This window comes from Flammeovirgaceae bacterium SG7u.111 (assembly GCA_034044135.1).
Lineage (GTDB): Bacteria > Bacteroidota > Bacteroidia > Cytophagales > Flammeovirgaceae.
The window spans coordinates 2,054,973-2,170,315 of record CP139021.1; the positions used below are offsets into that span (position 1 = coordinate 2,054,973).

The 115,343-nt window shown below is 41.6% G+C and carries 87 protein-coding genes and 1 tRNA gene (2 of these 88 cut by a window edge); 45 read left to right on the forward strand and 43 right to left on the reverse strand.

All coding sequences use genetic code 11. The annotated features are described in order from the left end of the window. From R9C00_08095 to R9C00_08110, 4 genes are all read right to left on the reverse strand, one after another. Positions 1-435, reverse strand: the 5' portion of a protein-coding gene (locus R9C00_08095) for an IS630 family transposase (GenBank protein WPO37408.1). Its footprint begins 381 nt before the window's first position; the window shows 435 of its 816 coding nt (coding positions 1-435); its start codon is at positions 433-435; its stop codon lies beyond the left edge, outside the window. Further along, complete coding sequence (locus R9C00_08100; GenBank protein ID WPO37409.1) at positions 348-626, reverse strand: helix-turn-helix domain-containing protein; 279 nt, start codon at positions 624-626, stop codon at positions 348-350. The genes R9C00_08095 and R9C00_08100 overlap by 88 nt, the downstream gene beginning before the upstream one ends. 49 nt (positions 627-675) lie before the next feature. Further along, complete coding sequence (locus R9C00_08105; protein WPO37410.1) at positions 676-5,244, reverse strand: GDSL-type esterase/lipase family protein; 4,569 nt, start codon at positions 5,242-5,244, stop codon at positions 676-678. A gap of 324 nt (positions 5,245-5,568) precedes the next feature. Further along, a complete protein-coding gene (locus tag R9C00_08110; protein WPO37411.1) occupies positions 5,569-5,985 on the reverse strand; it encodes a hypothetical protein in 417 nt (138 codons plus the stop codon). 420 nt (positions 5,986-6,405) lie between these two features. On the opposite strand from R9C00_08110, the gene R9C00_08115 reads away from it, so the two are divergent. From R9C00_08115 to R9C00_08175, 13 genes are all read left to right on the forward strand, one after another. After that, positions 6,406-6,789 (forward strand): ester cyclase, encoded by a 384-nt coding sequence (locus tag R9C00_08115; protein ID WPO37412.1) that lies wholly within the window; start codon positions 6,406-6,408, stop codon positions 6,787-6,789. Positions 6,790-7,098: 309 nt separating this feature from the next. Then, positions 7,099-8,007, forward strand: coding sequence for a patatin-like phospholipase family protein (locus R9C00_08120; GenBank protein ID WPO37413.1), 909 nt, complete (start codon positions 7,099-7,101; stop codon positions 8,005-8,007). A gap of 46 nt (positions 8,008-8,053) precedes the next feature. Next, positions 8,054-9,037, forward strand: a complete 984-nt coding sequence (locus tag R9C00_08125) for a DUF2027 domain-containing protein (GenBank protein ID WPO37414.1) — start codon at positions 8,054-8,056, stop codon at positions 9,035-9,037. Positions 9,038-9,147: 110 nt separating this feature from the next. After that, positions 9,148-10,017 (forward strand): peptidyl-prolyl cis-trans isomerase, encoded by an 870-nt coding sequence (locus tag R9C00_08130; protein ID WPO37415.1) that lies wholly within the window; start codon positions 9,148-9,150, stop codon positions 10,015-10,017. Then, complete coding sequence (locus R9C00_08135) at positions 10,001-11,353, forward strand: peptidylprolyl isomerase (protein ID WPO37416.1); 1,353 nt, start codon at positions 10,001-10,003, stop codon at positions 11,351-11,353. Before R9C00_08130 ends, R9C00_08135 begins: the two co-directional genes overlap by 17 nt. 343 nt (positions 11,354-11,696) lie before the next feature. Continuing rightward, positions 11,697-12,665: a MoxR family ATPase gene (locus R9C00_08140; GenBank protein ID WPO37417.1), complete on the forward strand. Its 969-nt coding sequence runs from the start codon at positions 11,697-11,699 to the stop codon at positions 12,663-12,665. An 8-nt stretch (positions 12,666-12,673) separates the two neighbouring features. After that, positions 12,674-13,555 (forward strand): glycerophosphodiester phosphodiesterase family protein, encoded by an 882-nt coding sequence (locus tag R9C00_08145; protein ID WPO37418.1) that lies wholly within the window; start codon positions 12,674-12,676, stop codon positions 13,553-13,555. Between the two features lie 122 nt (positions 13,556-13,677). After that, positions 13,678-14,244, forward strand: a complete 567-nt coding sequence (locus R9C00_08150) for an AraC family transcriptional regulator (protein ID WPO37419.1) — start codon at positions 13,678-13,680, stop codon at positions 14,242-14,244. Between the two features lie 358 nt (positions 14,245-14,602). Beyond that, positions 14,603-14,950 (forward strand): cupin domain-containing protein, encoded by a 348-nt coding sequence (locus tag R9C00_08155; protein WPO37420.1) that lies wholly within the window; start codon positions 14,603-14,605, stop codon positions 14,948-14,950. A gap of 26 nt (positions 14,951-14,976) precedes the next feature. Beyond that, positions 14,977-15,825 (forward strand): transglutaminase family protein, encoded by an 849-nt coding sequence (locus tag R9C00_08160; protein ID WPO37421.1) that lies wholly within the window; start codon positions 14,977-14,979, stop codon positions 15,823-15,825. Between the two features lie 11 nt (positions 15,826-15,836). Further along, positions 15,837-16,094 (forward strand): hypothetical protein, encoded by a 258-nt coding sequence (locus tag R9C00_08165; protein WPO37422.1) that lies wholly within the window; start codon positions 15,837-15,839, stop codon positions 16,092-16,094. Positions 16,095-16,157: 63 nt separating this feature from the next. Next, complete coding sequence (locus R9C00_08170; GenBank protein WPO37423.1) at positions 16,158-16,343, forward strand: general stress protein CsbD; 186 nt, start codon at positions 16,158-16,160, stop codon at positions 16,341-16,343. Positions 16,344-16,500: 157 nt separating this feature from the next. Beyond that, positions 16,501-17,580, forward strand: coding sequence for an acyl-CoA desaturase (locus tag R9C00_08175; GenBank protein WPO37424.1), 1,080 nt, complete (start codon positions 16,501-16,503; stop codon positions 17,578-17,580). A gap of 60 nt (positions 17,581-17,640) precedes the next feature. Here the strand turns inward: R9C00_08175 and R9C00_08180 are convergent, their stop codons facing one another. Then, the gene (locus tag R9C00_08180) at positions 17,641-18,441 is read right to left on the reverse strand and encodes an SDR family NAD(P)-dependent oxidoreductase (GenBank protein WPO37425.1); all 801 of its coding nucleotides are present in this window, start codon (positions 18,439-18,441) and stop codon (positions 17,641-17,643) included. Further along, positions 18,438-19,433, reverse strand: a complete 996-nt coding sequence (locus R9C00_08185; GenBank protein ID WPO37426.1) for an LLM class oxidoreductase — start codon at positions 19,431-19,433, stop codon at positions 18,438-18,440. Before R9C00_08185 ends, R9C00_08180 begins: the two co-directional genes overlap by 4 nt. 472 nt (positions 19,434-19,905) lie before the next feature. Between R9C00_08185 and R9C00_08190 the strand changes: the two genes are divergently transcribed. Continuing rightward, positions 19,906-20,760 (forward strand): AraC family transcriptional regulator, encoded by an 855-nt coding sequence (locus tag R9C00_08190; protein ID WPO37427.1) that lies wholly within the window; start codon positions 19,906-19,908, stop codon positions 20,758-20,760. A gap of 45 nt (positions 20,761-20,805) precedes the next feature. Here the strand turns inward: R9C00_08190 and R9C00_08195 are convergent, their stop codons facing one another. From R9C00_08195 to R9C00_08220, 6 genes are all read right to left on the reverse strand, one after another. Next, positions 20,806-21,987 (reverse strand): efflux RND transporter periplasmic adaptor subunit, encoded by a 1,182-nt coding sequence (locus R9C00_08195; protein ID WPO37428.1) that lies wholly within the window; start codon positions 21,985-21,987, stop codon positions 20,806-20,808. Then, a complete protein-coding gene (locus R9C00_08200; GenBank protein ID WPO37429.1) occupies positions 21,987-26,312 on the reverse strand; it encodes a CusA/CzcA family heavy metal efflux RND transporter in 4,326 nt (1,441 codons plus the stop codon). The genes R9C00_08195 and R9C00_08200 overlap by 1 nt, the downstream gene beginning before the upstream one ends. An 81-nt stretch (positions 26,313-26,393) precedes the next feature. Next, complete coding sequence (locus R9C00_08205) at positions 26,394-27,764, reverse strand: ATP-binding protein (GenBank protein WPO37430.1); 1,371 nt, start codon at positions 27,762-27,764, stop codon at positions 26,394-26,396. After that, complete coding sequence (locus tag R9C00_08210) at positions 27,761-28,429, reverse strand: response regulator transcription factor (GenBank protein WPO37431.1); 669 nt, start codon at positions 28,427-28,429, stop codon at positions 27,761-27,763. Before R9C00_08210 ends, R9C00_08205 begins: the two co-directional genes overlap by 4 nt. 122 nt (positions 28,430-28,551) lie before the next feature. Beyond that, positions 28,552-29,706: an amidohydrolase gene (locus R9C00_08215; protein ID WPO37432.1), complete on the reverse strand. Its 1,155-nt coding sequence runs from the start codon at positions 29,704-29,706 to the stop codon at positions 28,552-28,554. Further along, entirely contained in the window at positions 29,696-31,147 is a 1,452-nt protein-coding gene (locus R9C00_08220) for a sodium:solute symporter family protein (protein WPO38766.1), read from the reverse strand. Before R9C00_08220 ends, R9C00_08215 begins: the two co-directional genes overlap by 11 nt. Positions 31,148-31,988: 841 nt before the next feature. Between R9C00_08220 and R9C00_08225 the strand changes: the two genes are divergently transcribed. From R9C00_08225 to R9C00_08245, 5 genes are all read left to right on the forward strand, one after another. Continuing rightward, positions 31,989-32,996, forward strand: coding sequence for a DUF4974 domain-containing protein (locus R9C00_08225; GenBank protein WPO37433.1), 1,008 nt, complete (start codon positions 31,989-31,991; stop codon positions 32,994-32,996). A gap of 70 nt (positions 32,997-33,066) precedes the next feature. Next, on the forward strand, positions 33,067-36,174 hold the full coding sequence (locus R9C00_08230) for a TonB-dependent receptor (protein WPO37434.1): 3,108 nt from the start codon (positions 33,067-33,069) through the stop codon (positions 36,172-36,174). Between the two features lie 132 nt (positions 36,175-36,306). Continuing rightward, complete coding sequence (locus R9C00_08235; GenBank protein WPO37435.1) at positions 36,307-37,395, forward strand: phytase; 1,089 nt, start codon at positions 36,307-36,309, stop codon at positions 37,393-37,395. A 479-nt stretch (positions 37,396-37,874) separates the two neighbouring features. Beyond that, a complete protein-coding gene (locus R9C00_08240) occupies positions 37,875-38,471 on the forward strand; it encodes an RNA polymerase sigma-70 factor (GenBank protein ID WPO37436.1) in 597 nt (198 codons plus the stop codon). A 346-nt stretch (positions 38,472-38,817) separates the two neighbouring features. Next, positions 38,818-39,885 carry a methyltransferase gene (locus R9C00_08245; protein ID WPO37437.1) on the forward strand — a complete coding sequence of 356 codons (1,068 nt, stop codon included), beginning with the start codon at positions 38,818-38,820 and terminating at the stop codon, positions 39,883-39,885. Positions 39,886-39,984: 99 nt separating this feature from the next. Here R9C00_08245 and R9C00_08250 read toward each other — a convergent pair whose 3' ends face one another. Next, positions 39,985-41,118, reverse strand: a complete 1,134-nt coding sequence (locus tag R9C00_08250; GenBank protein ID WPO37438.1) for a DEAD/DEAH box helicase — start codon at positions 41,116-41,118, stop codon at positions 39,985-39,987. 238 nt (positions 41,119-41,356) lie between these two features. Here R9C00_08250 and accD point away from each other — a divergent pair, with 238 nt between their 5' ends. Both accD and rodA read left to right on the forward strand, forming a co-directional pair. Beyond that, positions 41,357-42,199, forward strand: coding sequence for an acetyl-CoA carboxylase, carboxyltransferase subunit beta (gene accD / locus R9C00_08255; GenBank protein WPO37439.1), 843 nt, complete (start codon positions 41,357-41,359; stop codon positions 42,197-42,199). Between the two features lie 96 nt (positions 42,200-42,295). Then, entirely contained in the window at positions 42,296-43,582 is a 1,287-nt protein-coding gene (rodA, locus tag R9C00_08260) for a rod shape-determining protein RodA (GenBank protein WPO37440.1), read from the forward strand. Between the two features lie 94 nt (positions 43,583-43,676). Here the strand turns inward: rodA and R9C00_08265 are convergent, their stop codons facing one another. Then, the gene (locus R9C00_08265; GenBank protein ID WPO37441.1) at positions 43,677-44,021 is read right to left on the reverse strand and encodes a hypothetical protein; all 345 of its coding nucleotides are present in this window, start codon (positions 44,019-44,021) and stop codon (positions 43,677-43,679) included. Between the two features lie 262 nt (positions 44,022-44,283). Between R9C00_08265 and fbp the strand changes: the two genes are divergently transcribed. Beyond that, the gene (fbp, locus tag R9C00_08270; protein ID WPO37442.1) at positions 44,284-45,294 is read left to right on the forward strand and encodes a class 1 fructose-bisphosphatase; all 1,011 of its coding nucleotides are present in this window, start codon (positions 44,284-44,286) and stop codon (positions 45,292-45,294) included. A gap of 81 nt (positions 45,295-45,375) precedes the next feature. On the opposite strand, the gene R9C00_08275 is transcribed toward fbp, so the two are convergent. Then, on the reverse strand, positions 45,376-46,854 hold the full coding sequence (locus tag R9C00_08275) for a sodium:proton antiporter (protein WPO37443.1): 1,479 nt from the start codon (positions 46,852-46,854) through the stop codon (positions 45,376-45,378). 624 nt (positions 46,855-47,478) lie between these two features. Here R9C00_08275 and R9C00_08280 point away from each other — a divergent pair. The 5 genes from R9C00_08280 (at position 47,479) to R9C00_08300 (ending at position 58,136) form a co-directional block, all read left to right on the forward strand. Further along, positions 47,479-50,556: a DUF2723 domain-containing protein gene (locus R9C00_08280; GenBank protein ID WPO37444.1), complete on the forward strand. Its 3,078-nt coding sequence runs from the start codon at positions 47,479-47,481 to the stop codon at positions 50,554-50,556. 836 nt (positions 50,557-51,392) lie between these two features. Beyond that, positions 51,393-54,692 carry a SusC/RagA family TonB-linked outer membrane protein gene (locus tag R9C00_08285; GenBank protein WPO37445.1) on the forward strand — a complete coding sequence of 1,100 codons (3,300 nt, stop codon included), beginning with the start codon at positions 51,393-51,395 and terminating at the stop codon, positions 54,690-54,692. Positions 54,693-54,742: 50 nt separating this feature from the next. Next, positions 54,743-56,350 (forward strand): SusD/RagB family nutrient-binding outer membrane lipoprotein, encoded by a 1,608-nt coding sequence (locus R9C00_08290; GenBank protein WPO37446.1) that lies wholly within the window; start codon positions 54,743-54,745, stop codon positions 56,348-56,350. Positions 56,351-56,426: 76 nt separating this feature from the next. After that, positions 56,427-57,362, forward strand: coding sequence for a hypothetical protein (locus R9C00_08295; protein WPO37447.1), 936 nt, complete (start codon positions 56,427-56,429; stop codon positions 57,360-57,362). A 66-nt stretch (positions 57,363-57,428) separates the two neighbouring features. Beyond that, the gene (locus tag R9C00_08300) at positions 57,429-58,136 is read left to right on the forward strand and encodes a hypothetical protein (protein ID WPO37448.1); all 708 of its coding nucleotides are present in this window, start codon (positions 57,429-57,431) and stop codon (positions 58,134-58,136) included. A 20-nt stretch (positions 58,137-58,156) separates the two neighbouring features. Here R9C00_08300 and R9C00_08305 read toward each other — a convergent pair whose 3' ends face one another. Together R9C00_08305 and R9C00_08310 are read right to left on the reverse strand one after the other, a co-directional pair. After that, positions 58,157-59,656, reverse strand: coding sequence for a sulfatase (locus tag R9C00_08305; protein WPO37449.1), 1,500 nt, complete (start codon positions 59,654-59,656; stop codon positions 58,157-58,159). Positions 59,657-59,728: 72 nt separating this feature from the next. After that, positions 59,729-61,009 (reverse strand): DUF2851 family protein, encoded by a 1,281-nt coding sequence (locus tag R9C00_08310; protein ID WPO37450.1) that lies wholly within the window; start codon positions 61,007-61,009, stop codon positions 59,729-59,731. Positions 61,010-61,179: 170 nt separating this feature from the next. On the opposite strand from R9C00_08310, the gene R9C00_08315 reads away from it, so the two are divergent. After that, positions 61,180-61,265: transfer RNA gene (locus R9C00_08315), tRNA-Leu, on the forward strand. 122 nt (positions 61,266-61,387) lie between these two features. Then, positions 61,388-62,818, forward strand: a complete 1,431-nt coding sequence (gene tig / locus R9C00_08320) for a trigger factor (GenBank protein ID WPO37451.1) — start codon at positions 61,388-61,390, stop codon at positions 62,816-62,818. Positions 62,819-62,930: 112 nt separating this feature from the next. Here the strand turns inward: tig and R9C00_08325 are convergent, their stop codons facing one another. The 6 genes from R9C00_08325 to R9C00_08350 form a co-directional block, all read right to left on the reverse strand. Beyond that, positions 62,931-64,103: a hypothetical protein gene (locus R9C00_08325; GenBank protein ID WPO37452.1), complete on the reverse strand. Its 1,173-nt coding sequence runs from the start codon at positions 64,101-64,103 to the stop codon at positions 62,931-62,933. A gap of 199 nt (positions 64,104-64,302) precedes the next feature. Next, on the reverse strand, positions 64,303-64,533 hold the full coding sequence (locus R9C00_08330) for a hypothetical protein (GenBank protein ID WPO37453.1): 231 nt from the start codon (positions 64,531-64,533) through the stop codon (positions 64,303-64,305). Between the two features lie 92 nt (positions 64,534-64,625). After that, a complete protein-coding gene (locus tag R9C00_08335; GenBank protein WPO37454.1) occupies positions 64,626-66,260 on the reverse strand; it encodes a S8 family serine peptidase in 1,635 nt (544 codons plus the stop codon). Positions 66,261-66,591: 331 nt separating this feature from the next. Further along, positions 66,592-69,006, reverse strand: coding sequence for an ABC transporter permease (locus tag R9C00_08340; GenBank protein ID WPO37455.1), 2,415 nt, complete (start codon positions 69,004-69,006; stop codon positions 66,592-66,594). Between the two features lie 315 nt (positions 69,007-69,321). Continuing rightward, positions 69,322-69,555: a hypothetical protein gene (locus tag R9C00_08345; protein ID WPO37456.1), complete on the reverse strand. Its 234-nt coding sequence runs from the start codon at positions 69,553-69,555 to the stop codon at positions 69,322-69,324. Positions 69,556-69,671: 116 nt separating this feature from the next. Then, a complete protein-coding gene (locus R9C00_08350; protein WPO37457.1) occupies positions 69,672-70,388 on the reverse strand; it encodes a methyltransferase domain-containing protein in 717 nt (238 codons plus the stop codon). A gap of 579 nt (positions 70,389-70,967) precedes the next feature. Here R9C00_08350 and pbpC point away from each other — a divergent pair. After that, positions 70,968-73,334 carry a penicillin-binding protein 1C gene (pbpC, locus tag R9C00_08355; protein ID WPO37458.1) on the forward strand — a complete coding sequence of 789 codons (2,367 nt, stop codon included), beginning with the start codon at positions 70,968-70,970 and terminating at the stop codon, positions 73,332-73,334. Between the two features lie 73 nt (positions 73,335-73,407). Here pbpC and miaB read toward each other — a convergent pair whose 3' ends face one another. Both miaB and araA read right to left on the reverse strand, forming a co-directional pair. Further along, the gene (miaB, locus tag R9C00_08360; GenBank protein ID WPO37459.1) at positions 73,408-74,880 is read right to left on the reverse strand and encodes a tRNA (N6-isopentenyl adenosine(37)-C2)-methylthiotransferase MiaB; all 1,473 of its coding nucleotides are present in this window, start codon (positions 74,878-74,880) and stop codon (positions 73,408-73,410) included. Between the two features lie 321 nt (positions 74,881-75,201). Beyond that, positions 75,202-76,707, reverse strand: coding sequence for an L-arabinose isomerase (araA, locus tag R9C00_08365; protein WPO37460.1), 1,506 nt, complete (start codon positions 76,705-76,707; stop codon positions 75,202-75,204). A 317-nt stretch (positions 76,708-77,024) separates the two neighbouring features. On the opposite strand from araA, the gene R9C00_08370 reads away from it, so the two are divergent. From R9C00_08370 to tnpA, 4 genes are all read left to right on the forward strand, one after another. Continuing rightward, positions 77,025-77,927, forward strand: a complete 903-nt coding sequence (locus R9C00_08370; GenBank protein WPO37461.1) for a hypothetical protein — start codon at positions 77,025-77,027, stop codon at positions 77,925-77,927. Positions 77,928-78,563: 636 nt separating this feature from the next. Continuing rightward, a complete protein-coding gene (locus tag R9C00_08375) occupies positions 78,564-78,698 on the forward strand; it encodes a hypothetical protein (GenBank protein ID WPO37462.1) in 135 nt (44 codons plus the stop codon). Positions 78,699-79,035: 337 nt separating this feature from the next. Further along, a complete protein-coding gene (locus R9C00_08380; protein WPO37463.1) occupies positions 79,036-80,469 on the forward strand; it encodes a P-loop NTPase fold protein in 1,434 nt (477 codons plus the stop codon). Positions 80,470-80,558: 89 nt separating this feature from the next. Next, complete coding sequence (tnpA, locus tag R9C00_08385; protein WPO37464.1) at positions 80,559-80,978, forward strand: IS200/IS605 family transposase; 420 nt, start codon at positions 80,559-80,561, stop codon at positions 80,976-80,978. A 311-nt stretch (positions 80,979-81,289) separates the two neighbouring features. Here the strand turns inward: tnpA and R9C00_08390 are convergent, their stop codons facing one another. After that, positions 81,290-82,789, reverse strand: coding sequence for a polysaccharide biosynthesis C-terminal domain-containing protein (locus R9C00_08390; GenBank protein ID WPO37465.1), 1,500 nt, complete (start codon positions 82,787-82,789; stop codon positions 81,290-81,292). Between the two features lie 370 nt (positions 82,790-83,159). On the opposite strand from R9C00_08390, the gene menD reads away from it, so the two are divergent. Beyond that, positions 83,160-84,857, forward strand: coding sequence for a 2-succinyl-5-enolpyruvyl-6-hydroxy-3-cyclohexene-1-carboxylic-acid synthase (gene menD, locus R9C00_08395; GenBank protein ID WPO37466.1), 1,698 nt, complete (start codon positions 83,160-83,162; stop codon positions 84,855-84,857). Between the two features lie 67 nt (positions 84,858-84,924). Here the strand turns inward: menD and rmuC are convergent, their stop codons facing one another. Then, positions 84,925-86,271, reverse strand: coding sequence for a DNA recombination protein RmuC (gene rmuC, locus R9C00_08400; GenBank protein WPO37467.1), 1,347 nt, complete (start codon positions 86,269-86,271; stop codon positions 84,925-84,927). A gap of 271 nt (positions 86,272-86,542) precedes the next feature. Continuing rightward, a complete protein-coding gene (locus R9C00_08405; GenBank protein ID WPO37468.1) occupies positions 86,543-87,619 on the reverse strand; it encodes a potassium channel family protein in 1,077 nt (358 codons plus the stop codon). A 393-nt stretch (positions 87,620-88,012) separates the two neighbouring features. Between R9C00_08405 and R9C00_08410 the strand changes: the two genes are divergently transcribed. The 3 genes from R9C00_08410 to R9C00_08420 all read left to right on the forward strand — a co-directional run bounded on the left by R9C00_08410 (position 88,013) and on the right by R9C00_08420 (position 91,530). Further along, positions 88,013-88,741: an RDD family protein gene (locus R9C00_08410; GenBank protein ID WPO37469.1), complete on the forward strand. Its 729-nt coding sequence runs from the start codon at positions 88,013-88,015 to the stop codon at positions 88,739-88,741. A 124-nt stretch (positions 88,742-88,865) separates the two neighbouring features. Beyond that, on the forward strand, positions 88,866-90,653 hold the full coding sequence (lepA, locus tag R9C00_08415) for a translation elongation factor 4 (protein WPO37470.1): 1,788 nt from the start codon (positions 88,866-88,868) through the stop codon (positions 90,651-90,653). A gap of 82 nt (positions 90,654-90,735) precedes the next feature. Next, the gene (locus R9C00_08420) at positions 90,736-91,530 is read left to right on the forward strand and encodes a thymidylate synthase (GenBank protein ID WPO37471.1); all 795 of its coding nucleotides are present in this window, start codon (positions 90,736-90,738) and stop codon (positions 91,528-91,530) included. A gap of 20 nt (positions 91,531-91,550) precedes the next feature. Here R9C00_08420 and R9C00_08425 read toward each other — a convergent pair whose 3' ends face one another. Beyond that, positions 91,551-93,230 carry a DUF4836 family protein gene (locus tag R9C00_08425; protein WPO37472.1) on the reverse strand — a complete coding sequence of 560 codons (1,680 nt, stop codon included), beginning with the start codon at positions 93,228-93,230 and terminating at the stop codon, positions 91,551-91,553. A 544-nt stretch (positions 93,231-93,774) separates the two neighbouring features. Here R9C00_08425 and R9C00_08430 point away from each other — a divergent pair. Both R9C00_08430 and R9C00_08435 read left to right on the forward strand, forming a co-directional pair. Then, positions 93,775-94,617 (forward strand): transketolase, encoded by an 843-nt coding sequence (locus tag R9C00_08430; protein ID WPO37473.1) that lies wholly within the window; start codon positions 93,775-93,777, stop codon positions 94,615-94,617. A 72-nt stretch (positions 94,618-94,689) separates the two neighbouring features. Beyond that, the gene (locus R9C00_08435) at positions 94,690-95,643 is read left to right on the forward strand and encodes a transketolase C-terminal domain-containing protein (GenBank protein WPO37474.1); all 954 of its coding nucleotides are present in this window, start codon (positions 94,690-94,692) and stop codon (positions 95,641-95,643) included. Between the two features lie 90 nt (positions 95,644-95,733). Here the strand turns inward: R9C00_08435 and R9C00_08440 are convergent, their stop codons facing one another. From R9C00_08440 to R9C00_08465, 6 genes are all read right to left on the reverse strand, one after another. Further along, positions 95,734-97,152 carry a DUF4270 family protein gene (locus R9C00_08440; GenBank protein ID WPO37475.1) on the reverse strand — a complete coding sequence of 473 codons (1,419 nt, stop codon included), beginning with the start codon at positions 97,150-97,152 and terminating at the stop codon, positions 95,734-95,736. Continuing rightward, positions 97,124-97,933 carry a glycogen/starch synthase gene (locus tag R9C00_08445; protein ID WPO37476.1) on the reverse strand — a complete coding sequence of 270 codons (810 nt, stop codon included), beginning with the start codon at positions 97,931-97,933 and terminating at the stop codon, positions 97,124-97,126. The genes R9C00_08440 and R9C00_08445 overlap by 29 nt, the downstream gene beginning before the upstream one ends. A 293-nt stretch (positions 97,934-98,226) precedes the next feature. Continuing rightward, on the reverse strand, positions 98,227-98,934 hold the full coding sequence (locus R9C00_08450) for a hypothetical protein (GenBank protein WPO37477.1): 708 nt from the start codon (positions 98,932-98,934) through the stop codon (positions 98,227-98,229). Between the two features lie 74 nt (positions 98,935-99,008). After that, the gene (locus R9C00_08455) at positions 99,009-99,473 is read right to left on the reverse strand and encodes a Rid family detoxifying hydrolase (protein ID WPO37478.1); all 465 of its coding nucleotides are present in this window, start codon (positions 99,471-99,473) and stop codon (positions 99,009-99,011) included. A 227-nt stretch (positions 99,474-99,700) separates the two neighbouring features. After that, the gene (rpe, locus tag R9C00_08460; protein WPO37479.1) at positions 99,701-100,351 is read right to left on the reverse strand and encodes a ribulose-phosphate 3-epimerase; all 651 of its coding nucleotides are present in this window, start codon (positions 100,349-100,351) and stop codon (positions 99,701-99,703) included. A gap of 89 nt (positions 100,352-100,440) precedes the next feature. Next, positions 100,441-101,253: an SDR family oxidoreductase gene (locus R9C00_08465; GenBank protein WPO37480.1), complete on the reverse strand. Its 813-nt coding sequence runs from the start codon at positions 101,251-101,253 to the stop codon at positions 100,441-100,443. Between the two features lie 522 nt (positions 101,254-101,775). Here R9C00_08465 and R9C00_08470 point away from each other — a divergent pair. Continuing rightward, complete coding sequence (locus tag R9C00_08470; protein ID WPO37481.1) at positions 101,776-102,429, forward strand: hypothetical protein; 654 nt, start codon at positions 101,776-101,778, stop codon at positions 102,427-102,429. A gap of 143 nt (positions 102,430-102,572) precedes the next feature. Here the strand turns inward: R9C00_08470 and R9C00_08475 are convergent, their stop codons facing one another. Further along, positions 102,573-103,436 (reverse strand): histidinol-phosphatase, encoded by an 864-nt coding sequence (locus tag R9C00_08475; GenBank protein WPO37482.1) that lies wholly within the window; start codon positions 103,434-103,436, stop codon positions 102,573-102,575. A gap of 184 nt (positions 103,437-103,620) precedes the next feature. Between R9C00_08475 and R9C00_08480 the strand changes: the two genes are divergently transcribed. Both R9C00_08480 and R9C00_08485 read left to right on the forward strand, forming a co-directional pair. After that, positions 103,621-104,937: a hypothetical protein gene (locus R9C00_08480; GenBank protein ID WPO37483.1), complete on the forward strand. Its 1,317-nt coding sequence runs from the start codon at positions 103,621-103,623 to the stop codon at positions 104,935-104,937. A 20-nt stretch (positions 104,938-104,957) separates the two neighbouring features. Then, positions 104,958-105,806: an endonuclease/exonuclease/phosphatase family protein gene (locus R9C00_08485; protein WPO37484.1), complete on the forward strand. Its 849-nt coding sequence runs from the start codon at positions 104,958-104,960 to the stop codon at positions 105,804-105,806. 70 nt (positions 105,807-105,876) lie between these two features. Here the strand turns inward: R9C00_08485 and R9C00_08490 are convergent, their stop codons facing one another. Beyond that, positions 105,877-106,884 carry a hypothetical protein gene (locus tag R9C00_08490; protein WPO37485.1) on the reverse strand — a complete coding sequence of 336 codons (1,008 nt, stop codon included), beginning with the start codon at positions 106,882-106,884 and terminating at the stop codon, positions 105,877-105,879. Between R9C00_08490 and R9C00_08495 the strand changes: the two genes are divergently transcribed. Together R9C00_08495 and R9C00_08500 are read left to right on the forward strand one after the other, a co-directional pair. Continuing rightward, positions 106,883-107,185 (forward strand): DNA alkylation repair protein, encoded by a 303-nt coding sequence (locus R9C00_08495; protein WPO37486.1) that lies wholly within the window; start codon positions 106,883-106,885, stop codon positions 107,183-107,185. The genes R9C00_08490 and R9C00_08495 overlap by 2 nt on opposite strands. Further along, the gene (locus tag R9C00_08500; protein WPO37487.1) at positions 107,130-107,573 is read left to right on the forward strand and encodes a DNA alkylation repair protein; all 444 of its coding nucleotides are present in this window, start codon (positions 107,130-107,132) and stop codon (positions 107,571-107,573) included. Before R9C00_08495 ends, R9C00_08500 begins: the two co-directional genes overlap by 56 nt. 8 nt (positions 107,574-107,581) lie before the next feature. On the opposite strand, the gene R9C00_08505 is transcribed toward R9C00_08500, so the two are convergent. From R9C00_08505 to folE, 6 genes are all read right to left on the reverse strand, one after another. Next, positions 107,582-109,861, reverse strand: coding sequence for a serine hydrolase (locus R9C00_08505; protein ID WPO37488.1), 2,280 nt, complete (start codon positions 109,859-109,861; stop codon positions 107,582-107,584). A gap of 133 nt (positions 109,862-109,994) precedes the next feature. Further along, positions 109,995-110,414, reverse strand: a complete 420-nt coding sequence (locus R9C00_08510; GenBank protein WPO37489.1) for a hypothetical protein — start codon at positions 110,412-110,414, stop codon at positions 109,995-109,997. A 157-nt stretch (positions 110,415-110,571) separates the two neighbouring features. Continuing rightward, positions 110,572-111,360, reverse strand: coding sequence for a CRISPR-associated endoribonuclease Cas6 (locus R9C00_08515; GenBank protein WPO37490.1), 789 nt, complete (start codon positions 111,358-111,360; stop codon positions 110,572-110,574). Positions 111,361-111,630: 270 nt separating this feature from the next. After that, positions 111,631-113,127 (reverse strand): sodium-dependent transporter, encoded by a 1,497-nt coding sequence (locus R9C00_08520; protein WPO37491.1) that lies wholly within the window; start codon positions 113,125-113,127, stop codon positions 111,631-111,633. Positions 113,128-113,268: 141 nt separating this feature from the next. Then, a complete protein-coding gene (locus tag R9C00_08525; protein ID WPO37492.1) occupies positions 113,269-113,937 on the reverse strand; it encodes a transposase in 669 nt (222 codons plus the stop codon). Between the two features lie 1,093 nt (positions 113,938-115,030). Next, positions 115,031-115,343: the 3' portion of a GTP cyclohydrolase I FolE gene (folE, locus tag R9C00_08530; GenBank protein WPO37493.1), read on the reverse strand. It continues 413 nt past the right edge of the window; the window shows 313 of its 726 coding nt (coding positions 414-726); its start codon lies beyond the right edge, outside the window; its stop codon occupies positions 115,031-115,033.

Consider the following 115,343-nt stretch of genomic DNA (forward strand, 5'->3'; position numbering starts at 1 on the left):
GGAGACCCCGTTGCCCCGCCGGGCGGGCAGCTTGTTTGCCGTGCCAACGGGCTGCCACGCATACGGAACGTTCGGGCACAGGCTTATCCCCGTCTCGTCAAAATAACACAGGTCGATCTCCCCTTGCCGGGCCTGCTGTCCCAGACAGTCGAGTTCTTGTTGGAAGAAACGGAACATCTCTTCGTCACGGTTGTTTTCCAGGGAGTTGCGCATGCGCTTCCAGACAAGACCCGACTTTTTCAATATCCGCTTGACGGTCTTCCCACAGGCGTCCTTGCCGAACTTGGTGGAGACCTCTTGGGCAAAAAAACGGAGACAGGTGACAGGCCCTTCCCGGGCAAGGGATGCTATTTTTTTTGCTCTTCCACCGTATAGATACTCGGCCGCCCACTCTTGGGGGCATCCATCAATCCTGCCGCCTTTGAGGATTCCCATCTGTCAAACCACTCCGAGATGGTGGCCCTGCGCACCTCGAATATGTCCCTGAGCATATCTATCGTATGTCCTTTGTTGCTCAGGAGCAGCGCATGGGCACGGTCGCGCTCGCGTTCAGAACCACCCTGCTTTTTCAAGGTTTTTAGTTCCATCTCTTCTGACGCACTTAGTGTGATATAGCGTTTTTCCATCAAGCTAATTTAAGGCTTTTTTATTATACGGTTTCTTTTGTCCACTTACTTAATTACCGCATGGGCTTAGTGGCGCTAAACACTCGACTTTCCCGTTGACTGTAAGACCTGCGTTATTGGCCTCATGGGAGCCTTCTTTGGTTAACATTACAGTGCCATACACATCTAGCCTAGCGCTAGAGCTAATGATAAGTGTTGAGGTAGCTTCAGAAATATCAAAGATATTGACCCCAGAACAAAGCCTTGTGTCAGAGATGGTAACTTGAAAGCCCTTTACATTTACTTTGGTGTTTTTATCTGGTACTATATTGCCTGCACTTCCTCCTTCAGTGATTGACCAAGTAGAAGGGTCATTCCAATCTCCATTTGCAATTGCCCAGAGTTCATTTGTGCTTCCTGAGTGTACCCCAATATCAAATGTAGTTATATTCGATTCACCATAAGTATCCGTCACAACTACTTCTACTTGTTCATAAGTGCCTTGATCTTCTGTAGTTGGCGTAAGAACTAGCTCAATAAGACCGTTTTCTATATGATTTAAGGTTGCAAAAGTTGGTAAATTTGTAGCAGTGAAAGTTAATTTTTCGTTCAGTTTTGCAATTACCTCATTAAAGATATAGGCATGTCCAATTTCAACTAAATGAATCCCATCAGTAGCAGCATATCGAGCTTTAATCGTGAAATCATTGCTTTCATCAGCTAATTCATCATAAATATCAATTATTTGAGTTCCAAAATTATCCCTGAATAGCTGAGCTTGGTTTTTGAGCTCATTTCTTTTATCGGTATCTCCTGCACTGAAGTTTCTGGGTTGGGTAGTAGTAATATAAAATAGGGCGCCACTAGTTTTAGCAATATTTTTGACAGTAGTTAAGTTTTGTATAGTAATACTAGCAGGGATATTTGCTGCTACATCATTTGTAGGCATATTTACAATAATGATATCAGGGTTTAGTGTAAGTGCCTTATCAATATTAATATCGCCATCCCCACTTGGTAGTATGACATCCGAAGTAATACCACCACGAGCTAAGTTTATTACCTCACCAGTACCTGATTGTGTTACATAACTTTCTAATTTTCCAACCCATGCATTTGCATAATTACTTAGACCATGCCCTTCTGCTGTAGAAGAGCCTAACACTACTATTTTTTTATTGGTCCAATCTGGGCTGCCTCCATTTAGAAAATCTACACCATCTAAATCATTTGCAGTAATATTAATAGTCGAAGAAGTATTAATTGGTGCACATACAAAGTTTAATTGACTGATTTCAGGAGGATTATTTGGCGATATTTCCACGACTCCGTTCTCCTCTATGACGAGGGAGTTGATGTATGCGAACGAGGAGGCTGCGTCCTTGACGACCTGTATGGTGACCTCCCCGTTTGCGTCGGGCAGTACGCCGGAAATGCGTGCGACTTCGCCCGTGTTGTTGACCGCGTCCAGGCTCACGGTCTGCGCCCCGATAGTGTAGTGGGTGAGGCGCTGCCCGGAGACCCCCGCCCTGCTGGCGAAGAACTCGAAGCTGTACGTCCTGGTAATGTCCAGCCCGCTCACCTTTAAGTGTTTGGCAGTCATGTCGTTCTCGAAGTAGAAGCTCCTCGTCACCTCGGGGGGGTATACCCCGGAGGCTGCGCCCGTGTTCCCCTCCAGGTCCCATGTGTCGAGTAGCTCGATGCCTATCCCGCTGCTCGCCCCTGTGTGGTCGAGCATGTCTGGGATGGAGTTGCCCGCGGTGGGTGCGCCGGTGACGTTGTTCCAGGGCGCCGGCGCGAGTGCGACCCCGTCCGCGCCGCCGTGGAAGTTCACGTGGATCACACGCAGCCCTCCCTTTGTAATGGTGTATACTACAGTGCTAAACTCGGAGTGCCCCGCCCCCTTGACGGCCCTGACCTTGTAGTAGTAGGTGGTGCCCTCCTCCAGTCCGGTGTCCGCGTAGGCGAGCTCGGAAGCGCCGGTGGTCCCCACCAGTGCGTACCCCCCCGCCAGCTCGAGGGACCTGTGGACCTCGAACCCGGTGGCCCCGGCGTGGTCGTAGGCCCATGCGATCTCTGCGGTGGCCTCCGAGTCGCCGTGCGCGGTGACGCTTGTGGGCGCGTCCACGACTCCGTTCTCCTCTATGACGAGGGAGTTGATGTATGCGAACGAGGAGGCTGCGTCCTTGACGACCTGTATGGTGACCTCCCCGTTTGCGTCGGGCAGTACGCCGGAAATGCGTGCGACTTCGCCCGTGTTGTTGACCGCGTCCAGGCTCACGGTCTGCGCCCCGATAGTGTAGTGGGTGAGGCGCTGCCCGGAGACCCCCGCCCTGCTGGCGAAGAACTCGAAGCTGTACGTCCTGGTAATGTCCAGCCCGCTGACCTTCAGCCGCTTGGTGGCCATGTCGTTCTCGAAGTAGAAGCTCCTCGTCACCTCGGGGGGGTATACCCCGGAGGCTGCGCCCGTGTTCCCCTCCAGGTCCCATGTGTCGAGTAGCTCGATGCCTATCCCGCTGCTCGCCCCTGTGTGGTCGAGCATGTCTGGGATGGAGTTGCCCGCGGTGGGTGCGCCGGTGACGTTGTTCCAGGGCGCCGGCGCGAGTGCGACCCCGTCCGCGCCGCCGTGGAAGTTCACGTGGATCACACGCAGCCCTCCCTTTGTAATGGTGTATACTACAGTGCTAAACTCGGAGTGCCCCGCCCCCTTGACGGCCCTGACCTTGTAGTAGTAGGTGGTGCCCTCCTCCAGTCCGGTGTCCGCGTAGGCGAGCTCGGAAGCGCCGGTGGTCCCCACCAGTGCGTACCCCCCCGCCAGCTCGAGGGACCTGTGGACCTCGAACCCGGTGGCCCCGGCGTGGTCGTAGGCCCATGCGATCTCTGCGGTGGCCTCCGAGTCGCCGTGCGCGGTGACGCTTGTGGGCGCGTCCACGACTCCGTTCTCCTCTATGACGAGGGAGTTGATGTATGCGAACGAGGAGGCTGCGTCCTTGACGACCTGTATGGTGACCTCCCCGTTTGCGTCGGGCAGTACGCCGGAAATGCGTGCGACTTCGCCCGTGTTGTTGACCGCGTCCAGGCTCACGGTCTGCGCCCCGATAGTGTAGTGGGTGAGGCGCTGCCCGGAGACCCCCGCCCTGCTGGCGAAGAACTCGAAGCTGTACGTCCTGGTAATGTCCAGCCCGCTGACCTTCAGCCGCTTGGTGGCCATGTCGTTCTCGAAGTAGAAGCTCCTCGTCACCTCGGGGGGGTATACCCCGGAGGCTGCGCCCGTGTTCCCCTCCAGGTCCCATGTGTCGAGTAGCTCGATGCCTATCCCGCTGCTCGCCCCTGTGTGGTCGAGCATGTCTGGGATGGAGTTGCCCGCGGTGGGTGCGCCGGTGACGTTGTTCCAGGGCGCCGGCGCGAGTGCGACCCCGTCCGCGCCGCCGTGGAAGTTCACGTGGATCACACGCAGCCCTCCCTTTGTAATGGTGTATACTACAGTGCTAAACTCGGAGTGCCCCGCCCCCTTGACGGCCCTGACCTTGTAGTAGTAGGTGGTGCCCTCCTCCAGTCCGGTGTCCGCGTAGGCGAGCTCGGAAGCGCCGGTGGTCCCCACCAGTGCGTACCCCCCCGCCAGCTCGAGGGACCTGTGGACCTCGAACCCGGTGGCCCCGGCGTGGTCGTAGGCCCATGCGATCTCTGCGGTGGCCTCCGAGTCGCCGTGCGCGGTGACGCTTGTGGGCGCGTCCACGACTCCGTTCTCCTCTATGACGAGGGAGTTGATGTATGCGAACGAGGAGGCTGCGTCCTTGACGACCTGTATGGTGACCTCCCCGTTTGCGTCGGGCAGTACGCCGGAAATGCGTGCGACTTCGCCCGTGTTGTTGACCGCGTCCAGGCTCACGGTCTGCGCCCCGATAGTGTAGTGGGTGAGGCGCTGCCCGGAGACCCCCGCCCTGCTGGCGAAGAACTCGAAGCTGTACGTCCTGGTAATGTCCAGCCCGCTGACCTTCAGCCGCTTGGTGGCCATGTCGTTCTCGAAGTAGAAGCTCCTCGTCACCTCGGGGGGGTATACCCCGGAGGCTGCGCCCGTGTTCCCCTCCAGGTCCCATGTGTCGAGTAGCTCGATGCCTATCCCGCTGCTCGCCCCTGTGTGGTCGAGCATGTCTGGGATGGAGTTGCCCGCGGTGGGTGCGCCGGTGACGTTGTTCCAGGGCGCCGGCGCGAGTGCGACCCCGTCCGCGCCGCCGTGGAAGTTCACGTGGACGCTACGGACTACTTCCTCTATAGAATTAGAGGTTGAGGGCTCGTTATAACTATTGAACGAAGGGATGAATGATGGATAATTTACCTTGTCTATAATATCAACTTCATCATCAATAGTTGGATTAAATTCTTCGATAGTTTTAACGTCCGAATGAACTAAAGCAATTAACGAGTTAATATAGAAAGATTGCTCCATATCCTTAGAGGATGGAATTCCACTGGAAGTCACATGGTTTTCATACCCAATTTGATAGTATTGGTATTCCTTTTGTGTGGTTTTCAGAGTATTTGTTTTGTAGCCGAAGGGCGTATTAAGGTTGTGGTTTTTGGCTTGAGATCCAATTGCTAAACCAATGAGCCAACATAGCAACAAAGTAGTTTTTTTCATTTCAAAAAATTCTTGTTAACAGTTCGTTTCCTTTATGATTAAGTCCTCTTTGAGGATGCCGAAGGAGGATGAAAATTTTTACATTTCTGAAGTATATTCTCGATTAACAATTGGTAAATATTTGCAATGTCCTTTGTGATACATCATTAGTTATGAGTAAATCAATGATATTAAAGAGTTTAGGAAAAATCCTGTTCTCTGAGTGAGTCTATGATTCCTTGGAAGTGAACATTTTGATTTTGGATGTAACTGGATTTTGGTCGATGTTTTCTACTAATAAGTTTGGTTGTAGTGAATGAGTTGCCAAATGACTCTTGTAAAGCATTATAACCTTTTCCTCTTCTTAAACCATAATCCTACACCTGATTTAATGGTGTAATAAATATGTAATTTTTCAAGGTGTTGTTTCAATTCATTTCTAGCATTCAATTCTTTGGCATTTATCAAATAACTATGGCTAAGTATGTTTTTTAATAGTGTCATGCAAAGTGAATTACTAAGCAGCTTTTGTAGATTATCGTTTTGGTATAAATATTCTAAAATGGTACGGTTCTCAAAAAAAATGGAAAAGCTATGCAATTTGCTTTCGTATAAGTTTGGATTAATCAATTCAGAAACCTGAATATTGCCATTTTCCAAAGAACAAAATCTAGTTGATATTTTAAAAAGATGAATTTTCTTTAGGGCAACTTGAAAATTGCAGTGTGAATATAAATTTGAATTAAATAATTCTAGAGGCATTTAAAAGTTGTTTGAGTTACATTTTTGTTTGATAAAGTTGCTGATTTATATAGGGGAAAAGGTTAAGCTTTACTTATCGCAAGTTAAGCTTTGTTTTTTAATAATAATACACAAAAGTGTTATTGGGGATAAAAATTTACAATTGTTTAATAATTGAAATAAAATTAAATGTTTAAATCATCTTCCAATTGTTATAAAGACTATAAGATCAAATCAACACAGTATAACTATCAATAACTATTAAAATAGTTGGTAGTGTTTTAGAATAGCGCTGCTATTCTAAAATTTTCTTATTTCGTGAGAACCCAAAAGCGGTCCGCCGCCGCAACGAACGTTTTCGTTTGAAAACCTAAATTTTAAACATGCTCTTGCTCTCTTTTAACTTAAAGTTGTTACTCGAAAAAACTAAAATCGCTTGTTATGGAAAATACATTAGAACAGAACAAAAAAAACGCAATTGCCTTTTATAAAATGGCTTACGAAGGCGAGCCTCGAAAAGCAGTAGAGCTATACGTAGGCGAAAAATATATTCAGCACAACCCCGATGTGGAGGATGGAAAAGAAGGCTTTATCGCTTATTTTGAGAAAATGCAGCGTGAGTACCCCGAAAAGTCTATCAAATTTGTGAGAAGTGTGGGCGAGGGCGATTTGGTTGCCCTGCATACGCACCAGACATGGCCGGGAAATGACCAATATGTGACCATGGATTTTTTCAGGTTCGATGGCGAGGGGAAAGTTGTTGAACATTGGGATGCTATCCAGCAAGTGCCGGCTTCAATGAAGCATAGCAACGGAATGGTTTAGCTAAAGGATTATTACAACTTTGCCAAAGTCATGTTATCTTTACAGAAATTTTACCTGCCTTTTCTGACCGTCGAAATTGATTTTTTAATGAAGTTGTCTAAAGTAAGTGATTTCATGTCGAAAATGAGCAGGTTTTGGTTTAGGCGATACAATTTTTGACTCGGATCGGTCGCACCGACGAATAATGGTGATTATTTAAGGAGAAATTGCGGAAGCATAGAACAAAACCAGCCATTTGCAGACGAAAGGCTTTACTTTAGGCAACTTCAATGTAAAAAACTCTGAAGGAGTGATTTAAACGCAATTGATATGTCAAAAAAAGTATCGTTGGTGCTTTCTAGCGGAGGTGCTCGGGGGATGGCTCATGTGGGAGCAATTGAAGCATTGTTGACAGATGGCTACGAAATTGGTTCGGTGGCAGGCTCTTCCATGGGCGCTGTGGTAGGCGGGGTGTATGCCGCAGGTAAGCTGAATGAGTTTAAGGAATGGATGTGCTCTCTCGACAAGGTGGACGTATTCAACTTGGTCGATTTTACCCTTACGGGCAATGGGCTGATACGTGGAGAAAAGGTGTTCAACGAGATAAAAAAGCTGATAGGCGATCCGAATATAGAAGAACTTTCCATTCCTTATGCAGCGGTAGCTACCGATATTTTGGAAAAAAAGGAAGTGGTTTTCAGAGAAGGAAAACTCTTCGATGCCATGCGTGCTTCCATCGCCATCCCTACGGTAATGACTCCCTTTTATGTGGAGAAAAAGCCGATGATTGATGGTGGAGTGCTTAACCCGCTTCCCATAGATGCGGTGAGCCGCTCGGAAAACGATTTGTTGGTTGTGGTGAATGTGAATGCGAATATTCCGTACGAGCGTCCTTTTGCCAAGCCCAAAGTGCAGGAAGAAGAGGACAGGAAATACAATATGGCGATGAAGCTTTTTAAAGAAAAGTGGAAAAGTTTAGTGCCCAAAAATACAACTTCGGTGAAGAAAATGGGCTTCTTCGAACTGCTCTCCAAATCGTACGATCTTACCCAAGATTCCCTTACGTATATGCTTATCAAAGCCCATCAGCCAGATTTGCTGATAGATATTTCTAGGGAAGCTTGTGGCACTTTTGAGTTTTACCGTTCGGCAGAGTTGATAGAGGCTGGTTCGAATGCTTATGAAAATACGCAGTCGGTTTCGGAAAATAGGCGTATTTTTGCAAAAGGCCTTTCATAAGGGAAGGCTTTTTTGAATTTAGCAAGTACAATAAATACGATTTCGGATGAATATTGGAGATAAAGTGCGGAGTTTGGCGGGTGTAGAAGAGGGCTTCGTGACGAAGATAATGCCTGGCGACCAGGTAGAAGTGGAGATTGAAGACGGTTTTAGAATCCCGTTTATGAAAAGGGATTTGGTAGTGGTGTCAGAAGCGGAAAATAAAGCTTTTGGCGCAAAGCCTAAACCAGTGAAGAAAGCTACGGCAGCTAGCCAAAGCTCTGCTAGTAATACCATCAGGGTCGATAAAGGGATTTTTGTGGCATTTACCAAGCAGAATGACAAGCTTTTGGAGATGCATTTGATCAATAATACAGATTTGCACCTTCCCTTTACTTTTGGAGAAGAAAAAGAGCGGAATTATTACGGCTTGACTGCTGGTGGACTCAAGCCCAAATCTTCTACCAAAATCCACGAAGTAAACATCGATAAGTTTGAGCGGTGGCCAATTATGGTGTTGCAAATACTGTATCATTCGTATGGGTATTTCAAATACAAAGAGCCTTTGCTCAGGCGTATGAAATTTAAAGCTGCTACATTTTTCAAAAGCTTGAATATGGCGCCTATTCTTGAAAAAGAAGCTTATCTGTTCCAAGTAGATGCAAACATAGGCGTGCAGGAAACCGAGAAAATGAAGGAGAAAATGCTTTCGGGTCAGCAAGCAGAAAGTAGTTCTGTGATGCCTAAAGTAAAAGGCTCAAAAGCTGGAAAAACCTTGGAAGTGGATTTGCACCTAGAGGCGATTGTGAAGAACATAAATGAGATCCCGGAAAACAACCGATTAGCGGTGCAGTTGCTCCATTTTGAAAAGAAGATTGATGAAGCCATTATCGCTGGCTATGACGAGGTGGTGTTTATCCACGGAGTTGGCGGCGGAACGCTTCGCAAGGAAATCCAAAAGAGACTAGGAAGGAATAAAAACGTAGATTTTTTCCAAGATGCTAGGAAGGAAAAGTTTGGCTATGGAGCCACTTTGGCAAAAATAAAATAGGAAAAGCTTAAAATTTGAGAAAGCTAGGCATCCATTGAGAAGAATAATGAATTATAGTTCTTAGCTTCTTATTCATTATTTTTGAATCAAATCATACAAATCTATACTAGATGAATAAGCTTATATACTTGGCTTTACTGGTTTTGATAAGCTCATGCGATCAATTCAAGTTTAGTGATAAAGAAGAAGAGGAAGATATAACAAATGCAGTTGCCAGGGTAGGCGATGTGTACCTTTATCAAAGAGACTTAGGAGGTCTTATTGATAAAAGTATGAGTTCGGAGGACAGTGCCAACATCATTGGCAGGTATGTAGATTCTTGGGTGAAGAAGCAGCTTATGTTACAATCTGCCGAGGAAAACTACCAGTTCGATGAAGCGGAAATAGATAGAAGGGTGCTGGATTATAGGTATCAGCTGATAGTATATGGATACGAAAAACAGTTTGTTCAGCTAAAGCTCGATACGGCTATTTCGGAAGAGGAAATCCGGGAATATTATGAGGAAAACCTTGATAATTTCCAACTGAAGCAGAATATCATTAAAGGCTCGTACCTAAAAATACCCAACGAGGCCCCAAGGCTAAAAAGGGTAAGCAACTGGCTCAGGTCCAATGATAAAAATGACCTTGAAAAGCTCCGCTCTTATGCTTATAGCTATGCAGAGTCTTTCAGCATCAACGATTCGAACTGGATAGATTTTGACCAGTATGTGTACAATACGCCTTTTGTTTCGGGTGCGGCCAACCCTGTTCAGCTGCTTGAAAGGAACAAATATTTGGAAGTAAGCGATTCGCTTTATTCTTATTTTTTAAGAATAGATGATTATAAAATTACCGATCAGGTATCGCCACTTGAGTTTGTTAGGGAGCAGATTAAAAGTACGCTCATTACCAAAAGAATGGTGGGTTTGAGAAAAGACTTAGAAAATGAAGTTTACGAGAATGCAGAAAAAAATAAATCGTATGAAGTTTACCAGTAAAAAATCATTGGCTATTACCGTAGGGTTGAGCCTCTTTTTGGGTTTTTCGGCTTTTGCCCAAGGGGAAGGCGTTTTTGTGGATGGAATAGTAGCCAAGGTGGATAACCATATCGTACTGAAATCGGATGTGGAGAACACGTATTACCAGCTATTGAGCAATGGCGAAGAATTAGGTCCAGATCCTAAATGTGAGATTTTGCGCCAAGTAATTGTAAATAAAATCCTTTTGGCCAAGGCTGAAATTGACTCCATAGTGGTAGATGAGTCGCAGGTGAATGTGGAGCTTGACCGAAGGATGCAATACTTTATCATGCAAGCTGGAGGAGAAGATAAATTGGAGCAGACTTTAGGTAAAAAGCTAACGGTTCTTCGGGAAGAACTTCGCGACCAAGTATCTGAACAGCTTACTACCCAAAGAATGCGGGGAACGCTTACTGCCGATATCAATGTGACTCCGGCTGAAGTTAAAAAATACTTTAACCAGATTCCTAAAGATAGTATTCCATTTTTGCCTGCTGAGGTGAAAGTAGGGCAGATAGTGAAGTTCCCAGAGGTGAGCAAGAGTGAAAAAGACAAGGCGGAGCAAAAGTTATATGGTTTGAAAGCGAGGATAGAAGCTGGAGAAGATTTTGCCGAGTTGGCTATGAAAAATTCCGAAGACTTTGGTTCGGCTCGTGAAGGTGGCGATTTGGGCTGGCACGGTAGGGGAGAGCTCGTTCCTGAGTTTGAAGCTACGGCACTTAGGTTGGAAATAAATGAGATTTCTGACCCAGTAGAGTCTGAATTTGGTTTCCACATGATCCAACTTTTGGAGAGAAGAGGGCAACGCTTTAGAGCAAGGCACATCTTGATCCGCCCGAAATCTAACGACTTTGATGTTACCGAAGCCATGCAGTTGATGGACAGTATTCGTAATCAAGTTTTGGGTGATAGCCTAACATTCGAAAATGCGGCCAAGGAATTTTCCGATGATCAAGCTACTCGCTCAAATGCTGGTTATTTTAAAGACCAAAACACAGGAAGCAGTTTTGTGGCTACCGACATGATAGACCCGATTATTTTCTTTACTATCGATACCATGGAAGTGGGAAAAGTGAGTGCCCCTATGCAGTACCGAACTGAAGATGGAAAGGCTGCGGTGAGGATGATTTATTACGATAAGTATATTCCTCCTCATTATGCAAACCTCAAAGAAGATTATCAAAAGCTATATGCCGCCACTATGAACAGGAAGAGAGCAGAAGCTGTGGAAGAATGGCTAGAAGAGGCTAAGCAGGAAGTGTATATTGAGGTTTACGATGATTATGGGAATTGTAACATCTTAGAAGAGCTGTAGCTTCAGTCAACTTAAAAAACAAATTCAAGACTTATGAGTTTTGAGAAAGACCGGTTTCCGAAGTGAAGCTGGTTTTTTTTATGTGCACACAGCGAGTATGTTAACTTTCACAAATTGTTAAAATCTTTGTAAGAAGGTGCTAAATGTAGGTAAAATGTGTGTTTTTTAAAGAAATTGCCTTATTATTGTTTGCCTAGGTAAAGAATATAAAAGAATCGTTTGGTAAAAATATTAACCTATAAATTAACCTTAGATTTTTGAGAAAAGGTATGTTCGTAAATCATTTTCTCCACTTGGGAATCCCTAGTTCAGATAAACCTTAATCTTTAAAAAAAGTAGAAGAATGGCTATTCAATTTGGTTCAGATAAAGAAGCTGCAGACGCTTTAAAACAAACATATACCAATCTTTCCAATGAAATATCTAAAGTGATCATTGGGCAGGAAGAGGTGATCAGGCTTACGCTGACCTCTATTTTTTGCCAAGGACACTGTCTGTTGGTGGGTGTGCCCGGTTTGGCTAAAACCTTGCTTATCCAAAATACGGCTGCGGTACTCGATCTTAACTTCAACAGGATCCAGTTTACCCCTGACCTTATGCCATCGGACATAGTGGGTTCGGAAACGATGGACAAAGACAGGAATTTCAACTTTATAAAAGGACCTATTTTTGCCAACATCATCCTTGCCGATGAAATCAACCGTACGCCTCCCAAAACCCAAGCTGCCTTGTTGGAATCTATGCAAGAATATTCGGTGACGGTAGCAGGAAAGCATTTTGAGCTAGAGAGACCTTTCTTTGTTTTGGCTACGCAAAACCCTATTGAGCAAGAAGGAACATATCCACTTCCAGAAGCGCAACTTGACCGTTTTATGTTCAATATTCTTTTAGATTACCCATCGTTGGATGCTGAAATAAAAGTGGTGAAAGGGACAACCTCTAACAAGAAAGCTTCTGTAAGCAAAATCACTACAGCAGAAGAAATCATCTTTTACCAAAATTTGGTAAGGAAAGTTCCTGTGCCTGATAATGTGATCGAATATGCGGTTTCTTTGGTAAGAAAAACCCGCCCAAATACCGAGCATGCTTCAAAAGAAGCTAATGAATTTTTGGAATGGGGAGCAGGTCCAAGGGCTTCGCAGTACCTCATTTTGGGGGCAAAATGCAATGCCTTGCTCAATGGAAAGTATTCCCCAGATATAGAAGATGTTCAGGCGATGGCTATTCCTGTATTGAGACACCGTGTATTTCGCAACTTTAAGGCAGAAGCGGAAGGTCTTACGATTGAAAACTTAATAAGCGAACTTTTATAGTTAGCAAAATGAAAAAAATAGGAGTCCAACTTTTGCTTTGTTTCATAGCTATGGCAGCATGTTCCAATCCTACATATGATTTCGACCTCCAAGGCCACCGAGGGGCAAGAGGGCTTTTACCCGAAAATTCGATCCCAGCTTTCTTAAAAGCTGTAGAGATAGGGGTGACCACCCTAGAGCTGGACGTAGTGGTGTCCAAAGATGGGAAAGTAGTGGTGTCGCATGAGCCTTGGTTCAACTCCTCCATTTGTCTCGACCCCGATGGGGAGAAGATAGAAGAAGACAGAGATCGCTATAATATTTATGACCGAACATATGACCAAATCCGCCAGTTTGACTGTGGTTCTTTAGGCAATCCTAGGTTTCCCCAGCAAGAGAAAATGTCTGTGTACAAGCCGTTGCTTTCTGAGGTGATAGCCGAGGTGGAAAAAGCATCCAAAGCTTCGGGAAAAGAGCTGATGTACAATATAGAGATCAAATCTAGTGTGGAAGGAGATTACAAATTCCATCCTTCCCCCGAAACTTTTTCAGATTTTGTGTACAGAACCATTAGTGACGTATTGCCTGCCGAACGGTTTTGCATCCAAAGTTTTGACTTCAGGATCTTAAAATACTGGCACCAGAAATACCCCGAATATACCTTGGCCGCATTGGTAGGAAATGAAGAAAGTTGGGAGCAAAATGTTGAAGCCCTTGGCTTTACCCCCGCCATTTACAGTCCACATTTCAAACTCATCACCCAAGAAAATGTTAATCAGCTACATGAGGAAGGGATACAGGTAGTGCCTTGGACGGTCAACGAAAAAAGTGATATGCTCCAATTGCTAGAGTGGGGCGTAGATGGACTTATCACCGATTATCCAGATAGGGCAATTGAATTTAAAGATTAAGAGCATGTTTTGAAATTGACTAAACAATTTTGCCGTACATAAGCTTGGAAAACAAACTTATATAGGTCCCAAAAATGTTCTCAAAGAAGAAAGGATGAATTTAAAATTGGGACTTAGATAATATGAATACGAAGCTTTATATCAAATACATGGCAAGTTTGCGCTGCAAACTTCTGGTGAAAGAAGAACTGCTGAAACTAGGGCTTCATCATGTTATTGTTGATTTGGGAATGGTTGAAATCTTGGAAGAGATTACGGAAAACCAAAGGCAACAACTGAAAGTAAACCTGAAGAAATCTGGGCTGGAGCTTCTTGACGATAAGAAAAGTATCCTGATAGAGAAGATCAAAAATGTGATCATCGAAATGGTTCATTATACAGACGAATTGCCCAAGGTGAACTATTCTGATTATATAAGTGAGAAGCTGGATTATGATTATACGTATTTGGCTAATATTTTTTCAGAAGTGAAAGGGATCACCATCCAACAGTTTATCATTCTCCATAAAATAGAAAAAGTAAAAGAACTGCTGATTTATGATGAGCTGACACTTACCGAAATTGCCTATAAGTTGCATTACAGCAGTGTAGCCCACCTTTCTAATCAATTCAAAAAAATCACCGGGCTTACGCCAACATTTTATAAGCAACTGAAAAACAAACGCAAACAAAACCTGGAAGATGTATAAGCAACTAAAGTCGATTTAGATGCCTTTTTAAACAATATTCTTTCCTGTAACAATAAATATTTTTTAGGTATTGTCAGTCCGATTAGTTGCTTACTGTCCAAAACATGGGATATATGTAAGACCTTGCCATTTCCTTGTAATACTTTCCGCTACAAATCTGCCGATCTTTGTGAGACTAACTAAAGTTAGTTAGACAATCCAATACTTAACAGTAGAAATTATGTCTAAAGAGAAAGACGGTAAATCCAGATCGAACAAAACGGCTCCAGCAAAAACATTGAAGGAGAAACGGGCTGCCAAAGAGGAAAAACGCATGGAAAAAAAGCGAAGTGACGATTAACGGTTCAAACCAAATAAAATGGGAAATACTGAACAAGCAAAGGCAAATGCGTTCGTCGTTGTAGAGATCATTGAATATGTCCCCAATTCGGTAGTTATCAAAACGATCATAAAGAAAACAACTGGCAATATATCGGTGTCTTCTTTTGATACAGGAGAGTCCCTTACTAAAAAATCTCCATTCGACACCTTCATACAAGTAATTGATGGAAAGGCTGAGGTTGTTATCGATGAGGAGTCTCACTTGCTTGAAACAGGGCAGGCTATCATTATCCCTGCCCATGCCCAAAATAGTATAAAAGCCAATGTGAGGTTCAAAATGATTTCCACAATAATTAAAAGTGGGTATGAAGATGTTGTGATCTAAATTCAAAAACGCTTATGGAGCAAAAAATGGAAACGAAATTAAAGATAGTACACGAAACGGTATATGAGTTTACGAATGAGGTATTTATCGAACCTCATTATTTGAGGTTCAAACCACGTGTCACATCTTACAATAAACTAGAAAGTATTGATTTCAAGATATTTCCAACTCCTATAAGCTTGTCGGAACAAAGCGATGCAGAAAACAACTCGGTCTATTTTTGCCAGTTTGATGGACTTCATATGATGGTTAGTTTCCGTTCAATATCCGTAGTGACGCTGTGGGAAAATAATCCATTTAACTTTGGCTTGTTCCCCATCGAAAATTATGATTTGCCCTTGCAATACGATCCACAAACACAGATGATCTTGCATGCGGCACTTTTGCCATATAACATCAGCAACTCGCTGATTGACTTCGGAAATACCGTGCTTGCCAATTCTAACAATAAAACCTTGGATTTTCTGGTGAACCTTACCAATAGGATTTATGCTGATTTTACAGGAGAGACAAGGCTGGTAGGGGAGCCAAATAGCCCAGAGACCACTCTTCAACGTGGAAAGGGTTCGTGTAGGGATCTTGCTTGGATGCAGATTCATCTGCTCAGGTATTTTGGCATTGCGGCGAGGTTTGTAAGTGGGTATTATTTTACAAATGCGGGGCACACTCCTTACGAATTACATGCCTGGGTGGAAGTTTACCTCCCGGGGGCTGGCTGGGTCGGGTTTGATCCTAGCAATGGAATACTTGCAGGAAGCTCCCATATTCCAGTTTGTTCCAGTGCCCATTATCAACATACAATGCCAATTACTGGAACGTACAGGGGAGCTCCAAATACTAATATGGAGACATCCCTTTTAATTGAAAAAATCTAACTATTAAAATTATGAGTGGAACATTTGTTCAGAATAAGTACAACGCCGGAGATGTGGTTTTTTCAAAAAAGAACCCAACTACCAAGTTGCTTGTCAGGCGGTACATAGATCGGATTTATTACTGTAAAGTACAGGACTTCCCTGAGAGAAAAGAAGAGGTGTATTTTGAACGAGAGCTTGTGGAAGATTTGGCACTAGCGGCAAAAAACAAAAAAAGCTTAGATGAAAATAATGCAAAAATAGCACCCGCACCTGACCTATTGCCTTAAAGTAGTTACACCCACTCCCGAAAGAAAATCATCTTAACCCAAAATGCCATAGGCAACCCAAAAATGGATATTTTAAGAAGTTGGAGAGAACAAAAGGTTATGCTTAAATGGAGGTTTTCTTGTCTTACCGACGAAGATTTCGCCTATAAGGAAGGGCAAAAAGAAGGTATGCTTGATAGGCTTTCCAAAAAGCTTGGAAAAACACGGGAGGAGCTGGAATTGCTCTTTGCCGAACTACAGACTTATTAAGGAATTATGCTAAAACAAAAATGGCTTGGGATTTTTATCCCTTCCAAATTTTTTTGTTTTGCCCCTATGGCTAGCGGGGTACTTAAAAATGCCCTCTCTATTGTGGAATGGGGGTAAAGCATGGGGGAAACCTCAATGAAATATAACCATTACAACAATGAAAAATTTAAAATTTTCTCAACCAGGAGGCTCCAGCTTTGCAAAGACCTTGCGAACGAGGGTAGATGAATACTTCGAAAGTAATAACAAAAATAAATACGGTAATAGTAGTATGGTGATTAAAACTGTGTGTATGCTAACCGTTTTCTTTGTGCCTCTCATTATTATGGGTACAGGAATAGTCGCTAATGTCTTTGTTTTATTTGCCTTGTATATAATGTGTGGGCTAGGGATGGTCGGCATAGGAATGGGGGTGATGCATGATGCTATTCATGGGTCTTATTCAAAAAGCCAAAAAGTGAATAAATACTTGGGCTACACCATGAACCTTATTGGGGCGAATGCCGGTGTTTGGAAGATTCAGCACAATGTGCTCCATCATACCTATACAAATGTAGATCAAGCAGATGATGATATTAACGCACCTTTCTTCCTGCGCTTTTCCCCACATGCAAAGTTATATTGGCTTCATCGCTTCCAATACATTTACATTTGGTTCTTTTACGGACTTTCCACAATTTCATGGGTGACTATGAAGGATTTTGTAAGGCTGAGCCGCTATAACAAAATGGGTTTTTTCAAAGAAAAAGGGGAGTTTAGGGCTAATATTTTGAAAATTGCCGCTTGGAAAGTCTTTTATTACTCCTATGCGTTAGTGCTTCCGCTGGTTATGGTGCAATTACCTGCTTGGATCATAGTGTCGGCTTTTTTGAGCATGCATTTTGTAACCGGAATTTGCATGAGCATCGTTTTCCAAACGGCCCATGTTGTGCCCGATACCGCATTTCCCCAACCGAATGAAAAAGGAATCATCGCCAACGATTGGTCATTGCACCAATTGGCTACAACAAGCAACTACGCACCAAGGAGCAGGGTGTTTTCTTGGCTTATTGGTGGGCTCAACTATCAAATAGAGCATCATTTGTTACCTAATATCTGCCATGTGCATTACAGACACATTTCCAAAATTGTTTCCAAAACGGCGGAGGAGTTCGGTATGCCGTACTTGGTGGAAAAAACCTTCTTTGACGCACTTATAAGCCATATAAAAATGCTTCGCCAGTTGGGTAGGGCTTAATTTACTTTCGAAAGGGTAGGGCACAAAGCGCCCTTTTCCTTTTATTGTTGAGTATGATAATTACGCTGTTAGCATAGAGGTAGTTACTTTAATGAGAGTTTCAATTTTCACTTCGTCATAAGCATCTGAATGAGCTGCCTCAAAGCCCTTGGTATCATTATCGTAATAGGCTCCAGTCATGTTTTTATAATCGTCAGATATTGCCAAGTCAAATAAGATATTTGCCCCTTTATCAGCGGAAGACCAAGAGTTTCCATAGGCTTCCATTACCATTTTCGTGTTTAATAAAGAGCCTGGGTTTACGGCAATCACTGCTATATTTTGAACCTTTTCTGCCAAATAAAAGCTCCACATGGTCAGCGCTAATTTGCTTTGAGCATAGGCTTCCTGTTCATGTTCCTGTTTTTTCCCAGATAATACGTCATAGTCTACCGAAGACTGTGCAGCCGAGCTTAGGTTCAAAATGCGTGGTTCTATTCCTTTGTTTAGTAAAGGGATCAACTCTTTTGTAAGTAAATAGGGAGCCAAATAATTTACAACAATTCGCATGTCCAAACCATCTTTATTGAATGGTGAAGAACTTTTAAACACACCTGCATTATTGATGAGCACATCAATTTTGGGCAGCTCTTTTATGATTTGCCGAGCCAACTTCCTTACTGAATCCAATGCTGAAAAATCTGCTACAAATCCTTTTATATTATCATTTTTTGATAGTGATTTCACTTCTGAGATCGCATCAGAAAGCTTTTTGGGGTTTCTACCGTGAAGGTAAACGTCATGCCCTTCCTTGGCAAACTTTATTGCAGTAAGCTTGCCTATTCCATCTGTGCTTCCGGTTATTAATATGGTCTTTTTCATGATACTATTTGTTCTCCTTTGAAAGTATGAAAATGGGGTAATACTTTATTGGCAATTCGTTCTAAGGTGCTGTTCATATCCATAGAATTAAATCTAAGGTTTAGGGCCACATGGTTCACGGCCATGTCTTTTAATTGATCCAAATATTCAATCAAATAATTAGCGCCAATCTTAAAACCTAGTGGGATAGGCTCTGGTTTAAAATCATCGTTGTCTTGTAATACAACATATAAGGGTTGTATAAAAGGCTTGTCGAAGTCTTGTGTTTTAGCAATAAGTTCTCGCCACTGCTCTATCGTGAGCTTTTGTTGGTATAGGTTTTTAGGGTAGGACATCCACCCATCTCCATTTTCCACGTTCCACTCCAGTGACTGCTGGCTATATCCAGTGATTAGCATGGGTATTTTATGAGCAGTAGGTTTAGGAAGTATGTCAATATTTCCCTTTAGCTCTCCGTATGGGTTTGAGGCTAAGGTCGGGAAGCTTTCTTCTGCCTCTCTTATGTATTCAAAAGACGCACGAAATAAGTTGCCTCGCTGTTCATGATTGATACCCATTGCAGGGTATTCATCGTACCTGTCGCCAGATGCAACTCCTAACACAAACCTTCCGCCAGAGAGCTGATCGATACTTGCGGCTGACTTAGCTACATGAACAGGGTGGTGCAAGGGAAGTGCAATACTTGCAATGCCTAAAGTAATGCTTGATGTTTGCCCCGCCAAGTATCCTAAATAGGTAAAAGGATCGAATAGTTGCCCAGCGTCTCCAAATGAAGGTACATTGAAAGGGATATCTCGAACCCACAAAGCTTTAAACCCTAATTCCTCTATTTGCTGTACCCGTTGCAAATGATCTTTCATAGTTGGTACAGGGCTATTTGAGTAATTCTCGATAGGAATTACAAGACCAAGACTTAGCTCATTAGGTTTGAAAATGCTGTTGTAACCTTGGTTTATTATTTGAAACTCCGATCTGTTTGCTTTTTTTGACATTTTATTAGTTGTGCTAGGCATCGTTTATTAACGGTGTTGAATTTTCATTCTTAGAGCATGGGTCTTCCTGCAAGTTGCGGAAAAATCCATGTGGTTTTTTTAACAGGATCATCTTTCGCTTTTATAAGTAAGTAGTTGCTTACAATGCTGTACGTGCTTTAAAGTGAGGTACATATTCAGAATCTTTCATAAAGTTAAGTGCAGCTCCCTCTTCTTTACCTTCCACGCGTTTCATCATTTGTAGGGCCGACATCTAGAATAGAGTAATAAACCATCGTTTTTATGTTTTAAATTAATATTGTTTTTAAGTAATACAAAGGTGCATATTAGTATCAAAAATATGATTGTATAATTATTGGTTAAATCGGTAAGGGATTTGGGGAAATAGCTTTTATAGAGGCTTTTTAACTTGAATTGTAGTTTTTAAACCGTATTTGGTTTATTTTAGCATAGGTGAACCAATATTAATACTATGCTATTAGAAGAGACTCAAAAGATTTTTGAAATTCAAGTGGAGGAGTTTTCAGAATGGGAAAAAAGGCCTCATAGACATAACTTCTTCGAGCTAGTGTATGTCGATTATGGTAAGGGGTATCAATGCATAAACCTGAATGAATTTGAATATAGTTCTGGAAATGTATTCCTTCTGCCGCCTATGGATTGCCATTCATTCAAAATCCATGAGCCCTCTCGTTTCTTTTTTATCAGGTTTACAGACCATTATTTTCTGAGCGACGATAAACCTATCGATTACAAGAGCTGGTTTGATAAGATGGCTTACGTCCTTTCCAATTACAATAAAGTACCAGGAGATATTATAAGCTCGGAGAGAGAAAGGGCATTTATAGTGCAAACGATCAAGGCTATTTTCAAAGAGTATACTTCTGCAGATAGCTATTCTGATTCTATTATTACGGGTATGATGACTGCTATTCTGAATATTTTGGCAAGGAGTGTGGAAAAGCAATATGTAGATCAGGCGAATAAAATAGATAGTAGGTTTGGAGAGGTATTGCGGTATATCAATACGAATATCAATGACCAAAAACTGCTAAGAATTCCGGTTTTATCAGATAGGTTTGGTATTTCACCCACGTATTTTTCTGAGTACTTTAAAAAGCATGCAGAGATGGGGCTTGCAGAATATATCACAAAATCCAAGTTAAAATTGGTGCAAACGAAGCTGCTTCATACCGACTTTAGCCTAAAGGAAATCGCTTATCAGTTGAACTTTACCGATAGCAGCCACCTAGCAAAGGCGTTCAAAAATGTTTACGGAATGACCATAAAAGAATTCAAGCAAAGCGGACAAACCTGTTGTGCTTAAAATTCGATTTTATATCAGATATCGCTAGAAACTTGCCTAAACGTCCTACTCCGTAATCAGATTGAAAGCTCCATCGATAAGGAATTGGCTATCTTCTGGGAAGTCTTTGCTATTTAAGATTTCTATATATCCATTATGCATATGTCCAATGCTTACTTCGTGCTTTTCAAACGTGTATCCCGCTTCAGAAGAACTCTTTAACACCAGTACATAATTGGTCCCTTCTACCTCCACAATAGCATCTTGGGGCAAGGACGTTTTTGATTCCGAAGTAGTGTAAATATCGGCTTGAACATACATGCCTGGGTTGAATTTATGGGTATTGTTTTCATCCGATAGGTGGCCGTGGATACCGATAGTGCGGCTTTCAGGATCAACCGTTTTGTTTACCAAATAGACAACCCCTTTGTAAGTTTTGCTATCGATTTCTTGTGTTCTAAATTCTATCTGTTGGCCAATGGCTACTTTCGCAAGGTCTTTTTCAAAGATATTCAGCTCTAGGTGCATATGATTGGTGTTGATGATCGTGATAGCTATGTTCGATGCATTTAAAAATTCCCCTTGGGTAATATTGACCTTGGTTACATAGCCATCTATCGGCGAGGTGATTTTTACCGTGGTAACGATATTCTCTAAAGTGAGGGAACTAGGCTTTATGTTCATGAGCTCTAGCTTCTTTTTCAACGATTCATATTTGACTCGTGTGACGGTGTAGTCCGCTTCGGCTTTGAGGTAGTTTTTCTCCGAAGTGACATTATCCTTTACCAAGTTTTTCTGTCTTTCATAGTCTGATTTAAGGTAAACCAATTGTCCTTGCGCTTCCAGAAAATCTTGCTGAAGTTGTACATAATCAGGGTTCCCTAACAGGAATAAGATTTGCCCTTTTTTTACCTGCTCACCAGGTAGTAGCTGGATGTCTTTTACATATCCCCCAAAGTAAGCACTTACCGATACCCGGTTTTTTGGAGGAACATCAAACATGCCGTTGGCTTTTACCACCTCATGGAAATTTTGCATTTCCAGTTTGCCTAGCTTCATACCAGAGGATTGGAACTGGTTTTTGGTCAGTTCATACCCGCTTTCAGGCAGGGCTATAACTTCCGCCTCTTCAGATGGGTTTTCTGGCGCTTTCTTTGACGAACAAGCTGCCAAGGTGAGCATGGCAAGAAAGATCAAAGACCGTATTGAGATGTTCTGCATTGGGATTGCATGATATGTTTTCATCATTAATTCATTAAATAGTTGGCTTCCAGTACCGTCATGTTGTATTGGAAAAGTGAGGTCAGGTAGTTCGATTCAATGGTTTTTGTGTTTTCCAGCAGTTGGGCATATTGGAGGAAATCTATTTCCCCATTTTGGAAAGCCTTTGTAGCGTGGAACAAGGTTTCTTCCGAGAGCTTTTTGCCTGTCGAATTGTAGTAGTCCAGCTCCTCTTCAAATTGTCGCAAGTCAGACTGAAGGGCTAGATATTTTGAGTGAAGTTGGATTTTGTAATTGGACCTTTCGGAAGCCAAAATGGAAGTAGACAGCTTTGCCGCCTTTATCTTAGATTTTTGACTGCCAAACCACAGCGGGATGGCCACCCCAACTTGGAAACCAGTATATGGCCGAGCCTCCGAGCCATTGTTGTTTCCTTGGAACAGTTCGATGTTTAGATCTGGAAGTAGTTTCTGCTTTTCTACAGAAAGTTCTTGACCCGAAAGCACCAAAGCATCAGAATAGTACCTTAGCCCGGGATGGTCCAAGGTATCAAGCGGTACAAGCCCTATTTGTTGGAGCTGCGTATCGCTAATCTCAAAGGTAGAATCTGATTGTAACCATTGGTTCAGCAGAATGTACGATCGCTGGATGCTTTTTTGAATTTGGTTCAACTGTATCGAAACTTCTTTCTTCTTGGTCTCGGCGGTAAGCTTTTCCAAGTAATTAGATTCTCCCTGCTCGTATTTCCGATTGGCAGAATATTCAAAAACGGTGTAAATACTGTCTAGATAGGAATAGTTTTCCAACATCTGTTTCCAATAGACTATTTCGTAGTAAGCTTTGGAAACCTCCTTGGTCACTAATCGTTCATTTATCGAATATTGATCTTGTGCCAGTTGCATTTTCCCTTTCATCACTTTGCGCTGAGTGCCATAAACGGTAGGGAACTGAAAGGATTGGCTAATACCCCAAACATTTAGCGGTAAGTTGTTGAGCGCAATATTGTTCTCATCTTTACTGTAATAAATCTCGGTCTTATCTATGTTGATCCCACTCCCCAAAAGCTGTTCGCTCTGCTCAATGCGCTGGGCGGAAGCCTTCAAGCCTAGATTGTTCCGCAAGGCGATTTCAATAGCTTCCTCTGCCGTTATTTTGTTATTTTGGCTCTTGCCTAGCATGGGGAAGGAAAGTAGCGCCAAGGTTAAACATACAACGACCACCTGCTTTTTAGGTATCCGAGTTTTTCTATCGAAAAGGGCGTACAATATGGGCAAAACTATGAGAGTAAGAGCCGTTGCTGAAATAAGCCCACCCACTACTACCGTTGCCAAAGGGCGTTGTACTTCTGCACCTGCGGAAGTGGAAATAGCCATGGGCAAAAAGCCCAGCGCAGCTGCCGAAGCGGTAAGCAATACGGGGCGCAAACGGTTGTTGGTACCTATCAGAATGCGGCGGTTTATATTACTGATCCCATGAGCTTTGAGCTCCTTAAATTCTTCTATGAGTACGATTCCATTGAGTACGGCTATACCGAAAAGGGCGATAAACCCGACCCCAGCCGAAATACTAAACGGCATATCTCGGATATAGAGGAGAATGACGCCTCCAACCGCAGCCATAGGGATTGCACTGTAGATAATTAGCGCCTCTTTTACCGAGTCAAAGGCAAAGTAGAGTAAGGTAAAAATGAGCACAAGAGCAATAGGTACGGCGACCGTTAGGCGTTCTCTTGCTGTACGCAGATTTTCAAACTGCCCTCCGTAGTCAATGCTGTATCCTGTGGGCAACTCAATCTGTTGATTGATTATTTCTTGAACATCTTTCACTACCGATTCGAGGTCTCTATTTCGCACATTTACCCCTACAACAATCCTTCTCTTCGTGTTGTCCCTAGAGATTTTTGCAGGGCCTTTGGTGTAGCTAATGGTAGCAAATTCGCTGAGCGGCAGTTGGCTTCCGTTGGGAAGTTGGATAGTAGCCGTTTCAATATCTTGAATGTCTTTGTGGTGCTCTTTATCGAACCGAACGACCAAATCAAATTGCTTTTCCCCCTCGAACACCATTCCGGCAGGCATTCCTGCAAAGCCCATCATGATGATATTGTTCAGCTCTTCCACGTTCAGGCCGTATTTGGCAATCTTTTGCCGATCGTACTTTACGGACATTTGCGGAAGTCCGGCAACTTTTTCTACGATGATATCGGCAGCGCCTTCTATGTTCCGAATGGCTTTTTCCACCTCATTGGCTTTTTGAAAAAGCACATCCAAATCTTCTCCAAAAATCTTGATTGCCAAGTCGGCACGGACACCTGTTATCAGCTCGTTGAACCGCATTTCTATGGGCTGGGTGAATTCATAATCTACTCCCGGTATTTCCGATAAAGCTTCTTTGAACTTATCTGCCAATTCATCTTTGCTTTCTGCCGAAACCCATTCTTCTTTTGGTCTCAACTTAATGATGATATCACTTTCTTCCATGGACATGGGGTCGGTGGGTACTTCAGCTGCTCCAATCCTGCTCACCACTTGGTCTATTTCGGGAAACTGCATTAAAATACGTTCCATTCTAGTTGTAGCCTCTACCGTTTTGCTGAGTGAAGTCCCTGTTTTTAGTACGGGTTGGATTACAAAATCTCCTTCGTCGAGCGTTGGCACAAACTCCCCGCCCATGCGTGTGAACAGAAACCCAACGGTAGCCAAAAGTAGGAACGCCATACTTAGCACAAGCTTTTTTTGGCGAAGTGCCCAAGAAATAGTCGGTTTGTAGGTGTTTTCCAAAAAAGAGATCAGACGGGAAGAAATGGTTTTTTTGTTGGCATCTGTAGGCTGGATAAACAAAGATGCCATTACGGGTACGTAGGTAAAGCAAAGGATCATGGCACCTATAAGCGCAAAGCAGAATACGAGGGCCATAGGGCGGAACATTTTTCCTTCTACACCTACTAAGGAGAGGATGGGAATAAAAACAATGATGATGATGAGCTGTCCGAACACGGCAGAGTGCATCATTTTACTAGCTCCGCTATGGGTGATGTTGTCAATGAAATTTTGCCTTTCAGCTTTCGGTATGCCGAGAAGCTTTGAGCGTTCGGCAGTAATTTTAAAGGCGATGAATTCTACAATGATAACGGCTCCATCTATGATGATCCCGAAGTCGATTGCCCCAAGGCTCATGAGGTTGGCATCCACGTCGAAGATGTACATGAGCGAGAGAGCAAATAGGAGGCACATTGGAATAACGGAAGCCACTACAAGCCCAGAGCGGATATTACCCAGTAGTAATACCACTACAAAAATAACAATAAGGCAGCCTAGGATTAGATTTTCTGCAATAGTGAAAGTGGTTTTTCCGATGAGCTCGCTTCTTTCCAAAAAGGCGTTTATACTGATGCCCGGTGGCAAAGAAGGGGATATTTCCTCTACTCGCTCTTTCACAGCATCTATCACCGCTTTCGAGTTAGCTCCTTTCAGCATCATCACCTGTCCCAGCACTTTTTCACCTTCGGCATTTCCGGTAATAGCGCCAAAGCGAGTGGCATGCCCGAAACCAACTGTAGCGACATCTTTGATAAAGATAGGGATACCATTTCTGGTTTCTATCACAATATTCTCAATGTCTTCTAGCGAGCCAACCAACCCCTCTCCTCTGATGAAATAGGCTTGGTTTGTTTTTTCGATATATCCTCCGCCAGCAACGCTGTTGTTTTTTTCTAAAGCTGAAAATGTTTGGGAAACGGACAAGTTGAGGCTTCGCAGTTTATCGGGGTTGAGAGCTACTTCGTATTGTTTCAGAAAGCCTCCCCAAGTATTTACCTCTACTACGCCCGGAATACCTGAAAGCTGCCTTTTTACTATCCAATCTTGAATGGTACGCACATCTGCGAGGGTGTAGTCCTTGCGATGAGCCGAATCAACATCTATTACGTACTGATAAATTTCTCCCAGCCCTGTAGTGATAGGACCCATAAATGGTTTTCCAAACCCGGCAGGGATTTTTTCTTCAGCAGCTTTGATTTTTTCGGCTATCAATTGCCTAGGAAGGTACGTCCCAATTTTTTCATTGAATACAATGGTCACCACGGAAAGTCCAAACTTGGAAACTGAGCGAATTTCCTTTACCTCGGGAAGGTTGGCCATTTCCAGCTCAACAGGGTAGGTCAAGAACTTTTCTACATCTTCCGTTGCTAAGTTGCGGGAAGTAGTAATGATTTGCACTTGGTTGTTGGTGACATCAGGTACGGCACCAATGGGGATTTCGGAAAGGGAAAATAGACCAAAGCCTATGATGCCAGCCGAAAATAAGAGAATGATCAGTTTGTGCTGGATGCTGTATTGAAGGATTCGCTCTAACATTGCTGCGGTAGTATTTAATGTACAGAAGCAAATGTATATAGAGGTATCCTAGAGCTTTCTCAGGCTTTTCTTAAGATTTCCTTAAAATCGGATAGTTACGGTGGTGCCTTTGCCCAAATCGCTGCTGATGTCGAGCGTGGCATCTATGGCTTCCGCACATTTTTTTACAATCGGCAGCCCTAACCCATTACCAGTAATGTGCTTATGGTTTAAGGAATCGGATCGGAAAAAACTTGTGTAAATGTGTGCCAAATCCTCTTCTTTTATCCCTATTCCTTCGTCTTGGATGGAGCAGATGGTTTGTTTGTCAACTACATCGATGCGTATTTTTATCGTGGCATTATTCGAAGAATATTTTACAGCATTGCTGAGGATATTGTCCACGATGAGGTTAGAATAGTAATTTGGGACGAGTGCCTCCTCTTCTTGCTGCCCTTCCATATTTATTTTCAGGTTTTTCTTCATTATTGATTTCTTGAACCGCGAGATGGACTCGTCTATGAGGGCTGGTAGGGAAATCAACGAGTCAGGATGGAGGTTGGCATTGGGATCTAGGCGAGCCAGCAAAAGTAATTGCTCAATAATAGTAGCCATTCGCTCTATTTCCGAAAGGCTGTAGTGGATTTTTTCTTCGTATTGCTCTTGCGTTCTAGGCTTTCTTACCAGCACTTCTAGCGTCCCCCTCAGGGTAGATAAGGGAGTTCTTAGCTCGTGAGAGGCATCGGAGGTAAATTGTTTTTCCCGTTCAAGAGCTCCTTCAATTCTTTCTAGCAACGCATTGAAATTGGAAGAAAGGTGGTGTATTTCATCTTTGTGTTGAGGTAAATCTACCCGCTCTTTCAGGTTGTTTTTGGTAATTCGGGTGATGGTATTGGTGATTTGTTTCACGGGTGTAATGCTTCTTCCTGCCAAAAAACGGGAGGTGAAATATAGGCCAACCAACACGATGAGGTAGGAAAACGTAAGTACCTTTCGGAGGTTGTGTAATATAGAGCGAGACGATTCTGAAGACATGGCAGCAAGAATATATCCTTTTACTTCGCCTTTGCGCTCTATGGGCAATTGGGCTTGCCTGATATTTCTGTTACTGAGTTTTGCATCAAAATGTCCTTCAAACTTTGTTTTCTCGAAAGGTAAATAATCCTCTTTTAGGTTGGGGGATTTGTCCATCAATTTACCCTTTTTATTGAGCAATTGGATGAAGACAGGATTGACCTGAATTTCTCTGTGTTCTCGCTCTTCCCATTCTCTCTTGTTGAGAAACTCAAGGCTGTCCCCACTAATTTTTATTTCCTTAGTATGTTTTTCAGCTTCGTACGAAAGATCATTGTCCAGATTGTTCCAAACAGTGGTTTGCACCACAAAATAAATAATTCCAAAAACGATGGCCATGATCACCGCTGTAGCGACCATGTAATAAAAAGCTATTCTATCTTTAAAACTAAGGTTCATATTTCTTTGGCTATATACCCGACTCCTCGAACGGTTTGAATGTAGTTTTCTTCCTCGTTTAGCAAAAGTTTTTTGCGAAGGGCATTGATATACACATCTATCACGCCTGTGTTGTATTCAAAGTGAATGTCCCAAACACTTTCGATGATGCGCGTTCTTCGGCAGACTTTTCCTTTGTTGCGCATTAGGTATTCGAGGAGGGCAAATTCTTTCTGCGTAAGGCTAATTTCCTGCCCGTCTTTGTGGACTTGGTAGGTCTCGGTGTTGAGCGTGATATTCCCTAAGTTGAAAACCGCATGCTCACCAGATTTGGGGCGGAGCTGGACTTTTATCCGTTCTAGCAATTCTTCAAAATGAAAAGGTTTTTTGATATAATCGTTGGCACCTGCTTGCAAGCCAAAAACGGTTTCGTCCACCGTGTCTTTTGCGGTAAGAAATATGATGGGAGTCTCTTGGAATTCTTTTCTAAACTGCCTGCAAATTTCTATTCCGCTCAGCCCTGGAAGCATCCAGTCGAGCAATAGTAGATCATATTCACCCGACAAAGCTAATGCTAGCCCCTTTTTTCCTTCATAAGCGACATCTATGGCAAAAGACTCTTCCTCAAGTCCTTGTTTTAGAAATGCGGCTATGCCTTCTTCATCTTCTACAATCAGTATTCTCATAGTACAAAGATTGTTAGTTCTGGTTAAGCAACATATAATGGATTCTTAAGATTTGCTTAAAAAAACATCAATTTCATTCCTTGTCAAAAAAATAAATCTTTTGACAAAAAGATTTCAATGTGTTAACAACCTAAGGTCTGACTAACAATTTGGTGAAACATCTTGATGCCCGTAATGGTAATTTCATCAGGATAATCGTAATCTGGATTGTGCAGCGCAGGCATGTTTTTGCCAGCACCTAAGCCGAACATGGCTCCTTTGCATTTTTGGGTAAAAAGCCCAAAATCCTCGCCCCATTTAAATGGATGCTTGATTTGGTTGAGTGAAAACTGATTTTCCAAGGCTGCCTTTTTGATTTCTGCGATTGCCTCTGCATTATTTTGGTTGGCGTGAAAAACTTGAAGCCATTCTATGCCTGCTTTCAGGTGGTATTTTTCACTAACCTTATCGATAAAGGAAAGTAGCCTTGTTATATTTTCCTCCATCAGTTCATTTGACCAACTTCTTATGGTGAGGTGTACTTCTCCATACCCCGCAGAAATTCCGTAAGCCAATTCTCCCATGTTCAGGTAGATAGGAGTGACCAAGAAAAAATCTTCTCGCTCGGGAAAGTTATTGGTTTGCTCTTCTGAATAGGTCAATATTTTGGCAATTGCCAATGCTGGATTAAACCCTTTTTCGGGCTCTGCCGCATGGGCAGTTTTGCCGTTCAGTTTAATGATAATGCTTTTTACATTGGCTGTAAATGCTTTTTCCTTTATAACTATCTGATGCTTTTCAAACCCCGGTAAGTTATGTAAGGCAAATACAAAATCGGGCTCAAATTGCTGGAATCCAGAGTCGTTGAGTACGCCCTGAGCGCCCATTCCATTTTCTTCGGCAGGTTGGAAAAGTAGCAGCAGTTTCCCTGTCTTTATCGGAAACTTAGTCGCTATTTCCGCCACGCCAACCATGATGGAAGTGTGGCCATCGTGCCCGCATTTGTGGGAAATGGCTGGGAAGGTAGATTTGTGCGTAAAATCATTCACTTCTTGGATGGGGAGCGCATCCGTATCTGCCCTGAGCAAAATGGTTTTTCCTTCCACTTTACTATCAAAAATAGCTAAAACACCTGTTTTTGCTACTCTGGTAACCGTTGCACTGGTGTTTTCACGTAAGTGATTCTCAATCCTTTTGGCAGTTGCGAATTCCTGTTCCGCAACCTCCGGATAAGCGTGCAGCTCTTTTCGAATAGCGTGCAACCTCGGAATTAGTTGATCAATAAAACTAGTTGTCATTGGCGAATTGTAAGATGTTTGTTTTTATAGTAACAAATTGGATAATGGAAAAGCTCATTGCGGAAATGGCAATCCCAAAGAAGTTGGCGTCAAGCCCGTAAGGCAGCTCGGTTTCGAAGAGGATGAGTGCCAGCGTAGTGCCTCCGCCTAAAACCATAGCCGTCATTGCTGCCATAGAATTGGGCTTTTTTAAGAACAACATGCCCAAAACAGGAACTAACAAACCTGAAACCATGAATGCATACGAGTACAACATCAGTTCCAATACATTTTGCATAGAAGTGGCGATGAGGATGGCAATAGCTCCTATCAGTAAAGTAATACCTTGGGAGGTGATGATGGTCAAGCTCTTTTTTCCTTTTCTAAAGTAGCCTAAAATATCGGTAGTGAAGTTGCCGGAAGCTGCCATCAAGCAACTATCTGCGGTAGACATAATTGCCGAAAAATAGGCGGACATCATTAAGCCCATCAAACCAACGGGCAAGATCTTTCTGAGCAAAATAGGTAAGCCAAGTTCGGCATCCAAGCCGCTATTGGGCGCATAGCCAATTTCTGTGAACATGCCTTGCTCGTAAGCGACTTTGGCAAAAAGCCCCAAGGCAATTCCCATAAATGCCATGATGGGCCATTCGAACAAGCCTGCTATTCGCCATGCTTTTATTGCCGTTTTTTCATCTTTGCAGGCATAAATCCGTTGGTAAAGCGTCATGCCCACAAACCAGATGGGGACGATGGTGATCAGCCAGTTGAAAAATTGGACAAAGGAAATGTTTGTAAGGGTCAAAAAATCGATCGGAAGTGTGTTTCTTATTGCTTTCCAACCTCCAATGTAGGTATAACCTATTGGAATGCCGATCAAGATCAAGCCAAGCATGAGGATGATCCACTGAATAGTATCGGTGTATATCACGGCTTTGATTCCCCCGATTACGGTGTATATCACGGCGATGACTCCCATAATGAGCACTGCATTATTGATGGAAATAGAGGGAAAAGTGGCAGAAGCCAACTTAGCTCCGGCTAGAATTTGTGAACTCGTGAACCCGACATAACCTATCAAGGAGATGATGCCTGCAACTAGGGCTACTTTGGTGTTGTAGCGGAAAGCTAAGGATTCGGGGAAGGTGAGGAACTTGTGCTTTTTGGCAATGGGGTAAATCTTGGGAATAAGCAAAACTGTACTGGTCCATGCGCCAATCAGCCCTGTAAAAAGCATCCAACTACCTGAAAGCCCAAGCATAAAACCTAAGCCGCCCAGACCAATTGAAAAGCCTCCTCCCACATCCGTGGCGACAACGGACAAGCCAATATGCCCCGCAGACATATTTCTTCCTCCTACATAGTAGTCGTCTTCAGAAGTGTTTTTCTTCATGAAATAGAAGCCGACACCCAACATAAAAGCCAAGTAGGTGATAAAAATGCTTAAATCGATAATGTGAATTTCCATAGCTGATTTTCAAATTTCCAGAATTGAGGGTAAGCAGAAGAGGATTCAAGCCGATGAATAGCCCGATTCTTCTGTTCGAGATTTTCTCTTGGTGGTGAAAGGGTGTTATGTTATGATTGAGTTAGCGGTAAGGTATCCCGCTTGGGTGGTAGGTGAAATCCTGTTTTCCCAAAACTATCATAATATGGCAGAAATGATAATTTGAAAGACCTTAATGTGTTTTTGCAGCAGATTTAGAGAAAGTAAATAATAATGAAGATTTCGTAAATTGATAAAGTGTAAATGATGTTCTTTACTAGGGAAGCAAAGAACATATTCATTTCTGTGTCGCTAAGCTCACCGTACCGGTTGAGGTAGTTTCTGAGTTGGCCTTTCATTTAATGAGTTGGTTGTTTTTGGCAAAGAACTATTTCCATGACAAGTTTTATCTGCTTAGAATGATTCAAACACGACGCGGTCTTCTGGAAAGATCCTGTCGTCGGTGATTCTAATGTTGAAATTTCTGAAACACAACCTTGCAGAGGTTGCACAATTGCAGTAAGGAGGGGAGAACACAACGCCAATAGGTGTTGCACAAAAAACATATCAACTAAGTAGAGCTGAGTTTCTACATTAACACATGTGTAACTTGCTAAAGGATAGATTTCCAATGCCTTTGGTGCGATAGCTTGGTGGGGTAATACGAAAAAACCAGCTTTTCTACGGTTTTTATTCACTTTTCCTTAATCCAATCTTGTTCTTTCTTCATACTTTCTTTACAGTTCTTTAAAGGTTTGGCTTTCGGGTCGGGGGCAAAAATCTCCTCTATACAGGTGAATCTAGTAATTGAATTCGCATGACTGAGAACGAGTACTGGGCACTGATCACCCGCCGACTGGCTGGCGATATTAGCTCTGAAGAGAATGATTTATTGGACAGTTGGATAGAGGCTTCGGAAAGTAACCAAGCGCTGTATGAAGAGGCTTGCCAAGCTTGGAAAAGAGATTATTTCAACCAAAAAGATTTTGATGTGGCTGATGGTAAAAAGCTTTTGCAACAAAAGCTGAAGGTATATCCTATCCATCAGGTAGAAAAGAAATCAACAGCTCCTTTTTACCTAAAAATAGCTGCTTCTGTGGCGCTATTGCTAGGAGTTGGGCTTGCGGTTTATTTCAACCAATCTGCTTCCGAAGAGAAGCCTGCCATTGTATATATAGAAAAAATTATTCCGGCAGGGGCGAAGCAAACGCTAAAGTTGGGCGATGGGACGGTGGTAAAGATCAACTCGGAATCGGTGCTGAAAGTGCCGAAGCACTTTGCGGCTGATGAGCGAGTGGTTTACCTCGAAGGTGAAGCTTTTTTCGATGTTGCCCGCGATACGGCTCGTCCGTTTAGGATCATTTCTGGTGAGGTTACCACCTCGGTGTTGGGCACTAGTTTCAATATTGCTGCTTATCCTGAGCTAAGCAAGCTAAAGGTGTCTGTAGCTTCGGGGAAGGTGCAGGTAAATGAAACGGTTCAACCTGATAACAAGGTAGTATTAATTTCTGATCAGGAAGCGAGTTTCGATTTGGAGCAGCAGGAATTTGCTGTTGCCGCTTTTGATGTAGCTCAGGCTTTTGCTTGGAAAGACAGCACGCTGCTGTTCAACGATACTCCGCTGGAAGCTGTAGCCAAAAAGCTGGAAAGGTGGTACGGAGTGAACATTTTGTTTAAAAATGAAGATATAAAACAATGTTTGCTAAGTGGGGAGTTCAAAAATGAATCGCTGGACAACGTGCTCGAAAGTTTGCGCTACACCAGCGATATCAATTACAAAATAGAAGATAAAAACATTACGCTATCTGGTAAAGGATGTGATTGATCCTTGTTACAATTCAACCTGATTATTCATACAAACCAAAATTGCAGATTATATCTAAACAAATTAAGTTATGAAAACACTGTTACGATTGCCTATTCTGATATTTTTCATTGCCGTTTCAGCTTTTGGTGCTAGCGCAGAAGGCTCCGGCGACAAAGTGAAAAGCATCAGCGATATCATCATCAGCATACGCGTTCATGACGAGCCTATCGAAGTCGCTTTCGAGAAAATTGACAAAAAGACAGGGTTCAGATTTATGTACAACAGCAAAAAAGTGCCTTTGAGCACTAAAATCACTCTCAATGAAAATGAGAAAAGTGTGAGAGAAGTGTTGACAAAAATTGCTATAGAAACAGGTTTGAGTTTCAAGCAGATAAACCGAAATATTTTGGTAAAACCTTCTGGAAGTGCCATTTCCAAAAAAGAGCTCAAAAAAGCGTATAATTTAGCGTTTGGTGTATTGAAAGGAAGGATTTATGACGAAAACGGATTAGGCTTGCCAGGTGCAAATGTATTGGTTACCGACCTTAGCGGCATAGGCGCCGTGACGGATGCCAATGGTTATTTTACCATATTGAAAGTGCCAGAAGGCGAACATCACCTTAAAGTTTCTTACATCGGTTATAGCACGTTGGAGCAAGATGTTGCAGTAACTGGTGGGGCTACCAGCGATGTGAAGGTAAGGCTTGAGCCAGGGGTTACCATAGGACAAGAAGTATTGGTATTGGGCGATAGGCTCAAAGGGCAGGCAAAAGCCATCAACCAACAAAAGAACAATTCGAACATAACCAACATAGTAGCATCTGATCAAATAGGTCGCTTTCCCGATGCCAATGTGGGCGATGCCCTAAAAAGGGTGCCAGGTATCACTATCCAAAATGACCAAGGCGAGGCAAGGGACATCATTGTAAGGGGCATGGCTCCACAGCTCAACTCAGTGACTATCAATGGTGAGCGTGTGCCATCTGCCGAAGGTGATAACCGCCGTGTGCAGTTGGACCTTATCCCAGCGGATATGATCCAGACTATTGAGGTGAATAAGTCTTTAACACCAGATATGGACGCTGATGCTATTGGCGGTTCGGTAAACTTGGTGACTCGTTATGCTCCTGATGGGCTGCGTGTCTCTGGTACGCTCGCTTCGGGTGTGAACATGCTTTCAAACAAACCGATCTGGACTGGTGGTTTGGTGGTAGGAAACCGAGTGGCAAACGATAAATTGGGTTACATTGTAAGTGCTTCTTACAACAACCACAACTTCGGTTCGGATAATGTAGAGGCTGTTTGGATAGATACGGACGATGGAGCGATATTGGACGAGTATGATTTGAGGACTTATTATGTGCAAAGGGTGAGAAGGAGTATTTCTGCATCGGTAGATTATGAGCTTGCTCCAAACCACAAAATACTGTTGAGTGGTATGTACAACTGGAGAGATGACTGGGAAAGTCGTTACCGCTTGAGAATTGATGATTTGGGAGATGCGTATGAAGACGGTGATATTACCCAGATTAGTGATGGCATTTTTGAAGGTGAAGCTCGAATCGGAAGGCAGACAAAAGGAGGGATTGATAATGGAAGGATAAAGCAAAAAAGGTTAGAAGATCAAAGAAATTACAACTTCTCACTGAGAGGCGATCACCTTTTCGGAAGCAACTTGAAAATGGACTGGTCAGTGACTCATGCCAAAGCAAGTGAAGATAGACCAAACGAAAGGTATATTTTGTATAGGTCAGAAGGAATGCCTATCACTATGGATGTGAGAGATCCTAGAAAACCTCAAGTGATAGCATCAGGGGAAAACGATTGGCAGGATATTGAATTTAACGAACTTACTGAAGAGCAGGGGTATACGTATGAAAAAGATTGGAATGCCCGTTTAGATTTTAAGCTTCCAATTGCAACAAACGGCATATTTAAGTTTGGTGGTAGGTATCGTGGTAAGTCTAAGGTGAGAGACAATAATTTCTTTGAGTATGAACCAATTGATGAAGATGCTTTTGGCTCAACTTTAGGAGATGTGCCAACAGAAGACCAAACCAAATCAGATTTCTTGGCAGGAGAAAAGTATGAAGCAGGCAGGTTTGTTACAAAAGAATTTCTTTCTCAATTAGACTTGACTAATGGTGGTATTTTTGAAAGCTCTGATGCAAAAGGTGAATATGTTCCAGGTAATTACGTAGCAGATGAGAATATTTTGGCTGCTTATTTAATGGCCGATTACCAGTTCACCGAGAAGTTTTATGCTTTAGCAGGTATGAGGGTGGAAAATACAAGCATCGACTACAAAGGATTTTCTTTCAATGATGATACAGAAGAAGTAGGCGACCTTACTGGTGATAAAACGTACACCAACATCTTACCTTACTTACACCTTAAATACAACTTTACCGACAACCAAGTATTGCGGTTTGCAGTGACCCAAACCTTGGCTCGTCCAGATTATTTCAACCTAGTGCCTTTTGAAGCATGGGTGCCAGACGATTCGGAATTGGAAGCTGGTAATCCCGACTTGAAACCTTCACTTGCTACCAACCTCGACCTTATGGCAGAGAGTTATTTCAAATCTGTAGGCTTGTTCTCAGTAGGCGGTTTTTACAAGAAAATAGATGACTTTATTTATGAAAGAGTAGAAGAAAACTATACGCATCCAGTGTATGGAAGCGACATAGAGTTGACTACTTTCCTCAATGGAGATGCTGTAGATGTGTATGGATTTGAAACCGCGTTCCAGCGCCAGTTGGACTTTTTGCCAGGTTTCTGGAAAGGGTTTGGCGTGTATGCTAACTACACCTTTACCGAGTCGGAAACCAATGGTATCCAAGGAAGAGAAGACGAAACTTTGCCACTGCCAGGTACTGCAAAGCATATGTTCAATGGCTCACTTTCTTATGAAACTAAGAAATTGGTATTGAGAGTTTCTGTGAACTACGCTTCTGATTACCTAGACGAACTTGGTGGCGAACCATTTGAAGACAGGTTCTACGACAAGCAGACATTTGTAGATTTTAACGGCTCTTATGCCCTCAACCCAAAATGGAGGATTTTTGCCGAAGTAAATAACATTACCAACCAGCCATTGAGGTATTATCAAGGTGTGAGCTCTCAGACCATGCAGGAGGAATTCTATAACATGAGAGTGAGCCTTGGGGTCAAGTTTGACTTGTTCAATAATTAAGATTGATTGATAAGAAATTGCTTATACATTAAACTTTTAAAAGTTTAACAACACCGAAACATCTGGGCTTCTGGTCCGGATGTTTTTTTACTCGATTTAGAACAGGATTTTTGAATTTAAATGAATAAAAATATGAGATATATACCGTACTTATTCCTCTTTCTATCAGTCGCTTGTAGCCAGCAAAAGGCTGCCGAAGAACAGGAAGAAATAGTGGAAGCAGTCGATAGCATAGCGGTGCTCAAGCCAGTTTTTGTTACCGAAAAATCTGATTTTGACACAGACGATCCTGCTTTTTGGATCAACCCTGCTGACCCAGCACAGTCGCTGATTCTTGGTACGGACAAGGGAGATGAAAATAATGAAAATGCTGCCCTTATGGTCTATGACTTGGAAGGGAAAATCATTGCCGATAAGTGTATAAAAGGACTTACAAGGGTAAATAATGTAGACATCTGCTACGGTTTTTCTTTAGGTGGTGAAACGAAAGACTTGGCGGTTCTTACCGAAAGGGGGAGGGACATGCTCCGAGTGTTCACCTTGCCCGATATGCAGGCTGTGGATGCTGGTGGGATTCCCGTTTTTGCTGATGACAGCCTGAAAGCTCCTATGGGCGTAGCCTTGTACCAGCAAGAGGGCGCTACTTATGCGATAGTGAGCCGAAAATTTGGGCTAAGTGGAAGTTACCTGTGGCAATATGAACTAAAGGAGAAGGAAGGAAAAGTAGTAGGCGAAGTAGTGAGGAAGTTCGGGAAATTTGAAGGTGGGAAAGAGATAGAAGCCATTGCTGTAGACCAAGAATTGGGCTATGTGTATTACTCGGACGAGGGCAAAGGAGTGCGGAAATATTACGCCGACCCTGCCAAAGGAGACGAAGAACTGGCGCTTTTTGCCACCGAAGGCTTCACCGATGACCACGAAGGCATTTCTATTTACACCTTGGAAGACGGAACGGGCTACATTTTGGTAAGTGACCAGCAGGCCAACCAGTTCCACATTTTCCCAAGAGAAGGGACTGCTGATAATCCACATGCTCACACCTTGCTCAAAACCATCAAGGTTTCGACCAACGAAAGTGACGGCAGCGAGGTGACCAGCCTTACGCTCAATCCAACATTTGAGGGTGGTTTGTTTGTTGCCATGTCTGATGATAAAACCTTCCATTTTTACCGCTGGAAAGACATTGCCGGTGACGATTTGAAAGTGAGGGTGGAGAAGTAGAGGGGGCTAGCATTGCTGGTTGCTAGTTACTGGTTTTGAAGTTGTTTAGTACCTGACCAAATCAAATTAGCTATTCGGCATGGGACTTTATATGGCTGAAAACAATCAGTTACTTAAGTCCCGAAGGGACGATATATTTATAGAAAATGGCAAAAAAACGAACTAGCCCTGAAAGGGCGACATACTTATTTCGCCCTTTCAGGGCTGTACCATAGGCTTTTATATGGCTATAATCATGTCGCCTCTTCGAGGCTTTTGGGTTGAGCAAAACAAGGCTGGGTAAATATGACTATACAGATGACTTGCTCTTTTGAAGGCTTTTTCATTGTTCAGTTACATTTGTCCATCTACTTAAAAAGTAGAACTAGAAACCAGTAACAAGCAACTAGCAAATTTCACTTTCCCTTTACTGAATAGTAATTGTTTGATAACCTGTTTTTTTTGATGCGAAAGGCATTTTTGCGGTATTTTGAGGCACGATGATGGTTGAAAATAGGTTTAAGGCGAAATCCATAAAGTTAGTGAATGACGAAGCTGCGCTACAGGATGATTTACGGCTTTTTGAAGGGGTGAGGCATGGCGAAGCCAAAGCCTTGGAAACTCTTTTTGAGAAGTACTACGAACGTTTGTGCGATTTCTGCTATTTTTTTATTGAAAGCAAGGAGGATTCTGAGGAGATTGTTACCGATGTTTTTGTAGAGATCTGGAACAAACGGGATACCTTGGAAGTGAGGAAAAACCTTCGAGCTTATTTTTATACTTCCGTAAAGCACAAAGCCTTTGCCTTTTTGGGTTCGAAAAAAGGAAAACAAGATAGCTTTTCCGATCACCAAATACTCGACTTGCACGATGGGCACACCCCCGAATCCGAGGTGCTTTTCAACGAACTAGCCAAAGAAATTGACCTCTATGTGAACGCACTTCCCGAGCCTGGGAGGAGTATTTTCCGTCTTTGCAAAATGGACGGTTTGCCCTTTCGGGAGATTGGACAGATCTTGAGCATTTCAGAAAAAACCGTGGAAAACCATCTAGTGCTGGTTCTCAAAAACCTCCGCATGGCTTTTAGAAATGGGTAAATGAATTTGATGGTGTAGTTGTAATGAAAATATCTTTCTCTTCTTGTGAGATAGACTCAATGCCTTTTTTACTTGATTGATACCGAGTGAAAGTTTGCTTCTGTTTTTTTCTAATCTCTATTTTCTGACTCCTAGCTTCCCTTTGCACACGGGGGAAAGAGGGTAAGGGCAAGATCGAAGTGGCTGGTGTGCTAGTTGGCTTGACCACCCGGGATGGGGCTTGGTCGCCTGCTTTTTGGCTGCGGGCAACGTGTGCCCAAACTCTTTTCAATTTGGAGAATAGTTGGTGAAATGGCTTTTTCTGGTGTAGGAATACCTAATTTTGTCAAAAAGTAGAAAAACAGATATGGATTTAGAAATAAGGAGACCAGAGCCGGTAGACATGGGCATAGAGATGCAGTCGTTTGGGATAAAGGGGGCTGAAGATGTTGAAGAGGCGTTAGCGGCATTGTTGGAAGGGAAAAATGTGTTGATAGAGGGGAAATATAGCAATGGGCTGGACCTTTTGCATGCGTTGCAGGGGTATTTGAAAAAGATGTATACGGCACAGAACTATGAGGAGCAACGGGCGTATAGGGCGGAATATCGGAAGCGTTCGCATCAGATAATGCTGAAAATCAGGAAACATAAGTTGCGGGTGAAAAAGTCGCCTGAGATAGGTTGGTTGGAAATATTGTACCCCGAGTTTCGTGAACTGATGTTGACTTTGCCCGATGTGCAGGGCTTGAACAGTTCGTGGCAGTGGTACAAAAAAGGGGTAAATGTTCCTGTGCTCAGAAACAAGATCCACCCATATTACGGAACGTATTTCCCTACTCGTTTTGAGCATCTTATCCTTTTTGATAATTGGCTAAAACGCTATGAAGGTCCTAAAAAAACGGCAATTGATGTGGGGATTGGCAGTGGGGTTCTTTCCATGCAATTGGTGAAACATGGTTTTCAGAAGTCTTTTGGGACAGATACGAATCCTAATGCGATTGTGGGTTTGAAGGAGTTTATGGGCGAAACGAAGCTTTCTAGGAAAATAGAGCTGGACTACGGGCACTTGTTTGGGAAGTGGGAAAAACCTACAGAATTGATCGTTTTTAACCCGCCTTGGTTGCCGATTGCCCGTGAGTCGGACAGGGTGGATACGGCAATGTATTACGATGACAAACTATTTCCTGAGTTTTTTGCCGAGGCTCAAAAGCGTTTGTTGCCCGATGGGAAGTTGGTATTGTTATTCTCGAATATTGGGCAACTTACAAAAGCAACGAAAGTGCATCCGATAGAGGAGGAGTTGGCCAAGGGCGGTCGCTACGAACTAGAGCTTTGTCTGAAAAAGAAAGTGGGTTTGGCTTCTAAAAAGACGGAAAGAGACCAGTACTGGCGTGCCGAGGAAGCGGTGGAGCTTTGGGTGTTGAAGCAAAAATAGAGGCTAGAGTTTGGAGGTTAGAAATTAGAAAAAAATGAGCGAGACGCTCATTAAATATGTGCCACTCGGCTCCAGCCGAGCGGCATTTTTTATGTTTTTTTATATCCCCAAATTGTCAGCATCCAGCATGGTAACGACTTTTTTCATCTTTTTCTGGATAACTTTGAAATGGTGCTTGTCATCGGGGGTGACGAAGGTGATGGCTTCGCCAGGGTTTTCGGCACGCCCAGTCCTGCCTATTCGGTGGACGAAATCTTTGGGTGAGCGGGGTAGTTCGTAGTTGACTACGTAGGGTAAAAACTCGATATCGATACCTCGGGAAAGAAGGTCGGTTGCTACCAATACATTGACTTTTCCTGCCTTGAAACTAGCCAGCGATTCTTTTCGGTTTCCTTGGCTTTTTTTGCTGTGCACTGCCCGTGCATTTATTCCATTTTTATACAATTTATCCGCCACATGGTCGGCTTTATAGACCGATGAGGTGAACACGAGCACTTGCTTCATTTCCTTGGTTTTGATCAAATGGCGGAGCAAAGCACCTTTCTTTTCATCGCTCACAAAATAGCCCGACTGGTTGATGAGGTCGAGGTTTTGCGTTTCGGGAGCAATATTGATTACCTGAGGGTCTTTGAGCAACACCCGATTCATTTCCTCTACATGGGGGCTGAGCGTAGCGGAGAATAGCAGGTTTTGCCGCTTGGGAGGCAGAAGCTTGAATATTTTATCCATTTCCTCTTTGAAGCCCAAGTTGAGCATCTTGTCGGCTTCGTCCAAAATGAGGGTGGAGAGGGAGTTGAAGTGCATGGCATTTGATTCTACCAGATCGAGCAACCTGCCCGGAGTTGCCACCAAGACGTTTACGTTTTGCATGCCCATCATTTGTGGGTTGATGGATACCCCGCCAAAAACTGCGAGCGATTTGAAAGGGAAGGGCAAGGCTTTGCCAAAAAGGCTGAAAACTTCTTCCACTTGTATGGCGAGTTCCCGTGTGGGGACTAGCACCAATACATTTATATGTCTGTTTTTCGTCTTGGTTTTTCCTTCCAAGTTCATGAGGGTAGGAAGTACAAAGCTTGCCGTTTTTCCTGATCCCGTCTGTGCAATTCCGAGTAGGTCTTTGCCTTGGAGGATTACGGGAATGGCTTGTTCCTGAATGGGGGTTGGTTTGTTGAGCTTTTGCTCAGTAAGAGCTTTTACTAAAAATGGGGATAAACCTAAGGATGAAAATGACATAAACTATTGGTTGGTGTTTGGATGAGCTGCAAAGGTAAGCCGAATGGGGGGAGGAATGGGAATGGCTGGGGAGAAAATTTGATTTGCTGCTTTTAATAAGGCTTTTTACTTGAATTTTGGAGTTTGATATCAATTTTACCTAGAATGGAAGGGTAGATGAAGGACTTATTTTTTTATCTTAAAAGCTTACTCTATATTTGACCCCTACGGCAAATTGCTACCAAAAAAACTACACAATATGTCTTGGTTTAAGAGAAAAGAAAAGGGGATAACGACCCCTACCGAAGAGAAAATGGATTCGCCCGATGGCTTGTGGTACAAAACACCCAGCGGAAAGATCATCCATATGCAAGAGCTAAAACAGAATGCTTATGTGTGCCCAGATGATAATTATCATGTGAGGATCGGTTCTAAGGAATATTTCGAGATATTATTTGATGGGAATAAGTTCAAAGAACTGGATGCCAATTTAGAGTCGGCTGACCCACTTACGTTTGTTGATACAAAGGCTTACCCCGACAGAGTGAAAGCCAGCCAAAAGAAAACGAGCTTGAAAGATGCTTGTAGGACGGCTACGGGCAAAATGAATGGGCAGTCAATTGTGGTTTCATGTATGGATTTTTCGTTTATCGGAGGCTCTATGGGATCTGTAGTGGGCGAGAAAATAGCTAGAGGTATAGATTACAGCATTAAGCATAAGCTTCCTTTCTTGATGATCTCGAAATCGGGTGGTGCAAGGATGATGGAGGCTGGTCTCTCACTCATGCAAATGGCAAAAACTTCTGCTAAGTTGGCTTTGCTTTCCGAAGCAGGCATTCCTTATATTTCGCTGATGACCGACCCGACAACTGGTGGGGTAACGGCTTCTTTTGCCATGCTGGGCGATTTCAACATCGCAGAGCCGGGCGCATTGATTGGTTTTGCCGGCCCAAGGGTGATCAGGGAAACGATTGGGAAAGACTTGCCTAAAGGCTTCCAAAGTGCGGAGTTCCTTTTAGAGCATGGGTTTCTCGACTTTGTAGTGCCTCGCAACGAGCTGAAAAAGAGATTGACTACCCTGATAGAACTGTTGAACAATTAATTGCAGGATTAGTGGAAAATATTTTAAGGGACTTTTTGTCCCTTTTTTTGTTGGAAAAGGTTTACTTTGGATGGAGATTTGAGTCCAAATAACTACATGAGAGAACAAAGAAACTTAACACAATCGGTTGACTGGGTAATTATAATGATCTATGCTGGCTTGGTGATCATGGGCTGGCTCAATATCTATGCGGCTGTATATGACCCTTCGCTTGATCAAAGCATTTTTGAGATGCGCTACAATTCAGGCAAGCAACTAGTGTGGATTTTTCTCTCTATTCCCATTATCATCGCCATTATGGTGATCGATTTCAACTTTTACGACAAGCTTGCCTACGTGGTCTATGGGCTTCTTATTTTTACCTTGGTCTTCGTTCTGGTTTTTGGTAGGGAGGTCGCTGGCTCTAAATCATGGCTCGATCTCGGTTTTGCCCGCCTCCAACCCTCCGAGTTTGCCAAATTTGCCACCGCCATTGGGCTTGCCAAAGTGATAAGTATGCGAGATTTGAGGCTGGAAAAATTCTCTGATTTTATGCTGGCATCTATTTTTGTGATCGTGCCAGCGGGGCTTATCATTTTACAGGGCGATACGGGTTCGGCTATTGTATTTGGCTCGTTTATCATCATGTTTTACCGAGAAGGTTTCCCTGGTTTTTTAGTAGGTATTTTGCTCTTTTGTGTGGGTATTTTTATCGTCACACTTTTTGCCAGAGAATCTTTTTTTAATGAGTTGATTTTGACTGTGGTAGGTGTAGGTGTTGCCATATTGGCTTTGTTGGTTTATTTGAAGAAAAAACGTGGATTTTGGATTACCCTTTTTGGGTTTGTGCTTGCGGTAGGGCTTATCTACAGCGTAGATTTTATCATTAGCGATGTGATGAAGCCTCACCAGCGGAAAAGGATAGAGATCTTAGTTGACCCTAACAAAGACCCGACAGGAGCAGGCTGGCAAGTTACCCAGTCTAAAATTGCTATTGGGTCGGGAGGATTTACTGGAAAGGGTTTCTTGGAAGGGACACAAACAAAGTTCGACTTCGTGCCCGATCAAAGTACCGATTTCATCTTTTGTACAGTAGGAGAGGAACACGGGTATCTTGGTAGTTTTATCGTTGTCATATTATTTATTGCTCTGCTATTTAGGGTAACCCAAATTGCGGAACGGCAAAAATCCCGTTTTTCGAGAGTATACGGCTACTCCGTAGCGGGTATTTTCTTCTTTCATTTCATGATCAACATCGGGATGACCATTGGTGTATTCCCAGTAATCGGTATTCCCTTGCCCTTTTTTAGCTACGGGGGCTCCTCGCTTTGGTCGTTTACCTTCTTGCTTTTCATCTTAGTGAAGCTCGATGCCCATCGAATGCAAATTTTGGCGAGGTATTGATTTTATATGTTTCTGATTGTCACTTGTTGGAAAGGTGTGGTACGTGATGAACATGCTGCACTTTTCTATACTACATCCATTCTTCCTATTTAAATCACCACACATATTTCAAGAAAGCAAAGGGCTTTCTGTTGTCGAGGTATTTCGAGTCATATTCGTTGGCGTAGGCTTCCCTTTCGAAGGGCAGGCAGAAGTATGCTTTTTCGTGAGACCTAAACCGGATCAGGTTGAATATATACCAAAAAATATAGGCGAGATAGAAGGGGATAATGAGTAATTCTAACTGTTGGGCAAAGTGGATTTTTTCATGGTTTATCAGCACTTTATCGGTGAGCTGATCCTTCTCTTTTACTAGGATAAAGGGAAATAATGCAATGCCTGAAATATTGGGATTGATGGCTTTTAGAAGTTTGGGAGCTAAAACCGTGAACGTTTGCATTTTAAAATATTTATATAAAATTAATAAAAAATGATATTCAAATTGATAAAATGTTAATTAAGTTTAATGTTTATTAAAAATGTGTTGAATGTATGGGGAAATATAAATATATTCAAATAACTTTTTTTTAATAAATACCAGAAAATGCCATGTTGGCGCATTCTTTATAACAAACAACAATGCCAGTATTGTTTTAAAGATTTATCTAAGTATATGAATCCAGTTAATAAATAAGAAGTTTAATTTAACCCATTTCCCTTGTATGAATAACATAGAAAAATTTACCACGCCAATAGGCACAGCGCTTGATCGCTTCATTGCCGAAAAACAAGAAGAATTTCCTTATGCTACTGGTGAGCTTTCCCAGTTACTCCGCGACATTGCCCTAGCCTCAAAAATCATCAACAGAGAGATCAATCGTGCAGGGCTTTCCGGCATAGAAGGAAGCACTGGTGAGGAAAATGTACAGGGCGAACACCAGCAAATGTTGGATGTTATTGCTGATTTTAGGTTTACCAAAGCGCTTATAAGGGGAGGGCAGACTTGTGGAATTGTTTCCGAGGAAAAAGAACACCTCATCGACACAAAAAACCACAAGGCTAAATATATTGTGGCGATTGACCCATTAGATGGTTCTTCTAATATCGATGTGAATGTTTCGGTCGGAACTATCTTCTCTATTTATAGGAGGAAAAGCGAGATAGGTACTCCTCCTTCGGAAATGGATATTTTGCAAAAAGGCTCTGAGCAGGTGGCTGCTGGGTATATTTTGTACGGATCATCTACCATGCTTGTGTTCACCACAGGCTTTGGGGTGCATGGCTTTACTTATGAACCTTCGCTTGGTGAATATTTCCTTTCTCATCACCAGATGCAGATCAAAGACCAAGGCAATATTTATTCGGTGAACGAAGGGCAGTACAACCAGTTTTCGCCAGCAGTGAAGCAGTATATTGAGGAGTGCAAATCTAACAATGTAACAGCGAGGTATATTGGCTCTTTGGTAGCCGATTTCCACCGAAATTTGTTGAAAGGTGGCATTTACCTTTACCCTGCTACTAAGAGTTATGAAAATGGTAAGCTAAGGCTAATGTACGAGTGCAATGCCTTGGCATTCCTGATAGAACAAGCTGGAGGAATGGCTGTAGATGGAGAGCAAAGAATTTTGGACATTGAGCCGACTTCTTTGCATCAGCGTTGCCCATTCTTTGTAGGTTCTACAAGTATGGTGAAAAAAGTAATGTCGATGATGAAAGAAGAAGTTACTCTGTAAATCACCACTGTTATCTCCGTACAAAAAAATGCCACATGAAGTTCTTCATGTGGCATTTTTTTATGAAGTTGTTTAATTCTCCTAAACAAAAGCGAAGAAAATCAACCAAGTGATTATAAGCAAAGGAAGTAATATTGGCAGCGAGTACCTTAATATGTAGCCAAAGAAAGACGGCATCCTGATTCCCACTTGCTCAGCTATTGATTTTACCATAAAGTTTGGCCCGTTGCCTATGTAAGTCATTGCTCCAAAGAATACGGATGATACCGAGATGGCCATCAGCTGAAGCAAAGAGTCTGTAAACGGGGCTTGTTCATTGGCAAAGGCAATTACCTGTGCTTTTTCGTTGATTGTACCTCCTTGGGAAGCAATGGCTGCCGTGAGGAAGTTAAGGTACGTTGGTGCGTTGTCCAAGAAACCCGAAAGCAACCCTGTGCCCCAATAGAGCGTGTTGTGTGTAATTAGCTTTGCACCAGCTTCTGAGGAAGCGAATCCAGCAACTAATTCTAAGGCGGGCATCATAGTCCCAAAGATGCCTATAAATATAAAGGCAACTTCACGGATAGGTTCAAAGTTAAACTCGTTGCCTTTTATTGCATCTTTATTTGCAAACTTGTAAGAGAAAAAAGCGACAGATAACATGATTGCTTCTCGTACAAAAGAGAAATTTTGTCCATCGTAAGGAATGCTTGGCAGCCATTCTAGCCCTTTCACGTTAGGGTCGAGGAAAACTGCAATTACAACTACAGCAAGCCATAGAAAGTTACGCTTCCCTACAAGCTGTATCTTATTTGAATAAACCTTGTTTTCGTCGGCAAAAAGTGGGTTCTCAGATTTGTTCTTGCTGTCGAAAAAGAAGAAGATTATACCCATGGCCAAAATGGTGAACATCCAAGGGAACAAGTTATGCACGAGTGTCCAAGTAAAAGGAACTCCTTTTAAGAAACCCAAGAACAACGGTGGATCACCTATTGGCGTAAGACAGCCACCAATATTACTCACCATAAAGATGAAGAATATAACATGGTAAGGCTGGATTCTGTCTTTGTTGAGACGGATAAAAGGCCTGATAAGCAACATGGAAGCCCCAGTGGTACCAATGACATTGGATATGATCGCTCCTATAAGCAGGATGATCACGTTCATCATGGGCTTGCCCTTTTTGTCAATATTGATTAGGATGCCCCCCGAGGCTACAAAAAGCCCAGTAAGTAGGGAAATAAATTGGAAGTATTCGAAAAATGCATGGACTGGGCTATGGTTGTTGTGCAAGATAAAAATGTAATACAGCACAACTAAAGCAGCCAGTATCATCGCTACTTTTGGGTAGTTCTTATGCCAGAAATGTTCATAAAAAAGTGGCCCTGTTGCTATCATCACAAGCAGCATTACAAACGGTATCACCGAAAAGGGAGAAGCTCCTTCGCCATGCCCTCCAGAAGAAGCTATGGATAGTATGTTTGTTAGTTGCGTGCTGCTCATATCAAACGCAAAGCCACTATTGCCAAAGCCTAGTATCATTAGTATAGTTAAAAATGCAAGAGAGATAAGTCGCTTCATGTGGTTAGCTAATAATTTTCGCTGAAATTAGATATTTGTCTTAGGATTTCAAAAATAACAAATTGTTATTTCCCCCATGGTTTTATAATGTAGGGGATAGTGCAAAAAAGCACATCGGATTACAAGAATAATAAAAAAAAGTAGGTTCTGATGAATATTTATCAATTGCTTCAGCTAAAATGTGAAGTAGATAAATGATTTATATCCTTATCAAATCTAAAAAAGAGCTTCGGCTTATTCACCAAAAGAGACCTGAACTGTCATAATTGCTACACGAAGTGCTTGAATTTCTTGCCTAAATGAAATTGGAAGTTTTATAGCTTCTTTGTCATTGGTTATTTAAACACAGAAGTGTTAAAAAAAACTAAACCGGTGTTAAAAAGACCTTAATTTCATTTTACTTGCCTGCTCTATTCCCAAATCTTCTATTATCTGTTCGCGAGATTTACTATTTTCGCCACACACAATGTGCCGTTCATTCTACTATCTGACTTAAAAAGGTAAGAATGAGCTGATTGACTTAGGTTATTGATATTAAAGAATGCTATTGTAGTGCAGAGTAGAAGGGTTGGTGTATATTGCCAAAACCTGATCTGATGAACATTAGAAAACAAATTCAAACGAATGAAACAATTTAATAGGGTTAACAACATCACTGGTTGGGCAGTATTTATACTTTCGACCATCGTATATTGGCTGACCGTAGAAGAAACAGCGAGTTTTTGGGATTGTGGAGAATTTATAGCGGTATCCTACAAGTTGGAAGTTCCTCACCCGCCGGGAGCACCTCTTTATCTTTTGCTAGGTAGAATGTTCTCATTTTTAGCTATGGGAGATGGGGAGCAAGTTGCCTATTGGATTAACATCTTGTCTGTCCTTTCGTCTTCTTTCACCATTTTATTTTTGCACTGGACAATTGTCCTTTTGGGAAGAAAGCTTATCCAGCCTACAAACGGGCAGTTTTCAATGGGGCAGTTAATCCTACTGATGGGTGCTGGTGTAGTAGGTAGCCTTGCCTATACTTTTTCAGATTCGTTTTGGTTTTCGGCTGCCGAGGCTGAGGTTTACGCACTTTCATCCTTGTTTACGGCTTTTGTGTTTTGGGCAATTCTGAAGTGGGAATTGATCGAGAACAAACGATATGCTAACCAATGGATTATCATGATTGCTTATGTCATGGGCTTGTCTATCGGTGTCCATTTGCTCAACTTGGTGACCATCCCTGCTTTGGCTTTGATCGTCTATTTTAAAAGGTATGAAAAAACTACTCAGAAAGGAGTAATTGCTTCTTTGTTGATTGGCTTGGTGATTATTGTAGCCATTATGTACGGAGTAATTCCTGGCTTGCCTTCAGTGGCAGGTTGGTTCGAGATCATGTTTGTCAATTCATTTGGCTTGCCATTCAGCACAGGAATCGTATTCTTTATGTTACTAGTAGTGGTAGGTCTTGGCTATGGGGTTTATTATTCTGAAAAGAACAAAAAAGAAATATTGAACACAGTCTTGTTAAGCTTGACATTCATCCTGATCGGTTATGCATCTTACGGCATCATCGTTATCCGTTCTAACTTCAACCCCCCAATTGACGAAAACAACCCTGAAGATGTGATCAGCTTTGTGCGCTACCTCAAAAGGGAGCAATACGGAAATCGTCCGTTGCTTTATGGAAACACATACGAAGCCAAAAGAACGGGTATTGAGCAGCTTTCGCCCATCTACCGAAAAGCTGGCGATAAGTACGAAGTGTATGATCATAAAACAAAGGCTACATATGATAAGAACATTCTTCTGCCAAGGATTTATTCGCAGCAGCCTGGGCATGTGGAGCTGTATAAGCAATGGATGAACCTGAAGCCGGGAGAGTCGCCTAATATGGTGGATAATATATACTATATGTTCCGCTACCAGCTTGGGCATATGTATTTCAGGTACTTCATGTGGAACTTTGCTGGAAGGGAAGGTGACGACAAGGAAGCCAAGTGGATGGTTCCTTGGGAAGATATAGGGAAAGAACTTCCAGAAGAAATTGCAAGAAATAAGGCAAGGGACAACTTTTATATGCTTCCACTTATTCTAGGCCTTATCGGTTTCTTTTTCCAACTTCGTAAAGACAAGAAAAACTTTTGGGTAGTCACTTTGCTGTTTTTTCTTACAGGAATAGCCTTGGTACTCTACCTCAATTCCCCTCCGGTCGAGCCGCGAGAAAGGGATTATATTTATGTGGGATCGTTTTACGCTTTTGCCATTTGGATAGGGTTGGGCGTAATGCAAATAGCCGAATGGCTCAAAAAAGCCATGGGAAGTGAAGTAACCGTAGCCGCAGTAAGTGGCGTGCTTTGTATCACCATTCCTATTATGATGGGTGCAAAAGGTTGGGATAATCATAATAGAAGCAACAGGTTCCACTCTGTTGACCAAGCTAAAAACACCTTGAGGAGCTGTGCACCAAATGCAATTCTCTTCACGGGTGGCGATAATGATACATTCCCGCTTTGGTACGTACAAGAAGTGGAAGGCTTCCGTACCGATGTTAGGGTAGTTGTGTTAAGTTACTTCAGTACCGACTGGTACATCGACCAAATGAGAAGGAAAATAAATGAGTCGGAGGCTTTACCGTTCTCCATTTCTCAAGTGAATTACCTACAAGGTAAAAATGACTACGTACCGTTTGTTCCAGATCAGAATAAGTCAAATGAAAACGGTGCAGTCAACTTGAAAGCTTATATTAATTTGGTGGAAAAAGGCGATTCGAGAGTTCAGGTTGGCTTGCAAGATGGAAGCTATACTGCAAAGTTGCTTACCAAAGCATTTGCCCTTAACATCGATTCAGCTGGATTGATTCAGCAAGGTATTATCCCGAAAGGAAAAGAAGACCGAGTAGAAAGCAGAATGGTGTGGAGGTTGAAAGAAGGTGCAAATGCGATCTTCAAAAATGACTTGGCTATCCTGGACTTAATGGTAACTAATAATTGGGAAAGACCAATCTATTTCAACAATACCTCAGCAAATACATCTAATCTCGATCTTCGTCCTTATCTTCAGTTGGAAGGCATGGCGTACCGTTTGTTGCCTATCAGGGTACAAGGAGGCGGTGAAGTAGGAGAGGTCAATACGGATGTGATGATGGCGAACATGAAGGAGTTCGAGTTTAGAGGCTTTGAAGATGCTTCAGTTTACCACGATGAGGAATACAGGAAATTTGGCTCAAATACTCGTAATAGCTATGCTAGGCTGGTTCAGCAACTGATCAATGAAGGAAGGGATGAGGAAGCGTTGGAAATGCTTGACGAGGCAATGGAGAACATTCCTGACAGAAGTATTCCTTATAGCTATTTCACTACAAGGTTTGTGGAGCTTTACCATACCCTTGGAGAGGATGAAAAAGCAGAGCAAATAGCTGAAACACTTAGTAAGAGAGGAGCTGAAAACTTAGAGTTCTGGTTGAAAAATAGGGGAAGCGACGATATGCTTAGGCAAAAAAGCATGCTATATCTTAACCAACTCTTGTTGATCTACAGAAGGCTTGATGAAACAACTAAAAACGAAGTAAAAAGACTTGAGCAGATGCAGGTTGCAATGGATGAAGGTGGGGTGAGTGAAGAGTTAGAAGAAGCTAGGCAAAAGGAAACCTACTTTGCCGAACAGTCTAGAAAATACTACGAACTGTTTTACAAATATATGGAGCAGGTAGAGGGGAGGTAACCCTTAAAACTGACGAAAAGTTAAAAGCGGTCATGCGGTTTGCGTATGACCGCTTTTTTGTGTAAAAACTAAAGATTAAGTCAAAAAAGTGCTGCTCGCCTCTTATCAGTCAAGTGTTTCTTGGAAAAATGCTATAAAAATATTGCCTTCCATCTTTGGAAAAAAATGCTGACTATTTTTTTATCCCCTCAAATAGGGGATTTCCCTGCTTTAGAATAATCGTTCTAAGAAAAATACTGTTTAGAATACTGATTAGTGACATCAGAAAGAGACGGTGTTAATATATAAATAATCAAAAATAGTTTTGATTATTATGAAATTGGCAATAAATATCTTCAAAACTTTTGAAATAGATAATTATACGCTGCTATCCGAATATCTCCCCTTCTCCCTAATTCAACGTTAAAGTTCCATTTTGACTTAGTGCCACCTACTTTCCAATTGCCACAGATACATGTTGTATGTTTTGACTTGCTGCACGAAGAATTATTGCATTAGAAACTGACGTGAACCTTTCAAAAAGTGGTAATGAAGCTGTTTTATAACAAAATGCTCTGTTTTTTTTCCTGATAGGGAATGCTTCATAGTTACCTGTCCCTTTTCTCTGCCCTCCATTTTCACAATAAAGGATTAGCGGTTTGAACTGTGGTTTAGTGGTAGTGGCTAGGTACTAAAATAGCCCTATTTGGGGGATTTTTTTTCTATGGAAGATGGTCCACCTTTGATTATGAGCTATGGTCAAAATGAGCTCACACACCTTATGGTCTGCACGGATACCAGCCAAAACCAACGATTAAAACAGTCATAATTATTTTTCATTCTTTAACTATCGATTTATGTTAAAACACGTACGTAATTTCATGTTCCTGCTGTCCATGATGTGCTTCGGTTTTGCCCAAGCACAGGATAAAAGTGTGTCAGGTACTGTGACATCCGCTGAGGACGACACCGCGCTTCCAGGCGTATCAGTTGTCATTAAGGGAAGTGGCACCGGTACAATTACTGATATTGACGGCAAATTTAGGCTTAATGCTCCCGCTAATGCTATTTTGGTATTTAGCTACATCGGATTCGAAAAGCAAGAGGTAGAAGTTGGTGGCCAAACCAGCTTCAATGTGGTAATGCAAGTGAGTGAAAAAGTACTTTCCGAAGTTGTAGTAACTGCAGTTGGTATTGAAAGAGAAAAGAAAGCTCTTGGCTATGCTGTTACGGACTTAGATGGTGATGTTTTGTCACAAAAATCTGAGCCAGATCCAGTGAGAGCACTTCAAGGAAAAGTAGCTGGTGTAAATATCGTCGGTGGCGGCGGTGCGGTTGGTGCCGGAACCAACATTACCATCAGGGGTAATTCTTCTCTTCTTGGTAACAACCAACCTCTATTTGTAGTAGATGGAGTTCCTTTTGATAACTCTTCGTTTCAAACAGGTTCTTTTGCTTCAGGTACTACTACATCTTCTAGCCGTTCGTTTGACATCGATCCTAATAACATCGAGTCAATGACTGTATTGAAAGGTGCAGCAGCATCTGCTCTTTACGGTTCTAGGGCTGCCAATGGGGTGATCGTGATCACGACCAAGGCTGGTAGAAAAGGCACTAAAAAAGGATTCGAGATCGCAGTGAACAGTTCTTATTCAGTAGAAGAGGTTTCTAACCTTCCTGAATACCAAACTCAGTATACCCAAGGAAACAACTTTAAGTATGTAGATGGAAACTTTGGTACTTGGGGAGCTACATTCGATACAAGTAATCCTATGTGGGAACACCCACTAAATGCCAATACATTGGTAGGTACGGATGCCGAAGGCAGGCCTTTGGTAAAACATCCTTATGATAGGTATCCAACCCGTTTCCCCGAATTGGTAGATGCCACTGTTCCTTTACAGGCTTACAATACGCCGAAAGACTTTTTCCAAACAGGTCACGTAGCAGAAACAGGTGTTACTATTTCTGGTGGTGGCGAAAAAGCAAATATCACTACTGGTATTTCTTATATGAAAAATGTTGGTATAGTTCCTAACAATGAGGCAACGAGGATTGGCTTGAACATTGGCGGTAATGCCGAATTGGATAATGGTTTGATTATCTCTGGTACTATTAACTACGTAAAAACTGACTTGACCTCTCCTCCAATGGCAGGTTTGGGAACAGGTGGCACTAGTATTACTGAGCGTCTGCTTTATACTCCACCAAACGTGAATGTTAAAGGATATCCTTATGAAGATGCTGAAGGAAACGGCGCTTTTTACCGTCCAGATAACGATAACCCCTATTGGTTGGCCAACCGCTCACCTCATACTTCTGATGTAGACCGTTATTTTGGTAAATTCTCTGTTGGGCGTGACATTACCGATTGGCTGAATGTAACCTATCAGGCTGGTTTTAACGCTTACACTGATCGTCGTGTAAATGTTGTGCCTTCGGGTAGCGTAAACTTCCCGACAGGAACCATCACTACTGATAATATTTATAGGAATGAAATTGATGGAAACTTGCTCATTACTATCCAAAAGGATTTGACTGAAGATATCAATTTGAAGTTCATTGGAGGGCATAATGCCAACCAGCGTGTGGTTGACAGAAATTCACAGACAGGTACAGGTATTATCGTAAGGGGAATAGACAACCTGCTCAATACGCAGTCGGTGATTCCTAATGGAGGATATTATCAGCAACAACGCTATCACGCCTTTTTTGGTGACCTTTCGGCATCTTACCGCGACTGGGCTTTCTTAAATGTGACGGGCAGAAACGAGTGGCACTCAGGTTTGCCTAAAGATGCACAAAGCTTTTTCTACCCAAGTGTGAGTAGCTCAATCATATTCACTGATGCGCTTAAAATGAATTCTTCGATCTTGAATTTTGGTAAAATAAGGGCGGGCTTTGCTACGACGGGCAATGACGTAGACCCTTATCAGACTTCAACGGTTTATGTTACCAATTCTGCTTTAGGGAATAATATTGCTAGTCTTGATTTTCCTTTTGCAAGCCAAAATGTTCAATCGCTATCAAATACGATCGGCAACCAAGGGTTGAGGCCTGAAATCACAAGAGAGTTTGAGTTGGGGACTGACCTGAAATTCTTTAAGGACAGAATTGGACTTGAGTTTACATATTACAAAAGAAGCTCTAAAGACCAAATAGTGCCAATAGAAGTTGCTCCTACTTCAGGTTACCGTTTTGCAGTAGCAAACATAGGGGAGGTAACCAATGAAGGTATTGAAATTGGCTTAGACGTTACACCGGTTGAACTTGCCAATGGCTTCCGCTGGAATATTTTTGGTGTGTTCACCAAAAATGAAAACTTGGTAAAAGAGATAGGTAGTGGCTTGTCTGAAGTGTTTGTTGGAGGTTATGGAAATGCCGTGAGGGTTATGCACAGAGAAGGGCTGCCTTATGGACAAATAGTGGGTACAGTTGCGGCACGGGCTGACGACGGTCAGTTATTAATTGACCCAGCCACAGGTAAACTTATAGAAAAGACAGAGCCCGAAGTGATTGGTGACCCTAATCCTGATTTCATACTAGGTGTGACCAATACTTTTAGCTTCAAAGGGTTTAGCTTAAACTTTTTGATTGATTACAGGCATGGTGGTGATATGTATTCTGATACCTATACACAAGTGTATGGTAGGGGGCTTTCTCAAGAAACAATTCCAGATGGACCAAGGGGCAGAGAAATTACCGTAGTTATCCCAGGAGTAGAGGGTGATCCTAGTACCCAACAAGCAGTGTTGGACGATAGCGGAAACATGATCCCTAACGGTAGAATGTTGACAGTGAACGACTGGTATTTTATCAATACCTTCGGCTCCGCAGGTCCTGAAGAGTTTGCTGTATTTGATGCTACCACTATTAGGCTTAGAGAATTAACTCTTAGCTATGCGTTCCCTAAAACATTGCTTGACAAAACACCATTTGGCTCAGCCAATATTTCATTGACCGGACGTAACCTTTGGTACAAAGCAGTGAACTTCCCTAAATCGCTCAACTTTGATCCTGAAACTTCATCATTGGGAGCTGGTAATGTTCAAAATTTGGGAGGAAGCTCAGATGGTTCTGGTAATGCCCAAGGTATTGACTTTGGTATAGTGCCTACCACTCGCCGTTACGGGGTGAACCTTAGGTTTACTTTCTAATTGTCTCCAAACGAATTGTGTCAATTTTTTAAAGAAGAAATTAACTTATTATGAAAAAATATATAATAAAATTAATGCTTCCATTGGCGATGGTGTTTATCGCCACGTCCTGTGGGAAAAGCTGGTTGGATGTCAATACTGATCCCAACAACCCAAAAGAGGCGACCTTAGGCTTGCTATTGCCTTCCGCTCAAGTAGCATGGGCTTTTAGGATGACCCGTGACATGAACAAGAACACCATGGTGTTTACCCAACAAGCATATGATCTTTCTGAGAGCCAGTACACTCAAAATGCGACTACCTATTCCAACGATTTTAATGGATTGATGTACGATGTATTGAAAGACAATGAGGAAATAATTAACCTCGGTACAGCTTCAGAGGCTTGGGAATTTGTTGGTGTAGCCAAAATCCAAAAAGCTTACATCTACATGATTATGGTTGACCTTTGGGGCGATTTGCCATTTTCTGAAGCGCTTCAAGGAGAGGTTTCTCTTACACCAAAATTCGACGATGATGCAGATGTTTACTCTCAGCTAATCGGGCTTATTGATGAAGGTATCGCAGATCTAGATAAAGATTCTTCAGTTCCATTGTCAGGTGATATTATTTACGGCAACGGCGTATCAAAATGGAAAAAAGCTGCAAATACGATCAAGCTTAGAATCTATCTTAACACACGCAAAGTTGATGCAGCTGCTTCTACGGCAGGTATAAATGCACTGATTTCAGCTGGAGGTTTAATAGACAGCAACGAAGATGATTTTGAATTCCAGTTTGGGACTTCACTATCTCCGTTGAACCGCCATCCGCTTTATCAGATAGAATATGCAGGTTCGGGCAACAAAGATGTATATATGAGCAACTATTTTATGTATAACCTGCTCAAAAGAAATGATCCTAGGGTATTGTACTATATCTATCGTCAAGGAACTGATGATGACCTTACTTTTGAGACCACGCCATGTTCGTCAAGAAGTGATTGTGTGTATGGCTTGCTAAGTACAACCGACTTAGGAGATGCGGGTGATGGGTATATCGGTAGGGATCATGGTGACCCATCTGGTTTGCCAGGTGATGATGAAATCAGAGCTACTTGGGGTGTTTATCCTATCGGAGGTTCATACGATGACGATGCTCGCTCAGAAAGGACGCAAGGCGACGGCGGTCAGGGTGAAGGCGTAATCACATACATGAGTAATGCTATGAGGGCATTTATGTTGGCCGAGGCTATATTGACATTGCCTGGCGTGAGCGCACCTAAAACTGCCAAAGAGTACATGGAAGAAGGGATGATGGCCTCGATGGAGAAAGTAGAAGATTTTAGTCTTTCGGCAGATGAAAATGCGGAGCCAATGGATGAAGATCAAGTGCAAGATTACATAGATGCTAGGTTGGCCGATTTTGATGATGAAGCTACCAACGAATTAAAACTTAATGTAGTAATTAAAGAAAAATACTATGCGCAGTTTGGTAATGGAATGGAAGTATTCACGGATTTGAGGAGGACAGGCTATCCAGCAGATTTGCCACGTAGTTTGGCTCCTGCGGCACCATTTCCTTTGAGGCTGCCTTATTCGGTAACGGAGCTTTCGGGCAATCCTAATGCGCCATCGCCTCCTCCAAGCCAAGATACCCCTATTTTCTGGGATAAATAAGTGGCTTTTGCAGGGCAAATACTTATAAGGGTTGCCCTGCTTATTCTCTCATTTCTATGACTAAATTAAAATAATCATGATAAAAATAGTTAGATATTCATTCCTTTCATTGCTGGCACTGTTGTTTGCCTTGAGCTCTTGTGAAGACGAAAGCACGCAGCGAATTCCAGATATCAACGCAAACGTAGGGGCGATTACTAAAATACAGCTGAACCCCGACAAAACCTTTTACAATGCATTCAATAACTTAGCTACTGAAGAAGTGGAGTTTGATATTGATGTGGATGGTTTTGATCTTACAGAAGTAGAAACTGTTGATGTTGAATTGATTTTTACTGAAAAAGATGGAACTACTGACCCAGAAGGAAACCCAGCTGACTTGACTTATCCTGCTGTATTCCTTAAAGCTGTAACTAGCTTTCCAAGTACAGTGAGTATTACTGGGCAGGAATGTGCAGATGCTTTGGACTTGGATTTAGCCGATTTTAAAGTAGGCGATGGTTTCAATGTTATGTTTCCTATTCATACCAAAGACGGAAGGAAGTTGCAGGTAGCTCTTAATTCAGACCTTTGCCAAGAGCCAGTTCAGCCATCTTTTGGTGGTTGTAATGTGCAGTGGTCAATATCATGTCCTTCTGACAAAGACAAGATAGAAGGTACTTATGTTGCTGTTACGAGTGGCACGTCTACTGATACTGATCCGCTTACTAAGCCTACTGCTGTTGATGTAACCAAAGAGGTGACTATCACTGAAGTTTCTCCTGGTGTTTATGAAGTATCAGATATCCTTACGGGAGTATATGAATATTGGTACGGAGATTCTTATGGCTATAGTGGTGATGTGGCTAGGACGTTTACCGATGTTTGTGGTGACCTTTCGTTCTCTTTTACCGAGCCTTATGGAACGGATCTGATAGGAACTGGGACAATCGATCTTGATAAAGGAGAGATCACTTGGTCGTGGTCAAACGGTTATGGCGATGAAGCTAGTGCCGTGCTCACCAAAAAATAAATAAGGCGTTGTTGATATAACAGATAGAGACCGCCTTTTTAGGTGGTCTCTTTTATTTTCAAAGCTATGAAAAAAGAACTTTCACTTTTTTTGATTGCAATAAGCTTGTGGTTTGATGCTTTCCCGCAGATCACCTCGGCAATTGAAACCATAGAGAACAAGATACTGACTCCTTCTGATATGATGATAGGAAGGAAACTGCCACCTCCCGAAACCAAGGGCGATTTTTTCTACGAAACGGAATGGCAAAGTGCTGTTATCCATCTTCGGAATGGTCAAGATATTAAGAACTATCCGGTGAGGTACGATTTGGAGAACAAGCTATTTGAAATAAAAGTAGATGAAAAAATAAAGATCCTTAAAGGAAATGCCGTAAAGAGTTATGAGTGGCTGCATTTCCAATATCAGCAAAGTGAAAGTTTTGTAAATGCAGAAGATTATGAGTTCGAGGGTACAAAACTATTAGGTTTCTACAAAGTGCTGGTTTCGGGAGATGTTAGTTTGCTGAGTATGAGGAAGACGAAGATAAAAAAGCCTACTTATGTAGAGGGCATAGATGTAGGGAGTAGGGATAACGAAATTCTCAAATACGATGAATTTTACGTTGCAAAAGAAGGGAAGGTATTTCAACTGACGAATAACAGGAAAAAAGATGGTGCCTTTTTGGAAGAGCTGACAGGGGAAAAAGAGCTTGACAAGTATATGAAACAAAACAAACTAGGTACAAAAAAGGAAAAAGACCTAGTTCAACTATTTGAATACCTCAATCGCTGAATTAGGTCTTGAACCATAAATTACTTCAATTCTTTGTCTGGTCTCAAAAGGGCGTATTTCCCAAGCTCTTCGCTCAGTAATTTGTTTAGCTCTTCCACTGTCTGTTTATAGGCAGGGTCATCGGCAAGGTTTGCCGAGGCAATATCTGAACCGTTGCTATGGTCGTAGAGTTCTAAGGCAACTACATCAGAGGGGTCTTCGTATTTTTGCCACCTCGTAAACCGGTAGTTTTTGTACCTCATGCTGTAGCCCATAAGCTCATTTTTTCTATCGTACCCAAGGTTTTTGCCTCTTGGGTATTGCGAAATTGCAACTTTGTTCACCTCCACCTCGGGGTTGTTGAGGATGGGCAGTAGGCTTTGCCCTTCTAGCTGGTTTGGCTTTTCAAGTCCTGCCAAATCGCACAGGGTCGGGTAGATATCTACAAATTCTGCCAATGATTGGGTCGATTGCCCTTTGGGGTTTCTAGGATCATAAATCATGAGGGGAACATGTGTGTCCAGCTCAAAGTTGGTGTGTTTGCACCAGCCTCCATATTCGCCAAGTTTCCACCCGTGGTCGCCCCAAAGTACAATGATCGTGTTCTCCTCCAAACCATTTGCTTCTAGCGCGTCCAATACTTTTCCAAGTTGGGCGTCTATCATGCTCACCGAAGCATAATATCCATGGATAAGATTTCTAGATGTTTCATCGTCCAGTGTGTCTTTTGCAGGAATTCCATGGTATTTTCTTAGCTCCCCAAACTGGTGCAGGGCAACTTCGGGCATTGCTTGGGGCACTTCTCTTTTCGGGATTTCAATTTCTGAAGGATCGTACAGGTCCCAATACTTCTTGGGGGCAACAAAAGGCAAGTGTGGCTTCACAAAGCCAAGTGCAAAAAAGAAGGTGGTGTCTTTCAGCTCTGCCAGTCGCTTTACGGCATAATCGGCAGAGATAGCATCTGACATGTTCTTTTCAGGAGCTAAACTCACATGGTAAGGCAGCTTTTTGCCATCAATGGAAGGGAAGTCCCTTTCAAGCCCCACAGTATCGTCTCGGTTTATTTTTTCGGGCAACCCTAGCTTTTTAGCAGGTTTCGACCAAGATGGGGCATCGTCACTATTTCCATGCCCTGTATGGTATATTTTTCCTACTCGCTCGGTGAGATATCCATTTTGCTTAAAATGTTGGGGTAAGGTGATCACATCGGGGTTTTTCTTGCGGAAGTAGGTATAAAGGTCGTAGATACCGAGGGCATCTGGCCTCATTCCTGTCATTAGGCTATTCCGAGAGGGCGCGCACACGGCTTGTTGGCAATAAGCTTGTTCAAATAAGGTGGACATATTCGCCAGCCTATCAAAATTAGGGGTTTTCATGTGAGTGCTGCCATAGCAGTTCAGTTCGGTGCGGAGGTCGTCCACCGCTATAAATAGCACATTAGGTTTTTGTTTCTCCTTTTGTGCAGAATACTGTTGCTTGCCTGCGCATTGGGAAAGTAAAAAGCAGATGAGGGTGAGTAACCTGTAGGTAGTTCTTTTCATTTTTAACTTGTGAAGTTTGAGAAAAAAGGTAGTATACCAGCGTTAAAGATAGTTTGGAAAAAGCATATGCGTCTACTTCTTTCCAAGTATTTCTACCCCTATATTGCAGGATAGACATTTTTTTTGTTCGCAAAAGGAGCGGTACAGCCCCAAAAGGGCTTGGGAATCGTAAGCAGATTTTATTTCAATGCCTAGTGCTTTCCATTCTCTGGTGATCTTGTTGTTTTCTGGTTTTAATCTTTCCAAAAACTCCACGGCTCTTTCGTGATACTGGGCTTGGTCTTTGAAAGCAGCATAGGCTTCCAGCACGGGAATGACCGTGTTGATGATCAGAATATCCCTGCTGCCTTTTCCCAGTTTGGCAAATGACTTTTGGCCCTTCTTACCAAAATTATAATGGGTTTTCCAATAGGCGGAAGCTTCTGCTTCAAAGGCTTTTTCCAGCTTGCCCAGTCCTCCAGAGAAAATCAACCGCGAACAGATCGAGATTTCCTTTTGGAGCAGTGCGGCAAATTGTGCCAGCCGGAGAGTAGGGGAGTTGGCAGGACGAAGCCTAGCGAATTTCCACTCCACTTTGTCTATTTTTTTTGAGCCTAGCCTATATTTATGCGCTAAGAAACGATATTCTTTTTGCAGAGCTTGCTGGTATTCATCTGTGGGTTCAGTATCCAAAAATCCCGCCTGCCCGAACACCAGAGCTTCCATTTGGGCGAGGCTGTCAGCGTGTTTTCTTAGGATTTTGAGGGGAAGGGCTTTTGCCAAATGTAAAAATGCTTGGTTGTTTACTTTGAAACCAAAGTTCTGGGCTAAAAGCTGATAGGCACTTTCTTCCCAGTTCTGCTCATTTTCGCTGAGCAATTGGAATACAAAAGCTGATTTTTCTTCTAACCTTGAGGCAAAGGCTTTGTCGTACATAGCCAAGCGGCTAATGGGCTTTACCTCTTTCAGCCTATCGCTACATAATATGGTGTCGGCTTGGTTTATCAAATACTCATAGCGGTACAAAAGAGTGGGGTCGGTAAGTTTTTCGAGGGAGAGGGTTGGGATGGGAGTGCCATCCTCCCGAATTGCTTCGGCATTATTTTTCCAAACTACATGGAGGATTACATTATTGTAAGCCGGGTCTTGCTCATGACGGTGGGCTTTCCAGTCCGAAGAGCTGAGGTGGATTTCTACATGCCCGGCCCATTCTACTTCTCCAATGATAATTTTAGCTTCTTTGAAATCTGGTCCAGCATCACTGTTTTTAAACCCTGGTTTCAAAATGTTGAGCTTTTCTCCTGAGTCGAGTTTCAAACCTCCTTTCTCAAAGTATTGGAATTGCCATATATAATGTAAAAAATCCTCTTTCATAAAGACAAGTTTTGGATGGTAAGTATTCAGAAATACCAATTTACGGTATGTTGTTGAAAAAATCTAAAAAATAAGTCTTTGATTATCAGAGGGTAAAAAATATTCTTGTTTTATTTTTTATACAACTATTGAATATAAGCAAAAGCTACTTATATTTGCACTCCCAAAGCGCGGATGTGGCGGAATTGGTAGACGCACTAGACTTAGGATCTAGCGCCGCTAAGGCGTGGGGGTTCGACTCCCTCCATCCGCACCAAGTACAAACAAAATTCTCAACCGCTACCAGGTTGAGAATTTTTTGTATAAAAGCTTTGCTACTTTAATGCACTTGCAAAATGTTAGTGTTTTTTCATTGTTCATTTCAAAATTATTTTCGCCTTGAAAGTACAAATAGATAAAAAAGAGAAGAACTCTGGTGAATTGCTTCTTACCATCAATGAAGAGGATTACTTGCCCGAGTTTAACAAGACCCTCAAGGAACATAGCAAAAAGGTTCAGATGAAAGGTTTCCGTCCTGGAAAAGTACCTTTCGGTCTTGTGAAGAAAATGTATGGTACTCAAGTGAAGATTGATGTGGTACAAGAGACCCTTCAAAGCTCACTTTCTAAGGCTATTGAAGAAAATGATTTGAAATTGGTTTTCTTCCCTAAAATGGTTTCTCAGCCATTGGAGCAAGAGCAGATAGTGAACGGAACTGAGTTTGATTTCAAATTCAACCTTTTCTTCGAACCTGAATTTGAATTGACTTTGGACGAAAGTTTCAAAGTTAAAGGCTTTGGTTTGGAGATCACAGATGCAGATGTTGAAAAAACCATCGCTGACGTGAAAAAGAATTACCCTAACATGAGTGAGGGTGAGGCTATTGAAGAAGGTGACTTTGTGAAAGTACAGGTTGACGAAGTAGAAGGCGATTTCTCTAAAGAAACATTGTTGCCACTCAACCAAGTTGCAGAAGATGCTAAAGCTGGTTTCTTAGGCTTGAAGAAAGAAGAGGTTTACAAATTTGATTTGAGAACAGCTTTCCCTGAAGACAAAACTGTTAAGCTTTTGTTGGGTGTGGAAGAAGAGGAAGCAGCTGCGCTTAAAGGAGAATTCGAAATTAAGGTTTTGGAAATCTCTAGAAGCAAAGACGCTGAAATGGATAAAGAGTTTTTCCAGAAAGTACTTGGTCCAGAGACTAAAGTAGAGACTGAGGAAGAGTTCAAAGCTGAGATCAAAGATATCTTGGAGAAAAACAACGGCAACGGTATTAAGTGGTTGAACAACGATGCCATCAAAGACGAGATCATGGCTAAAATTGATTTCGAAATGCCTGATGAGTTGTTGAAGGATTATTATAAAGATAGTGCGGGTGAGAAGTTTACTGAAGAGAAAATGGTAGAGGAGTGGGACGACTTCTTGGCTGGTGTAAAATGGCAAACCATTACTCAGAAACTATCTCGTGATTTTGAGGTGAAAGTGGAGCAAATGGAAGTGGTTCAATATGCTCAGTCTGAAATCCAAAGCCAATTTGCCAACTACGGCATGCCTTTGAGCCAAGAGCAGTTGCAGCAATACACGCAGAGCTACTTATTTGGTGACAACGGTGCTGTTTTCAGACAAAAAGAGTCTGATTTGCTAGTGGGCAAGTTGCTAGAGCAAATCACTGAAAAAGTAACGATAGAGCCTGAAACTTTAACGCTAGAGAAACTCAACGAGATCATAGCTGAGAAGAACAAAGAGGCTGAGGAAAAGATGAAAAAGGAATCTGAAGCAGCAGAGGCGGCGGCAGAAACTGAAGAAGCAAGCGAAGAAAACGCTGCTGAATAAGCAAAGCCGGAGAGATGAGTTGCTTGCTCTCCTTGTATATATAGATCGAAGGGTCACGCTTAGCGTGACCTTTTTTTGTCTGCAAATATCCTTTTCTCAGGAATAAAGGCTTCTATTTCTTTTGAATGGGTACAGTGTAAGTCCCCGTCCCTCCTAAACCTTCATAAGTTAAGCAATACTTATCTTGTGAACCTGAGCAGAGCGTCAGGCTATCTTTATACTTAGTGAGAACTTCAGTTTCATATTTTAAGATCATTGATTTATCAGCTATATTTCTTTTACTAAATAATATTTCACCCAACACTGTTAAGTCTTCTTTCTTATCGTAGGCTTCCATTAAATATTTAACTCCAATTGGAGAGAAGAAATCATATTGAACTTTGTTTAATGATGCCAAGAAAATCAGGGCATTTGGGTCTTGGTTATATTTGTCATAAAATAATTGTGAGTATTGGGTAAAGGATGTAGTGTCGTTACTAGCTGATAGTTGTCTCAAGTACTCTTTAAATCCGTTAATATTGCCACTATCTTTTTCAAAGATCCTTTTTCCAGCTTGAAATGCTAACGAATTGTACTTTGAGTGCTCTGGAGTATGTACTTCAAATTGTTGGGCTAAGTGTGCGTAGACATTTAATGAGTCTTTTGACGTTAGGTTCGGTTCCTCAAGTATTGAAGCTAATATGTTTATGATTAAACCTTTATTGTTTTCATTTGAAAAATTGGACAACCTGAATTTTAAATCTCTTACAGAGGATTTATCATTGATTTCTTTAAAAGCAAAGTAATAGAGTATTTGGGTTTGCAGTTCGAAAGGGAGCATCTTATCTAGTAGTAGAGGCAATTCTTGTTGTATGTTTTGAACAGATATTTCGTAGTCTTTAAAAGACAACAAAAGAGGAGGGAGTGTATGTGTGTCATCATGAGAAACTGAGCAATAATATAGCTTTGTCTTTTCTTTCTCTTTCACTCCAATAACATTAAAGGTTGAAAATACTTCAGAAGAGCCTCTCATTGTAACAGGGTCAGTAGAGTAGAGTATTTCAATATTTTTATCCGAAAAGGCTTTTTGGGCATTTTCAAAGGCATTAAAGTGAGAGGGGAGTTCATGTTCTATGATATCAGGGGTTGCCCCTAGTTTTTTGAAATAGCTTGTGAGAAGCTTTGAATAAGAGTTGAAGTCTCTTTTTTTGAGCCATTGAGGGTTGTGGTCTGATGTAAAGCATGAAGAACAAAAAATGCATATAACTCCAATTAGGATAATAGATATTTTTTTTAAACTATTCATAGTCCATTATTTTTTTGAAACGCAAGGTTTTGATACGAAAGTAGTGTACAATAGTAAAACTCCAAATTTTTTAATATTGCTGTTAGGTACTGTTTAGATGAAAAATGAGGCTTTATCAAAGAGTATAATTCAATTACAAAAAAAATCCCCCACACTTTTTACAGCGCAGGGGATTTGAATATTTTCAGAATTATAAAACCTATCTAGGGTATAATTTTTCCCTTATTTTGATAGCTCTCATTGCTTGTGTACCGTCATCGTCTGGGTAAGTAAGCTGAAGCTGTCTTGGCTCGCCACCTTTCACACCATAAATTCTTTCGCTGTCTAAATTCACACCTTCATTAGGAGCGTTGTTGTGTTGCCCAAAGCATGAGCTAAGTAAGATGGGTAATGCTAGAATTAAAGCTGTTTTTATGATATTATTTTTCATAGGTCTCTTTTGGAGTTATTTATACTGTTGACAAAAATAGATAAACGAACAGACTTACGCAATAAGATATAATCCGAAACTCGAAACCTTTTTCAATTCAGCTTCCTGATTTTGAAAACCACTTGGTGTTTGCTAGTGCTAAACTTTCCGATGTACAGCCCATTTTGGAGATTTTTAATCTGAAAACTACTTTGAAAGTTTTCCCATTCATTGTTCATTTCCACTACTACTTTCCCACTCAGGCCAAAAAGTGTTAGGCGTACGTGCTCTTCGGGCAAAAACTTATCAGAATACAAGGTAAACTTATTGGAGAAAGGGTTGGGGTAAAGCCCAAATTGCACACCTTCAAAATATGCTTCGTCTAGCAAGTTATAATTGTTGAGAAAATATTCAAATGAAGGGATTCCATACCCATAGATATTATCTGGTCTATCATAATCTGAAGCAGATTTTCGGATAAGTTCGAGAAGCTCTGCATTGCTTAGCTGGGGCAAGGCTTGCCAAATTCCAGCGACCAATCCAGTGACCAAAGGGGCAGAATAAGAAGTGCCATTTGCAGTGGAAACGCTGCCATTGCTTCTCGATACTACCGTTCCGTTCCCAAGTGCAACAACGTCGGGTTTTATCCTGCCATCGGCAGATGGACCTTGGGAGCTAAAAGGGCTAATGAGACCATCGAACCTGATGGATCCAACAGCCAACACGCTGGGTGAATCTGCAGGGGCGCCTATGGAAGGCAGGTCCCCGTTTTGCCCTTCGTTTCCTACGCTTGCTACAATGAACATCCCTTTGCTAAACGCCCAATTTGCTGCTTGGGTCACAAGTGTGGTTTTCCCATCCATTTGAGATTGCTCGTAACTGTCAATTGGGCTGGCAAAATCACTATAGCTTACAGATGAGTTTATAATATCTACACCAGCGCTGTCAGCATATTCGGCTGCTACCAGCCAGCAAAACTCCTCTAAACGCTCTTCGGTGGAAGAGTTTTCGGTGCGAAGAAGGTGGTAGTTAGCATTATAAGCTGAACCAATAAGCTGGTTGGGAAACTGTGACGCTAAAGTAGATAACACAAGCGTGCCATGGTCTGAATGAGCAAAAATCTCATGATCCCTCCCAACAAAATCATAGACAGAAAGGATGTTAAGGTGCTGGAAAGCTGGAATAGTATCAGCTCCCATAAATCCCCCATCGAATACGGCAATGTCAATGCCTTCTCCGCGAAACCCTACCGTGTGCATCAGGTCGATATCCAATATGCTCAGCTGACGAAAGGATCTTCCATAGTCAGTTGCTGGGACAAATTCTTCATCATCAGATTGCGGGCTGAGCGTGCCAGAAGATAAATTGGTGATAGTGACAAAAGGTAGGGCTAATATATCAGCCAGTGCGGATTGCTCTGATTTAATTACAGCCGCATTTAACCATTTGCTTGTATACAGTATTTCAGCTCCCTGTCTTTTTAGGCCGTCAATGTAGGAGGAATTTACGGGCAAATCACTTTCGTCTATTTCAATGCCTTGTTTAGCTCTTCGCTGCAAAGCTTTTTCCGAAAGGAATTCATTGGGTTGGGTAATAGAAAAGGGAGAGCTAAGCTTATCGGTAAACGAAATCAAGTACGTGCCTTTTTGCGCTGCCAAAAGGGTAGGGGCAATCAACATAATCAGGAGCAAAATGCCTCTCATCTGTTTATATATTCCTACTGAATTTTTGACTTCGTCTAACCTCATTTCTAATTTTTCTATAAATGTAATTGTGCTATTTGACTTGGTTCTTTAGAAGAGGCAAGGGAAATTGGGAATTGGTTGGTAGCAGAGTGTGAAGAATATAATATTTGTACATAATTCTTCATTCAAAATTACAAAAAAAGCCACGCTCTTGCGTGGCTTTGTGTTTAGTCAATGGTACTTTATTGGTATTTCTTTGATGTCTTTATGTCGCTTTTTTCGACAAGTTAGTTTGCTGGTTTGCTTTCACAAGGAAGTAAATACAATTCAAAAACGATACCTAAACGGGTTTAGTATGGGGTAAGTTGTTGAATATAAGTATAGTACTCTTTGTTTATTCGTTTCTTAGGGAATCTACCGGTTTTGCCAAGGCTGCTTTTAAAGTTTGGGCACTCACAGCCACTAAGGCAACGAGGCATAGAAGCAAGCCTGGTAAGGCAAAGTGCCACCAACCTAATTCTATTTTGTTGGCAAAATTCCCCAGCCAGCTATCTATTGCCCAATAGGAAATTGGTGCTACAAGTACGAATGCTAGCAACAATAGCCTCGCATAGCCTTTGGATAATAGCACCAAAATATTAGAAACAGTAGCGCCAAGAACTTTTCGGATACCTATAGATTTTGTCTTTTGCTCGGCAGTGTACATTGCCAATCCGGCTAGTCCAAGGCAGGCAATAACGATGGAAATGACAGAGAAGGTATCGAGTAATTTTGAAAATCCTCTTTCTTGGCGGAGAGCTTGGTCAATAGCCTCGTTGCAGAAAAAATATTCAAAGGGGATTCCTGTTTCTCTTACTTGCCATGCTTTTTTTATACTTTCCAGTGTTTCTTGGATATTGCTTGGAGAAACTTTTACCGAAAGGAAGTTGACTCCTATAGCAGGCTTTTCTTCAAAGTACGGCCTGATCATCAATGGGGTAATATCAAACTTGACAGATTCGTGGTTGAAATTTTTTACAATGCCTGCTATTTCTACTTCTCTTTCGTCGTCTAGGGCTATGATTTTTTGACCAATTGGATTTTCGTATCCTAAAGATTTAACCGCTGTTTCATTGATCAATACCTTTGGGGTTTGGCTTTGCTTATCTAGCTCATTAAATGCTTGCCCCTCTATTACCTTTATATTGTAGGTTTCAAGGTATTCAGGTTCTACTTCAATGATGGAAAGAAGTAAATCATCTTCTTGTGCAGTCATCTTTCTGATGATCTCCCCACGCCCTCCATTGGAGGGGTAAGAAGAAGAAAAACCAGCAGACTTCACCCCTGACATTGATTTTAATGTTTCTTTAAAACTATCTCTATTAATACCCAAATGCTCCATATTCCTGATCACGAGGGTGTTGTCGGTATCAATGCCAATATCCATGGTACGCATGTGGTGGATTTGTCTATTGACCGAGAAGGTCAAAATGATCAGTCCAAAAGAGATCATGAATTGCATCACCACTAATGTATTTCTGAAAACGCTTTTTTGCTTGGCAGTTTGCCCTCCTTTAAGAACTCTCAGTGGTTTGAAACTAGAGAGGTAAACTGCGGGGTAAATCCCAGAAATAGTACCCAAAAGCAATGCTATTGCTACGGCCAATGCGAACATCCAAGGATTATCAATAAGCCTCATATCCCAGCGGATATCGAGATTGTCAGCTAGATAATTTCCCAAGAATTCGCTCATGAAAAATACGATGATCGTAGATAAAAAACAGTAAACCACCGCTTCTGCCAAGAACTGCCCTATAAGACTTGCCCTGCTTGAGCCCATCACTTTACGAATACCTACTTCCATAGAGCGCTTCATCGATTTGGCTGTAGATAAATTGACATAGTTGATGCCTGCTAGTAGTAAAATAAATATACCTACCAGCATAAATATATTCAGATAGGTTTCATTGCCAATAGGACCTAAATTGTTTTGCGAGCTATAATATACGTCTTCTAAAGGCTCAAGTGAGAAGCCAATTTTGTTGCCTTGTTCAAAGAAACTTTCAACCGTACCGCTGGTGAGTCGCTTAATGGTATTACCCGCATGCGTCATTACCATTTCGGGGAATTTGGCTTCTAATGCAGCTGGGTCGGCTCCTTTTGTGAGTTTTGCATAGGTAACCAAGTTGCACCAAATCCAGCTCCACTCAAAGAAACCCAAAGTTTCATCCCCCTGGTTGGAAATGAGCATGCTGTATTGGATGTGGCTGTTGGCAGGAGGGTCTTCCAATACACCCGTAACCTTATGGGGCACGTCTTCAATGTCTATTAATTGGTTTAAAGGCTTTTCATTCCTAAAATATTTTTTTGCATAGCTCTCTGTCAACACTACCGTATTGGGTTGGGTAAGAAGTGTTTGTTTATTCCCTTCTAATACCTCGAAATTGAAGATATCCAAAAAGGCACTATCAGCCCCCATTGCATGCTCTTCCTTAAATACTTCCTCATCAATTTTGACTATCCGTTGATGAAAAGGTCGTACTCTAGTCAGTTTTTCTACCTCAGGGAAAATATCTCGGATGGTGGTGCCTACGCCCGGAGGTGTTTGAGGGAACTCTTCATCGAAGTCGTTCCACTTGAGTTGGGTGCGCAAGCGAAAAATTTGTGATTTTTCCTTATGAAAATTATCAACTGATTTTTCGTGCTTCACGAATAGGGCAATATAGAGAAAAGCGGATATGCCTAGCGCCAAGCCAAAGAGGTTGATCGCCGTAAAAGACTTATCCCTCGACATGTTTCTGTAGATGATTTTGAGGAAGTTGAGCAGCATAATTTCGATGGGTTTGGAAAGCTAAAATCCAAAGAAGATGCCAGTTGTGTAAGGAGTTGATTAAGAGTGTGTTTGCTTGAGTAGAGAAGGGAGTTGCCAAATTTGAATTGTTCTCAGGGGCACACAAGTGTCCGATTGTGGGAAAGAGTATTGGTGAGGGAAAAAGTCTTTTATTGGGAAAAATTGATGTAATGTTTAGAGGGAAATGAGAAAAATGAAAAATAAAAAAAACACCACAAGGTTGTTTTACTACGTAACGCCTTGTGGTGTTCAATTGGATTTATGTGGAGCGAGCTACCCCTTTTTTGGGTTTTCTTACTCAGAAATAAGCCCTAATATATTCGAGTCAAGTACTTTGTCTGACAATAACCTTATATCTTCCACTTGCTCGGATACTAAATCGTAGCATACCTCGCATATTTCCCCTTTAAATTCGAAAAAGGCTATTCTATAGGTCTCATTTTGGCTTGCAGACATGAGTTTTGCCTTAGGGAAAAGGAGGGATTTTCTTGTTTCTAATGGAAGTTGGTTAAAGTTGATAGCTCTCATAGTATTAAGATTTCTTCGTTTTGACTAAGGTCTTAATACTTATTGAGATTTTTTTCTCGAATTCTCGGATAAGTCACGCATGTAAACTTTAAGCGGGAATAGGTGAAAAAAACTGGCTACCCTTTCTCAAGTTTTACCAAGAAATGGTCTTGATCATTTTCGAATACAAAATCCGCTTTCCAGCCTGCATCGGTAGCTAGTTTAAGGAGCATCACTTTATCGAGATACAACCAGTCGAACCATTCGCCTTCTATGCTTTCCGTTGGGGTTGTGTAGTAATACTGATAGGAAACTTCTCCGAAATAACGGTCTTTAGGTTTGGGCAATCCATCTTCGTACAAGTAGGAAATATCGCTACTGTCAAATATGACTTGTCCATCAGGCAAAAGTAGTTCGTCGAACTTGCTCAATAGCTTAATGAAGCCATCGGTATCGCCTGCCAATCCTACTCCGTTCATCAAAAGTAAAATGCTATCAAATTTCCCCTTTGAATAACTAAAAATATCACCTTGTTCCACATGCTCTATGTTACGTTCATGCATTAACTTTACACAGTTAGGTGATATTTCCAAGGGAATGGTTTCTTTACCCCATTCTTGCAAAAGCAGCGAGTGGTCACCAGTACCTGCCCCTACGTCAAGCACCTTGCCTTTACAAAGTTGCAATGCATGAACTTCTATTTCTGGAAAGTCGTCAAAATCTCTAAAAAAAACTTCTGGAGGCATTTCCTCCACTTCATCGTAAGAAGTTTTTATCATCAGCTCACCGCCTGTTTTCCCTTTATAATAATCGTAAAGTGCCTTGCCGTGCACGTCAGGGTGCTTTTCTGCCATTTCTACTTTTTTGATGTAAAGATAGGGTGAATTCTTTTTTAAAACACAAATTGTCGTTTGTCCGAACTTTATGGTTATTGGGAGGGATGAAATTACCAGTTGGCGAAATATTTCTTATAGAAATTGCGCATCTCATTTTAGCTATTAACTTTGCCTTCGAATACCTACTCCTTACCGACCTTACTTGCTGCGGTGTACTCGCTTTAGCAACAGATTATTTACATCCAAGACACAAAGATTCCATAATAAGTCAGAGGGATCAAACTACCTTTTTATAAAAAAATACCTATCCTCAATTGAGAGAATAGTGAAATTTTTATAACATGTTAGGTTTTGAGACTGATGGCGCTTAAATGTTTATTTCTTCTTTTTCAGGTTAAGAAGGATAAGCGGTTACACAACAACTATCCTTTCAAACAAAGGACAACGACAAACAACAACCACAATTAACTTTGCCCGCCTATTAATTAGGCGGGCTTTTTTGTTTCTGTGTGAACCGTCAGTTTTATTCTTCCATTCCTTCAACTTCTTTCTTGAATTTATACATTTGAAACAAATAGTGTATTGACTCAGCAATAGATGGGATTGAAATTGAATAAAAAGGTAGGGGTTTTAATTTTTATGGCGGCTTTCGTTGGCTGGTTTTTTTGCTTGCCTAGCCAGCTATTTGACGATCCGTATGCCACTATTTTGCTCGATAAAGATGATAACTTATTGGGCGCTATGATAGCCGAGGATGGACAATGGCGTTTTCCCGCTTCAGATTCTACCCCGCACAAGTTCTCGGAAGCCATCCGCTATTTTGAAGACCAATATTTTTACCAACATCCCGGTTTTAATCCTGTTTCTTTTTTCAAGGCCATGGTGCAAAACGTGAAAAAAGGGCATGTAGTAAGAGGGGGAAGTACCATCACTATGCAAGTCATTCGCCTTTCCCGCAAAGGGCAGCCGAGGACATTTTTTGAAAAGTTCATTGAATTGGGGATGGCAACGAGATTGGAATTGAAGTATTCCAAAAAAGAGATTTTGGGATTGTATGCCAGCCACGCTCCTTTTGGAGGAAATATCGTAGGTTTGGAGGCTGCCGCATGGAGGTATTACGGCAGAAAACCTTCCGAGCTTTCATGGGCCGAAGCAGCTCTTCTGGCAGTTTTGCCCAACCGACCGGGCTTGATTTTCCCGGGAAGGAATCAAGAAACGCTACATAAAAAAAGGGATAGGCTCTTGAAAAAGCTTTTCGAGGAAAAAGTATTGGACTCGTTGGGTTATCAGCTTGCCCTGTCAGAGCCTTTGCCCGGGACGCCTTTTCCTTTGCCCCAACTTGCCCCGCACTTGCTCACTCGCTGTATCAATTCAGGCTTGAAAGGGCAAAAAATCCACACGACTATAGGTGTGGAGAAGCAAAGAGAAGTGAATGAGATAGTGAAAAGGTATTATGGTTTTTTGAAAAACAATGGCGTTCACAACATGGCAATTCTTGTAATGGATGTGGACAAGGGAAATACCTTGGCGTATGTGGGGAATACCCAGATTGAGGGCAATGATGGACATGGCGATGATGTGGATGTAATTACTGCTCCTCGGAGTAGCGGAAGTATCCTAAAGCCTTTGCTTTATGGTCTGATGCTGAAAGAAGGGGAGATTCTACCTAATACGCTTGTGCCTGATGTACCTACTTTTATCGCTGGTTTTGCCCCGCAAAATTTCAGTAAAACGTACGATGGCGCAATCTCTGCTAAAGTAGCCTTGGCTCGCTCGCTCAATATTCCCCATGTACACATGCTCAGGGATTACAGCATAGAAAAACTGCATTTTAACCTCCAGAAAATGGGGATGACCACACTCCATCATCATGCCGAGCATTACGGTCTTTCGCTCATTTTAGGCGGAGCAGAAACCACGCTTTGGGATATTTCGGGGATTTATTCGAGCATGGCTCGTATCCTTAAAAATTTTCATGAAAACAGTCCTTATCATTATAGACCAAATGAATGGCGAAAGCCACGCTTCTTGAAAAAAGAAAAAGTAGAAAAGCCTTCGGAAACCGTACCTGATGCCCTGCTCGATGCATCTTCTATTTGGTATGCTTTTGAAGCGATGCAAGATGTGTATCGGCCTGGGCGGGAAGAGTCTTGGGAACTGTATGAAACCTCCCGAAGGGTGGCATGGAAAACAGGGACGAGTTTTGGCCACCGCGATGCGTGGGCAATTGGGGTCACGCCTGATTATTTAGTAGGGGTTTGGGTGGGGAATGCCGATGGCGAAGGTCGACCAGGCTTAACGGGAGTTACCGCCGCTGCCCCCGTGCTTTTCGATGTGTTTGGAACGTTGCCACCTACCGAGTGGTTTGAGCCGCCGTACGATGAAATGACTACCACCAGCATTTGCCGGCAAAGTGGGCACAAAGCCTCTGAAATTTGCCCTGTAGTAGATGAGATGGATATTCCTTTTGCAGGTTTGAGCACGGAAGTCTGTCCGTACCACCAGTTAGTTCACCTTGATGCAAGTGGGCAGTTTCGGGTCAATAGCGATTGTGAAGAAGTGGCGAATATGAAGCACGAACCGTTCTTTTTACTTCCGCCCATGCAGGCTTGGTATTACCGTACCAAGCACGCTACTTATCGACGATTACCTCCCATTCGCAGCGATTGCCTGAACAGTAGCGCAACTGTGGCAAAGCAAGTGATGCATGTGGTGTACCCGATTGAAGGAGGGAAAATTGTGATTCCAAGGTTGCTGGATGGGGAGAAAGGAGAGGCGGTGTTCCAAGTAGCACACATCAAGCCCGATTCACAAGTCTATTGGCATTTGGATGGGCAGTACATTGGGCAGACGCAAGGTAACCATGAGCTAAATGTGCAGCCTTCGGTGGGCAGGCATCATCTGGTTGTGGTGGACGAAAATGGGGAAAGTGTGGGACGAGATTTTGAGGTGCAAGGGGAGTAATTTGGTTAAAAAAAGAGCCCCCCACTTTTTTTGAAGAAATGGGGGCTGAAGATCTGACAAATAATATTGCTTCTTAAACCGTTTCTCCAATGAGTGTAGCTGGCGTACAGTCGGTGATTTTTACGTTCACGTATTCACCTGGTTTGTAGTTTTTCCTTGGGAATACCACCACTTTGTTTGCCGAGTTCCTTCCCCTCAATTGATCTTTGGAACGCTTCGAGTGCCCCTCGATGAGTACTCGCTGCACTTTGCCAATGTCCATTTTGTTGCGAATGTGACCGGTTTCCTGCTGCTTATCTATAATTTCTTGCAAACGTCGTTTTTTGACTGCCAAAGGAATATCGTCCTCAAACTTTTTAGCTGCCAGCGTGCCAGGTCGTTCAGAGTAATAGTACATATAACTAAAATCGAACTTTACATAGTCCATTAGGCTGAGCGAATCTTGGTGCTCTTCTTCTGTTTCTGTGCAAAAGCCAGTAATCCAGTCAGAAGAAATTCCGCAATCCTCACCAAGGATTCGGCGAATGGCATCCACTCGCTCTAAGTACCATTCACGCGAGTAAGTTCGGTTCATGATCTCTAACACGCGACTGTTTCCGCTCTGTGCAGGCAGGTGGATAGAGTTACAAATATTGTCATATTTATTCATGGTGTGCAGTACCTCATCAGTGATGTCTTTAGGGTGTGAAGTAGAGAAGCGAACCCTCAATTCGGGACCGACCTTGGCAACCATTTCGAGGAGGTTGGCAAAATTCACCGTTTCTATTTCCTCCCCTTTCTTAAGCATTTTCTCAATTTGTCCTTTGCTTTTTAGATCGTCGTGAGAAGACCAAAGATACGAATCCACGTTTTGCCCGAGCAAGGTTACTTCTTTGTAGCCTTTCTTGTACAAGTCTTGTGCTTCAGCTAAAATAGAATGTGGATCGCGGCTACGCTCACGGCCACGGGTGAACGGAACTACGCAGAAAGAACACATATTATCGCAGCCCCTCATAATGGAGATGAAAGCGGTAATACCGTTGGAATTGAGCCTGACGGGAGTTATTTCTGCATACGTCTCTTCCTTTGAAAGGAATACGTTCACGCCTTTTTGCCCATCATCCACTTCCGAAACGAGTTTGGGAAGGTCGCGGTAAGCATCGGGCCCAGCAACGATATCTACTATTTTTTCTTCTTCTAGCAATTGCGTTTTCAAGCGCTCGGCCATGCAGCCCAATACACCAATGGTGAGGTCGGGGTTGCGTTTTTTCATTTTGTTGAAATCGGTCAGCCTTTTCCTTACGGTTTGCTCCGCCTTCTCACGGATGGAGCAGGTGTTGAGGAAAATCAAGTCCGCTTCTTTGAAATTGGAGGTTGTCCCAAATCCATTTTCCGACATAATGGAAGCGACTATCTCGCTATCCGAGAAGTTCATTTGGCAGCCGTAACTCTCAATATACAATTTCCGCTGCCCAGGTTTGTTATCGTCTTTCGACACATTTACCACCTCACAAGCCTCTTGGCTTTTGCCGTCTAGAATTCCAATATCTTTAATCAACTCACCCATGCTGGTGTTTTTTTAATCTTGATTTGTTTGAACTTGCAAAAATAGGGTTTTAGCTGAAGAAAAAAACAGCATTGGTGGGGTTTCTTGGCTGATTTTTTGGAAGTTGGAACGAGCACAGCCGCGAATTAGGGGAAGAGGGCAACGGAGGGGCCGAAATGGCGGTGACCCGACGGCACGGGGTGGGCAGAAGCGTTGGCTTTTCTGTGTAGTGGGGAAGCAAGTTGGTTCAAGTAGATTTTGAATAAAAAAAATGCCCACTCTCGAAACATCAAGAGTGGGCTAGGATTTAATTTGATTGGTATAATACCGCTTGGGTTTTTGCTAAATCCCCTTGCCTAAGCCATAGTACATCTGGTTCCAGTTAAGCTCGTTTTTGAAATTGTGAAGCCTTGTCTCACTGTCTATGGTCACATATTCCAAACCGGCCATTTCGGCGTAGTCTTCCAAATATTCGGCGGTGATGGCTTGGCTGAAAACGGTGTGGTGTGCTCCTCCAGCCAAAATCCAAGCCGAAGCTGCTACTTTCAAGTTCGGCTGGGGAATCCATAATGCACGTGCTACAGGAAGGTTTGGCAAGTCTTGCTCTGGCTCTACCACATCTACTGTGTTTACCAATACCCTGAACCTATTGCCCATATCAATGATGGACGCATTGATAGCTGCGCCTGCTGGGGCATCGAATACGAGCCTTACGGGGTCGGCTTTGCCGCCTATAGAAAGTGGATGGACTTCGCACTTTGGCTTGCTTGAGGCGATAGATTCGCAGATTTCGAGCATGTGTGCGCCAAGTACTTTCTGGCCGCCTGGGTGGAAGTGGTAGGTGTAGTCTTCCATGAACGAATCGCCACCGGGCAAACCGACCGCCATGACTTTCATTGCTCTAACCAAAGCCGCAGTTTTCCAGTCACCTTCGCCACCGAAGCCAAAGCCTTGCGCCATTAACCTTTGAACAGCGATACCTGGAAGCTGGTCCATTCCGTAAAGGTTTTCGAATGTATCGGTGAAACCTTTGAAGCCACCATCTATCAAAAATTTCTTGAGGCCTAGCTCTATTTTAGCTGCATTGTATAATGATCCTCTTTGAGAGCCGCCTTTTTTGAGGCTGTTGGCCATTATGTACGATTCCTCATATATGCCCATCAGTTCTTCTACCTCAGCATCTGGAATAGCGTCGATAACTTTAGTTACATCGCCTACGCCATAGCCGTTCACACAGTAGCCTAATTTGATTTGAGCCTCTACTTTGTCGCCTTCTGTTACAGCAACTTCACGCATGTTGTCGCCTATGCGGGCGAATTTTGCTCCTTGCTGATCAGCCCAAGCTGAAGCGACCCTTGTCCAAACAGCAATTCTTTCTATTGTTTCTGGGTCTTGCCAGTGCCCTACCACCACCTTGCGGTTGATACGCATTCTTGAACCGATGAAGCCAAATTCTCTGCCTCCATGAGCAGATTGGTTGAGGTTCATGAAGTCCATGTCAATTGCGCCCCAAGGAATATCTCTGTTGAATTGGGTGTGAAGGTGCATGAAGGGCTTTTGCAAGACTTTCAACCCGTTGATCCACATTTTAGCAGGGGAGAAAGTATGCATCCAAGTGACCAAGCCGATGCAATTTGGGGCGTTGTTTGCTTCAAGGCAAAGTTTTGTGATCACGTCGGGGGTGGTGAGGACAGGCTTAAATACCACTTTGACAGGGATTGTGCTTTGGTCGTTGAGGTAAGTTGCTATTTCTTTCGAATGTGTGTCAACTTGCTTTAAGGTTTCTTCGCCATAGAGGTGCTGGCTGCCAGTTACAAACCAAACCTCGTAGTTACTTAAATTGATCATTTCCTATTTTTTATGTGTATAGATATGTAAAAAAAAATCACTTTTGAAAGCTCTACTATTGAGACCTTATATAAGGTAAAAAGGATTCAATTTTAAAATTTAAATGTAAATATTACATTTATAATAATACTTTCCAAATCTTACCAAAAAAATATCTCTTGTGAAGGCCGAAAGGGTAAAGTATAAATATATGGGTAAGGTGGCTGAATGGGTTATTGCAAGAATACCTAATTATTAAGAATTGTTAACTGATAGTATTTTGCTTGTATGTGCAATAATGCGTAATTCGATTTATAATTAATAAAATATTTTTTCAGATGAAACTGCATTATTATCTATGGTCAACATTGTTGGCTATGCTTCTATTTGCTTGTTCACCCCAAGAATATGAACCTGCTGAGGATCTCGTTGAGTTTACATTTACTGTCGATCCAACATTTTTAGATTTTGAATCAACGCCATTGCCCAATGGAAGGACGGCTGGGGCTCCTGATTTTACAGAAGAATTTCAGCTCAATTGGTATGTTGATTATTTTCGGACAGGTGTTGTGACCTTAGGCGGAGAAAAAGGCAATACGTTTAAATTATATATTCCGTCTGGCTCTCAGACTATCATTTTTACTTATCCTGGTTCTCCTCCTCCAACTCAAGGAGGTGGTATCATGTTTAAAGTCCAAGCGTTTCATGCTCAACCTATTTTCTTTTCCATATTGAAACTTGATGCTCCAGATAATGGAGGTGCTGCCGAAGTTGAACTCAGGAGGTTTGGTCATGAAATAGAAATAGAGCTGCCATTAATTGGGAAGTATTATAATGTAAGCAATGTGAAGTTCGGCTTGTCAATAGTCGAAGGAGAAGCAAGTATGGTTGGTTATACTCCAAATGGAGCATTTAAGCTTCATGATATTTATCCTCCCTATGATGGAGTGTCTGCGGATTATACTGAAGTTACAAAAGACGAGGTATCGGATGAAGTACGGTTTTATTTATCTCCAATGTTTAATGATGTTTCTGGAGAAGTAAACTTTGAGTTATCTATTCTGAATTTAGAAGATTCTCTTCTCAATAGTTTCCCCTTTACTCTACCATTGGATAAGCCTGATTATATGCCAACACTTTGGTCAACAGTTTTAGATCATGACAAATCCCTAGGAAGTACTATTGAAATATCGTTCAAAGATAGCCTCCAAAACAAAGGGTTTGAATTGGAGTATGAGTAATATATGCTGCTCGTACTAGTGCACAGAAGTGATATGTGTTATTCCGTCAATTGATATTAAGCCCTTGATTTTGGAAGATTATTAGAGTCTTAGTTTGTGTGCAGATGTAAGGCTTTGAAAGAATATCAATATTAAAAGGGAATGCTCTGGTAATGAAGTGTTGCTATTTGATGTTTCTATAAAAGGTTGATTTAAAGTAGGTAACTTACTAAGTTTGTGAATCCTCTGAGCTACAAACAGCTCATTTCTACTCTAATCACTCATTGCTATCTATATTTCAACTCCTAAAGTTGCCCTATTTTTTATAGGAAAATTTTATGTGGCATAATCGCTTTTCTCCCTTTTTATATTAACTCAAAGAAGAAGTTGTGCTTATTTTATTATAGTATTAAGGAGGTTTGCTTTTATTGGAAATAAAAACATTCTCTGTTTCATAAGGAGTGTAAGTTTTTTTATAGACTTTTCGTTTTTTGAGGAAATAATAATTCTCTGCTAAAAGTTATATTAATACTTGAGAATTAAACATTATTAACAATAAGTGTCCGTAAAATTTATATAGATTTAATCATATTTACTGTTAAAATATTACCATAATTACTAGCGATAATTTGTCCAACGTCCAATCCAAATAACCCAATGAAAATTAAAAAAATTACTCCAAAAGAGCATGCTGAAATAAAAGAGTGGTTCAATAAGATAGATGAGATAGTAGCTACCAAGTCAAAGCCTAAAGGTAAAGGAGGAAACAAGGCTCCTTGGTCAAGAAATTAGTTGACGATTTCTGCAAATAATTTTAGTTGCTTAAAACCCCCATTTGATACTAAATAAATCGGTAATTATCATTTTTCAAGCCTTTTGGTTTTGAATAGTAGGGATGCTTTGTTGACCCTACATATTTTTTTACATAGCGGAACATTTTTTTTGTGCTTATTTTTAAGGCTTTTACCTCCTCACTAATCCTTTCACCTTTTTCCATTCCATTGTTACCACTGGCAATCTGTGTCAAATTTTCTCGGTTTAGGCGAGTAGATTAGAATTTATTTGAAATAATAGTCTTTTTCGATTGTGATTTATATCTTAACAAAGATAAATACAGTAGATTAAAGGTATGGCAGAGGAATACATTGAATTGAAAGAAGAGCATGAGAGGTTTGGAAAGCATTTAGAAGAAAACAATAGAATTTTCTTCTCTGGGATTTTTGGAATAGGTAAAACACATTTTTTAAGAAGTTTTTTCGATAAGAGAAAAGATGCCATCGTTGCCATACGGCTCTCACCTGTTAGCTATTCTGTTTCAAGAAACGAAGATATTTTTGAGTTGATCAAAACAGATATATTGTTACAGCTTCTTGCCCAAGAAGTAGAAGTACAAGAAACTGCACTTTCAAAAGTAAATGCTGCAATTTTATTCGCGCAACAATCCATTGGAAGTTTCCTTTCTCCTTCAATAATGACAGCAACTGCAATCGCTGGAGCAGGTTCTGTCCTAAGCGGAGAACCAACAGGTGCGTTAATGGCTGGTATTCTGAAAGTAGGTCCAACTATTTCCAAGAGTATAGATGGATTTCTTGGATTAAAGGAAAAGTTAGCTGAGAATTATAAGAAAGTCAATGAGGATCAGATAGGTAAGGAAAAGGTATGGGACTTTATAAAAGAACAATTAAAGCAAAAGGGCTCTCCATACGAATCTGATCCAATTACTATTTTGATTCAAGATTTAGTTGTACAGCTAAAAGAGAAGGGTGTAAAAAAAGAAAAGGACATAGTAGAGGAAGAGGAGATAAAAGAGAAAAATGGTAAAGAAGTAGTGCTTTATATTGATGATTTGGACAGAATTGACCCAGCCCACATTTTTAGGATACTCAATGTATTTAGTGTGCACATAGATGAAGAGCTTTTTCATGGAGGGGAGAATGGATTATCAAACAAGTTTGGTTTTGATAAAATAATATTGGTAGGGGATATTCAGAATGTTCGAAACATTTTCCACCATCAATATGGTCAGGAAACTGATTTTAGTGGGTATATCGATAAGTTTTATGATGGGGAGGTTTTTAGATATGACCCAATTAAAGAAATAATTGGATGGTTATATTTAAAACTACAGATGATTAAATCTCCAGATAATTATCCTAGGAGTTTTGGGTTTAACACACTGCATTTTATTCTTAAAGCTTTTTTACAGTATGATCTTATAAATCTTAGAAAGTTATTAGAGCTTCTTAAGTATAAGGGAATAGATGATTTTAATTTCTATGTTCCACCTGATACTGATAGGGTTAATGATTATTATCTTTCTGGTCTGAGTTTCTGTTATATGTCTCAAGTGTTACGGTTACTGTTTGGCTCTAAAGAAATACTAATTAATACTGCCGAAAAACTAAAGTATAAATCTCGGTTTACCAAGAAAGATTCAGATTCAAAGTTATTACTGGAGTATTATTTGACTTTAGTATTATTGGAAAGTGATAATGCAAAAGAAAAATTTGACCCAGATGATAATTCGCGTTTTAATATCAACTTAGAAATCCACGCTCTATGAGCGTGGTTAATAACCGCTCTGCGTGGCTAAGCCAGAAAACGGCCCAATGATTATATTCAAGAGTTGTCCCCACAACCGAAGAATATATTATGAGCCGTTTTCACAAATTGTCACATTGGATCTGGTATTGCAAGTACCATATAGTTTGGACACCTAAATATAGGTATAGGATCCTCGAAGGAGCAATAAAAAGGGCAGCAATAGAGCATATAATGCAGTACGCCGCCCAAAAGAAATATATTATCGATACGCTGAACGTCCAAAAGGGCCATGTTCACTTGATTATCGATATCCCTCCCAAATATTCGGTTTCCGATGTGGTGGGGATCTTGAAGGGCCGGACAGCCATACGGTTGTTTTCAAAGTTCAAGAAGCTGAAGCAACGCCCCTATTGGGGCAACCGTTTTTGGGCAACAGGCTATTGTGTTGATACGGTAGGGCTTGACCCAGAAAAGATAAGGCTTTACGTGGAGTATCAAGAAGAACAGGAAAAAAAGAACGAGAGCTAAGAATAACAAAGTAATAAAATAGATTTATAACCGGGGACAATGAATTCCTTTGCCTCCTTTGGGGGCAAGGGCAGTTTACCCCCTTACAGGGGTTATCACAATTCCCCGCCCTTTGGGTGGGGATCTTTTAATCAAAAAATATTCTTCAACATTAGTAGTGAAACAACTTACGAGTGGAGATATTATATTGAAGGTTTTGAATATAAAAGGTTTACAAGGTTAGATGATGAATCCTTACCGGAAGAATTTCCATTATGGCTTTTTTTTCACGAGGCGCTGGTAGTGCTCGACCAAAAGGGCGTTCTTTAAAATCACCTCCTCAAAAAGCCCATTATCTTTTTCCTTTCCTTCAAGAATACCACAGCCAAAAAAGTGAGTAAAAGCAGGTTGTTTGCCAGTAGGTTCATAAAAAAGCTACCAAAGTCAAGCTGTGTAGTAGCCCAGCTCATAGCCCCCGCCAATAGGAGGTAGAAAAGCCCAGAAAGTACTCGATAGGGGATAGGGTAATATTTCCTACCCAAGAGGTAACAGAGCAACATCATGCTGCCGTAGCAAGTAAAGGTTGCCCAGGCGCTGCCAAAATACCCGATGTGCGGAATGAGGTAGAAGTTGAAACTGATGGTGAACAGTGCGCCTATGCTGCTGATAATTGCTCCAAAATAGGTGCGATCGGTGATTTTGAACCAAGCGGCAAGGTTGTAGTAAATGCCTAAAAATACGTTTGCCATGAGCAAAATGGGTACTACGCCCAATCCTACCAAATAGGCTTTATCTCGAATGAATATTCTGGAAAGCCAATCTACATTTGCCATTACGGCTACCAACATGAGGCAGCAGGCAATGATAAAATAATTCATCACGATGCTGTAGGCTTCCTTGTGGTCTTTGTCTTTTGCCTTGGCAAAAAAGAACGGCTCGGCTGCGAATCGGAATGCCTGCACCGCTAAGGTAATGAACATGGAAAGCTTGTAGCAGGCGGAGTAGATTCCCACTGCATCCATGTTTTCCTTGTCGGGGTAAAAGTCTGCCGGAAGCAGGTATTTGAGCAGAACCCGGTCGGAAACCTCGTTGATGCTAAACGCCAAGCCAGAGAAAATGATGGGAAACCCGTAGATCAACATGGGTTTCAGCTGGCTCATGTTCAGGCTGTATTTCAAGGTTCGGAACACGGGCAGTAAAATGGGGACGAGCATGGCATTTGCCAAAAGGTTTGCCAAGAAAGCGTAGCCTAGCCCCAGTTCAGGGTCGTAAAATGAGCTGATCATTGGCTGCAAGCTGGCTAAATATTTCCCTTCAAATACGCCTTTGCAGAAAATGAGGAAAAATATGTTCAGACCAAAATTGATACAGATGTTACCCAACTTGGCGAGGGCAAAATACTTGGCTTTGTGCTGGATGCGAAGCCTTGCAAAAGGGATGGCGACAATGGCATCGATGCCGATGAGGAGGGCAAACCACACGATGTATTTCTGTCCGTCTGGGTAGCCGAGGGCTTGGGCGATGGAGCTGGAAAAAGCAATGAGGATGCCCGAAAAAAGCAAACTGGTGGTGAGCAAACTGCTAACCGCTGAGTTGAAGCTTTTGGTTTCATCTCCGCCTTCGCGGGTGGCAAAGCGGAAATAGGCGGTTTCCATTCCGTAGGTAAAAAGCACGTTGAGCACGGCGGCATAGGCATAAAACTCGGATACAATTCCGTAACTTCCTGGAGCAAAAACTCCTGTGTGCAGAGGCACTAGCGCATAGTTGAGCAGCCTTGCCATAATGGTCGTTCCCCCATAAATCGCCGTTTCCGAAGCTAGTTTTTTGAGCATGTTGTTTTTTGAATGGCTTTCAATGCCTAGTTTTGGTTCAATGGCTAAAGATAGGTTGTTTGAAATTAAACCCCGTGAGGGGTTTCAAATTTGTAGTTATTTGAGAAGTTGAAAGGTCAACGCCCTAGGTGTTGCACAAGTGCAAATTTTCCTTTTTATGCAACCCGCTACGGGGTTGTTTTTTTCTCTTTTCAAAGCTACAAATATGCAACCTCTTCGAGGTTGGGGAATATCTTATACTTGACTGTACAAAAGAACGAGTCTTCCGCACATGGTTAAATGTGATAAGAGGAGGTTGTCACTTTCGTGAGAATGACTTGAAAGTAGAAGAAAATGAATTAGTATTGCAAGAAAGTGTTAGGAGGAAAAAATGGAAGAATACCCTTACCAACCCATCATCAATATTTCGGGGATTTGTGCTGCCCATGGCATGAAAGAAGCCGTGTTGTCCCCAGGCTCACGTTGCGCCCCGCTTACGCTTGCTTTCACTCGCCATCCGACCATCAACACCTACACCATCACCGATGAACGGTCGGCGGGTTTCATTGGCTTGGGTTTGGCTCAGCAAACGGGGAAGCTTGTTGGGTTGGTCTGTACTTCGGGTACGGCAGCGTCTAATTATGGACCAGCAATAGCCGAGGCATTCTACCAACATGTTCCGCTAATTGCATTCACAGCTGACCGCCCACCCGAATGGCTCGACCAACTCGATGGGCAGACGATCAGGCAACAAAACTTGCATGCCAACCATGTGAAGGGCTTTTTCCAACTTCCCGTCGATTATTCGCACCCCGATGCGAAGTGGCATATCCAACGAACCATTTCGGAAGCCATTAACTTGGCGACGACTTTCCCACAAGGACCAGTGCAGGTAAATGTGCCGTTTCGTGAGCCGTTTTACCCTACCGCTTCTCAGCAGTTTGAAATTGAAAATCCAGAAAACATTATTTTGGAGGAAGATTCGGAGCAAGTACTAAGCGAGTTGGTTTGGGAGAAGTTGAAAACAGAAGCTCAGGGTTATAGGAAAATATTGCTAGTTGCAGGGCAGGGGAAACGAGATGAAAAACTGCTGGATGCGCTAAGGAAATCAGGTTTGCCCGTAGTTTCCGATGTGATTTCAAATGCTTCGGAATTGGAAAATGCCATTCGCCACCAAGATGCTTTTTTGGCTAGGGCAGATTTGCACGAAGAGTTAAAGCCTGACCTTATCGTAAGTTTTGGAAAGTCGGTGATTTCGAAAAACTTGAAGCTCTTTTTGAGGAAAAATAAACCAGCAGCGCATTGGCATACCCAGCCAGCGGGGCAAGTAGCGGATACGTTCCAGTCGCTCACAAAAATACTTCGATGCGAGCCTGCTTATTTCTTTACAGAAGCAAGAGAAAAAGAGCTTTTTCAGCCTGAAACTTCTTTTACCGAAAGGTGGAAAAATGTAGATGAGCAAACGAGAAATTTTACCAACGAGTTTTTGGGAAGCAAGCCCGACAACGAATTTTCTTTTGTGAAAGAGTTGATGCAGAATTTGCCCCAAAATGTCAGTTTTCATTTGGCAAATAGCATGTCGGTGCGCTATGCGAACTTTGTAAACCAGCTTCCCGAAGGGGCAGAGGTTTGGGCGAACAGGGGGACAAGCGGAATAGATGGGAGCAATAGCTCAGCGGTTGGGCATGCCCTGGCTTCACCCGAAAAACTACACGTATTGCTCACAGGCGATCTGGCTTTTTTCTACGATAGAAATGCTTTTTGGAACAAATACCTTCCTCCAAACCTCAAAATTATTTTGTTGAACAACAAAGGTGGGGGCATTTTCCGAATGATTCCTGGACCAGTTGCCCAACCCGAGCTCGAGGAATATTTCGTGACGTCAAGCCATCTCGATGCTTCATATCTGTGCCAAGAGTTTGGGATGGATTATTTTCAATCTAATTCTGTTTTTGAAGGCAAAATACACCTTAAAAGGTTTTGGGAAGTTGGCTCAGTACAAAGTTTGTTGGAATTTGGCTCGGATGGAAAGCAAGGGCAAGAAATATTTCAGGAGTTTAAGGGCGAAGTAAAGAACTTGCAATTTTGAAGCTTGAGCAAATTACGGGTAATGAGTTAAAATGAAAAAGGTCACCAAATCGGTAACCTTTTTCATTTTAACTACCCTTTTCCCCATCTTCTATTCTATTGATGACATGGTCGGAAAGTTTTTTGCTGGCATCTGCGCCAAGTTCTCGTATCCGCTCTATTCGTCCTACTATCGTATCGCCTTTCTTTTTCGATTTATAAAGTTTGTTTATGGCACTTTCGTAAGTGATGTGTAGTTTTTCAATGCTCGATTCTATTTTGCCCATATCGTCCATAAACCCAGTGAACTTATCGTAGAGTGCACCACTTTCTCTGGCTATTTCTAGTACGTTTTTCTTCTGGCTGTCTTGCTTCCAAATAAACGCTACGGTTCGTAAGGTTGCCAATAGGGTAGAAGGAGCGACCATTACCACATTTTTGTCCAGTGCTTTGTCAAAAATGCTAGGGTCTTCCCTAAAAGCCAAGGTGAGCGCAGGTTCTATTGGCATAAAAAGCATTACATAATCAGGCTGATTGAGCTGGTTGAGCTGTTGATAGTTTTTACTGCCCAAGTCTTTTATATGTTGCATTACACTTTTGAGGTGTTCTTGCAAATAAAGCTGCTTTTCAGCCTGGTCTATTTCGTTGAAATAGCGATTGTACGCCGTAAGTGACACTTTTGAGTCAATCACGATGTATTTGTCCTCAGGAAGCTTCACTATATAATCGGGGCGAAGAACGTTGCCTGCGTCGTTTTTGAGTACTTCTTGCTTCAAGAAGTGGACACCTTTTATCAACCCAGCTTTTTCTAAAATCAGTTCTAGCTGCATTTCTCCCCAGTCGCCCTGCACTTTTGAGTCTCCTTGCAGTGCATTGGCTAGGCGCTGGGCATCTTCCCCAACTTTTGTGTTGGCTTGGTGAAGGTGTTTTATCTGCTCTTTCAGCGTAATTATTTCCCTAGCCTCGGCTTGGTAAGTTTTTTCTACTTTGTCTTTAAATTCGTTCAGACGGTCTTGGAAAGGGTTTAGAATTTCGCCCAACCTACCATTGTTTATTTCGAGGAACTTTTTGCTTTTTTCGTCCAATATATCATTGGCAAGGCTCTTGAATTCAGCCCTGAATCGTTCTTCCATCTTTTCTACCTGCTTATTTCCTTCTTGCACTTTCTGGTGGAATTGCTTCACCATTTCTTCTCTGGCAGCTAGTTTTTCTCTTAGAACATTGATTACTTCTATTTTATCTTTCAGCTCCACTTCGTTTTTCTTAAAGTATAACTCCAAATGCTGGTATGTTTCTTTTGATACATAATTTTTTTCTAACTCCATTTTATCAATCCATTTTTCGGCTCTGAACTTATTTATCGCCAGTAGCCATGCTATAAAAGCCCCAATAACTCCACCTAGTACTAAGCCAGTGAATAATACAGATAGTTCCATATTTTATAGTAGAAAATTAGTTAGAGGGACAAGGTAGCAAATGAGACCGTAAAAGAAGTACGGTGTAGGTTTATTACCTATAGTATTTGAGTTGCACTTATTGCAAAAGTACCTATTATATTAACTAATAGACATGCCATGTAACCTTTGGGTGGCATTTAAAAGCAGAGATTAAGATTTGTTTAGAGTTGGGCAGTGAGGTGAGTGTGGTAATCAACAAGTTGCTATTTCTTTATTCCTAGTGTTTTTATGAGGTAAGCCTTAAAAAGGTTCAATCTGCAGTAACTTCGTTTTCAAACGCTGCCCAATCAAAATTATGATGTGCGATTATTGATATAAAATCATCTTTTTGTATTATTTCGCTCAACTTTGGGCAAGTATCTGGTTGACCGCCTCTTATAAGTGCAAAGGGATTGCAATTAGTTCCCGTGCTTTCGCTAAACTCGATAGATTTTTTCAAAAAGCCTCCCCAAGTCATTCCCACTATTTTGTTAGGTTTGCAGGTTTTAGGGTTGGCTCCTTTACTGTTGAGCAATAGTTTTTCCACTATTTCAGCTGAGTAGATATCTTGGCATTCTTGCACAAGAGCCAATAGTTCGAAGCTTTCCATGATTTGGGTCGATTTTACATTATCGAACATCCATGAGTTGGAAGGATCTACCAATAGGTGCAAAATTCGAGTGTTTCCTTCACCTATAAACCTCGATACAAGATCGATAATGGTTTTGGTAGCCCCATCTGAATCTGGGACATTGGCTACTGTGGGGAATATGATAACGGATTTGTTGTCACAGATTTCAGCTCTTTCATACGTTTCTTTGCTGAGGGTGTTTCCTCTTACAAAATGAATTTTGGGCAAAACGGAAATGCTTTGGGGCAACTCTTCTAACCTGCTGTCCACTATGCAAATTCCCACGTCGTTTTCCACACTCCTCAGTTCTTTAATGAAGTTAATCAACTGGTATTCGCCAGGGAAATTAAAAATCACATATCCGTCTTTGAAAGGGTTTATCATGAGTCCAAGCCTTTTTTTATTGATCAAATGTTGTCTGTAGTCGAATGCTGCTGAAAATAGCGCACCTAAAATAGCGATGCCCAATGTGCAGAGTACAATAGTGAGCCACCTGCCTATGGAGGTTTCGGCTGGGCGGTTACCGTAGCCCACTGTAGTAAAGGTTTGCCAGCCTTGCCAAAATGCCTCTTCAAAAGAAACATCTTCGACAAGGAAAAAGCCTAAAATATAAACTATGAAAAGCGACAAAAACCAAACTGTCACTTTTACCAGCCACGAAAGCGGCTCTTGTTCTTTTATTTTTTGGGAAAATTCCCTGAAAAGATGCAGTATCATGGACTAAACATATCTACTTTCCTCCAGATTGTCAACATTATTTTGCCAAATAGACTGATTGGGATAGATTCTATTTTGACTTTCATCATTTTAGAAATTCTTCAAGACTGGGAGGAGAATGGTTTTAAGTGTGTCAAGCCTAGATGATTTAGCTTTATAGGCTTTAACTGAACTGGCATAGTATCTTAGGATCAAAATAATTTCTCAAAACGTTCATTTCTACTTGGCTACAGATAATAGCCGAGGCTTAAATTGGTTTAATATGAAAACAGTTTTCCATACTGCTTTATATTGTTATTTTTGGATGTTTTATCATTACAGAGAAATTTAAGACAACCTTTTAAGGTATTGGTTATCAAAATCAATTTTTATAAAAAAAGCATAAGCGCTTAGATGAAGACCATAGATATAACTACTCCCCAAAACGTGACCATTCGGTACGAACTTGCCGACCTTAAAGACAGGATAATAGCTTTTGTGATTGATTTTTTGATCTTGGTCACAGGAATTTCGATCATGAGTGCGATCCTTACTTTTGCCTTTATAGATACATGGGGGATGGAGTTTGTGATGGTTATAAATGTGTTGGTTTTTGTTTTTTATACCCCAGTCTCCGAAATTTTGACAAATGGGCAAACCTTGGGTAAAAAGTCATTGAAAATCAGGGTAATTCACCTCACAGGCAGACCGCCTAATATTAGTGATTATCTTATCCGCTGGAGCTTTAGGATGGTTGATATCTGGTTCTCTTCAGGGACAATAGCTGCCGTACTTTGTAACACCACTTCTACTGGGCAAAGGCTAGGTGGCATGCTTTCGAATACTACAGTGATAAAGGAACGCCCGAGCAATATGTACTCGCTTCACGATCTTGAAAAAATTCAGACGGCTGATCATTATGAACCTACATACCCTGCAGTTGCTTCTTTTAAAAATGAAGATATGTTGCTTATAAAAAGGGTGATAGACCGTGCTTTGAAGTACAAGAATGGGGCACATTCGGAAGCCTTGGTGCTGATGACGGAAAAAGTAGCCGAAAATTTAGGTATTCCTACGCCTAAATCGGATAAAATGGGTTTTCTGAAAACCGTTATCAAAGATTATATTGTGCTTACAAGGTAGGCGCAACCTTTCTAAATGGAGATCAACCTTTGTTTTTAGGGTAAAAAGTGCACTTTGCCTTTTCCCGAACATTTATAAGGTTGATTGATAAAAAAAATCATCGAAACCTTCTTACATTTGCAGAATGAAGAATATCAGGAATTTCTGTATCATAGCCCATATTGACCATGGTAAGAGTACCTTGGCCGATAGGCTACTAGAGCAAACCAAGACAGTGGGGATGCGAGATATGCAAGCCCAATTGCTCGATAGTATGGATCTGGAGCGCGAGAGAGGCATTACGATTAAGAGTCATGCCGTTCAAATGATTTATGATTACAAAGGTGAAGAATATACACTCAATTTGATAGATACTCCAGGGCACGTTGACTTTTCTTATGAAGTCTCCCGCTCAATAGCCGCTTGTGAAGGTGCGTTGTTGATAGTAGATGCGGCTCAGGGCATTGAAGCTCAGACTATTTCCAACCTGTATTTGGCACTAGACCATGACTTGGAGATTATCCCGGTGATGAACAAGATAGATTTGCCAAGTGCTCAGCCAGAAGAGATATCAGATCAAATAATTGACCTAATTGGTTGCGAGCCAGAAGATATAATTAGGGCAAGTGCCAAAGAAGGAATTGGTATAACCGATATCCTAGAAGCTATAGTAGAAAGAGTACCAGCGCCTCAAGGCGACCCGGAAGCTCCTTTGCAAGCCTTGATTTTTGATTCTGTATATAATCCTTACAGAGGCGTTGAGGTATATTTCAGGGTGCTCAACGGCACAATGAAAAAGGGCGACGAAGTGAAGTTTGTTGCTACAAAAAAGACGTATCATGCCGATGAAATTGGTGTGTTGAAGATAAAGCAGTTTCCGCTAAAGACGATTTCTGCAGGTAATGTAGGATACATTATTTCGGGTATCAAACAGGCAAAAGAGGTGAAAGTTGGAGATACGATCACACATGTAGATCGCCAATGTGCTTCAGCTATCCAAGGTTTTGAAGATGTAAAACCGATGGTTTTTGCAGGCATCTACCCAGTAGAGACTTCGGAGTTTGAGGAGCTAAGGGCTTCTATGGAGAAGCTGCAACTCAACGATGCGTCCTTAGTATGGGAGCCAGAAACTTCTGCTGCGTTGGGCTTTGGTTTCCGATGCGGATTTTTGGGCATGCTCCACATGGAGATCATCCAAGAGCGCCTGGAAAGGGAATTTGATATGACGGTGGTTACCACTGTGCCTTCGGTTTCTTACATAGCAAAAACTACGAAAGGAGAGGTGGTCCATATAAATGCACCTTCGGATATGCCACCGCCGAACTTACTTGAGTATGTGGAAGAGCCGTTTATCAAGGCGTCCATCATCACCAAGTCGGATTTTGTAGGGCCTGTCATCTCACTTTGTATGGACAAGCGGGGTATTTTACAAAACCAGGTTTACCTCACTTCCGATAGGGTAGAGTTGAAGTTCGACATGCCACTTGCCGAGATCGTTTTTGATTTCTACGATAAACTCAAAACCATTTCAAGAGGCTACGCTTCTTTCGATTATGAAGTGAACGAATATGTAAAATCGAAGTTGGTAAAGCTCGATATTATGCTCAATGGCGAGCCAGTAGATGCGCTTTCAGCCATCGTTCACCGAGACAAGGCGTATGAATGGGGTAAAAAGATTTGTGAAAAACTTCGCGAATTGCTTCCAAGGCAACAGTTTGAAATTGCTATACAAGCGGCTATTGGCCAGAAGATTATAGCAAGGGAAACGGTGAAGGCTTTGAGGAAAAACGTATTGGCCAAATGTTATGGTGGTGATATTACCCGTAAGAGAAAGCTTTTGGAAAAGCAGAAGAAGGGTAAGAAAAGAATGCGTCAGGTGGGTAACGTAGAAATCCCGCAAGAGGCATTTATGGCTGTATTGAAACTTGATTAATTAAGAAGAATATTGCTTCCCTTTTTGATTCCTCACTTGAGGTTTTCAAGAAGGGAAGTGCTTTTAAAAAGTATAAAGATTAATGCAACAATATCACGATCTGCTTAGAAGGATTTTAGATGAAGGGGTTTCAAAAGATGATAGGACCGGAACAGGGACAATCAGTGTTTTTGGTCACCAGATGAGGTTCGATTTATCGGAAAATTTCCCACTTCTTACTACTAAAAAGCTGCATCTAAAGTCAATCATCCACGAGCTGTTGTGGTTTTTGCAAGGCTCTACCAATATCCAATATCTCAAAGAAAATAAGGTGAGGATTTGGGACGAATGGGCAGATGAAAACGGAAATCTAGGACCTGTTTATGGCTCTCAATGGCGCTCTTGGCAAGGGGCGGATGGGCAAGCCATCGATCAGATAAGCCAAGTAGTGGGGCAAATTAAAACCAACCCGGATTCGAGAAGGCTTTTGGTGAGTGCATGGAACGTAGCCGATGTGCCCAAAATGGCTTTGCCCCCCTGCCATATTATTTTCCAATTTTATGTAGCTAATGGAAAGCTTTCTTGCCAGCTCTACCAGCGTAGTGCTGATGTGTTTTTAGGCGTTCCTTTCAACATTGCTTCGTATGCTATTCTAACGCTTATGATAGCGCAAGTTTGCGATTTGAAACCAGGTGAGTTTGTTCATACATTGGGAGATGCTCATTTGTATAAAAACCATTTGGAGCAAACAGAACTACAGCTTTCAAGAGATTTCAGGGCATTGCCACAAATGAAGTTAAACCCTGAGATCAAGGATATTTTTAGCTTTAAATTCGAAGACTTTACGTTGAAAAACTACAACCCGCACCCGCACATAAAAGCGGTAGTTTCCGTTTAGCAGAATTTGTTTTTAGGAAATCAAGATTCCTCTTTTTTACTATCAGCAAGGGCTTTTTCCCTCCTTTTTTGCCTTTTATTTTTTTCACTGAGGTTTCTGTTCATGATTTCGATCACTTTTACGGTTGGAAAAAAACCGTTTTTATCTTTGTCGTCGAAACTCAGGCTGAAATAGGAGTGGATCACCTGTCCATCCAAAGGTTCTACATAAAACCTCATGCTGCTTAAGGTGTTGTTTAACTCGGTTAGGTGCTCTTTCTTTACAAATAGTTTTGTGAGTTCTGGATATTTTACCGCCATTTTATCAAAATTGAGATAGCTAGAAATGGGATATTGCGTTCCAAGCTTGTGAAGATCTGAAGTAGGTTCTCCTATAATCCTTCTTTTTACTTTCTTTAAAAAGCGGCTGTCTGTCGTAATGATCAGCTTATCTTTTTGAAGATGGAAATAGGTGTCGAACCCTGTTATTTCCCCCAAATTGTAATAAATACTATCTTTTTTGACCAATCCTTGCCCCGAAAGATGTTCCAAAAAATGCATAGTGTTTGCTTGCGCATTTAGCTCGGCTACAAAACCGGGTGCATTGATAACCTTTGGCTGGCGGACTTCTTTTCTGTTTCCATCGCTATCTGTCTCATATGTTACTACTTCTCTTATTGATTTTATCTCATTGAAATAAACGATCATAGCATCTCCACCTGTAAGGGTAAACAGCTCATTTTCATTAGTGCCAAGCATTAGGATTGCAGCTCGTACGGCAAGCCTGAAATCGTAACTTCGCATCATTTTGGGCAAGATGGCGCGGTTGTACTTGAAATTGATAAACCCTACCAGTTCTTCTTCTTCTAACCTTCCAAATAGCTCTTGGTGATTGTTCCCGGTTAGAATTTCCGAATATGCTTGGATATTGTCAGTGTGGAGGAACTGGGCTACTTTCATTTCCATTTTTCCTTTTTCAAAAATCAAATGGGCATTGATGTAGGCTACATCTTCATTCATGTAAGCAGTAGGCACAAACTCGTTGGTGTATTTTAAATAAGGAGGTTGGGCAAAAATAGAAATCCCTGAGGGGCTTTCTATCATCTTCGTGAAATTGTCATCTTGCAAAATGCAATTTTCTGGGGAGAGGTTGAAAACGGAGGCAATGTGTTTTTTGAGGTTAATCCTGGAGGAGCGGTTGCGGGGGTATACCAAGAGAACCACGTTGTCGTCCCAGGCTAAAGCAAACTGTTTTTGTGCAAAAACAGCTTCTGTATACCCGTCCTGCTTTTCTAAGTAGAAGTTGTCTGTGATTTTAGTTTGATCTTCTACAAAATCATTGAATTTATCGGCATCGCTAAGTTTAAAAAATACCCCTGCAAAGCGTTTGTCTTTTTTAAGGTCGTCACTTAGATAAAAAACGATATTGTTGTATTTGGAAATCCCTAGCTCTTTATCCTCGAAAGAACCTTCTTCCATCATCTTTCCGAAGTTTCTAACTACTTCTCGGTCCATAAAGCTGGCTACACCAGCTATTGCAGTTTTAGGATCTATATTAAATTCCCCATCAAGCATCAGTTTTGCACCTAGCCTTTTGGTGTTCAGCGTCATAATCAACCCTGTGTTGGTTGGCAAATATTCCTCAATAGCCTTTTCTTTTCCGCAGCTTTGAAATAGCAGCGGTATGAAGAGTAAGAATGTAAGGTGCCTTCCATTTTTCATGTGATATGGTCTTCTTTTTATGTAAAAAATACCTTCTTATTAATTTGTACGATCGGACAAAAAGCTATATGAGATCTGATGGGAATTAAGCTTTTTCTAGTTTATTTTCCAAATAAAAGAAATTAGCTACTTATTCCAACCAGATATGGAGAAACAATACATTTTACCAAATGTACGGTTGCTATTTTATTTGTACGAAATATTACTGAAGGTAGTTTGTCTTGGATTATTTGTAGAAATCAAGAATGGTAGGGAAACTAAACTAAAAATCCCGCTGGTCTATTGTTGCCAATGCGTGAAATTGATTGGCTGACTTTGATATTTCTGCAAAAACGCATCTGATTTTATCATCTATGTGCTATCATTGCAAGTATTTTAGAAATATGTATAAGGTACACGCCAATAACTACCATTTTGAAAAATGTGCTATTTTTTGAAAACTATACTTCACATACCCCACAAAAACTTTTTTTTACTAAACTAGTGTTCAAACACTTTTTATTATTAGCAAAACAGTTTAATTAATACCTAATCAACAATTTGTATGGCAGAGACAGTAGAATTGAAAAAAGTAGCATCTCAAGTGAGAAGGGACATTCTCAGAATGGTTCATGGTGTAGGAAATGGGCATCCCGGTGGGGCAATGGGCTGTACTGAGCTTTTTGTATTGCTTTATTTCAAAATGATGGAACACAATACTGAATTTTCGATGGATGGAAAAGGTGAAGATATGTTTTTTCTTTCCAACGGACATATTTGCGCAGGGTGGTATAGCACTTTGGCAAGGGCAGGTTATTTTCCTATCGAAGAGTTGGCTACGCACCGTAAAATGAGTTCTAGGTTACAAGGACACCCAACTCCTCACGAAGAGCTTCCAGGTATCCGCATGGCTTCTGGTTCATTGGGGCAGGGTCTTTCGGTAGCTATAGGTGCAGCTCTTTCCAAAAAACTTAGTGGAGATGACAAAGATGTTTTCGTACTGATGGGCGATGGTGAGCAGCAAGAAGGGCAAGTATGGGAAGCAGCTATGTTCGCACCTCATCACAAAGTAGATAACCTTTTTGCATTTGTAGATGTAAACGGGCAGCAGATTGACGGTACGTGTGAAGAAGTAATGAATAACCGCGATTTGAAAGCAAAATACGAGGCTTTTGGGTGGGAAGTTTATTCTTGTGACGGTAATGACTTTGAAGACTTGGAAGCTACTATCTTGAAAGCGAAAGCGAACAAAGGAAATGGTAAGCCAAAAATGTTTGAGTTGAAAACTGCTATGGGCTTTGGGGTTGATTTCATGATGAACGACCACAAATGGCACGGCGTAGCTCCTAGCGACGAACAACTAGAAAAAGCACTAGCCCAATTGGACGGATCATTAGGTGATTATTAAATTACCAGCTTTTTTTATTGAATCAACTTACTCCAAGCTCAGTTTTTATTACTGACAAAACTTTAGAATAAAATGAAAAAATACACATATACAGAAAAGAAAGATACTCGTTCAGGATTTGGTGTTGGCTTGCACGAAGCTGCGAAGAAGAATGATAATATTGTTGGACTTTGTGCCGATTTGACGGGCTCTCTTAAAATGAATGCTTTCCAAAATGAATTTCCAGAGCGTTTTTTCCAAACTGGTATTAGCGAGGCTAACATGATTGGGATAGCAGCTGGGATGACTATTGGTGGTAAAATTCCTTTCACAGGTACTTTTGCTAACTTCTCAACTGGTAGGGTTTATGACCAAATCCGTCAGTCAATCGCATACTCTCATAAGAATGTTAAGATTTGTGCTTCACATGCAGGCCTGACACTTGGTGAAGATGGCGCTACCCACCAAATTCTCGAAGACATAGGGATGATGAAAATGCTTCCTGGCATGGTTGTGATCAATCCTTGTGACTTCAACCAAACAAAGCAAGCTACTATGGCAATTGCTGAGTACGAAGGCCCTGTATACCTAAGGTTTGGTCGTCCTTCTATTCCAGTTTTCACTACAGATGAAACTCCTTTTGAGATTGGAAAAGCATTGATGATCAATGAAGGTAAAGATGTTACTATTATCGCTACTGGGCATATGGTGTGGGAAGCGATCCAAGCAGGTGAGAAGCTTGAAGCTATGGGCATTGATGCGGAAATCATTAACATCCATACAATCAAACCACTTGACGAAGAGGCTATCCTTAAGTCTGTAGCTAAAACAGGTTGTGTAGTAACTGCCGAAGAACACAATATTTTGGGAGGTCTAGGTGAGAGCGTTGCCAGAACTTTAGCGGTTAATACGCCAGCCCCTCAGGAGTTTGTAGGAACTCAAGATACATTTGGTGAGAGTGGTACTCCAGCAGAATTGATGTTGAAATACGGTCTTTCTTCAGACAGTATCGTAGAAAAAGTTAAGAAAGTAATGGCGAGAAAATAATTTTATAAGTCGCAGCTTTACCCCAACAAGAAAGCCCTTGCATTGAAAGATGCAAGGGCTTTTTGCTTAGAATAGTTCTGAAAATATTGACTAGAACTCTGTATAATACAGTTGAAGTTTCATTTCCTTATCAAACTCATAATTAGGGCCGCCAATAATCAACTTACCTGTTGATTCAGGGTTTGCTATTGCTGCTTCTTGGTAAGCCGATACATTGCCAAATACATCAGAGCTCTCCTTGGTAATAGGAGTAGTCAATATTAATCCATTATTATCAATAGTCTTATTCATAACCCCTTGAATATATGTAGTGATTCTAGGGATAGTGTAGTTCCTTCCACTGAAATTATAAGTCAGTGTCAACATGGATGCGCTAGCTTCACCAAAAAGAAATGATGGGCCATCTTCTGCATTCAAAGATCCATCGCTGTTTGGTAGGAGGAAGATGAGGTCGGCAGGAGGAGTGGCGTGGTCATCTACTGTAGATGGTGGTGGGCTAAAGAAGAGTTCTGCTCTATTAACCACTGCCAACTGATCGGTTATCAAGTTTTCTAAGCCTGGGAATTCGATTTTGGTAGCAATGCCAATACCTTCTTGGATATACAATTCATTATTGGTTTCAGAAGTAGGTATCGGATTGTCTTTAGTAAGACCCGATAAGTACTTGCTTTCAGAAAAGTCATTTTCGATGTTGTGAAACGCTCTTCCAAACCCAATAGTTTTGTAACTTGATACCGTGTCGCCAGGCTCAGAATAATAAACTCTGAGGTAAGCAACTGCACCGGTTGTATAAGGGCGTAAAGCTAACAAATGTCCTTTGTCACCTTCTTTTGGCCTTAGTCTAATTCCATTTATAAATGCCTCAAACTCATCTTGAAACTGAAGGACAGAATTCCCGCTCTCGTTGAAGATCTTCGTCCCAAAGTCGTCGCTAAGCCTAATTATAAGCCTACGTAAAGAGTCTTGAGAGAAATCATAGGTTTTCTCCCCAAGTAACTCAGGTTTGACGTTCTCAATCTTCTCGCTGTGGTAATAGACAGTAGTATCAAGTTGTTCGGCAAGCTCGTGCACCTCGTAAGTTACTGGCAAATTAGTATCGCCAAAAATCTCAGCTAGCGGCAAAGAGAATACAATTGAATCAAAAACAGCATCGTCGCTGCCAAAGACCAATGCACTGTCTTCCGTAGGCAAAATAAGTTGCATGAAGCCTTGTGCCGAGGTTTCTCCAAACTTCTCGTCAGCATAGCGCCCTACTAGTGTATAGCGGGTATCGCTGGTGTTGATCGAGTCTAGCAACACTATTGAGGTTTTTACTTCTAGCGAATCGGTGAAGAATGTGCCCTCTATCAAGTTGTCCCCTTGGAGCTCTAGCCCTATCCTGTTCGTAGTTCCGCAGGATGTAAAGTATAAAAGGATTACTACTAAAAGTAATCCTTTATAGGGTGAATAAATCTTATTAGGCTTTTTGCTGCCGTTCAATTTATTTAGTAAGATCATTATAAAGTTCATAATAAGAATCTTCGTATTGTTCGTTTGGTTCTATCGTATCGATAGTTTTGTTTGAAAAATCGGCAAATAAGCCGTTGATTTTCTCATCTACTTCTTTGCTGGCCTTGGTTACCAAATCAGAGTATTCAGCTCCTATTTTGATGAAACCTTGGTAATCTTGAGACTTGAGGTTTACCAGCATATCGTCCTCAATGTCCATCATTTTTACTTTGCTTAGCAAGTTTTCATCAAACTTGTGGGCAAACTCAGTGTTGTAAACGGTGAAGACTGTTTTCGCATCCTTAAACATAGGATCGTTTTTGTAAGTAGTCTTCAAATACATCGGGATCAAACTAGTCATCCAATCGTTACAGTGAACGATATCTGGTGCCCAGCCTAATTTTTTAACCGTTTCGATCACGCCTTTGCAGAAAAAGATTGCACGCTCATCATTATCAACATGGAACTGCTCCTGCTTATCGGTAAATACCGACTTGCGGTGGAAGTAGTCTTCGTTGTCAATGAAATACACTTGCAATTTTGCACTTGGGATTGAGGCAACCTTAATGGTCAATGGTTTTTCTTCATCGCCAACAGCAATGTTGATACCTGATAGCCTCACTACTTCATGCAATCTGTTCTTTCTCTCGTTGATAAGACCGAATCTTGGCACCATAATCCTTATTTCCATGCCTCTTTCTTGCATGGATTGAGGCAGCTTTCTTACGTAGTTGGCTACTTCTGAACTGTTAAGGAAAGGATTAATCTCGCTTGAGACATATAGGATTTTGAGCTGTGACATATTCTCTGTTTTTTACATTAAATAACTGCAAAAATACAATAAATCACGGTCTTTTCAATATTGTTTATTTCATCGAAATTTGTTATGATATAAGAAGAAATTTCCTTTTCTAGCTTTAAAGGCTTGTTTTTTTTTGACAATACTTCCAATAACTAAAGCTTAGCAAGTAGATCTGATTTAGTTTGAAGCTATAATCAATATAAAAGCCCTGTTGGCCGAAAACCAAAATATTCTTTTGTCATGAAATAAATGCAAGTGAGAGAGAAATGGATGCCTGAGAGGTTGTGCTTTTTTTAGTTTTTTCCGAAGTCTATGGCTTTCATTTCTAAGAATACTCCACCAATAATGCTGTCTTGGCCATAAAATGGATCTTCAGAATTGGTGATGTATTTGAAAAGCTCTACTTTTTTATAGACCATCCCTACGCTATCTGCATATACTTCCCAGCGCACATCGCGGTTTACAAGAGAAGAGTCGTATTGTTGGTTTACAATGAGCGTACGAGGGAATACGGTGCTGGCTACTTCGTAGCTATTACCGAGGCTATCTATCTGGAAGTTGTCTTCTCCTTGGTCATTGTAGATATTTGCATTCCACGTTTTACTATTTTCCACAGGAAGGGCAAGTTTCACTATGGGGATATTATTTTCGGTTTTGATGATTTTAAGGTTTTTTTCCCTAGCTGTCCACACCGAATCTATCCTCCAGCGGTCAGCAGAGTTTTCCCTTCTAAATCGTTCTATCCTATAAAAAGGAAGGTTGTCAAGTCCTGTTTCCAGAGCAGCTACCTCTTCTTTTATCTGGTATTCGCTACTGTCGTTGGGGTTAAGCTCATCGTACAAAATTTGTTGAACGTCATAGACTACATAATGACCCACTTCTAAGGGTAAAAAACTATTGCCATAGCGGGTGTTTTGTGGTTCTATATCGCCCAAGTCACATGAAATGACCAATACGGGCACAGCTAGCAGTAAAAATAGAAATTTGACCAATGATCTCATTTTCTTCTATTAATATAAAGATGATACCAAATCCTAACGCCTTTTGTACCCGCATGGTGCATCAAAGAATCAAATTAACGGGCGGCGGTCAGGGCTATTTCAATGAGAGCGTTTCCAGGTAGCGAGTCCACTTGAACGGTTGCTCTTGCAGGTGCCCCTTCGGTAAAATAAGAGCCGTAAAGTTCATTTACTTTACCATAGTTTGCCAAATCGGTAAGGTAGATCGTGCAACTTACCGTATTGGCATAGGTAAAACCCTCTGCTTCCAAAACAGCTCCAAGGTTGCTCATTACTTGTGTAGTTTGGGCCTCAATACCTTCCACCAATTTCTTTGCTTCAGGATCTATGCCTATCTGCCCAGCAGCATAAAGGGTGTTTCCTACCAATATGGCTTGGCTGTATGGTCCCACGGGCAGAGGGGCCTTGTCAGTTTTTACGATTTTCCTGTTAGAGGCAGCTTCTTCTCCCTTTTGGGGAGCGGCGCAGCTAGCAAGCAAAGAGAGGGTAAATAGAACAGCAACTGATTTTCTGAAATTCATAGCATTGTGGTTTTAAGTGTAGAAAATTTCTAATTGTGCTGTTTTGGTAGGGAGGGGGTGGAAAGTGATTGTGAACGCATGTTTAAACTTTAAGTTTTTAAGCTAAAATTAAAACATGCTCTAAGTTATAAATATCAATTGAATTAAAGAAAGAGAAGTTTAAGTTCGGGAATGTGAGGTACAATTCAAAACTTAAACTCGCTCCAAAAGAAAGGTAGGAGGTGGGATTACACTTTTTTCATCAGCGAAATAGCCTCCCTAGGATTTTCAGCTTTGAAAACGGCGCTTCCAGCTACCAAGATATTCGCCCCTGCTTCTACTATGGCTTTGGCGTTGCCCAAATCGGCTCCACCATCTATTTCTATCATCACTTCAGGCTTTACCTCGTCTAGCAGTGCCCTTAGCTTTCTTATTTTTTTGTAAGAGTGCTGGATGAACTTTTGCCCTCCAAAGCCAGGATTTACCGTCATCAGGTTTACATAGTCAATATCAGGAATGATATCTTCCAGTACCGAGATCGGCGTATGAGGATTGAGTGCAACTCCAGGTTTACAGCCAGCATCTTGGATTTGCCCAATCACACGGTGGAGGTGGGGGCAAGCTTCGTAGTGTACCGAGATGGATGCTGCACCTAACTTGGCAAAAGTCTCTATGTACTTATCGGCATTTACAATCATCAGGTGGACGTCCAAGGGTTTCTGGGCATGTCTATTGATTGCTTCTATTACCGGCATCCCAAACGATATGTTAGGCACGAATACGCCGTCCATTACATCTATATGGAACCAGTCGGCATCGCTGCCATTCACCATTTCAATTTCTTTTTGGAGGTTGGCAAAATCAGACGCCAACATCGATGGAGCTACCATCGTTTTCATATATTTTCTATTTTAATGTTTTGCCAATGAGTTCAACCCATTGGGTCAAGTTGTTTTTCTAAAAGGTCAAAACTCTTTTATAGTTGAATTTATGGCTTTTTTAATGGAGAATTTGGCTCTTTTGCCATCGCATTGTAAGTCATCCTGTCCATAAAGCTAGGGAAGAACTTATTAAAGAGGACCGTTAGTTTTCCCAGCATAGTCAATATCAAAAGCTTTTTCCTTTTTTTGTTCGCCTTATAGATGTGTGCCGCACATTCTTCTGGTGGCATCATCTTTCCTTCGTTTCTTGGAGAGTCTTTCTGGGCAGTGCCATCTTCGGTCAGCGATTTCTTACGGATATTGGAAGCGGTGAAGCCAGGGCAGGCGATCATTACATGGACCCCTTTGTAGCGCATTTCGGTGCGGAGTACTTCCAAAAAGCCTTGTAGGGCAAACTTAGACGCTGTGTACCCAGCTCTTGCGGGTAAGCCTCTAAATCCGGCAATAGAAGAGATGCCAATCACCGATCCTTTGTTTTCTATAATAGAAGGCAGGCAATATTTGGTTGCGTACACTGTGCCATAGAAGTTGATGTTCATTAGCTGGTGCATCACGGAGAGGTCAAGGTCTTCAAAAAGGGCTCGCATGGAAATCCCAGCATTATTAATGAGGATGTCGATTTTTCCCCACTGGGAAAGTACCTCGTCAGCCATGCGTTTGTTATCCTCTTCTTTGCTTACGTCAGCAACTATCCCCATTACCTCTATGCCTAGGGCGGCAAATTCTGCCTGTGCTTCGGCAACGGCTTCTGGTCTTCTACCTGTAAAGGCTACTTTCGATCCTTTCGAACCATATTCTTTCACCAGTGCCTTGCCTATTCCCGAATTTCCCCCAGTTATTACAACGACCTTTCCTTTCATCTATAAACTATTGGTTGAATGAGAGTGCATTTGAAATTGCTCTCGGTTGATCTAGCCGCAAAAGTACTCAGACCTAGATTAAAAAATGGGCTAAATCAGTAAAAAATGAGCAGAACCAAAAATGCTTTTTTTACCAAAACCAGTTTTTTTTACATGGCAAAGAAATTTGGCAAACTAGTATTAGAAATTGGTTTTTTTTTAAGACGTGTTTTAAAACAGTAATCATATAATAAAGAATAGAATGGGTATTCCCCATGTTTTTATCTTTAAAAGCCAATATATACTTATTAAAGTACAAGTTTTGAATATTGCTCTCATTAACGTTTGTTAATAAGTGGTGGTGGTGCTTTTAGTAGCTTTTTAGCTGGTTTTGATGTGGTTAACGGGTAAAAAGTTGACAAGCCGTCAAATCTTACATGCTATATTTAGCGGCATTTAATAAACTGCTTGGTTTCCAGTTCTTTTTATGAAAATAGTTACAACACCTACTCACTTATCTACTTCTCAAAATTTAGTTTAGTTATGGAAACCAAGAAATTAATCCTTGCCTGCACACTCGTGTTATTAGTAATAGCACAATCATCTGCCAAAAATAAAATAAGGTGGACATCAGGTTCGGTAATGACTACCGAGCACCAATATTATAATGGGAAAGTTTTTTATGATTATGAAAAGAAAGTTTTTCTTTATCAAAAAGATGATTCAAATATCCAGACTTTTACACCAAGTATGGTTTCTTATTTTTCTTTTTTCGATGCTGAGTTAGAAATTATTCGCGACTATGTTTCAGTTGAAATGGACGGTGAAGAAGGCTACCAAACAAAGACCTTTTTGGAAATTGTAGGGGACCATGAGCTAACTTTGCTTCGTCAAGAAAAATCGAAAAAGAAGTATGAAATTATGGATCCAGGTACAGAAGCTGAATTTCTATTACACGCTAAGAACTTCGATTATTATGTATTTGTAAGTGGGAAATTTGTGGAGGCTAACCAATTTATAGAAAAAGTCTACCCATTGCTCCATAAAAAACTCGACAAAGACTTTTCAAACTTGCTCACAAAGGATAATTTGAATAACAATATGTTGAGCACAGTAAGTTTTTTTCTTTCCTACTTTGAAAGAATTTTAGAGAAAGAGCCTAATCAACAAAAGATCTTTACACGAAAATCGCGCTAAGGGCAGAGCCTAACCGTACGATATGCTTCATCAAACAGAAAGGAATGAATAAATTATTGAATAGTCAAGAGGTGGCAATCAATACGATAGAACTGCGTATCAAACAAGTTAGAGGACTGATAGCCAATGTAATTGCCATAGGTTTAAAGCTTCAGCCCATCTTTACTGTACTCAGCAGGTTGCCAATTACCCTCCTTCAATATCATTAATTCCTTAAAGCCAATGTTTTGGAGTATTTCTGCCGTTTCGCCAAAGTACGAGGTGATCTCGGAAGGAACATGTGAGTCTGAATTAAGCATAATAGGGACTTTCAGTTCGAGCAAATGCTCCAAAATCCACTTTGAAGGATAAGTTTCGACCGTCTTCTTTTTATATACCCCTCGGGTATTTACTTCTACTATCACGCCTGAGTTGGAAATTTCTTCTAGAGTTTCCAAAACAGCCTTCTGGTACCAATTAGCTGTTTCCGAAAAGAGTTTTCCGTCTTCGTCTTGCATTTTTATTTTGTCCATGTGCCCAAGCACGTCGGGGCAAGCCTCTTTGAGCATCATGCGGGTGAGTTCAAAATAACGGCTGATAAACGCCTCTACATCTCCTTCGTAGCTTGTCTGCAAGCCTTCTAAAAATGTGTTGTGTGGCCCGTCTATCTCGCAAGGTCCGCCATTTTTCTTTTCCCCTGTAAAATGAATAGAGCCAACGGTGTAATCTAGCCCAAGATTTTCTTTTTCTTCTTGGTCGATTTTAAGCAATCCCGGCACATAATCCGTTTCTAGCCCCACGTAGACCTCTATTTGGTCTTCGTATTTTTTCTTCAGGGCGTTGATTTCAGCAAGGTATTTAGGAAAATCCTCATTTTTCATGTTCCACACCGAGTCGAAGGGAACGGGAGTGTGTGAGGAAAATCCATAGCAAATCAACCCTTTTTCAATGGCGCTTTCTAGGTGTTTTTCTGGGGCTTCTTTGCCGTCGCAGTAGTGGCAGTGGCTGTGGTAATTTGTCCAAGTCATTTCAATAGCTCTTTTGCTTTGTTCGAATCTAAACTATCTCACCTTTTTTTTGACAAAAAACATAGAAGATTCACGCCTAATTTACCTTTCGTTAAATTTCAATAGTTCTTTAGTTTTTACCATTGCAAATGCTAAAAAGAACCCATACCTTGGCTTCGACAATATCTAAATAAAATATAAAAACATGAGCGACGAAATGCCTAATGCTGAGGAATACGAACAACAGGCTCGACTGTTGATGGATGAGGGGAAATACAATGAGGCTTTGAGAGAGACAAGCGATGGGTTTCGTACTGACGCGAGCTATATGCCACTTTACCACTTGGCAGTGGCATGTTTAAGGGAAATAGGTGGAGATGAAGAAAGAGCATTATTCGAAAATGTATTAGAAAATCCGAATGAGGCTCAAGGTTATTATAAGATAGGGGCACATTTCATTACCTATAGCGATTATGATTTAGGGCTGCCTTTTATAGAAAAGGCGTTTAAAATGGATCCTGACAATGAATATTATGCGTATGATCTTTCGGTTTGCTATGGCTCCCGGTTCGATATCCAGAAGGCATATGATACCTTGGTTAGGTTTGAGGATTCGGAAGATATAGCTGTGAGAATTAGGCTGGCTTATTTGAATATTTTACTCGGGCAAACGGAAGGAGTGGGGGAAGAGCTGATGAAGCTGGCAAAGGAAATACCTCCTTCGGTCGATAATTACTCATCTGTGCTGGAAGTGCTCAAGGTAGATCATATGAACATGCGACAAGATGCCCTCGAAAATCCTCAGGTGGATATTATGGATTGGCATTTTATCCAATATGGAGGCGTGTTGCTTAATATTTTTGGGGAGTCGGATGAGGAGTTTGAAGTAGCGGGAGGAAGGTTTGTTGCGCTTTGGCTTTCTATGGAACAAGTGCAGCGTACGCTTGCTAACTTGTTGGTTTTGCTCAAGGCTTTAGGCAAAGTGCCGGAAAATCTATTTTATATAGATGACCGTGACTCGGAGATTCTTGCGAGGGCTTTGGGGCAAATGTTGAACCTTTACCCGGTGCCTGTGGAAGAAAAGCATACCGATATCAAAAAGAGCTTGATTGTGGCGGCTGAAGCTGATTCGTTTCAAACGGAAGAATACTTTTTCTTAAAGTTTCAGCAGGAAGACCAAGTGCTTTTTGCCTTTAACCAAAACTGGTTGCAAGACTTATCTATTTGCCCCGATATTACCGGGTTTCTGACCCAATCCATTGGATTGCCGTGGCAAGGTGGTGAGCTAAAAATGGATACGGACGAAGACGGTGAAGTAATAAGCTCTCCAACTGATGACAGAAAGCCAGAGGTCATTGCCCAAGAGTTGGCGGTGGAAGAGTATGAAATTGATGAAGAATTTGAAGAATTGCTCGGGTTTTATACCGATTTTTCCGAATTTTTGAAGATAAACCATGCCCAAATTAAAACCCGATTTGAGTTTGCAGTAGAAAGTCCTGTTCCAGGATCTTATTTTCATTAAACCTAAAAAATTTTAACCAAATGAAATTACTAGCTATTCCCTTTTTGATTTTGATGTCCGCTTTTTCCTTGTCAGCTCAAAAGCTGGAACTAAGAGCAATTAGTTTTAATATTCGTTACGATAGCCCGAAAGATGCAGAAGAGGGAAATGGTTGGGAAAGGAGAAAACCGAGAGTTGCCGAGCTTATCCGTTTTCATCAGCCCGATGTGGTTGGGATGCAGGAAGTATTGAAGCACCAAGCGGGTGACCTAGCGGAAGTCCTGCCCAACTATGGCTGGGTAGGAGTAGGAAGGGACAATGGGAAAACGAAAGGGGAATATTCCCCAATTTTCTATAGAAAAAATAAATTTGAACTGGTTGAAACGGAGACTTTTTGGCTAGCAGAAAGAACGGATAAGCCGGGTAAGAGCTGGGATGCGGCCTTGCCAAGAATTATGACTTGGGCGAAGTTAAAAGTGATAGAAAGTGGCGAGGAGTTCTTCGTTTTCAATACCCATTTTGACCATAAGGGGGAAGTTGCCAGGGTAGAAAGTGCCAAGCTCATAGTAAAGAAAGTGGAAGAGATAGCTGGAGATTCACCTTTTGTGATTACAGGTGATTTCAATTGCAGCCCTGTTTCTGACCCATTTGAAACCCTTGTTGCCAGTTCTCTGATTATGGACTCATTTTTAAACTCAGAAGCAATTCCTTATGGGCCTGAAGGGAGTTTTAGTAGTAGCTTTGAGGCTGGGAAAGAAAATCAAGAACGCATCGACCATATTTTTGTAAGGTCGGGTGCGAAGGTGATAAAATGTGCGGTGCTCACCGATAATTATAGAGGAAAATATCCTTCTGATCATTTGCCGGTGTTGGCTGATATTGAATTTTAGAAAATGCGGGTTTGGCTTCTTGCGTACTAGGCGAAGAGGGTAGGGTCAAGACCGAAATGGCGTTTGTGCGTTAGGTGGCTTGCCCACCTGGGGAAGGCTCTGCGAGAGTACGCCCCGACCTTTTGAGTTGGTACATTTGGTAAGAATTATAAACATTGTGCCAAAGAATGTATATCATTGGCCCAAGGGCTGCCATAGGGCTTATGAAAGTGAGTGCCAGCCAAACGCTGAACATGGTGTTTTTCCTGCCGAGGGCTTGGCTGGTTTCCAAAGAAAACCCTTCTTCGCCTAGTTTGCTCCCAAAGGCAAAGTTTAAAATACAGATAAGTAAAGTAACCAAAGCGATACCTAAAATAAGCGGCAAAGTTCCAGAAGGCTGGTTGGTAACAAAATCCGTTGCCTTTGCTGTAGCTATATAGATATTTAGCAAAAAGCAATAGAAGGAGGCTTTTTTGAATGGGCGTAGAGTATCGATGACTTTAGAAGGCAAAGCTCTTAGGAAACGTGCAAGAAAAAGAGGGGTGAAAACCAATAAAAACACGGGAAACAAGACTTTTTCTATAGAAATTGGGGCAGTTGTCTGTACCATTGACGGGATGGCAAAAGGTACAATAAGTGCTACGCCAATACTGGTTACTATTACCGAAATAGTGACGTACTCGACCCTGCCTTTGAGGTACCCTGTGATGACGGGAGCTGCCGCCGCCGTAGGCATAATTCCGGTGATAAATGCGGTAACCGCCAGTTCTGTATGGAAAGGAAGTATAATAAAATAAAAAAGGAATGCTACTCCAATATTGGCGAGCAGTACCCAGAGGTGGCTTCGCATGAGCATCTTTTTGTGGATCTGCATGTCAAGGAATGCCAAAAAGAGCATGATCATTACCAAATAGCTCACCATAAAAGTGAGCTGGCTACCAATAGGAAACAGTACCCCCAATACCATTGCCACCACCATCAGAATAGATTTCATTCTACAAAAATAGGTAGCTAGTACTGGATTGAGTTGGTTTTTTCCATTAAAATGCGTTTTTTGAGACAAATAAAATTCGGCATCGTTACCAATTTTCAAAACCATGACTAAAGAAGAAGCAATTGCCAGATTGGAGGCTTATAAAAATGAAAGAGGGGTGGCAAACTGGGAGCGAATGGGCGTGAGGGGAATGAGTTCTTTTGGCTTGGGGCTTACCCAAATTAAGAAAGTGGGTAAGGAAATAGGTAAAGACCATGGACTTGCACTTGCCCTTTGGGAATCCACAAATTTTGATGTGAAAACTTTGGCGATTATAGTAGAAGAACCTAAAAAAAGTAAGCAGGGAGCAAGTGGAAAAACAAGTGGGCGACCTCCATTTTTGGATGCTGTCCCATGCTTATTGTAGCGTGATGTTGCCCAAGGTGAAATTTGCAGTAGAACTAGCCGAAGAATGGCACAATGAAGAGGACGATCTTAAAAGGCGTTGCGCATACCTGCTTTTGTACCAAATAGCCAAGGACAACAAAAAGCTGCCCGATAGCTTTTTTGAACCGTACCTTTCCCTGATTGAAAGTAACATCCAACAAGAGGAAAACTTTGTGAAAGATGCGATGAACACCGCATTGCTCATGATAGGGCAACGAAGTGCTGCGCTCCATGCAAGAGCATTGGGTATTGCCAAAAAAATAGGCAAGATAGAGGTGGACTATGGAGATAATTCTTGCCAAGCTGCCGACTGCGTGATGCACTTGGGCAGCGATAGGGTAAAGAAAAAGGTCGGGTTAGACGTGTAGAGTAGGTTTCAATTTAAGTCTGTAAGAATCAAATCGGCTATATCGAACCTTGGGAAATCTCCTGTGTTGTTGAGCAGGATGATGGTAATTCCTTCGTCGGGTTGTTTGAGGAATAATGAGTTGAACCCGAAGTCTGTGCCAGGATGGTAAAGTATTTCATGCTTTTTCGATTCTTCGAATAAAAACCGATCAATCATCCAGCCATATCCATAGTCGGCATCCCAGTCTTCATACTTTACCCTTCTTGCCCACATTTCTGCTTTTCTATCGGAGCTTAGTAGCGTGTTCTCGTCAAGGGCTTTGCTCCATTTTAGTAAATCCGCCGAGGTGGAAGTTATCCCTCCTGCACCTCCAACATTTTGTGGGAAATACATGGGTTCTGGTTTGCCGTACATAAATGCGGCGGCAAGGTTAGAGGTATCCTCTTGCTGCCCAAAATAAGTGTCCTTCATTCCCAATGCACTGAATATCTTTTCTTTCAGCACTTCTCCCAAAGGCTTTCTGGTTACTTTTTCTATTACCAAACCTAGGAGTACATAACCGGAGTTGGAGTAGGCAAACTTAGCTTCAGGCTCAAATTCTAGCGAATCGCTACAAAACTGGGTAACGATTTCTTGGAGAGGGTAGGGCTTTTCAAAAAGCTTGACTAGGTAGTTGTTGTTGTCGAGGTAATTTGGGATGCCCGATTGGTGCGTGAGTAACTGAGCCAAGGTGATTTGAGGATGTGGGTAGTGGGGTATGAATTTTCCCACCGAGTCTTTAACGCTAAGCTTTCCTTCGTTTTGGAGCATCATAATCAACATGCCCGTGAAGGTTTTGGCAACCGAGCCTATCCTAAACTGTGAGTTTTCTTTATTTTGGGTGAGCTCATTATTGTAGCTTTTTTGAAGAAGTATTTCATTGTTGTAAGTGACCAACACATTTCCATTGAAAATATCTTGGCTGTTGTAGTAGGAAAGTATAGAATCTAGCCTTGCCTCCTTCTCTTTTGGGAACTTGTTTTTCAACTCTTCAACTTTCAGCTTGTGGTCGTTAGCTTTATTTTTTGCTTCTATATCCTTCGCTATAGAAGCAAAATCGTGGTCGGGCAAAATGATGTTATAATTTTTCCAAAAGTCAGGGTCGTACATCGAATTTTGGTTTTCAATAAATTTGCCCTTTCCCAATAATTCGTCTGAAGAGAAAGGGGTATAGGCTTCTGTCTGGATGGAAGTCACTAAGTAATCCACCCTTGTTTCCAGCTCAAACTCATAATGGTTGCGAGAGCTCTTAAATGAAATACGGGCATCGTTTCCAACATGGTTGAGGTAGTATTTTCCACCTGTTTTTTTGTAAGATAGCTGGTATTCATCTTTATCCATTTTTAAGTGGATATCGAGCAAAGACATAAGTACACGGGTTCCCTTGTCCCCATAGCTGAAATAGGCTAAACCCTTTGGGCTTATTCCATAGTCGATGTAGAGAAAGGCAAAAGTGTTGGCATCGATGAAGAGCTTTCCTTTATACCCCGCTATTTTCTTCCCGTCCTTTTGGTCGAAGGAGAGCACAAATGCTTTTGTATCGTCATAGTTTGCAGTCCCTTCCAATACAAAATCGTGATTTTTTAACCCTTTTTTATTGAGCAAATCAAAATCGCCTAGCTGGTTGATCACATCAAACTCAAAAATTGAATTCACCCTCAAGCCCATATTGATACCATGGGAAGCTTTTTCATCTTTGATCGCCCGCATTTTATCTAATTTGAATTGTTGTTTTTTATGTGGGACTTTGGACTGGAAAAGGTCAAAAACCGCTTCAGACAGATGGATGTATTCTTGGTTTTTGGTGGAAGAGACCCGGTAAAAGCCCTTGCTCAGAAAAGCGGAACCGTAATAATTCTCAGGAATTTTTTGTAGAGCGGTAGCGAGGATATTTTGTGCAGAAAGGTCGGTGATAAATACCTCTTGAAGCAAAAGAGGATCTTCTGTGAGCTGGCAATCTAAGAAAGCACCAATGTTGTTTAAGGAAAATAGAGCGGTGTTGTATCCAATAAATGAGATTCTCAGGCTATCATTTGCAGTGTTTGAAGGGATAATTAGCTTAAATTCTCCTTGCAGGTTGGTTATAGTCCCCATGTTGCTTTTTTGAAGGGCTACATTGGTGTAGGGCATGGGTTCTCCACTTCCTTTTGCTGTTACTCTTCCTTTTAGGATGATACTTTTTTGTGCCAAAAGTGTTTGGGCAGAGAAGAGGGAGAACAGTATAAAGAAAGTAAGATGAGGAATGGAAATGTATTTATTGGGGTTCATTGGCTGTTAGGGTTATGCCCTTATCAATTAGCAAGAAGCCAGAATGGTTGCCCAAAAGGAGGAGTAATGTTAAACTAAAGGTAATAGGCATAAAAAAGCCTTCCGAAGAAGGCTCAATCAGTTTATTATAAGCTTATTCGTTTGCTGTCGCCCATTTTTTAGCATCTTCCAAGTTGTCAAAGTATTTGGAGATAACCTTTCCCTCTGATTTGTTTTCATCCATCTCGTCCAGTGCTTGATCAACTGCTAATTGAGCAATTAAATCTTCGGGAACTACCATGGCTATTCTTTGTAGGCCAAGCTTAATGAGTTGTGGGTTTATTTCGTGAGCAAACCATTCTTGTAGTTCGGGTACAATAGGGAAAGCAAATTTTTTGGTATCGCCTAACCAATTTTTAATAGTATATTCTTTGAAAAAATCTAATATCAAATTGATTACATCCTTGTAATCATCTCCAGTCATATTAGCTGTTTCAGGTAACCAAGTGACGGTCAATAGGGACTTACTTTCTTCGTAGCTTGCCTTTACAAATTTGTTTTTAGTTAATTCCATAGTTTATTATTTGAGTTATGAATTAGATGTGTTTTTATAACCCATTCTTACTATAGAAATTTCTTAAGTTAACACTTAATATCTGTTGTTTTTTTAAAATATCAACTTTGCTTTTGAGTAGTATCCGCCATCCTTTATATGTTATCATATATTTTGTTTAAAAACAACAAAAACCAAATCCAAATTGGCACATTTCTCCAAATCCGGCCTCTAGTCCAAAATCTACAATCTCTGGAATGGTTTGTATTTCAAAATCGTAGGCGTAAGCCGTCACTCGCTCATGCTGAGGGGTTTGTTCCCATAGTGAAACATAGACTTTTTTAGGTTGCTTTCCCAAATATTTCAACGACATCCCTTGGAGTGTTTTATTGGAAAAAGTAAACTTTGAATTGTTTTCACTACACCATTTTGAGTACCTGCGCAACATCGATTTGAAGAATAATTCTTGGTATTCGTCTGATTCGGGAGCTACATACCTGTTGATGGACTTGCCTTTCCTACTTCGTTCTTCTTTAGTGACCAAAATTGGAGATATTGCTTTTATAGTTTTTGAGCTTACGGGGTGAGGTTCTTGCTCAAATTCTTTCACTTCGAGGATTGCCCCTTGGTAGCTCGACCCCATCAGAAGTGAATCGGATGCGCGGTGGCCTATGTGCAGCATTCTTCCCAAAAACATATTTTGAAGCTCTGAAAAACAGCTTTCTGGTATGAGTACTGAAAAGTCTAATGTGAAAAAGCGGCAAAAAGGTTTTATAGCCTCGTGTGTGGTTTTCCAAGCACCTTCAGGATTGAGCGAAGAGAAGGTATAGAACTCAAAGTTCTTTTTCCCACCGCAGTATTTTGAGCTTTCGGCAAAAATATTTTGAAACCACAAGGAAAGGATATATTGCTGATCTAGCGGGATCAGGTCATTTTTTTTCAATTCAAAAACAATTTTTATTCTCATAGCAGCGCAAGGTTTTAGATTGACCAAAGATGTATTGCTGTTATGTATTGGTTTTTGTTGAAAAGGATAGGAGGGTGATTAAGGAGACGCTTTTGGGGCTTGTCTATTTGGCTAACCCCAAAAGCGTCAAATAAATTTCCTTAATGTTAAATAAAAATCTATTTCAAATCACTATCGGCGCAATATTATATTCGTCAGAAATCTAAAAGGACAAATGCCTTTTAGTTCTAAACGCCTTGTATCCAATTGTTTTTATAGGATAAAAGTGTTTTACCCCATTTTTTTGTAAATCCATTTGTTGAACACAAGCCCAAATAGCAATACTATTCCCCATTGGGTTACAATAGTGGCATTGCTATAAGTGTCTATCACATTCCAGTTGCCAGCTTTATCGAACCAAGGGTATTCGCTGTAGCCCTGGGACATCCACCAGTATACGAGCACCACGGCCAAAAACACATTGACCATGAGGCAGATTTTGAAATAATACTTAGAAACAGAAAAGTCTGAGTCGACATCGATAAACTTGGCTTTAAAATCGAAAGCACCATATTTGAGTGCAGAAAAGGCGATAAAAAAGCCTGAAATGATCAAGCCAATTCCCCAAACCCAGTCTTGGTTGTTGAAAAACTCGAAAGACCAAGCCGAAGGAAAGCCGAGTGCTATACAGGCAACACCTCCTGCCAGAACAGCTTTGTGCCTGTCTATACCCCAGTCGCCCAAGGTCTTGATGAGCAGTTCGAGCATTGGCAAAAGAGAGCTGAATGCAGCTAATGAAAAAGCAACAAAGAAGATGATACCTAAAAATGCTCCACCGGGTATTTTGGCAAACAGTTCTGGAATCACCATAAAGGAAAGAGCTTGATTCCCCGACCTTAGCAAGGTAAGCGCTTCTGCATCCGTTCCTGCAAGGGCAAAAACAGAAGGCAAAATAGCCATTGCCGCTATAATTGAAGCTGTGTTATTTCCAAATGCACCTATAAACGTATTGAGTGTTACGTCTTCCTTGTCTCGGGAGTAAGAAGAGATGGTCATGAGCAAGCCCCAGCCGGCCCCAGTCGACCAAGCCGATTGTGAAAGCGCTTCTAACCATACCGTTGGGTTGGAAAATAACGCTACATCTACATGAAACATGTAATTAAGCCCATTGATACCATTCTCCATGTTAAGAGCAATGATACTAATGATAATGAGCATGACGAAAAGCATTGGGATAAGAATCTTATTTGCCTTTTCTAAGCCATTTTGAACTCCTCGGTACAGGAGTAAAGTACCTAAGCCCACACTTACTATATGCAGCGCTACGATCATCACATTTTCATTGGCAATCCCTTCCCATTGGAGCTTGAGATAGTCAGGATTGGAAGCTAGTTCTTGGGCTAGAGTAGTGCCACCCGAAAGCTCTGCCCATGCATTCCCAACCGATGATCCTAAATAATACAGGGCCCAGCCTGTTACTACTGAATAATAAAAAGTGATTCCAAGGGTACAAAGTGTGATAAAAACCCCCATCCATGTGTACTTCTTGCCGGTCATGCCTGCAAAGGAGCCGACTACAGCTTTCTTAAATTGTTTACCTATGGCAAATTCTGCCATGAGGATTGGGATAGACCATACGAGTAAAAACACTGTCCAAAGTATAATGAACGTGCCACCGTATTGCCCTGCCAAGCGTGGAAAACGCCACAGGTTCCCCGCACCTACCGCCATTCCTAGCGATGCTAAAATAATTCCCCACCTACTACTGAACTGTTCATTAATTGACATAAAATAATTGAATTTTTAATTGTTGTACAAGCTGGGAATATACATAATCAAAAGTAAAAGGGGAAAAGTAATGGAAAATGGCAAAAAAATACCCGCTACATGATAATATAGCGGGTACTGGAATTTCCTGTAGGAAGTTTATTACTCTTTTACTCCTTCATCTTTCATCTCGGCAAGAGCATCTATGTCAATTTCTTCGGCAAATTCTTTCACATCCTCTTGTTCTACACCTTCCGATTCTATACTTACCACAAATCTGTTCTCCACTACAAAAGAAAGTGTTCCTGTTTTGTATTCAGTGTTAAACTGCTCATAAGCTTTTTGTCCTCTGTAGGTAAACGTGCGTTCTATTTCGGTATCGGACTCGCGGTCTATGTCTGCCATAAGCCAAGCTGCCATACCCATGCCGGCAAAGTTGGTCATAGAGCCCATGTCTACTATGCTCACATCTAATTGCCCACCGTCTCCATCTTCATACTCACCCGTAGCGGTTGACATTTTTATTCCCATTGCACCTGCTTTTTCTCCTTCAGAGCTTTTGCGTTCAAAACCCGCAGCTTCTTCGGGCAAGAGTGCTTTTAGTTTTCTGAAACCAACAGGCTCAATATTACCCCCGCTTTCTTCCAAAGCAGTTTCCACTTGTTCCATGGCATTTTGCATAGCGGCAAAAGGATTTTGTTCTTCTTCGCTTTCTTCTTCAACGACCTCTTCTTCTTGTTGGGCTTCTTCAGAGTTGTTGCTTCCGCCTCCGCAAGCCCATACAAACATACATGTCATTACTAGCAGCAAATTAATCGTACTTTTTTTCATAAAAGTTATTGTTAAGTTAATTGGTGTTTTTATAGTTGAGATTTACACGTTTGGGCATAGCTTCTTTGCCCAAGAATCATTGGAGTTGCGTGAAGTTAACTTGTGGGTTTATGCTAAAATTAATCGCTGTATCTCAAAAATGGAGAAGGAATTTGGGAAAATGTTTGATCTATAAAATAATACTAGACTATTCTTATATTTTTTGATACTTTTCAAAGGAAGAGAAAGTTTAAAAAGTTATAGCTTCAGTTAGTGTCTATCTTCTTAACCGTCTGTCAAATCGTCTGTCTGACCCACTGAGTTAACATGTAAATTTACCTCTTCATATCTGCTTGGGGAGAATGGTAAACAAGTGGAAGAATTTTTTATAAAACTATTTGAGACATTGACTAACAAATTCAAAATTATGTTCTTTCCGCTTAAAAATCGCTATTCGTTAATCCTTGTTCGAAATTCGGTTTCAGCGCTATAACCAACCCTTCAATCCCACTGACTATTTTATGGGTAAGGCTGCTTTTAGGGTATTTGTCAAGTTTTAAAAGCTCCTCTTTATCTTGTGGTAAGATAGTGGAGTATCATTAAAAATAATTTTCCTAGGGAATTATTAAGAGCATCTTTGAATTTTAAGCAAGAGTGCATAAAGATCAGTATATTTTGATTGTGTAGTTTCCCCTTGAAAAATGAAAAAAGCCTTGAACTGTTATGTTCAAGGCTTTGGGATCTGATAATAAAGCAATTGCTAACTTAGTGCGTTGTTAATTAGCACTTGAAGTACTTTTTATTTCTGCTTGTATTTTGCTTTCTTACTGATAGTTACTGGTTACTTGTTACGAGTTATTAGTTTTGAAAATTCTAGCGATCATTTGCTTAAAAACTAGTAAACTGTAAATTAAATAACCGATTATTTTATTGGGTTCATTTTTCCAGTCTTTAAATACTGCTACGGTTGATAGTTACGGGTTTTAACAAATTAAACTTCTAGTTCAATCCAGTTAACTAGCTGAAATACTACGTTTTATTTTTAAGTAAGGATTGCTTTTTTTTAAAACTAGCAACCAGCATCCAGCAACTAGTAACTTTCAATAAGCGTAGTCTATAAAGATCCCAAATATTTTAAAAACTCCTCCTTCACTTTAGCATCTTTAAACTTGCCGCTATATTGTGAGGTAACGGTCGAACTTGTGGTGTCTTCCACACCACGCATAGAAACACAGAGGTGCTTTGCATCTATTACAATAGCAACATCTTCAGTGCCCAACGTCTTTTTAAGCTCTTCGGCTATTTGCACCGTCATGCGCTCTTGTACCTGCGGTCTTTTGGCAAAATACTGCACTATTCGGTTGATCTTCGAAAGCCCAATTACCTTTCCGTTGGAAATGTAAGCCACATGCGCTTTGCCCATAATG

Coding starts and splice junctions, on each gene's coding strand:
- R9C00_08100 (WPO37409.1), bottom strand. CDS start 626: ATGGAAAAACGCTATATCACACTAAGTGCGTCAGAAGAGATGGAACTA.
- R9C00_08105 (WPO37410.1), bottom strand. CDS start 5,244: ATGAAAAAAACTACTTTGTTGCTATGTTGGCTCATTGGTTTAGCAATT.
- R9C00_08110 (WPO37411.1), bottom strand. CDS start 5,985: ATGCCTCTAGAATTATTTAATTCAAATTTATATTCACACTGCAATTTT.
- R9C00_08115 (WPO37412.1), top strand. CDS start 6,406: ATGGAAAATACATTAGAACAGAACAAAAAAAACGCAATTGCCTTTTAT.
- R9C00_08120 (WPO37413.1), top strand. CDS start 7,099: ATGTCAAAAAAAGTATCGTTGGTGCTTTCTAGCGGAGGTGCTCGGGGG.
- R9C00_08125 (WPO37414.1), top strand. CDS start 8,054: ATGAATATTGGAGATAAAGTGCGGAGTTTGGCGGGTGTAGAAGAGGGC.
- R9C00_08130 (WPO37415.1), top strand. CDS start 9,148: ATGAATAAGCTTATATACTTGGCTTTACTGGTTTTGATAAGCTCATGC.
- R9C00_08135 (WPO37416.1), top strand. CDS start 10,001: ATGAAGTTTACCAGTAAAAAATCATTGGCTATTACCGTAGGGTTGAGC.
- R9C00_08140 (WPO37417.1), top strand. CDS start 11,697: ATGGCTATTCAATTTGGTTCAGATAAAGAAGCTGCAGACGCTTTAAAA.
- R9C00_08145 (WPO37418.1), top strand. CDS start 12,674: ATGAAAAAAATAGGAGTCCAACTTTTGCTTTGTTTCATAGCTATGGCA.
- R9C00_08150 (WPO37419.1), top strand. CDS start 13,678: ATGAATACGAAGCTTTATATCAAATACATGGCAAGTTTGCGCTGCAAA.
- R9C00_08155 (WPO37420.1), top strand. CDS start 14,603: ATGGGAAATACTGAACAAGCAAAGGCAAATGCGTTCGTCGTTGTAGAG.
- R9C00_08160 (WPO37421.1), top strand. CDS start 14,977: ATGGAAACGAAATTAAAGATAGTACACGAAACGGTATATGAGTTTACG.
- R9C00_08165 (WPO37422.1), top strand. CDS start 15,837: ATGAGTGGAACATTTGTTCAGAATAAGTACAACGCCGGAGATGTGGTT.
- R9C00_08170 (WPO37423.1), top strand. CDS start 16,158: ATGGATATTTTAAGAAGTTGGAGAGAACAAAAGGTTATGCTTAAATGG.
- R9C00_08175 (WPO37424.1), top strand. CDS start 16,501: ATGAAAAATTTAAAATTTTCTCAACCAGGAGGCTCCAGCTTTGCAAAG.
- R9C00_08180 (WPO37425.1), bottom strand. CDS start 18,441: ATGAAAAAGACCATATTAATAACCGGAAGCACAGATGGAATAGGCAAG.
- R9C00_08185 (WPO37426.1), bottom strand. CDS start 19,433: ATGTCAAAAAAAGCAAACAGATCGGAGTTTCAAATAATAAACCAAGGT.
- R9C00_08190 (WPO37427.1), top strand. CDS start 19,906: ATGCTATTAGAAGAGACTCAAAAGATTTTTGAAATTCAAGTGGAGGAG.
- R9C00_08195 (WPO37428.1), bottom strand. CDS start 21,987: ATGATGAAAACATATCATGCAATCCCAATGCAGAACATCTCAATACGG.
- R9C00_08200 (WPO37429.1), bottom strand. CDS start 26,312: ATGTTAGAGCGAATCCTTCAATACAGCATCCAGCACAAACTGATCATT.
- R9C00_08205 (WPO37430.1), bottom strand. CDS start 27,764: ATGAACCTTAGTTTTAAAGATAGAATAGCTTTTTATTACATGGTCGCT.
- R9C00_08210 (WPO37431.1), bottom strand. CDS start 28,429: ATGAGAATACTGATTGTAGAAGATGAAGAAGGCATAGCCGCATTTCTA.
- R9C00_08215 (WPO37432.1), bottom strand. CDS start 29,706: ATGACAACTAGTTTTATTGATCAACTAATTCCGAGGTTGCACGCTATT.
- R9C00_08225 (WPO37433.1), top strand. CDS start 31,989: ATGACTGAGAACGAGTACTGGGCACTGATCACCCGCCGACTGGCTGGC.
- R9C00_08230 (WPO37434.1), top strand. CDS start 33,067: ATGAAAACACTGTTACGATTGCCTATTCTGATATTTTTCATTGCCGTT.
- R9C00_08235 (WPO37435.1), top strand. CDS start 36,307: ATGAGATATATACCGTACTTATTCCTCTTTCTATCAGTCGCTTGTAGC.
- R9C00_08240 (WPO37436.1), top strand. CDS start 37,875: ATGATGGTTGAAAATAGGTTTAAGGCGAAATCCATAAAGTTAGTGAAT.
- R9C00_08245 (WPO37437.1), top strand. CDS start 38,818: ATGGATTTAGAAATAAGGAGACCAGAGCCGGTAGACATGGGCATAGAG.
- R9C00_08250 (WPO37438.1), bottom strand. CDS start 41,118: ATGTCATTTTCATCCTTAGGTTTATCCCCATTTTTAGTAAAAGCTCTT.
- accD (WPO37439.1), top strand. CDS start 41,357: ATGTCTTGGTTTAAGAGAAAAGAAAAGGGGATAACGACCCCTACCGAA.
- rodA (WPO37440.1), top strand. CDS start 42,296: ATGAGAGAACAAAGAAACTTAACACAATCGGTTGACTGGGTAATTATA.
- R9C00_08265 (WPO37441.1), bottom strand. CDS start 44,021: ATGCAAACGTTCACGGTTTTAGCTCCCAAACTTCTAAAAGCCATCAAT.
- fbp (WPO37442.1), top strand. CDS start 44,284: ATGAATAACATAGAAAAATTTACCACGCCAATAGGCACAGCGCTTGAT.
- R9C00_08275 (WPO37443.1), bottom strand. CDS start 46,854: ATGAAGCGACTTATCTCTCTTGCATTTTTAACTATACTAATGATACTA.
- R9C00_08280 (WPO37444.1), top strand. CDS start 47,479: ATGAAACAATTTAATAGGGTTAACAACATCACTGGTTGGGCAGTATTT.
- R9C00_08285 (WPO37445.1), top strand. CDS start 51,393: ATGTTAAAACACGTACGTAATTTCATGTTCCTGCTGTCCATGATGTGC.
- R9C00_08290 (WPO37446.1), top strand. CDS start 54,743: ATGAAAAAATATATAATAAAATTAATGCTTCCATTGGCGATGGTGTTT.
- R9C00_08295 (WPO37447.1), top strand. CDS start 56,427: ATGATAAAAATAGTTAGATATTCATTCCTTTCATTGCTGGCACTGTTG.
- R9C00_08300 (WPO37448.1), top strand. CDS start 57,429: ATGAAAAAAGAACTTTCACTTTTTTTGATTGCAATAAGCTTGTGGTTT.
- R9C00_08305 (WPO37449.1), bottom strand. CDS start 59,656: ATGAAAAGAACTACCTACAGGTTACTCACCCTCATCTGCTTTTTACTT.
- R9C00_08310 (WPO37450.1), bottom strand. CDS start 61,009: ATGAAAGAGGATTTTTTACATTATATATGGCAATTCCAATACTTTGAG.
- R9C00_08325 (WPO37452.1), bottom strand. CDS start 64,103: ATGAATAGTTTAAAAAAAATATCTATTATCCTAATTGGAGTTATATGC.
- R9C00_08330 (WPO37453.1), bottom strand. CDS start 64,533: ATGAAAAATAATATCATAAAAACAGCTTTAATTCTAGCATTACCCATC.
- R9C00_08335 (WPO37454.1), bottom strand. CDS start 66,260: ATGAGGTTAGACGAAGTCAAAAATTCAGTAGGAATATATAAACAGATG.
- R9C00_08340 (WPO37455.1), bottom strand. CDS start 69,006: ATGCTGCTCAACTTCCTCAAAATCATCTACAGAAACATGTCGAGGGAT.
- R9C00_08345 (WPO37456.1), bottom strand. CDS start 69,555: ATGAGAGCTATCAACTTTAACCAACTTCCATTAGAAACAAGAAAATCC.
- R9C00_08350 (WPO37457.1), bottom strand. CDS start 70,388: ATGGCAGAAAAGCACCCTGACGTGCACGGCAAGGCACTTTACGATTAT.
- pbpC (WPO37458.1), top strand. CDS start 70,968: ATGGGATTGAAATTGAATAAAAAGGTAGGGGTTTTAATTTTTATGGCG.
- miaB (WPO37459.1), bottom strand. CDS start 74,880: ATGGGTGAGTTGATTAAAGATATTGGAATTCTAGACGGCAAAAGCCAA.
- araA (WPO37460.1), bottom strand. CDS start 76,707: ATGATCAATTTAAGTAACTACGAGGTTTGGTTTGTAACTGGCAGCCAG.
- R9C00_08370 (WPO37461.1), top strand. CDS start 77,025: ATGAAACTGCATTATTATCTATGGTCAACATTGTTGGCTATGCTTCTA.
- R9C00_08375 (WPO37462.1), top strand. CDS start 78,564: ATGAAAATTAAAAAAATTACTCCAAAAGAGCATGCTGAAATAAAAGAG.
- R9C00_08380 (WPO37463.1), top strand. CDS start 79,036: ATGGCAGAGGAATACATTGAATTGAAAGAAGAGCATGAGAGGTTTGGA.
- tnpA (WPO37464.1), top strand. CDS start 80,559: ATGAGCCGTTTTCACAAATTGTCACATTGGATCTGGTATTGCAAGTAC.
- R9C00_08390 (WPO37465.1), bottom strand. CDS start 82,789: ATGCTCAAAAAACTAGCTTCGGAAACGGCGATTTATGGGGGAACGACC.
- menD (WPO37466.1), top strand. CDS start 83,160: ATGGAAGAATACCCTTACCAACCCATCATCAATATTTCGGGGATTTGT.
- rmuC (WPO37467.1), bottom strand. CDS start 86,271: ATGGAACTATCTGTATTATTCACTGGCTTAGTACTAGGTGGAGTTATT.
- R9C00_08405 (WPO37468.1), bottom strand. CDS start 87,619: ATGATACTGCATCTTTTCAGGGAATTTTCCCAAAAAATAAAAGAACAA.
- R9C00_08410 (WPO37469.1), top strand. CDS start 88,013: ATGAAGACCATAGATATAACTACTCCCCAAAACGTGACCATTCGGTAC.
- lepA (WPO37470.1), top strand. CDS start 88,866: ATGAAGAATATCAGGAATTTCTGTATCATAGCCCATATTGACCATGGT.
- R9C00_08420 (WPO37471.1), top strand. CDS start 90,736: ATGCAACAATATCACGATCTGCTTAGAAGGATTTTAGATGAAGGGGTT.
- R9C00_08425 (WPO37472.1), bottom strand. CDS start 93,230: ATGAAAAATGGAAGGCACCTTACATTCTTACTCTTCATACCGCTGCTA.
- R9C00_08430 (WPO37473.1), top strand. CDS start 93,775: ATGGCAGAGACAGTAGAATTGAAAAAAGTAGCATCTCAAGTGAGAAGG.
- R9C00_08435 (WPO37474.1), top strand. CDS start 94,690: ATGAAAAAATACACATATACAGAAAAGAAAGATACTCGTTCAGGATTT.
- R9C00_08440 (WPO37475.1), bottom strand. CDS start 97,152: ATGAACTTTATAATGATCTTACTAAATAAATTGAACGGCAGCAAAAAG.
- R9C00_08445 (WPO37476.1), bottom strand. CDS start 97,933: ATGTCACAGCTCAAAATCCTATATGTCTCAAGCGAGATTAATCCTTTC.
- R9C00_08450 (WPO37477.1), bottom strand. CDS start 98,934: ATGAGATCATTGGTCAAATTTCTATTTTTACTGCTAGCTGTGCCCGTA.
- R9C00_08455 (WPO37478.1), bottom strand. CDS start 99,473: ATGAATTTCAGAAAATCAGTTGCTGTTCTATTTACCCTCTCTTTGCTT.
- rpe (WPO37479.1), bottom strand. CDS start 100,351: ATGAAAACGATGGTAGCTCCATCGATGTTGGCGTCTGATTTTGCCAAC.
- R9C00_08465 (WPO37480.1), bottom strand. CDS start 101,253: ATGAAAGGAAAGGTCGTTGTAATAACTGGGGGAAATTCGGGAATAGGC.
- R9C00_08470 (WPO37481.1), top strand. CDS start 101,776: ATGGAAACCAAGAAATTAATCCTTGCCTGCACACTCGTGTTATTAGTA.
- R9C00_08475 (WPO37482.1), bottom strand. CDS start 103,436: ATGACTTGGACAAATTACCACAGCCACTGCCACTACTGCGACGGCAAA.
- R9C00_08480 (WPO37483.1), top strand. CDS start 103,621: ATGAGCGACGAAATGCCTAATGCTGAGGAATACGAACAACAGGCTCGA.
- R9C00_08485 (WPO37484.1), top strand. CDS start 104,958: ATGAAATTACTAGCTATTCCCTTTTTGATTTTGATGTCCGCTTTTTCC.
- R9C00_08495 (WPO37486.1), top strand. CDS start 106,883: ATGACTAAAGAAGAAGCAATTGCCAGATTGGAGGCTTATAAAAATGAA.
- R9C00_08490 (WPO37485.1), bottom strand. CDS start 106,884: ATGGTTTTGAAAATTGGTAACGATGCCGAATTTTATTTGTCTCAAAAA.
- R9C00_08505 (WPO37488.1), bottom strand. CDS start 109,861: ATGAACCCCAATAAATACATTTCCATTCCTCATCTTACTTTCTTTATA.
- R9C00_08510 (WPO37489.1), bottom strand. CDS start 110,414: ATGGAATTAACTAAAAACAAATTTGTAAAGGCAAGCTACGAAGAAAGT.
- R9C00_08515 (WPO37490.1), bottom strand. CDS start 111,360: ATGAGAATAAAAATTGTTTTTGAATTGAAAAAAAATGACCTGATCCCG.
- R9C00_08520 (WPO37491.1), bottom strand. CDS start 113,127: ATGTCAATTAATGAACAGTTCAGTAGTAGGTGGGGAATTATTTTAGCA.
- R9C00_08525 (WPO37492.1), bottom strand. CDS start 113,937: ATGAAAAAAAGTACGATTAATTTGCTGCTAGTAATGACATGTATGTTT.